Below are 113,663 nucleotides of genomic sequence, written 5' to 3'. Positions count from 1 at the left end.
GCAGGTCGCCCTTGGCCAGGTTCACTTCACCCAACCAGTATTGAGCGTTGCCCGCATACTGGCTGTTCGGGTATTTGCGCAGGAATGCGGCGAAGGCTTGGCTGGCCTTGTCGAAATCCTTGGCCTTGATCAGGTCGAAGGCTGCGTCGTAATACAGCTTTTCCTTCGCCGGATCACCCGGTTCGCTACTTGCTGCAGGAGCCTGAGTGGCAGGCGCTGCAGCTGCACCGGCGGCATTGACATCGCCACCAGCAGAAGAATTATCAGGAGCCGCGGCAGGTGCGCCGCCGGTTCCAATACGCCGATCAAGATCCTGGTATCGCTCCAGGTTTTCCTGCTTCATGCGCGCAACATCATTTTGCAGAACTTCAATCACACCTTGTTGCCGGGCGATTTGCTCCTGCATTTGTTGCAGTTGGTTGAACAGCTCACCCTGTGCCGAGACAGGAGCCGAAACCCCTCCCCCGGCATAGGCGCCGTTCGTACCGTAACCCGCAGGCGGATAACTGCTCCCGCTATTGTTATAACCGGAGTTGTTGTCATCGACCACAGGAACCGCAGCCCACACCGCAAGCGGCATGAGGCTGAGAGCCAAAACAGTTACAGCACGACGGCACGTTCGCATGACGAATTACTTACGCAGTTCGACGCGACGGTTTTGAGCCCAGGACTGCTCGTCGTTGCCGGTAGCAACTGGACGCTCTTCGCCGTAGGAAACCAGTTCCAGCTGAGCTGGGGAAACACCTTGCAGTACCAGGTAGCGCTGAACGGCTTTCGCACGACGCTCGCCCAGTGCCATGTTGTACTCACGAGTACCACGTTCGTCGGTGTTGCCTTCCAGAACAACGCGAGCGCCGTTTGCTTTCAGGTCTTTGGCGTGAACGTCCAGAGCGCGCATGGCTTCTGGCTTCAGGTCCGAGCTGTCGTATTCGAAGTAGAAGGTAGTGATTGCGCGCAGAGCAGCTTCTTCGCTCAGGGAGCCATCCACAGCACCAGTGTTAGCGCCGTAACCAGCGTTTGGATCAACAGCGCCTGCACCGGCGTTGTCGCCGCCTTTGGACGAGCAACCTACAGCTACAGCCATGGCCAGAGCCAGCGCAGCAAACTTACCAAACTTCAGCATTTCCATCGTGAAACTCCTAATGAACCCCAATGTGTTAAGTACAACGTGTAGCGCCGCGTCAGTTCAGGTAAGGGGACCAGGAAGGTTCTCTGACTTCGCCTTGAGCGGTAGGAAGCGGGAGCCTTACGCGTCCATTAATGGACACGAGCATCAAGACTCCCCGGCCCTGCTGGCGGGTGGCGTAGATTACCATGGTGCCGTTGGGCGCGACAGTAGGCGACTCGTCCAGAGTGCTATCAGTTAGGATTTTTACGCTACCGCGTTGCAAATCCTGAGCCGCCACCTTGAAATTGGTGAAGCCATCCTGACGGTGAATCATGACAAGCGTTTTCTCGTCTGCTGACAATTTCGGGTTGGCGTTGTAGTTACCGATAAAGGTCACACGCTCCGCACCGCCGCCACCTGCGCTGGTTTTGTAGATCTGCGGCTTGCCGCCACGGTCCGACGTGAAGTAGATGGTTGAACCATCCTTACCCCAGAACGGCTCGGTATTAATGCCTGGACCACTGGTGACGCGAGTGATCTGACGCGACCCCAGATTCATTACATAAACATCCGGATTACCGTCTTTGGACAGTACAAAAGCCAGTCTCGTGCCATCCGGCGACCAGGCTGGCGCGCCATTGAGGCCTTCAAAGTTGGTGATCTGCTCGCGGCGACCAGTATCGATGTGCTGAACGAAGATGCGCGGGCGCTTCTGTTCGAACGACACGTAGGCAATACGCTTGCCATCAGGTGCGAAACGCGGCGACAGGATTGGCTCGCGCGATTGCAACAAGGTCACTGCGCGCGCGCCGTCATAGTCGGAACGCTGCAAGGTGTAACGCGTGTTGCTCACCGAAAAACGCTCGGCAGTCACGTACAGCATGCGCGTCGAGAAAGCACCTTTGATGCCGGTAAGCTTCTCGAACGACTGGTCAGCAATGTAGTGAGACATGTCGCGCAGTTGATCGACGCTGCCTGACACGCTGCCGGTCAGCACTTGCTGCTCGGTGGCGACGTTGAACAGTGCGTACTGCACCTGCAGGCGACCGCCGGCAGGAACAATGCTACCGACCATGATGTACTGGGCACCAAGAGCCTTCCAGTCACGATAAATGACTTCGCTGGCCTGAGTCGGCAGACCGATCATGTTCTGCTTCGGAATTGGCGAGTAATAACCCGAGTTGCGCAGGTCATTACCGATGATTTCCGCCATGTCGTCCGGCAGCACGCTGCCGCCCTGCCAACCGAATGGCACTACTGCAATCGGCGTGGCCCGGTCACTGCCACTGGTGACCAGAATGTTTTTTTCATCCGCTGCCGCTATCCCTGCCATGCAGCAAATAACGACAAGCAATCCTCGAAGAAGGTTTCTCACAAGGCTAGATCCTCAGGTGTGAATGTCATCTTGAATGAACGATAGGGAGCGAAATCGCTTGGTTTCATTCCCTGCATTTCTGTCAAACGACCAATGTTCTTGACCGCCGCTACAGCAGAACTGTCGAACGGACCATCACCACTGGACCTGGCCACAGTCACCGAAGTCACCGTACCGTCCGGCAACATGCCAATCTGCAGTACTACCGTCATGTTCTTGCGTGCCGAAGGAGGTCGTGCCCAACCTTCCGCTGCCCGAGCACGAATCAGATCGTCGAAACTGCCGGCGACTTCATCGCCCCGCTCATCGGCCAGGGCTTGTTGACGCTGTGGTTTGTCGGAAAGCAAATCAGCCAGGGCCTGAGCCTTTTTCTCTTCGGTCGATTTACGCGCCGCGTCAGTTGCCTTTTTCTTGGCAGCATCGGCAGTAGCTTTCTTCTTCGCATCCTCGGCGATTTTCTTCTTCGCCTCGTCCGCTTCAGCTTTCTTCTTGGCGTCGTCCGCGGCTTTCTTCTTCGCGTCTTCGACAATTTTTTTCTTGGCTTCCTCAGCGACCTTTTTCTTGGCCTCTTCTTCAGCCTCTTTCTTGGCTTCCTCTTCAGCCTTCTTCTTGGCTATATCAGCCAATTGTTTCTCTTCAACCTTTTTTGCTTCTGCAGCCTTCTTGGCATCGTCGGCTTTCTTGGCTTGTTCAGCCTTCTTCGCCTCATCCGCCTTCTTGGCTTCATCCGCCTTCTTGGCCTCGTCGGCCTTTTTCGCTTCCTCGGCCTTTTGAGCTGACTCTTCTTTCTTTTGTTCCGCAGCCTTTACCGCTTCCTGCTCAACCTTCTTCTGTTCCATCTGTTCGACTTCGGTCTGACGTGCGGCGGATTTCTTCGCCTCACCCGCAATCTTCTGATTGGTCTGGGTAGTTGCCTGACTTTTCGATTTCAGTTGATACAGGGTCGCCTGGACAATCGGCTTGGCTGGCGGCAAGTCCGGGGTCATGGCGAAACTGACGAACAGCATGCCAAACACCAGAACGTGCAGGGCTAATGCCCAAACGCTAGGCCAGAAGTAGCTTTCCGAGGCGGACGGCTCTCGCTGTTGGTGCATCAGGGCGCCTCGGTAATCAAGCCAACATTACCGACCCCAGCTTTCTGCAGCCCACCCATTGCCCCCATCACGGAGCCATAATCGACGGTTTTATCGCCGCGGATGAAGACCTGGGTACGCTTGCCACCTTCTGTACCGGCGCGAATGATCTTGGTCACGGCGTCGGTCATCTGCGGCAAGGTCATCGCCTTGTCCTGCTGCTTGTCGGTGTTGACTTCGCTGCCAAGGTTCCAGTAATAGGTCTTGTCAGCCTTGATCGAAATGGTCAGGACCTGAGTGTTGTTGTCTTGCGGCAAGGCTTCGCTGGAAACCTTGGGCAGATCAACTTTCACGCCCTGATTGAGCATCGGTGCGGTCACCATGAAGATGACCAGCAGCACCAGCATCACGTCGATGTAAGGCACTACGTTCATCTCGGCAACCGGCTTGCGCTTTTTGCGAGCTCGAGCGATTAAAGCCATTGGGAATTACCTGCTTATTCTTCGCTGGTGTGCACTTTACGGTGCAGGATCGCCTGGAACTCATCGGCGAAGGTGTAGTAACGGCCGATCAAGGTTTCGCTGCGAGCGGCGAAACGGTTGTAAGCGATTACCGCAGGAATGGCTGCGAACAGACCGATAGCGGTCGCGACCAGCGCTTCGGCGATACCTGGAGCCACAGTGGCCAGGGTCGCTTGCTGGGCAGCCGCCAGACCACGGAAGGAGTTCATGATGCCCCAGACCGTACCGAACAGACCGATGTACGGGCTGACGGAACCCACGGTGGCGAGGAACGGCAGGCTCTGCTCGAGCTTTTCTTCTTCGCGGGAAATGGCCACGCGCATGGCACGCGCCACGCCTTCCATGACCGCTTCCGGATCAACGCCTGGCTGCTGACGCAGACGGGAGAACTCCTTGAAACCGGCACGGAAAATCTGCTCTACGCCTGAGTCCGGGTCCGGGTTGCTACCGGCCTGACGATAGAGTTTCGACAGGTCGATACCCGACCAGAAGCGCTCTTCAAAGCCCTCCAGGGCACGGCGGCCGGCGCGCAACAGGTTGCTGCGCTGAAAGATCATGATCCACGAGGTCACCGATGCGGCTACCAGGATCAGCATTACCAACTGCACCACGACGCTGGCATTGCTGACCAGGCTCCACATGGAGGTATGGTCGACGACGTTAGCTTCCACGCTTTATCTCCTGCTCTGAGTGTGTACCCGCGCCGCTCACGTCGGCAAAGGCCGCACGTAGAGCTTCGGGAATGGCCCGGGGTTTCAAACTATGGGTGCGCACACAGGCCACCAAAAACTGCCCTTCGCAGAGCAGTGCATTATCCGTAGCCCGCCTGACTTGCTGTTTAAAGCGCAGGCTGACGCGGTTCAATTCGATTACTTCAGCACTTACCAGAAGCTCATCATCCAGTCGCGCCGGCGCGTGATAGCGCGCTTCGCTGGAATGCACGACGAACAACAGGTCCTCCCCTGCAAGCTGCGATTGGGCAAAGCCCAGTTCGCGTAGCCGCTCGGTTCGAGCCCGTTCCATAAACTTAAGGTAATTAACGTAATACACGATGCCGCCGGCATCGGTGTCCTCGTAATAAACGCGACAACGATGTGCGAACGACTCCAGCCCGTTTTGCGCGCGCATACTCTAGTGCTTACTCCTCAGGTTGCCAATCCGGCCAGGCAACTGTTTTTCATTTTCGAACGCGTTTTCTTGCGAAATCATCGCGATGCCAGCCTTTGGGACCACGCAATCGGCGAAAAAATCAACGCGAAGGGTTCATTAATCGTCTATGGCATCCAGAAACTCGTCTGCCACGGGCATCTCACCCATGCGCGCAGGAGTGTTCAAACCGAAATGCAGGTACGCATGCCGGGTCACCACTCGCCCACGCGGGGTGCGCATGATGTAGCCCTGCTGGATCAGATATGGCTCAAGCACATCCTCGATGGTATGCCGCTCTTCGCTGATGGCCGCCGCGAGACTGTCCACCCCCACCGGGCCACCATCGAACTTCTCGATCATGGTCAATAACAGGCGTCGGTCCTGATGGTCGAAACCACGCTCATCGACATCCAGCAGGTTCAACGCCAGGTCGGCAATCGGCTTGGTGATGTGCCCCTTAGCCCGCACTTCCGCGAAATCCCGCACCCGGCGCAGCAAACGGTTGGCGATCCGCGGCGTACCGCGGGCCCGGCGAGCGATTTCGAACGCGCCTTCCGGGTCCAGCGGCAAGCCGAGAATCCCGGCCGAGCGACCGACAATAGTGGCCAGATCCGCAGTGCTATAGAACTCCAGACGCTGAACGATACCAAAGCGGTCACGCAACGGGTTGGTCAGCATCCCGGCGCGAGTGGTGGCACCGACCAGGGTGAACGGCGGCAGGTCGAGTTTGATCGAACGCGCCGCCGGCCCTTCGCCGATCATGATGTCGAGCTGGAAGTCTTCCATGGCCGGGTACAACACTTCCTCGACGATGGGCGACAGCCGATGGATCTCATCGATGAACAGCACGTCATGGGGTTCAAGATTGGTCAACAGCGCCGCCAGGTCACCCGGACGCTCAAGTACCGGACCCGAGGTGCTTTTGATCGACACGCCCATTTCCTGGGCGATGATGTTGGCCAGGGTGGTTTTACCCAGACCCGGCGGGCCGAAGATCAGCGTGTGATCGAGCGATTCGTTGCGCCCACGGGCGGCCTGGATAAACAGCTCCATTTGCTCGCGAACGGTCGGTTGGCCGATGTACTCGGCCAGGCTGACGGGACGAATCGCCCGGTCCTGGACTTCCTCGCGGTCACGGGGGCCACCCGTGGCGGCGATCAGACGATCAGCTTCAATCACTTAAATCATTCCCTTCAGGGCGCGACGAATCAGGTCTTCACTGCTCAAACCTTTCTCCTTGATGGCAGAAATCGCCTTGCTGGCCTCCTGCGGCTTGTAGCCAAGGGAAATCAGCGCGCTCACCGCATCGTTTTCGGCGGTGACCACCGGCATCGGTGCATCCGGCTGGTTCGGTACCAGTGCGAACATGCTTGGCACGGTTTCCCAGGCCTTGAAGCGATCCTTGAGCTCCACCAGCAAACGCTCGGCAGTCTTCTTGCCGACGCCCGGCACCTTGGTCAGCGCTGAAGTGTCCTGCGCTTGCACGCAGCGCACCAATTCATCGACTTCAAGGCTCGACATCAAGGCCAACGCCAGCTTGGGGCCCACGCCATTGAGGCGGATCAGCTCACGAAAAAAATCGCGATCACGCTTGCCAATGAAACCGTAGAGCAATTGGGCGTCTTCGCGCACGACCAAATGGGTGTGCAAGGCGATCGTCTCTCCGACCGACGGCAGTCGATAAAGCGTGGTCATCGGCACTTCCAGCTCATAGCCCAGGCCGTTTACATCCAGAATCAGGTGCGGCGGCTGTTTCTCAGCCAAGGTGCCGCGCAAACGTCCAATCACGTTTCAAATCCTTAAGCGTTGGCCAGATCTGGCTTACGGGTAACAAAGTGAGCGTGATCGCCGACAGGACAGGCGCAAAACGCTCAACGGACAAAATGAGTGGGCTGATGCTATCAGATCAGAGGCGAAGGCGACCGCCGCGACTGCGAGCCGTGCCCAGACCATGAGGTAACAGACTGGAGCGGGTGTGGGCATGACAAATGGCGATTGCCAGGGCGTCCGAGGCATCGATTTGCGGTTTGCTGGTCAGTTTCAGCATGTGCATGACCATCATCTGCACCTGCTCTTTATTCGCCGAACCGGTCCCGGTTACCGCCTGCTTGACCTGGGTTGCGGTGTATTCGGCGATTTCCAGGCTTTCTTCGGCACCGGCGACGATGGCGGCGCCGCGAGCCTGGCCGAGCTTCAGGGCCGAGTCAGCATTGCGGGCCATAAAGACCTTTTCGATCCCCATGGTGACCGGACCGTAGGTCTGAATGACTTCGCGCACACCGCGATAAACAATTTGCAACCGTTCATGTAACTCGCCGCTGCCGGTACGAATACAGCCCGAGGCCACGTACACGCAGCCACGGCCGGTATCGCGTACCACGCCATAACCGGTAATGCGTGAACCGGGGTCGATACCAAGAATTAAAGTCATAACGCCTGCGGGTTTAGAGAATGAGGCCGGCATGGAACAGGCAGCGTCGGCGAGACATAACGGGAGACCGACACCTGAGCTGCAGGAGCCTGGCTTGCCAGCGATGGCAATCTGAAGACCGGCGCAAGGCTCAAGGGCCTCATCGCTGGCAAGCCAGGCTTCCTGCAGTGACGGGGTCGATCAGCCGAGCTGCTGGGCCACCGATTCCGGGATATCTGCGTTGGAGTACACGTTCTGCACGTCATCCAGGTCTTCAAGCATATCGATCAGCTTGAGGACTTTTTCGGCACCTTCCAGGTCCAGTTCGGCGCTGGTGGTCGGCGACATCACGATTTCCGCGTCATTACCTTTGAAACCGGCCGCTTCCAGGGCATTACGCACGGAGTAGAAACCGGCGAACGAGGTGAACACGTCAATCGAGCCGTCCTCGTTGGTGACCACGTCATCAGCGTCGGCTTCCATGGCTGCTTCCATGAGCGCATCTTCATCAATGCCTGGCGCAAAGGAAATCTGCCCCTTGCGTTCGAACAGATAAGCCACCGAACCGTCGGTCCCCAGGTTGCCGCCGCATTTGCTGAACGCATGGCGTACAGCCGCTGCGGTACGATTACGGTTGTCGGTCATGCACTCGACCATCACCGCTACGCCGCCCGGGCCATAGCCTTCGTAGCTCAGCTCGACCATGTCATCGGTGTCGGCAGCGCCAGCACCACGGGCAACCGCGCGGTCGATAATGTCACGGCTCATATTCGCACCAAGGGCCTTGTCCAGCGCCAGACGCAGACGCGGGTTGGAACCCGGGTCACCGCCACCCTGACGGGCCGCGACAGTCAGTTCACGAATCCACTTGGTGAAAATCTTGCCCTTCTTGGCATCCTGACGTTCTTTGCGGTGCTTGATGTTCGCCCACTTGGAATGACCTGCCATAACTCGCTCCGAATTCTCTTTAAAACAATGCCCGCACGCCCATGAAGGCGAGCGGGCAACACAATCTGGACCTGACACAAAGGCGCATCGATCGATACGCCTTTGTGGTCGATCTTACTCAGCCTTAGGCTGTTCGCGCAGACGGATGTGCAGTTCGCGCAATGCCTTGGCATCCACCAGACCTGGTGCCTGAGTCATGACACAGGCAGCACTCTGGGTTTTCGGGAAGGCGATCACTTCACGGATCGACTGGGCGCCAGTCATCAGCATCACCAGACGGTCCAGACCAAAAGCCAGACCACCGTGGGGTGGTGCGCCGTACTTCAGGGCGTCGAGCAGGAAGCCGAATTTCTCTTCCTGTTCCGCTTCGCTGATACCCAACAGACGGAATACCGATTGCTGCATTTCCTTGCGGTGGATACGGATCGAACCGCCACCCAGCTCGGTGCCGTTCAGCACCATGTCGTAGGCACGGGACAGCGCGGTCGCAGGGTTGGCTTCAAGCTCCTCTGGCGTGCACTTCGGCGCGGTGAACGGGTGGTGCAATGCGGTGAAGCTGCCGTCGTCGTTCTCTTCGAACATCGGGAAGTCGACGACCCACATCGGTGCCCACTCGCAGGTCAGCAGGTTCAGGTCATGACCGACCTTGATCCGCAGCGCGCCCAGGGCTTCGCTGACGATCTTGGCCTTGTCGGCACCGAAGAACACGATGTCGCCATCGACCGCGCCAACGCGATCAAGGATCACATTGAGGTTGGCTTCAGGGATGTTCTTGACGATTGGCGACTGCAAGCCTTCGACGCCTTTGGCGCGTTCGTTGACCTTGATGTACGCCAGGCCCTTGGCACCGTAGATGCCGACGAACTTGGTGTAGTCGTCGATCTTGCTGCGCGGCATGCTCGCCCCGCCCGGAACGCGCAGAGCGGCGATACGGCTTTTCGGATCGTTGGCCGGGCCACTGAAGACCTTGAAATCGACTTCCTTAAGCTGGTCGGCAACGTCAACCAGTTCCAGCGGGTTACGCAGGTCCGGCTTGTCGGAACCGTAACGACGCATGGCCTCGTCCCAGGTCATGTGCGGGAACTCACCGAATTCCAGACCCAGCACTTCCTTGAACAGGTTGCGGATCATGCCTTCGGTCAGGCCGATGATGTCGGCTTCGTTGAGGAAGCTGGTTTCGATGTCGATCTGGGTGAATTCCGGCTGACGGTCGGCACGCAGGTCTTCGTCACGGAAACACTTGGCGATCTGGTAGTAACGATCGAAGCCGGCAACCATCAGCAGTTGCTTGAACAGCTGCGGCGATTGCGGCAAGGCGAAGAAGCTACCTGCGTGAGTACGGCTCGGCACCAGATAGTCACGTGCGCCTTCTGGCGTGGCACGGGTCAGGATCGGCGTCTCGACGTCAAGGAAGCCATTCTCGTCCAGGTAGCGACGGATACTGGTGGTCATGCGCGAACGCAGACGCAGCTTCTCGGCCATTTCCGGACGACGCAGGTCGATGAAGCGATAACGCAGGCGGGTTTCTTCGCCAACGTCAGAGTATTCGTTGAGCGGGAACGGCGGGGTTTCCGCTTCGTTCAGCACTTCCAGCTCGTAGCCCAGTATTTCGATAGCACCGGAAGCCATGTTGGCGTTGCCGGCACCAGCCGGACGCAGACGCACCTTACCGGTGATTTTGACTACGTACTCACTGCGCACACGGTCGGCGGCGGCGAAGGTTTCGGCGCGATCCGGATCGAACACCACCTGGGCCAGACCTTCACGATCACGAATATCGAGGAAAATCACCCCGCCGTGGTCACGACGACGGTGGACCCATCCGCAAAGGGTAACTTCCTGACCTTCCAGGCTTTCGTTCAGTTGGCCGCAATAATGGCTGCGCATCATGGTAGTGGTTTCACTTCTCGTAATTCGAAATTCGATTGGAGGTCTTGCCGCACCACCGCACTTCAATAAGGTGCCTGTGATGCAAGAGCTCGCGCGTGTCGTTCAACTTAGTCAGCTTTGTCGCCGCCGGCCAGATTCTTCTTCGAACCTGTCTTGAAGTCAGTCTCGTACCAGCCGGTACCGCTGAGGCGGAACCCGGGCATGGACAGCATTTTTTTCAGTTCAGGCGCCTGGCAGGCAGGGCAGTCGACCAGCGGCGCCGCGCTGATCTTTTGAATGGCTTCCAGTTGATGACCGCAGGAAGCACATTGATAGTCGTACATCGGCATGGAGTTGTCTCGGCAATCAATTCTACAGCCCGCGCCCGCACGAATAGCCCGGGCTACGCAGCAAAGGGCGCGATTATATCCATTAAATCGAGCCTGTGCAGCCGTATGACTGCACAGGTTGGCGTTCATCCCTATAGAGCTGCTGGCAACGCCTGCTGCTCAAGCTATGCGGCCACCGCGCCAGAGCGCTTGTGGCCATCTGCCATGATCCAGCAACGAGCGCAGCATCCACGCGGTCTTTTCATCGACCTGCATACGCTGGGTCAGCAGATCCGCCGTCGGCTCATCACTGACTTTATCAAGCAACGGGAAGATCCCGGGGTTGGAAAACCAGGAGCCCGAATTCGCTCGGCAAGCGCCGTGACCTCCGAACGCCAGGACGACGACCGATTTCAGCTGCCGGTGAAAAAACTGCGGGCAGCCTGAAAATCCTGATCACCCGTCTAGAACGAGCCTCTACAAGACAAACGGGCGCAACAACTTCCAGGCCGGCGATCAACGGGCACATTTGGCGGCAGCGCCTGATTTGAGAAGGGCCCGGCTTTGCTGTTAAATAGGGATGTGTCGCTGAAGTCCATTTCTCTGACTGCAGCGCATAGGCTGATGCCGCGTACGTGTCCAGCGCCTCATATTGTTCAGAAGCGAACGTTCGCAATCAGCTCTTCCTTGTGATCCGTCTTAACGTGAGTTAATCAAAATGTTGAAAATCGTCCATCTGCTAACGGGCGCCGCAGCCCTGCTGCTGTCCTTTATCCCTAGCCTGCGATCCGAAGCCGTACCTTACCTGCAACAACCCGATGCGCTTTATCTGGCGTTTTTCGGCTTGCTCAACCTGACCCTCGCTCCAGTTATTCCTTACTGGAACAAAGGCCCCCGTTATCAACTGCAAAATCTGGTCAGCGCTCTGCTGGTGCTTGCTGTCGTCCTGCAAACCCTTACGCTGCTCGCTCCTCTGCCAGTAATTGGTGGCCAACCGGCCATCCTGGTCAGCCTTCTGACTGCACTGATCGCCGTTCTCCTGCACCTGGCCATCAGTTTCTATACTCCGTCGCCAGCAGCTGCCCCACAAAGTTACGACATGACCAATCGCGATACCGGTACCGTCAAGTGGTTCAACACCTCTAAAGGCTTCGGTTTTATTTCCCGCGACTCTGGTGATGATATTTTCGTGCACTTCCGTGCTATACGGGGTGAAGGGCATCGCGTCCTGGTCGAAGGCCAGCGCGTGGAGTTCTCCGTCATGAACCGTGATAAAGGCCTGCAAGCTGAAGACGTGATCGCTGCTTTGCCACGCCGCTGATTTCAGCCCCCTATCCCTGCAAAAAAAGAAAACCGCGAGCAGCCAGGCTGCTCGCGGTTTTTTAATGGCTGCCTGTTGAGGCATCCAAAGCAATCAATAATGCGGCGGCGGAGCGTCTTCCTCGAAAGACTCGAACTGCCCGGCCATTTCTTCCTGGCGTTTGAGCAGCGCGGCCATCTGCAATTGCAAACGCTCGACCACCCGTTGCTGTGTGGCGAGCACATCGCTCAACTGTTGAATCGTGTCATCCTGAAAAGCCTGCCGACTTTCCAACTCGGTAATTCTCGCTTCAGAGCTCATTGCTCAGCCCTCCAGAAACTGAAAATCATCAGTCAACACCAATCGCAGCCGCTCGCGAACAGCTAATACCTGCTCTGCACTGTAAGGTTTTGCCGGATGTTTACTCCAGACCGGTGCCGGCCATGCGGCATCTTCACGCTTACGCACAACAACGTGCATGTGCAGTTGACTGACCACATTACCCAAGGTCGCAACATTCAACTTGTCCGCATCGAACGAGTCCTTGAGCATTTCTGCCAATGCCGTGGTTTCTTGCCATAGCTGCTGTTGATCCGCCGCATCCAACTGAAACAACTCACTGATATCCTCGCGACGCGGTACCAGGATGAACCAGGGGTAATTCGAATCGTTGGACAACAGCAACCGACACAAGGGGAAGTCCCCGATCGGTACCGTGTCTTGTTGAAGTCGTGGATCTAAAGCGAACACCGCGCGCACTCCCGCTCAGTTCATCAGTTTTCAGCTTAGCGCCCAACTCAATCGGCTGCTCGCCAAGCGACAGAACAGCAGCATACCTGCGATTGGCACGCCCTTCACGGCGAACAACCGCCCTTGCGCAAACAGCAATCTCCCCGTCCAGCCCAAGGACGCCCCAACATGGAACATTTCTCGCCCAATCGCCCAATCAAGGATCAATGAATAGCGGCACGTCAAAAAATGACCACCAGAAGCCGGGGGCGCCACTTTGCATCTGTCGTCCCCCCTGTATTAATCTCGCCCACCCTGATGAAGTTTTGCACCAAAACCGTACAATACGTCTACGCTGAGTGCGTCGAACATCCGCCGTTTACTCACTCAGAGTGTGGACCGGTAACATTTTTGGTTGCCGCGCTATTTTCATTGGGTACAACACGAGGAAAATAGCGCCGTCAAGCTCAAACAAAGCAATCTTGAAACCCCGGTTTCATGAGGCTTCTGTAGCTCCATCCGAGGTAGTAGAAAAAATCGGTAGCAGAAAACGTGTTTGTGCACGGTTGTTGCATTCACACCCACATCGTCGAAAAGGTGCCTGCTGGAAGTGGTACTTTCAGACAAATAATAATAGTGGCAAGGTCGCCCATGAAGATTTCACTGCCTGGACATAGAACCATTTTACCTATGCTCCGGCCTTTGAAGGCAGTACTGAAGTTGTCAGTCCGGATACAGTGGGACTACAGATATGCGACATCGACCGAGCATTTTGCGACACGCTCGTGAAGAAGCCAAAAGGATAGATACGTAAGTATCGCCAACATTGTCAGCGTGATATAAGTTTGCGCCGACACAAAAAGAAAGAGCCGCCCGGATAATAGAACAGGCGGGACGGCAGTACTCTTCTAAAAACCAAAGGAGCAAATCACGATGCGCGTGATGAAGTGGAGCATGATCGCACTGGCTGTTTCAGCAGGCACCTCGCAGTTCGCAATCGCGTCCTCCCAGGACGACGCCAAGGGCTTTGTTGAAGACAGCAGCCTGAAAGCCAAGACTCGTATGGAGTACATGAACCGCGATTACAAGCACGGCGCTAGCAACCCAACGTCGGGAACTAGTGGCTATCGTCAGGACACGGGTGTCAGCGAACTGCTGACCTACGAGTCCGGCTTCACTCAAGGCACCATCGGCGTCGGTGTTGACGCTATGGCTATGGGCTCCGCCAAACTTGACGGCGGCGCAGGTCGCGCAGGCAACGGCCTGTTCGCGGTAGGTAGCGACCGCAGCGAGCAAAAAACCCAGTCCAAGACTGGCGCTGCAGTCAAGTTCCGTATCTCCGACACCACCTTGAAATACGGCCGTCAATTCGTTGCCAGCCCAGTATTCGCTACCGATGACAGCCGTCTGCTGCCAGAAGTTGCCGAAGGTACTTTGATCACCAGCAAAGAGATCAAAGGCCTTGAGTTGAGCGCAGGTCGTTTCACCGCCCTGAGCAAGCAAACCGGCATGGGCAAGGACAGCATCGGCGGTGTTGCGGATGCTAACGGCAATGGCGGCAGAGGCCTGACTGCTGCCAACATCTTCGGCGCAAGCTATGCCTTCACCGATAACTTCACCGGTGCGCTGGCTGCATCCAAGGTTGATGAATACTTCAAGAAGCAGTACATCAACCTGAACTACACCCTGCCAATCGCAGAAAGCCAGTCCCTGAACTTCGACTTCAACGGTTATAAAACCGAAGGCGACAAGCGCGGCGACCAGGTTGACATGATCGGCGACGGCACCAAAGGCGTAGACAACAAACTGTGGAGCCTGGCAGCTGCCTATACCCTCGGCGCTCACAAGTTCACCATCGCTCACCAACGCTCCAGCGGTGACAATGGTTACTACTACGGTGTCGATGGTAACAGCACAATCTTCGTAGCCAACTCCATTCAGATCTCCGACTTCGTGGGCCGTGACGAACGCTCCTGGCAAGCTCGCTACGACCTGAACATGGCGACCTACGGCGTTCCTGGCCTGAGCTTCATGACCCGTTACGTCAAAGGTGACAACATCACCACCAACGGTCTGGGTGAAGGCAAAGAGTACGAGTGGAACGTCGAGTCCAAGTATGTATTGCAAGAAGGCCCGGCCAAAGACCTGTCCTTCCGTGTGCGCTTCGCTAACTACCACAACAACGAGGCTTTCCGTGGTTACAGCGACAACCTCTACGACACCCGTCTGATTGTTGAGTACCCGCTGAGCATCCTGTAACACCTGCAACACAGCAATTTAGAGCCCGGCTCTACTGAAAAGCCGCTCACCTGATTCAGGTGAGCGGCTTTTTTATTGCGACATTGCGGTTCTGTTCGCTGCAACTACATAGCAAGCTAGCTAAGTATAAAACAGCCACCCAAGTATCTTCCTCTGCCGAACAAACCATTTGCTCGCACTTCATGCCCGGTGTTAGCGGAAGTGTTTTGCGCTGGAAGAATGATTACCGGAGGGGTAAAACGCTCAAGGGGCTGATCGCCCCTTGAGTTCAACACTGATACTTGACCGAACAGCCAAGTCATAACAAGCGACGTTACCGCGCAGCTACTTCCTGAACCACACGCATCATTCGCTGGGGGAACGGAACATTAATACCTGCCGCCTTCAGGCGATCACGGGACTGTTCATTGAAGTGGAACAGCACATCCCAGTAATCCGCGGTTTTCACCCAGACACGCAAAGAAACGGTGATCGAGCTGTCGCCCAGCGTCGATACCACAGCCACTGGCGCCGGATCGGTCAGCACTCGCCCGTCATTGGCCAGTTCAAGCAAAACCTCACGAGCCTTCTGCAAGTCGGCTTCGTAATCAACACCTACATCAAGCACGACCTTACGGGTCGGCTGACGGTTGTAGTTGGTGATGATGCCATTGGACAGGTTGCCGTTGGGTACGATGACGGTCTTGTTGTCACCGGTGCGCAACACGGTATGGAAGATCTGAATGCTGTCGACTGTGCCGCTGATGCCCTGCGCTTCGATCCAGTCGCCAATACGGAAGGGACGGAACAGCAGAATCAGCACGCCGCCGGCGAAGTTCGCCAGGCTGCCCTGCAATGCCAAACCAATCGCCAGGCCCGCCGCGCCGATCGCCGCGACGAACGAGGTGGTTTCGATACCAATCATCGAGGCCACGCTGACGATCAGCAGTACCTTGAGAATGATGTTCGCCAGGCTGCTCATAAAACCCTGCAAGGCCTGATCGGCATTGCGCAAGGCCAGCAGCTTGCTGACTTTATGGGTCAGTTTGTTAATCAACCACCAACCGATCGCCAGTGTGATGGCCGCCAGCAGCACCCGGCTACCGTATTCCATGATCATCGGAACCCAGGCTTGGGACGCCCTGACCAGGTGGTCCACTTCCGCATTCAAGTCCATCTATCTCTCCTGATTACCGGGTCCCCGGCTCGCAATACTAATCGGCAGAACGACCAAGATCTCTTGAGCTCAATCGTTTCTGCCCTTCCACGGGCCTCGGACGCCGATAACGCCAGGAGGTTCCCGAAACACTGATCAGTCGCGGAAATTGTTGAACTGCAGCGGCATACCGAACTCCTTGGCACGCAGTGCGGCAATCGCTTCCTGCAAGTCGTCACGCTTCTTGCCGGTGATACGCACCTGCTCACCTTGAATGGCCGCCTGAACCTTGAGCTTGGCGTCCTTGACATGAGCGACGATTTTCTTCGCCATCTCCTTATCAATACCTTCCTTGAGGGTCGCTTCCTGTTTCATCAATTTGCCGGAAGCGTAAGCGTCCTTGAGCTCGAGGCACTGCACATCGATCTTGCGCTTGACCAGCGCCAACTTGAGGATTTCGATCATTGCTTCCAACTGAAAGTCAGCTTCAGCGGTCATGTTGACGACCAGATCTTTTTCCTTGAACTCAAAGCTGCCTTTGCCTTTCAAGTCATAGCGACGGTCGAGCTCCTTGACAGCGTTCTCGACCGCGTTGGTAACTTCGTGTTTGTCCAGTTCGGATACCACGTCGAACGACGGCATGTAATTTCTCCAATGTCAAAAGGGCGCCGCTCAATATAGATGGAGTACGCCAGGCTTGCGGTTAAAGTGCCGGCTCATTATAACGGGTCTTTCCTCTCCTTCACTGCGAGCCTCGCATGCGTGTGCCAAACAGAGCAAAAAGCTGATGTCGACCACCTGGCACGTTCTCGGCGCAGGCAGCCTCGGCACCTTGTGGGCTACACGCCTGGCCCGGGCCGGCTTGCCAGTCAGACTGATTCTGCGCGATCAGGCACGCTTGCAGGCCTACCGGGCAACAGGCGGGCTCACGCTGGTGGAGCAAGGTGAAGCACAGTTCTACGAGATCCCCGGTGAAACCGTCGACAGTGGCGAGCCTATCACCCGATTGCTCGTAGCCTGCAAGGCTTACGACGCCGAAAAAGCCGTCGCGCAACTGTCGCCCCGCCTGACTCCCGATGCCGAACTGATTCTGTTACAGAACGGTCTGGGCAGTCAGGACGCGGTCGCGGCGCGGGTCCCGCAGGCGCGTTGCATTTTTGCTTCCAGTACCGAAGGTGCGTTTCGCGATGGCGATTGGCGTGTGGTATTCGCCGGCCACGGTTATACATGGCTCGGTGATGCCGGCCACCCTACCCCGCCAATCTGGCTGGATGATCTGAGCGCGGGCGGCATCCCCCATGAGTGGAGCGCGGATATCCTCACTCGGCTATGGCGAAAACTGGCGCTCAATTGCGCCATCAACCCGCTGACCGTGTTGCACGACTGCCGTAACGGTGGATTGCTGCAACATCACTGCGAGGTCGCCACCCTCTGCGCCGAGCTGACTGAACTACTGGAGCGTTGCGGCCAGCCGGCAGCAGCGCAAGATCTGCAACACGAAGTCGAGCGAGTCATTCAGGCGACTGCGGCCAATTACTCGTCGATGTATCAGGACGTCGCCAACGGCCGCAGGACCGAGATCAGCTACCTGCTGGGTCATGCCTGCAATGTTGCGTCTCGACATCAGCTGACCCTGCCCCACCTCAATCAGGTACAACAGCGGCTGATCGAGCACCTGCGCACGCGCGGATTGCCCAGCGACTGAGCAGCGGCTACGCTGCCCACTTGTTCCTCTTCAGTGACAACCTCAATGCCATTGCGCCAGCGCCTTGAAAACCTTCCGGTCGGCCAGAAACTGTTCGCGGCCCTGCTGGTTCTGCTAATCACCGTGCTACTGGTCGCCAACCTGACGTTTATCAGCGCCGCGTACTGGATCTCTCAGGAAAGCATGGCACCACAGGCCTTGCAGACCATAGGTCGATTGATCTCCAATCCGAGCCTGGCCGCGCAGGCGCTGGACTCGCCACAAAGCGCCGAAAATCTGCTCAATGAGCTCAACAGCTATTCGCCATTACGCGCTGCCGCGCTCTACGACAGCAAAGGCGCACGTCTGGCGCAGTTGCAACACGGCGAACGGCTCAAACTGCCAGAGCGTTATCGGCATATTGAAGCCTGGCAAGTGACCGAGTTTCGCAGCAATCAGCTGATCACCCTGCCCCGCCCCGGCCAGCCGCCAGGACATTTGCTCTTGGTGGCCAGCAGCGAACTGCCGATGGCGTTCTACACAGGCACCCTGACTGCCAGTCTTGGGATTCTGATCTTCAGTGTGCTGCTGTGGCTGGTGATCGCCCAGCAAATCAAGCGCCTGATCACCCAGCCGATCCACCAACTCGAAGAGCTGTCCCGACAAGTGACCCGCGAGGAGAACTACGCCTTGCGCGCCGCTCGCGGTAATCACGATGAAATCGGCAGCCTCGCCGAAGCCTTCAACACCATGCTTTCGCGGATCGAAGCCCGTGAGCAACAGCTCAAACGTGCACGGGACGATTCCCAGGCAGCATATGACCAGGCCCAGGGACTTGCCGAAGAGACCCGTCACACCAATCGCAAGCTGGAACTGGAAGTCCAGGTTCGGAGCAAGATCGAGAAGAAACTCACTGGTTTCCAAAACTACCTCAACAGCATCATCGACTCGATGCCCTCGGCGCTGATCGCGCTGGACGAACAGCTCTACGTGACCCAATGGAATCAGGAGGCCAGCGCCCTTTCCGGAACCCGTCTGGACGAAGCCCTGAATCAACCGATCTTCCTTGCGTTCGAGCCGCTAAAACCGTTCCTGCCACAACTCAAGGAAACAGTGGAACAGCACACCGTGGCCAAAATCGAGCGCGTCACCTGGGTCAAGGACGATGAAGCCAGGCACTACGCCCTGACCTTCTACCCGTTGATGGGCGGTGCCGGACGCGGGGTAGTTATCCGGATCGATGACATCACCCAGCGTCTGTCTCTGGAAGAAATGATGGTGCAATCGGAGAAGATGCTCTCGGTCGGAGGCCTCGCCGCCGGCATGGCCCACGAGATCAACAACCCTCTGGGGGCGATCCTGCACAATGTTCAGAACATTCGCCGTCGTTTGTCGTCGGACTTGCCGAAGAACCTCGAACAAGCCGAGCAGATCGGCATCCAGCTGGAGACAGTCAACCGCTATCTGCAAAGCCGTGAGGTGCCACAGTTACTCGACGGCATCCAGCAAGCCGGAGCACGCGCAGCGAAAATCGTGACGCACATGCTCAGTTTCAGCCGCCGTAGCAACCGCCAGTTGGCTCCATGCGATCTGCCGGCGTTGATCGACCAAGCGGTGGAAATTGCCAGCAACGACTTCGATCTGACCATCGGTTTCGACTTCAAGGGCCAAGCCATCGTTCGCCAGTTCGACCCGCAGATGGGCCCGGTTCCGGGCACCGCCAACGAGCTGGAGCAAGTGCTGCTCAACCTGCTGAAAAACGCTGCGCAGGCCATTCACCAGCGTGAAGACGATAGAGAACCAGGGCGGATCACTTTGCGCACCCGCTTGAATCCGCCCTGGGCGGAAATTCAGGTTGAAGACAACGGCATAGGCATGAGTGAAAACGTGCGCAAGCGCACCTTCGAACCGTTTTTCACCACCAAGGAAATCGGCCAGGGCACCGGGCTTGGGCTGTCGGTTTCCTACTTCATCATCACCAACAACCACAAGGGTCAGATGGAAGTACAGTCGACCCTGGGCCAAGGCACCTGTGTCACCTTGCGCCTGCCATTGGCGGGCACCCAGCTCGCCTCCCACGAACTCAGTCAACTGGAGAGGTGAGCATGGGTTTTCGCTTGTCGAAGATTTACACACGCACTGGCGACAAAGGTGAAACCGGTCTGGGCGACGGACGTCGGGTGCCCAAGGACCATCCGCGAGTCGAGGCCATTGGCGAAGTCGATACCTTGAACAGCCAGCTGGGATTGTTGTTGGCCGGACTGGCCGAGCAAAGCCGCGAGTGTCAAGGATTGACCGAGGTGATTGAAGTCCTGGCGCCCTGCCAGCATCGCTTGTTCGACCTGGGTGGCGAGTTGGCGATGCCAGTGTATCAGGCACTCAATTCAGGTGAAGTCGAGCGCCTGGAGGCGGCAATCGATCGCTGGAATGAAGAGCTGGGGCCGCTGAAGAATTTCATTCTGCCCGGCGGCTCGGCGTTGATCGCACAAGCGCATATGTGCCGCAGCCTGGCCCGCAGTACCGAGCGACGTTGCCAGCATTTGAACGCCGTCGAACCGCTGACCGGGGTTGGCCTGGCGTATGTCAATCGGCTGTCGGACTTGCTGTTTGTTGCCGCTCGTTTGATCGCTAAACGTCAGGGTGTTGCCGAGATTCTTTGGGAGGCGGCGGCGAAGCCTGAGGTTTAGTCAGGGGGGCATGTGTCGCCTGTGACGCCGCAATCGCGAGCAAACGGAACGCCGCCCGGCTGCTCCTACAGTACAGGTGATCGCGTACCCTAGATGTAGGAGCGAGCTTGCTCGCGATGAGGCCAGTGGCTACACCACAGAATCAAGCCTCAGGCCAGAACGCCCGAATCCCCGCCACGCCCTGCGCACCGCTTTCCCAGGCGCGTTGGCGTTCGGCCGGGCCGACACCACCGAGCAAAAACACCGGCCTGTTGAAGCCTCTGATCAACTGTGCCGCCAGATCCCAACCCAACGGCTGCCCATCCGGGTGAGTCTGAGTAGGCTGAACCGGCGACAGCGTGACGAAGTCCACGCCCATCTGTTCAGCCAAGGCCAGCTCCTCGGCATTGTGGCAAGAAGCCGCCAGCCAGCGCGACGCGGGCAATGGTCGACCGGCGCTGGCGTACTTGCGCAATTGTGCCGACGTCACGTGCCAACCTGCGGACGGGAAGTCTCCCAGCCACTCGAACGGACCCTTGAGCATCAATTGCGCCTTGCCCGCACACAGACCCGCCGCATCCACCGCCAGGTCGCGGTACTGTGGGTCATAGCCGTTTGGCGCACGCAGCTGAATCAGTTTGATGCCACCGGCGATGGCTTTCTGTATGCCCCGTAGCAAGGCCGGGGTTTCCAGACCGTCAGGGGTGATCAAGTATTCCCCCGGCAAACGGGCCGCCGCGACAATCGGCTGGTTGGCAGCCGGAAACTCATAGCCCGTCAAATCCCGGGCAGCCACCCAGGCCAAGGGTTGCCCCTCGGCGCCATGAGGTTCGCCGGTAAAGCTTGAGACTTCCCAGACATCCAGCAATACCTGCTTGTCCGGGTAGTCATGTTGCACTTTGATCAACGGTCGAGCCGCGCTGACCACAATGCCCAACTCTTCCTGCAGCTCGCGGGCAAGCGCCGTCTCCACCGCTTCTTCCGCCTCGACCTTGCCGCCGGGAAACTCCCAAAGGCCACCCTGATGCTGAGTGTCGGCACGTCGGGCGATGAGAATCTTGCCGTTGCTATCACGGATAACGGCCGCAGCCACATGTACTCGCTTCACCGTACTACTTCCTCTAAACCGGCCTTCTGCCAGGCCTTGAAGGCTGGCCATTGGTAAATCGTTTCGACATACGCCGCATCGACCGCCGGCAAGGCCACCCGGTAGGTGCGCAAACGCACGGCAATCGGCGCAAAGAATGCGTCCGCCAGGCTGACCCGACCAAACAGGAAAGGCCCGGGCTCGGTAGCGGCCGCGCGGCATTCAGCCCACAGCGCCAGCATGCGTTCGATATCGGCCTGCGCTTCAGGTGGCATCGGCGACAGTGGAGCATCGTGGCTCAGGTCGAACGGCATATTGCCGCGCATCCCGAAGAAACCACTGTGCATTTGCGCGCAAGCGGATCGCGCCTGGGCACGGGCGGCGATGTCACGCGGCCACAAATCGACCTCTGGAAAGCGCTCGACCAGGTATTCGGCAATCGCCAGCGAGTCGGCAATGGTGCCGTGCTCGGTTTTCAGTAGAGGGACTTTGCCGGTAGGCGAATGCTTGAGGAGCAACTGACGGGTGTCAGGCTGGTTCAGTTTGATCAGTTCTTCGGTGTAAGTAGTGCCGGTCAGTTCAAGCGCCAACGCACCACGCAAGGACCAGGAAGAATAGAGTTTGTCGCCGATGATCAGGTGGAAGCTCATGTTCAGACACCTTCAATGAGGAGAATCGCGGGACTCCCTTGTAGGAGCGAGCTTGCTCGCGATGGACTCAAGGGCGGCGTGTTTACTCAGAAAACACGCGTTATCGTTAACGTCCATCGCGAGCAAGCTCGCTCCTACAAGGGGAACGGGGTACTGGCGAAATCGTAATTACGTACGGTATTCGGCGTTGATTTTCACGTATTCGTGGGACAGGTCGGTGGTCCAGATCGTTTCACTGCAATCCCCGCGGCCCAGTTCGATGCGAATGGTGATCTCTTCCTGCTGCATTACCGCCGCGCCTTGCGCTTCGGTGTAAGTCGCTGCGCGCGCACCGTGGCTGGCGATGCAGACTGAACCCAGAAACACGTCGATCTTGCTCACGTCCAGATCCGGTACACCAGCACGGCCGACGGCAGCAAGAATACGACCCCAGTTCGGATCGGAAGCGAACAACGCGGTCTTGATCAGCGGCGAGTGAGCCACGGTGTAACCGACGTCCAGGCATTCCTGATGATTAGCGCCGCCGTTTACCTCAACCGTGACGAACTTGGTCGCGCCCTCGCCGTCACGGACGATGGCCTGAGCCACCTCCATGCAGACTTCGAACACCGCCTGCTTGAGTGCCGCGAACAGCGGACCGCTGGCCTCGGTAATTTGCGGCAGATCAGCCTTGCCAGTGGCAATCAGCATGCAGCAATCGTTGGTCGAAGTATCGCCATCGATAGTGATGCGGTTGAACGATTTGTTGGCGCCGTCCAGCAGCAGGTTCTGCAACACATCGCGGGAGACTTTAGCGTCGGTGGCGATGTAGCCGAGCATGGTCGCCATGTTCGGGCGAATCATCCCTGCGCCTTTGCTGATGCCAGTGACAGTGACAGTCACACCGTCGTGCTGAAACTGGCGGCTCGCACCCTTTGGCAGGGTGTCGGTGGTCATGATGCCGGTGGCGGCGGCGGCCCAGTTGTCCACGGACAAATCGTCGAGGGCGGCTTGCAGGGCGCCTTCGATCTTCTCGACCGGCAGCGGCTCGCCAATCACGCCTGTGGAATACGGCAATACCAGATTGGCGTCGACACCGGTCAATTCAGCCAGTTTGGCGCAGGTACGCGCGGCAGCGGCCAGTCCTGGCTCGCCAGTACCGGCGTTGGCATTACCGGTGTTGGTCAGCAAATAACGCACCGGACCTTGCACTCGCTGCTTGGCCAGGATCACCGGAGCGGCGCAAAAGGCGTTCAGGGTGAACACGCCCGCAACCGTGGAGCCTTCAGCGCAGCGCATGACCACAACATCCTTGCGCCCCGGGCGCTTGATGCCGGCCGAAGCAATACCGAGTTCAAAACCGGCAACCGGGTGCAACGTTGGCAAAGGACCAAGACCAACAGCCATGAAAGCGCTCCTCTAATGTGATGTCAGCACTGTCGTCACGAAGGACAGTGTTTCAAATGGAAAAACGCCGCGACGGCTGATGCCGGTCGCGGCGCGGGTATTTCAGTGTCTGGCGGAAATCTTAGTTGATCTGGCCGTGACAATGTTTGAACTTCTTGCCCGAACCGCAGTAGCACAGTTCGTTGCGACCCAGCTTCTGCTCATTGCGAACCGGCGCAGCGGCAAGGGCGACATCGAGATCAACGCCCTCATCCAATGCTTCCGGATGCTCCAGCCCAGGGGCTTGGGCGTGTTCGAACTGCATGCGTTGAGCCAGGGATTCGGCTTCCTGACGCAAACGAACTTCTTCTTCGATTGGATCTTCGCGGCGAACCTGTACGTGGGACAACACACGAATGGAGTCGCGCTTGATCGAATCCAGCAGCTCGGAGAACAAGGTGAAGGACTCGCGCTTGTACTCCTGCTTCGGGTTCTTCTGTGCATAGCCGCGCAAGTGGATGCCGTGGCGCAGGTGATCCATGGTCGACAGGTGGTCTTTCCACAGGTCATCCAGCACGCGCAGAACGATTTGTTTCTCGAAGGTGCGCAGTGCTTCGGCACTCGCTTGCTCTTCTTTCTCGTTGTAAGCGGCCAGCAGTTCGGCCATCAGCTTCTCGCGCAGAGTCTCCTCGTAGAGGTGATCGTCTTCGTCGAGCCACTGCTGGATTGGCAGTTTCACACCGAAGTCACTCGACAGAGCGGCTTCAAGGCCGGCTACATCCCACTGCTCAGGCAGCGACTGCGGCGGAATGTGTGCGCTGACGGTAGCGTTGAGCACGTCTTGACGGAAGTCGGCGATGGTTTCACCGATGTTATCGGCGGCCAACAAACTGTTACGCATGTGATAGATCACTTTACGTTGTTCGTTGTTGACGTCATCGAACTCGAGCAGTTGTTTACGAATGTCGAAGTTGCGACCTTCTACCTTGCGCTGAGCCTTTTCGATAGCGTTGGTCACCATGCGGTGCTCGATTGCTTCGCCGGGCTGCATGCCCAGGGCTTTCATGAAGTTCTTCACCCGATCAGAAGCGAAGATGCGCATCAGGCTGTCTTCAAGCGACAGGTAGAAACGGCTGGAGCCAGCGTCACCCTGACGACCGGCACGACCACGCAACTGGTTGTCGATACGGCGCGATTCGTGACGCTCGGAAGCGATGACCTGCAAGCCGCCCGATTCGAGCACTTGCTGGTGACGTTTCTGCCAGTCAGCCTTGATCTGGGCGATCTGCTCAGGGGTCGGATCCTCAAGGGATGCTACTTCCACTTCCCAGTTACCGCCCAACAGGATGTCGGTACCACGACCGGCCATGTTGGTGGCGATGGTCAGTGCGCCCGGACGACCGGCCTGGGCGATGATTTCTGCTTCTTTTTCGTGGAACTTGGCGTTCAGAACCTTGTGTTCGATGCCTTCCTTCTGGAGCAGACTGGACATGTGCTCGGAAGTTTCAATGGTCGCAGTACCCACCAGCACCGGACGGCCCTGGGTCATGCATTCCTTGATGTCGGCAATGATAGCGGCGTATTTCTCGTCCGCAGTGAGGAACACCAGGTCGTTGTAGTCTTTACGCGCCAGCGGTTTGTTCGGTGGAATGACCATTACCGCCAGACCGTAGATCTGGTGGAATTCGAACGCTTCGGTGTCGGCCGTACCGGTCATGCCGGACAGTTTGTTGTACAGACGGAAGTAGTTCTGGAAGGTGGTCGAAGCCAGGGTCTGGCTTTCGGCCTGGATGTTCAGGCCTTCTTTGGCTTCGATGGCCTGGTGCAGACCTTCCGAGAGACGACGTCCCGGCATGGTACGACCGGTGTGTTCGTCGACCAGCACAACCTGACCGTCCTGAACGATGTATTCGATGTTGCGGTGGAACAGCTTGTGCGCACGCAGACCGGCATAAACGTGGGTCAGCAGGCCCAGGTTATGTGCCGAATACAGGCTCTCGCCCTCGGCCAGCAAACCAATGCGGGTCAGCATCTCTTCGATGAACTGGTGACCGGCTTCGTTCAGCTCGACCTGGCGGGTCTTCTCGTCGATGGTGTAGTGGCCAGCCTTGGTGACTTCGCCTTCCACTTCTTCGACATGCAGCTCCAGGAGCGGGATCAGCTTGTTGATCTCGATATAGAGCCTGGAGCTGTCTTCGGCCTGACCGGAAATGATCAGCGGGGTACGGGCTTCGTCGATCAGGATCGAGTCGACTTCGTCGATTACCGCAAAATTGAGCTCACGCTGGAATTTTTCTTCCATGCTGAAAGCCATGTTGTCGCGCAGGTAGTCGAAACCGAATTCGTTGTTAGTGCCGTAGGTGATGTCGGCAGCATAGGCAGCACGCTTCTCTTCCGGCGGCTGGAACGGCGTCACCACACCGACCGTCATGCCGAGGAATTCATAGAGCGGACGCATCCAGTTGGCGTCACGACGAGCCAGGTAGTCGTTCACGGTTACAACGTGCACGCCCTTGCCGGACAGCGCGTTCAGGTAAACGCCGAGTGTCGCCACCAGGGTCTTGCCTTCACCGGTACGCATTTCTGCGATCTGGCCTTCATGCAAGGTCATGCCGCCGATCAACTGCACATCGAAGTGGCGCATGCCCATGACACGCTTACCGGCTTCACGGGCAACCGCAAAGGCTTCAGGGAGGAGCTTGTCGAGGGTCTCGCCTTTGGCTATGCGGGCCTTGAACTCTTCGGTCTTGGCGCGCAATTGCTCGTCCGAAAGGGCCACCATTTGCTCTTCGAAGGCATTGACGATCTGTACCGTCTTGAGCATGCGTTTGACTTCGCGCTCGTTCTTGCTTCCAAAAAGTTTCTTTAACAAAGGCGCAAACATATCGACAGGTTCTTCCACACATAGGGATGGAGGGCGGCCCCGTGAGTCGCCCGTGCAGCCCTTATGGCCGCATGCGAACGAGTATTCTACCCGGAAACGATTGTGAGGAAAGTGGCGTTATTCCACGATGCTGGCACAGCGCTGTGACGGGGCTCACTTTAAATAGGGGCTTTTTGCTGAACTTCAACCCAATCGCGGTAGAAGTTACTCGTTGATTTAATGGGTAAACCAGCTGTAAAGCAATGGGGGACAAGCGCGTCCGGCACTTTCTGCTACCATGGCGGTTCTGTTACTTCAGGTGTCTGATCATGGCTTTTCGCCCTCTTACGGCCAGAGCACCCGCCGTCCTGCTTCGCGAAGCCAAGCCTTTAAAAGCGATATTCAGCCACGCTCAACGTTTAGCGCATTTACAGCGTTTGCTTGAAAGTCAGCTGCAACCCGCCGCTCGTGAACACTGCCATGTGGCTTCCTGGCGTGAAGGCAGTTTGTTGCTGATCGTCACCGACGGTCACTGGGCGACCCGGCTGCGCTATCAGCAAAAACGCCTGCAACGTCAGTTACAGGTGTTCGACGAATTCTCCAGCCTGACGCGCATTCTGTTCAAGGTTCAACCCCCCACTGTGCAACAAGGCGCAGCCGGCCACACCATGGACTTGTCGACAAACGCCGCCGAGACCATTCAGGCCACCGCCGACGGTATCAGCGACCCCAACCTGCGCGCCGCTCTGGAGCGTCTGGCCAGCCACGCCAAACCACGGACCAATTGCCGGTCCAACTGATTGGCTGCCTGACGCATGGCCGACTTCAACATTTGTCCGCCCGCCGTCCCCGGAAACTCACCGGCCTTGTCAGTGAAGCCCGGTTCTTCAGCCGCCTTGCCCGACGCGGCATCGGGCTCTGGCACCAGCCCTTTGCGGCTCATCAGCACTTGATAGCGCCGATTCACGATCGATCGGTTTGTCATAACGTCCGACCAACGGTGAGCCGGCGATCAGGGCGGCACGCTCGGCGTCACTCAAAGGCCCGATTCGCGATTGCGGCGCAGCCACCAGAACACGCTGGACCATCGCAGTCACCCAAACCAAACCGCACAAATCGCCTTTGATGTCGGCGGCAAACACTGCAACGCCGGCATCGCTGAAGGCTTGCGCCAGACGTTGCAGGGTCACGGTTTTCCCGTACCGGTAGCTCCGGCCACCAGCCCGTGACGGTTGGCCAGATGCATGGCCTGAGCAATTGGTTGTCCCTCAAGATCGGCACCGATAACGAGTTGCAGTGAGCCAGGCATTTTGTCACCCATGGTTAATCTTTAGCCCTGCACGGTCGATATAGAAAAGCGAGAGACAAGAGAAGACTGAAAATAAGGTCCGATAATTCCCCAAGGAGAAATGGAAATATCAGCTTACTTTCAACATTGCCCATTTTGCGCGCTTTCACAGCCGCTCGCCCTGGACATTAAGACCTTAGCGGACACCACAAGTCATGAACAAAAATCTGCGCTTCAGCCATAAAATACTGCTTGCCGCCGCCCTGATCGTTATTGCCGCCTTCGCCTCCTTCACGCTGTACAACGACTATTTGCAGCGTAGTGCGATTCGCCAGGACCTGGAAAATTACCTGCAGGAAATGGGCACCGTCACAGCGAAGAATATCCAGACCTGGCTCGCCGGCCGCAGTTTGTTGATCGAAAACCTTTCACAGTCCGTTGCGCTCAACCCGGACATGGGTAACGTCGCCAATCTGCTTGAACAGAAGGCAGTAACCTCCAGTTTCATGGGCGCCTATCTAGGGAACAAGGACGGCACCTTCCTCATTCGCCCGGACAGCAAAATGCCGGACGGCTACGACCCGCGCGCCCGTCCCTGGTACAAGAGCGCAGAGAGCAGCAGTGGCTCGGCGTTGACCGAACCTTACATCGATCTGGCTTCCGGCCAGTTAGTGATTTCCATCGTCAACAGCGTGCTCAAGGGCGGCCAGAACGTCGGCGTGGTTGGCGGCGATCTGAGCTTGCAGGTGATTGCCGATAGCATCAACGCACTGGATTTCGGCGGTATGGGGTATGCATTTCTGGTAAGTGCCGACGGCAAAATTCTCGTGCACCCGGATAAGGCCTTGGTGATGAAGACGCTCAAGGACGTCTACCCGCAAGACACTCCGCGCCTGAGCAAAGACCTGAGCGAAATTGAGGTCAATGGTAAAACCCGCATCGTCACTTTTACCCAGATCAAGGGACTGTCCTCGGTCAACTGGTACATCGGTCTGTCCGTCGACAAGGACAAAGCCTTCGCGAAGCTCAGCAATTTCCGCACCTCGGCAATCGTTGCCACTATTATTGCCGTGGCCATCATCATCGCCCTGCTCGGCATGCTGATTCGCATCCTGATCCAGCCACTGCACACAATGACCCGCGCGATGCAGGACATTGCCGAAGGTGAAGGCGACCTGACCAAGCGCCTGACCATCCAGACGCAGGACGAGTTCGGCATCCTCGGCACCGCATTCAACCGCTTCGTCGAGCGGATTCACACCTCGATTCGAGAAGTCGCCTCCGCCACCGGCCAGGTCAACGAAGTGGCCTTGCGGGTGGTCAGCGCTTCCAACTCGTCGATGTTCAACTCCGACCAGCAGGCTTCGCGTACCAGCAGCGTTGCCGCGGCGATCAACCAGCTCGGCGCTGCCGCCCAGGAAATCGCCCAGAACGCCGCCCTCGCCTCGCAGCATTCCAGCGATGCACGCAGCCTGGCCGAGGACGGTCAGCAAGTGGTCGACAGAAGCATCAAGGCGATGAATCAGTTGTCCAACATGCTGAGCGCTTCGAGCACCAACATCGAGTCCCTCAATAGCAAGACGGTGAACATCGGGCAGATTCTCGAGGTGATCACCAGCATTTCCCAACAGACCAATCTGCTGGCGCTCAACGCAGCCATCGAAGCGGCTCGGGCCGGTGAAGCCGGGCGTGGTTTCGCGGTGGTCGCCGATGAGGTGCGCAACCTGGCTCATCGCACCCAGGAGTCTGCGCAACAGGTACAGACCATGATCGAAGAACTGCAGGTCGGGGCCCGTGAGTCGGTAAGCACCATGGGCGAAAGCCAGCGCCACAGCCACGACAGCGTGGAAATCGCCAACCTCGCCGGCGAGCGCCTGAACAGCGTGACCCAGCGCATCGGCGAGATCGACGGCATGAACCAGTCGGTAGCCACCGCCACCGAGGAACAGACCGCCGTGGTCGAATCGATCAACGTCGATATCACCGAGATCAATACCCTCAACCAGGAAGGCGTGGAAAACCTGCAATCGACCTTGCGCGCGTGCTCCGACCTGGAGCAGCAAGCGGCGCGCTTGAAGCAGTTGGTGGGCAGCTTCCGGATCTAGCGGTCTCCTGGGCCTCATCGCGGGCAAGCCTCGCTCCTACAGAGGTATGCTCTCACCTGTAGCAGCGAGGCTTGCCCGCGATGAACGATAACGCGGTGTACCAGCAATTCCGTGTCGCTGGTTTCGCGGGCAGCCTCGCTCCTACAGGTGGGCTGTGTATTGCGCACATCCCGCACCGAACATCTATCCTTCATAAAGGTCAACCCTAAAGGGAACACCGGATAGGAGGGATGCTCATCGTGCATATCGCTGACATAACCATGTTCTACGCCCCTGCCAGCGGTGGCGTGCGCACTTATCTGGATGCCAAACACCGTCGCCTGGGACGTCAGCCAGGTATCCGTCACAGCTTGCTGATCCCCGGGGCGTATCTGAGTGAGCAGGACGGTATTTACACAGTCCCGGCTCCCGCCGTGCCCTTCGGTAAAGGCTACCGTTTCCCTTGGCGTCTGACGCCCTGGCGCAATGCTCTGCGCGACCTGCAACCGGACTTGATTGAAGTCGGCGATCCTTACCTCACCGCCTGGGCCGCCCTGGACGCTCGCCGTCAACTGGACGTGCCGGTGATCGGCTTTTATCACTCGGACCTGCCACTGCTGGCGAGCAACCGCATGGGCAACTGGTGCACACCGAATGTCGAAGCGTATATCCGTAAGCTGTATGGCAATTTCGATCGGGTATTGGCACCCAGCCAGGTCATGGCTGACAAGCTGATCGGTCTTGGGGTGAAAAACGTTTTTGTGCAGCATTTGGGTGTGGACCTGCAAACCTTCCACCCGAGCGCTCGAGACCCGTCTTTACGCGCCGAACTGGGCATTGCCGAAAGCACCCGCCTGCTGATCTTCGCCGGGCGTGGCTCCAAGGAAAAGAATCTGCCGGTTCTGCTCAGTTGCATGAAACACCTTGGCAACCACTATCACCTGCTGCTGGTAGGCTCCTCCATGCCGGCCGCGGTGCCGAATAACGTCACGGTAGTCGGTGAGTTCTACCCCGCACAACAGCTTGCCAGGCTGTTGGCCAGTTCTGATGCGCTGCTCCACGCCGGCGACCAGGAAACCTTCGGTCTGGTGATCCTCGAAGCCATGGCCAGTGGAATACCGGTTGTCGCCGTGGCTGCCGGTGCGCTCAAAGAGATCGTCACACCCGTCTGCGGTCTGCTCTGCACACCGGACGACCCGCTGGCGATGGCCAATGCCGTGCGTGAACTGTTCACTTTCGGCAGCGCCACAATCGGCCGGCAGGCCCGACGCCATGTCGAACAGCATTATGCCTGGGACGCAGTGGTGAGCAGCCTGTTGGGGCACTATCGCGCCGTGCTCGGCAACCAGCAGCCGCTGCGGGCCCATGGTTGAGCCCATGAGCTCCCCCAGTGTGTTACTGGTCCTGCATGACGTTGCGCCACAAACCTGGGCGGACTATCAGCTGTTTGTCGAAGCGGTGGATGCACTGGGTAATGTGCCCATGACCTGGTTGGTGGTGCCCGACTTCCACAAGCACAATGCGCTGGACGCCCATCCGGGATTTCGTTCCCTGCTGACCCGCCGCATAGCCCTGGGCGATGAGCTGGCGCTGCACGGCTATTTTCATTGCGACGACAGCCCCATTCCGGTGAATCCACGGGATTGGTTCATGCGGCGGATTTATACCCATGAGGGCGAATTCTACGCACTGTCGCAAAACGCTGCCCTCGACCGCTTGCACGCCGGGATCGAACTGTTCCAGCGCTATCACTGGCCACTGGAAGGTTTTGTCGCGCCGGCCTGGCTGATGAGCCAGGGTACGCGCCAGGCGCTACGCCAACTGCCGCTGCACTACACCAGCGATCCACAGCATCTTTATCGTTTGCCGGACTTCACTCCGGTCGATGCACCGGGGCTGGTCTGGAGTTCGCGCAGTGCCTGGCGCCGTGGTCTGTCGAAGATACTCAACGATCAACGCGAACAGCGTTGGCGGCAAGCAACGGTTATTCGCCTCGGCTTGCACCCGGTGGACATGCGCCACGGGTACTCGCGAAACTATTGGCTACAAACCCTCAAGCGCTTGCTGGCTGACGGTCGCGTGCCGATGACCAAGGCCAACTGGCTGGCAGCTCAAACCACGATTGCCAGGTATGCCGCATGAGGAGGGCAATCTGGCTGGCCGTCGCCTTATTGCTGGCCATGCTGGTCCCCTTCTTGCTGGGCGGTAGCGATATGTGGCTGCGAGTGCAGCGTTTCCCGCTCGCGCTGTTACTGACGATGCCGGGCATGATTGTGCTGTGCTGGGTACTGAATTCGGTGCGCCTGCGCTTGTTGCTGGGTGAGCAGCGCGGCCAGATCGGACGCCTGAAAAGTCTCGGGGTGGTGATGTCCACCGAGTTCGCCATGTGCGCGACGCCCGGAGGCAGTGGCGGCCCATTGACGTTGATGGCTCTACTGGCGCGCAACGGCGTGCGCCCAGCCCATGGCAGTGCCGTGTTTGCCATGGATCAACTGAGTGATTTGCTGTTCTTTCTGTGCGCATTGAGCGCCATTCTGATTTACGCGCTGTTCCAGCATTTGAGTCAAAACCTCGAATGGATGCTGACCCTGAGCGCCATCTCGATGTTTGGCGGGCTGTGCAGCGGCGTGATCCTGGCGCGCTACCACCGCTTGCTGATTCGCCTCAGCGGTCGGCTGCTCAAACGCATGAACGTCAAAGCCCTTACCCGACGTCGATGGGCACGCAAGCTGCTCCACTTTCTGGTGGCCTTCACCGCCACCCTCAAATTGCCGTGGCAAACACTGGCCCGTGTGTTTGCCCTGACCTGCCTGCATTGGGCCTTACGCTACAGCGTGTTGTATCTGGCCTTGCGTGGTCTGGGCGTGGATGTGCAGTGGGCCTGGAGCTTTCTGGTCCAGATGCTTTCACTCAGCGCCGGGCAATTGAGCCTGCTTCCCGGCGGTGCAGGTGCGGCCGAGATCACTTCGGCAGCGCTGTTGGCGCCGATGGTGGGCAAGTCAACTGCGGCAGCAGCGATTCTGATCTGGCGGGCCGTGACCTACTACTTCTATCTATTGGCAGGCGGGCCGGTATTCCTGCTGATGGTCGGGCGACCGTTGTTGCACAAGCTGATGAAACTCAAACAGGCTTAGAGGCGGGTTCCCTCGCCGGTTCATCCTGTAATTGCTCCCACAACTCGGCGGCGCCGGGAAAGTCAGTGCCGTCCTGCGGACTCAGATCATCCGGGTCATAGCGGCTCAAGCAACCCTCACCTACCATCGCCGGAGCTTTGGACGTCGCTTTATCCAGTGGATCAGCCATGTTCATGTCCTCCAGGCACAACCGGGTGCATTCGGATCATTCCCACGTCCAACCGTCTGCGTGGGAATGCATCCTGTGACGCTCTGCGTCAACTCTCGATAGCGGACGCGGAGCGTCCATGGCGGCATTCCCACGCAGAGCGTGGGAACGATCATCAGAACACCACGGTTTTGTTGCCGTGTACCAGTACCCGATCTTCCAGGTGATAGCGCAGGCCGCGGGCCAGCACCATCTTCTCGACGTCACGGCCGAAACGCACCATGTCTTCGATGCTGTCGCTATGGCTGACACGTACCACGTCCTGCTCGATGATCGGGCCGGCATCCAGCTCTTCGGTCACATAGTGGCAGGTTGCGCCAATCAGCTTCACGCCGCGCATGGAAGCTTGGTGATACGGCTTGGCGCCGACAAAGGACGGCAGGAAACTGTGGTGAATATTGATGACCTTGTGGGCATATTCACGGCACAACTCGGGTGGCAGGATCTGCATGTAACGGGCAAGTACCACGACTTCAGCGTCGTGCTGTTTGACCAGGCGCGAGACCTCGGCAAACGCCGGCTCTTTGTCCTGCGGATTCACCGGCACATGGTAATAAGGAATGCCGTGCCACTCGACCATGCTGCGCAGGTCGTTGTGGTTGGAAATAACGCAGGAAATTTCGCAGTCCAGCTCGTCGCTGTGCCAACGGTGCAGAAGGTCCGCCAGACAATGGGACTCACGGCTGGCCATCAGCACCACACGCTTCTTCTGTTCAGTATCCGTGATGCGCCAGACCATCGAGAACTCTTCGGCAATCGGCGCAAACGCCTCGCGAAAAGCCTCAAGCCCGAAGGGCAGCGAATCGGCACGAATCTCGTGACGCATAAAGAACCAACCACTGAGATTATCCGAGTGATGGCTCGCTTCGGTGATCCAGCCGTTGTGGGATGCCAGAAAGTTACTGACTTTAGCAACGATGCCGACGCGGTCCGGGCAAGCAATCACCAGCCGAAAAGTGCGCATGAGGGGGAAACTCCAGAACTTCGCAAAGGCGGTCATTCTAGCCATTGCGCGGTAAAACTGCAGTATTCCTGACGTTTTGATCGATCGGCTCGTCAGACGCGGACTGCCGTTGCGCCCCCCTTTGCTGCGTTCAAAACCCGCGAGGTCTTTTCCTAAAATTGCGCAAGGCTTCTATTGTGAACATCTGTGACAACGCAATCACCGCATTTAACTGATTCCGGGAGTTTTTCGCTAACCACTCTAATTAAATTAAGTAAAACCCCGCATAAATGTTTACTTGCCGAAACTGCCTGCCTATCATTAAGACACTGTAACCTTGTCATCCAGTGCCCAACATAGGTAGTCCTCATGTCCTTGATCAACGAATACCGCGCCACCGAAGAAGCTATCAAAGAGCTGCAAGCCCGTTTGAAGAATCTGTCCCAAGACGACAAACTGCAAACCGAGCTGGAATTCGAAGGCAAACTGCGCACCCTGATGGGCGAATATTCAAAATCCCTGCGCGACATCATTGCGCTGCTGGATCCAGAATCCAAAACCAGCAAAGCTCCACGTGGCGCTGTGAAAACTACCGGCACCAAACGTGCTCGCAAGGTTAAACAATACAAAAACCCGCACAATGGCGAAGTCATTGAAACCAAAGGTGGCAACCACAAGACTCTGAAAGAGTGGAAAGCCAAGTGGGGCGGTGATGTGGTTGAAGGCTGGGCTACCCTGCTGGGCTAAGTGAAACACCCGTCGCGGACCACTTTGCGACCTGAAAAAAACGCCAGCTAGCTGGCGTTTTTTTATACCTGCGGTTCAGGCAAGTGAACTCACTGATTTCAAAGACTCAACCGCTTGCGTAACGATTGAGCATAATCGTGCCACTCATTGAGCACTTGGCGCTGAACCGATGTAGCACTTGCCGATAACTCGACGGTGGCCTCATTAAAAGCGTTCAGCGTATTGGGCGCCCCCCATTCAGACGCTGACAAACGTTGCTGACAGAATAATCGCCAGCGCTCTTGTTCCTGACCACTCAAGGTGCCTGGAAAGTTACGGGCGCGGTAGCGAAATAGTAATTCCGGCAAGCGCTCATCATCGAACGGCCATTGCTCTTGCGCTAATTGAGCAGGGTCGGCAGTCCTGACTTGCTCACATAAACGGCGATCCCTGTCACCAATAAAGCCATCGTATAACTGTTGCTCAGGGTCCAGGCTAGGGACAAAGTCCTCGCTGGAATAAATAGCCTGGACTTTATCTCGCCAAACTTCTTGTGCGTCAGTTAGCCGCAGCGCTCTGGCCTGATACTCAGCCACATCCAATTGCAGGCGCTGCCGATCTTCGGCCCGCAGTACCGATAACGGTGCCACCACCGGGCAACGGTTGATATGAATCAGTTTGAGCGGTACGGGCAACTCGCCTTCCGCCAGATCGTCGTGGCGTGTATACAGCCGCTGACGCAAGGATTCGACGTCCGGATCCATCAACCCCTGTGGATCGAGGTGCAGATCGCAAACGATCAAGGCATTACGATTACGCGGATGCCAGGCCAGCGGCAGAACCACGCCAATGTAATGCCGGGCAGCGGAAAACCGCCCCGAGATATGCACCATCGGCTGCAACAGCTTTATCTGGTCCATGACCCGTTGCTTGCTGCGCAACTGGAACAACCAGTCATACAACTTCGGCTGCTTGTCGCGAATCAACCGCGCCAGAGCAATCGTCGCCCGTACATCGGACAATGCATCGTGAGCCTGACCATGGTCGATGCCGTTGGCAGCCGTCAGACGCTCAAGTTTCAGCGTGACACGGCCTTCCTCCTCAGGCCAGACAATGCCTTGCGGGCGCAGCGCATAGGCGGCGCGAACCACATCGATCAGATCCCAGCGACTGTTACCGCCCTGCCACTCGCGGGCATATGGGTCGAAAAAATTCCGGTACAGGCTGTAGCGAGTCACTTCATCGTCGAAACGCAGCGTGTTGTAGCCAGCCCCACAGGTACCGGGGGCCGCCAATTGCGCATGGACCCGGGTCATGAAGTCGGCTTCGCTCAGGCCCTGCTCAGCCAGTCGGCTCGGGGTAATGCCGGTAATCATGCTGGCCGCCGGATGCGGCAGGATATCGTCGCTTGGCTGGCAGTAGAGATTGACCGGTTCACCTATCTCATTGAGCTCGGCATCGGTACGGATCCCTGCCACTTGCAACGGGCGGTCGCAGCGCGGGTTGATGCCGGTGGTTTCATAGTCGTACCAGAAGATGGAGGTCACGGGCTATTCCTGATCTAAAGACCGGCAAAGTCTAGGCGTTCACAGGCTGGCCCGACCAGCGATGTCTGCATTCAATCGTTAGCAGCTACATTGTCTGTCATACAGGGTTATGTCGTTTGCCCCTCGCAAACGCGACTACACAACCTTGCGCCACTGCCTACACATCCGCCAGAATCGCCCCGCTTGTGCGCCTTGCCCCACGCCACTAAGGTTCTCCTGTCGCTGCCCATCAGCGATCGGGTTTAGTAGCCCGTGGTTAATTAGGCAAGTTGCATTAGCTTCACTCAGTCAGGCTTCCCTATCGCCTGCACTTGATGGTGGCTGTGCGCAGGGCGCCCTCGGGCGCGCCGGCTTTGCTTGGTTCCCCGGTCTACTAACCTGCGTACAGCCGCCACCCCTTCGTTTAGTAGCGAGGCGGTGGCAGCCCCACTCAAGGAACCAACCGATGTTCAAAGTAACCCCCAATCCACCCGAAACCCCAAACGTTTCGCCCTACGAAGCCCTCGATTCGAAAAATCTCCACCAAGCCGCGCACCGGGCCCTCGATCACTATCTGACCCCGCCGCTATCAGGCAAGCCGCGTTCCAGCGACGAGCGTCCGCCCCAGTTCTTCACTGTCGCCCCGGACATCAACCCCGAAGCCTTGATGGCCCACACCTACGAAACCTTCTGCTCGGCCAGCACCCTGACCCTGGATTTGTCCGATGACCTGGAAGGCAAACACCGCAACCTCGCGCTGGCGATTTATAGCCTGATGGAGTTGGGGTTGTTGTTGGTCGAAAAAGCACTGGATCGCGAGCATTCGGTGAAGGTGTAGACAAGTGGAGCAAGCGCGCCCGCGTTAATCGCAGGCGCGCCGGAATTGAAGGGGCTTGATCGCGTAGCAGCTGCCGCCAGGCTGCGTTCGGCTGTGTAGCGGCCGTGATCCAGGCGATTCAATCCATGCTCAGGATTGCGTTACGGCAATTGCGTCTGCTGCGCAGCCAAACGCAGCCTTCGGCAGCTGCTACGGGATCAGCGCTACGTCCTTTATCGAGCCCTTACGCCGAAGCCGACAACGAATGGAAGCTGAAATACTGCGTCAAGGCGCTGACCAGTTGTCTGTATTCAGCCGGGGCCTGGAGTACGACAAACCCGGCATCGTAGTGATGCGGGGTTGCGTCTTCATGGCACCACAGGCAACAGGCTGTGACATCGATCACCTGCAGGCAGCCGTCGCTGGCCGGGATCTTCAGACGCAGTTCGAAGTCGGCGCCGATCATCATCGGTAACTGGCTGATGAGCATCAGCCCGTCCTCGGAAACGTTGCCCAGATAACCAATCAGTTTGTCAGTGACGCTATTGAACACCCTTAAAAAATACGGCAGTTGATGCCGCTCGATCCGGCGGTCGGTGAACATGCTGAGTATCGCTATAGAAAGGTCATTAAGCATGACCGCACTACTGCTTCGGATTGCTAACCCTGTCTATCCGATAGGGTAGCTGAACGCTCGCCGCCGGCCAGGTGTTCAGATGACAAACATCATGACTACGTGGCCGGACTCACCTGCGCGGCGCTATGGCTTGGGTAATGACCCAGCTGCTGCAAGGTTTCAAGCCGTGCACGGGCGCGGAATGCGTACTCACTGTACGGGTACTGAGTAATGATGAACTGGTAGGTCTGCGCGGCATCGACAAACAGTTTCTGACGCTCAAGGCATTGCCCGCGCAACATCGACACTTCGGGCTGCACATAGCGCCGTGAGCGGCTCTCGCGGTCGACCTTGGACAGCTCGAGCATTACGCTCTCGCAATTACCGCGATCATAATCGCGATAGGCATTGTCCAGGTGGTGGTCCATCGACCAACGGGTGCAGCCGACAACACTGAGGGCCAGAGCGGCAATGAGTACGAATCGCATGGGGGTTCTCCTGTCTTGAGCAGTGTATCGACCCACACCCGAAAATCTTCAGGAATGTTCGTTCAACAAACAAACGAATAAGTAGTGCAAACGAACAATGACTACAACTTCGGAGCATAGTAGCCTCTCGTTGCGCTTGAACTCAGGAGTCTCTGCATGTCCGTACGTCGTACTAAAATCGTCGCTACCCTTGGCCCTGCCAGCAACTCGCCGGAAGTTCTCGAACAGCTGATTCTGGCTGGCCTGGACGTCGCCCGGCTGAACTTCTCCCACGGAACCCCCGACGAGCATAAAGCTCGCGCCAAGCTGGTGCGCTCCATCGCCGCCAAGCACGGCCGTTTCGTCGCGCTACTGGGTGACCTGCAAGGTCCGAAAATCCGTATCGCCAAATTCGCCAACAAGCGCATCGAGCTGAAAGTCGGTGACACGTTCACCTTCTCCACCAGCCATCCGCTGACCGAAGGCACCCAGGAAGTCGTCGGTATCGACTACCCGGACCTGGTCAAGGATTGCGGCGTCGGCGACGAACTGCTGCTCGACGATGGCCGTGTGGTCATGCGTGTCGACACCGCGACCGTTGATGCGCTGCATTGCACCGTGTTGATCGGCGGCCCACTGTCGGACCACAAAGGCATCAACCGTCGTGGCGGTGGCCTGACGGCTCCAGCCCTGACCGAGAAAGACAAGGCCGACATCAAGCTCGCCGCGGAAATGGAAGTCGATTACCTGGCGGTATCCTTCCCACGCGACGCAGCCGACATGAAATACGCTCGCCAACTGCGCGACGAAGCCGGCGGTACTGCCTGGCTGGTGGCGAAGATCGAGCGTGCTGAAGCCGTGGCCGACGACGAAACCCTCGACGGCCTGATCAGCGCCAGCGATGCGGTGATGGTTGCCCGTGGCGACCTCGGCGTGGAAATCGGTGACGCAGAGCTGGTGGGCATTCAGAAGAAGATCATCCTGCACGCACGCCGCCACAACAAAGCGGTAATCGTTGCGACCCAGATGATGGAGTCGATGATCCAGAACCCGATGCCGACCCGCGCAGAAGTGTCCGACGTAGCCAACGCCGTGCTCGACTACACCGACGCGGTGATGCTCTCGGCCGAAAGTGCCGCCGGCGCTTACCCGCTCGAAGCGGTCCAGGCCATGGCACGGATTTGCATCGGCGCTGAAAAGCACCCGACCAGCAAAACCTCCAGCCACCGCATCGGTAAAGTGTTCGAAAGCTGCGATCAGAGTATCGCCCTGGCAGCCATGTACACGGCCAACCACTTCCCGGGCGTGAAAGCGATCATCGCTTTGACCGAGAGTGGCTACACGCCGCTGATCATGTCGCGGATCCGCTCGTCCATCCCGATCTACGCGTTCTCCCCACACCGCGAAACCCAGGCCCGTGCGGCCATGTTCCGTGGCGTCTACACCGTACCGTTCGACCCGGCATCGCTGCCGCCTGAGCAAGTCAGCCAGGCCGCGATCGACGAGTTGCTCAAACTCGGAGTGGTCGAGAAAGGCGACTGGGTGATCCTGACCAAAGGCGACAGCTACCACACCACCGGTGGCACCAACGGCATGAAGATCCTGCACGTCGGCGACCCGATGGTCTGAGACTCAGACCGCTGAGAACAAAAAGCCCCGCAGTGCAGACTCCGGGGCTTTTTTGGTTTTGGGTGTCTGATCGAAATGACAATCAGCGCTCAACCACGGGGCACGAACACATCGGCCAGTAGTTGATTGCGCGGTAGCCCCGCCAGGTACAGGCGCCGGGAAAAGGCGTCGACGCTGTCAGGGCTTCCGCAGACCAAGGCCACGGTTTGCCGGGAAACCAGCCGCAGTTGCGCCAGAGCCGCAGGCAGCTCAGCCGCTGTCAGCAACTCGATCGTAAGGTTGGGATGGTTTGCAGCCAGTGCGGCCAATGGCTTGGCCAAATAATGCTCGCTGGCGTCATGGGCCAGGTGAATAAGGCGGATGGCGCCCTGATGATCCTGACGCAAGGCCTCACGCAGCACACCGAACAACGGCCCAAGACCGGTGCCTGCCGCCAGCAGCCAAAGGGGCCGGCTTTGCCAGTCCGGGTCGTACTGCAAGGCACCACCGCGCAACTCGCCGAGGCGCAACGGCTCACCGATCCTGAGTTGGCGGGCCGCGTCACTGAACTCACCGCTGTGCCGGCAATCCAGGTGGAACTCGAGGAAACGATCTTCCTGCGGAAGGCTGGCCAGCGAATACGGCCGCGCCACATTGCCGGCAGTCCACAACACCAAATGCTGCCCGGCCCGGTAGCGCAAAGGTCGCTCGGGTTTCAAACGCAGGCGCAGTACCGTCATGGACAACCAATCGATACCCACCACCTCAGCCGGCAAGCCATCACGCGCCGGGTCGAAGGTTTCGATCTGCAAATCCTCGACGACCTGACACTGGCAGGCCAACCGCCAGCCACGCTGACGCTGGTCATCGGCCAATGCATCGGGTCGGTTGTCGCTGGGCTGGCCTTGAACGCAATGCACCAGGCATGCGTGGCAGCTACCGGCGCGACAGCTGTATGGGACACGGACACCGGCCTGGTTCAGAGCGTCAAGCAGGTTGCTCCCCGCCTCCACCGACCACTGTCGCTCACCTACCCGTAACTCAGGCATCGATGTTTTCCCAGGCAGCAGCGCAGCGATTGCGGCCGTCGCGCTTGGCGCGATAAAGCGCCTGATCCGCACTCTGCAGGGCATCATCCAGATCATCGCCCAGTTCAAGCAGGGTCATCCCCGCCGACAGGCTCAGGCCGTGCACACTCAGACCAACCAACTCGACATCGGTGAAGGCGATACGCAGACGTTCACAGCAAGAGGTCAGGCGTTCGGCATCACAATCGGGCAACAACACGACAAACTCCTCACCACCATAACGGGCCAGTACATCTCCATCGCGCAGGCAGGCCGTGGCGACGGCGGCAAATGCCTGCAACACCTGATCACCCGCTGCATGCCCGTGAACATCATTGATTCGTTTGAAATGATCCAGGTCGATCAATGCCAGGCCGTGGATCACGTCGGCTTCCATGTTATGCAACTCGCGGGTAGCCAGGCGCAGAAAATGCCGGCGGTTGAACAGGCCGGTGAGTTCGTCGGTGGCCACCAGGTCTTCGAGCTGACGCATCATCCCGCGCAGGGTGTCCTGGTGGGCCTGCAACGCGAAGCGACGTTGGCGCATGCGCTGGCGGGATGCCTGGACGTAGCTGGCATAAAGCGTGAGCCACACCAGAACGATAAACAATATGCAGACTTGCAGTGCCGCCAGCGGGGGATCGGCCAATTCGAAGTGGTAGCCTTCCCAGAGATTGATCCCGGCAAAACTGAAAAAAACCAGCGCCGCACAGCGCACGAACACCCGGCGTGGCAAATGAAACAGACCGAACAACAGGATCAGCACGTAGAACACCAGGAACGCGCCGCGAGCCATGTCGAGCTGGGTAATGAACCAGGTTTGCCAGACCAGGCCCAGCACTATTTGCACCTCAGTCAGGCTGGGGTCGGCAAAGCACAGGTTTCGTTCGCTGAGAAATACCCCGAGCAAGGCAGCTTGACTGAGTACCAACAGCGCCGTGGCAATCACTGCGCCGCTCACCGGGGCGCGGTAGTGACCACTGAGAATGGCCAGCCAAAGCAGCAGCAATGCCAGCCCATAGGTACCCGCCGCCAGGGTAAAGCGCTTGAGCAACAGACTCTGTATGGCTTTATGGGTCAATCTTTGACTCACCGTGCAAAAGGAGGCTGAACCGGGTTTCCTACCCTACAGGCCACGTGCCACTTTAGTGTCGTGGTTGAAAAATGACTATTCAAATTTTGGATGGCCGGTCGAACACAGGTATTTCTTCATCACAGGTATCTCTTCATCACAGGTATCCCTCTATTACAGGGATATCCTTAGCATAGGCATTCCTTGCCACAGCTTCTCTTATGCGACTTTCGTTTATCTACCGGCGGGTGTGCCCGAGCGTTTGGCGCGGTATACTGCCGCGCCTTTTTAGCGTCGCGCCAGCATGCCCGGCGTGCCTTAAAAGGTGTTTTCAGTGACCAGATCCAACCAGACTGAAGACACCTTATTAAATGTTCCCGTCTTATAGAGGAGCGCGACTCATGACCGTGATCAAGCAAGACGACCTGATTCAGAGCGTTGCTGACGCCCTGCAGTTCATTTCCTACTACCATCCCGTGGATTTCATCCAGGCCATGCACGAGGCCTACCTGCGTGAAGAGTCGCCGGCAGCCCGCGACTCCATGGCGCAAATCCTGATCAACTCGCGCATGTGTGCCACTGGCCACCGCCCGATCTGCCAGGACACCGGCATCGTTACCGTGTTCGTACGCGTTGGCATGGATGTGCGCTGGGATGGCGCGACCATGGGCCTGGACGACATGATCAACGAAGGCGTGCGTCGCGCCTACAACCTGCCGGAAAACGTCCTGCGTGCCTCGATCCTCGCCGACCCGGCGGGTGCTCGTAAAAACACCAAGGACAACACCCCGGCGGTCATCCACTACTCCATCGTCCCCGGTAACACCGTGGAAGTGGACGTGGCGGCCAAGGGCGGCGGCTCCGAGAACAAATCGAAGATGGCCATGCTCAACCCGTCCGACTCGATCGTTGACTGGGTCCTGAAGACCGTCCCGACCATGGGTGCCGGCTGGTGCCCACCAGGCATGCTCGGCATCGGCATTGGCGGTACCGCCGAAAAAGCTGCGGTGATGGCCAAGGAAGTGTTGATGGAATCCATCGACATTCACGAGCTGAAAAAGCGCGGCCCGTCCAACCGTATCGAAGAGATGCGTCTGGAGCTGTTCGAGAAGGTCAACCAGCTGGGCATCGGTGCCCAGGGCCTCGGTGGCCTGACCACCGTGCTCGACGTGAAGATCATGGATTACCCGACCCACGCCGCGTCCCTGCCGGTGTGCATGATCCCCAACTGCGCCGCCACCCGTCACGCACACTTCGTACTCGACGGTTCCGGCCCGGCTTCGCTGGAAGCGCCACCGCTGGACGCCTACCCGGAAATCGTCTGGGAAGCTGGTCCGTCGGCTCGTCGAGTCAACCTCGACACCTTGACCCCGGAAGACGTGCAGAGCTGGAAGCCGGGCGAAACTGTCCTGCTCAACGGCAAAATGCTCACCGGTCGCGACGCTGCGCACAAGCGCATGGTCGAGATGCTGAACAAGGGTGAAACCTTGCCGGTAGACCTCAAAGGTCGTTTTATCTACTACGTCGGCCCGGTCGATCCGGTGCGCGAAGAAGTGGTTGGCCCGGCGGGCCCGACCACAGCGACGCGGATGGACAAATTCACCCGGCAGATCCTCGAGCAGACCGGCCTGCTGGGCATGATCGGCAAATCCGAGCGCGGCCCGACTGCGATCGAAGCGATCAAGGACCACAAAGCCGTGTACTTGATGGCCGTTGGCGGCGCTGCGTATCTGGTGGCCCAGGCGATCAAGAAATCCCGCGTGGTGGCCTTCGCCGAACTGGGCATGGAAGCGATCTACGAGTTCGACGTCAAAGACATGCCGGTGACCGTTGCGGTCGACAGCAAGGGCGAGTCGGTGCACATCACTGGTCCTGCCATCTGGCAGAAGAAGATCAGTGAAAGCCTGGCGGTAGAAGTGCAATAAGTACTTAAACCTCCAGATCTAAAAAACGGCCGGGCTGTTGTCATCGACAGCCCGGCCGTTTTTCATTGCCGACGCGACTTACGTAGCAGCTGACGAGCTCCGCGAGGCTGCGTTCGGCTGCGCAGCAGTCGTAGTCCGGCAGACGCGGTTTATCTGACGCACCGCAGCGACTTGTTTACGACCGCTTCGTCCGAACGCAGCCTCGCAAAACTCGTCAGCTGCTACGGGTTTCGAAACGAGGCCTTCATCTGCGCTCATGTTATGGTGCCCCCCTCCTATCACACCTGTTCATCCAGTATGTTCGTGACTTCCCGCTCTATGCGCCTGGCGCTGTACACGCTGCTGATCATCGCCGGTGCAGCCCTTGCCGCCGGTTTGGCCATGCGTCACGCCGAACGCCAGGCGCTGGTGGACGACGCCGTGCGCGCCAACGAGCAACTGGCACTGTATGCCAACTCCCTGCACACCCTGATCGAACGTTATCGCACCCTGCCCTCCGTGCTGGCGCTGGATCCGGAACTGAGTTCAGCGTTAAACGGCTCGGTCAACCCAAGCCAGCAAGACACGCTGAACCGCAAACTGGAACGCATCAACGGCGCCGCACAGTCTTCCACGCTGGAACTGCTCGACCGCACTGGTCGGGCCGTGGCCGCCAGTAACTGGCGGCTACCGAGCAGCTATGTTGGCCATAACTATGGTTTCCGTCCGTACTTCAGCCAAACCCGCAGCCAGGGCGCCGGTCGCTTTTATGCAGTGGGCGTGACCAGCGGCATCCCCGGTTATTTTCTGTCCAGCGCAGTGACCGGCGACAGCGGCGAGTTTCTCGGCGCAATGGTGGTGAAACTGGAGTTCCCCGAACTTGAGCGCGAATGGCGTCAGGGCAGCGACATCCTGCTGGTCAGCGACGCCCGCGGCATCGTCTTCATCGCCAACCAACCCGGCTGGCGTTATCGCCAGTTGCAGCCGCTGTCGGACAACGACCGCAGCGAGCTCAAAGCCACCCGCCAATACGACAAGCAACCGCTGACCCCACTCGAACACCGCGCCCTGCGGCACTTCGACGAGAACAGTTATCTGGCCCGTGTCGAGGGTCCGGACGGTACGGCCGATTACCTGTGGGAATCGCTGCCGCTGACCGCTGAAGGCTGGACGCTGCATCTGCTGCGTCGCCCGCAGGCCGCCATCGAAGACAGCCGTAACGCCGGGCTGGCAGCGGCCGGTCTGTGGCTGACACTGGTGTTTTTGCTGCTGTTCCTCAACCAGCGCTGGCGCCTGGCCCGCCTGCGTCAGCGCAGCCGTGAAGAACTCGAGAAACTGGTGGAAGAACGCACCCGCGATTTGCGCACCGCTCAGGACGGCCTGGTGCAATCAGCCAAACTCGCCGCCCTCGGGCAGATGTCCGCCGCGCTGGCCCATGAAATCAACCAGCCGCTGACCGCTCAACGCATGCAGCTGGCGACGTTGCGCCTGCTGCTGGATCACGGCCGGATAGACGACGCCTATAAAGCCATCACCCCGCTGGATGACATGCTGACGCGCATGGCCGCCCTTACCGGCCATCTCAAGACCTTCGCCCGCAAGAGCCCCAGCGGTTTGCGCGAGCGGCTGGACCTGGCGGCGGTGGTCGATCAATCCTTGCACCTGCTCGACGCTCGTATGCGCGACGAAAACGTCAGCAGCGTGTTACACCTGACCCGCCCGGCTTGGGTACGTGGCGATGCGATTCGTCTGGAGCAGGTGCTGATCAACCTGCTGCGCAATGCGCTGGATGCCATGAGGGACAAGCCGCTCAAGCGCCTGGAAATCCGCATCGAGTCCGATCCACCTCTGTGGCGGTTGACGGTTGCCGACAGCGGCGGCGGTATAACTGAAGAGAATCTGGCGAATGTCTTCGACCCGTTCTTCACCACCAAACCGGTGGGTGACGGCCTCGGTCTCGGGCTGGCAGTATCTTACGCCATCGTCCACGAACACGGCGGTCGCCTCGCTGCCGGCAATCACCCAGGCGGCGCGATCTTCACCCTGACCCTGCCTATCGCTCTGGAGGCGCAAAACCCATGTTGAACTCGGTGATTGTGGTCGACGATGAAGCCAGCATCCGTAGCGCCGTGGAGCAATGGCTAAGCCTCTCGGGTTTTGTGGTGCAACTGTTCAGTCGCGCCGAAGAGTGCCTGGCGCAACTGCCGAGGAATTTCCCCGGGGTGATTCTCAGCGACGTGCGCATGCCCGGCATGGGTGGCCTGGAGTTGCTCGGTAAGGTCCAGGCGCTGGACCCCGATCTGCCGCTGATCCTGCTCACCGGCCATGGCGACGTGCCGATGGCGGTGGAAGCCATGCGCGACGGCGCCTACGATTTTCTGGAAAAACCCTTCAGCCCCGAGACCTTGCTCGGCAGCCTGCGCCGGGCGCTGGATAAACGTCGGTTGGTACTGGAAAACCGCGCCTTGCACGAGCAGGCCGACAACCGCGCCAAACTCGACGCCAGCCTGCTCGGTGTTTCCCGTGGTCTGCAGACCTTGCGTCGACAAGTGCTGGACCTCGCGGCGTTGCCGGTCAACGTGCTGATTCGTGGCGAAACCGGCAGCGGCAAGGAGCTGGTCGCCCGTTGCCTGCACGATTTTGGCCCCAGGGCTGACAGGCCTTTTGTGGCGCTGAACTGTGCGGCGATCCCCGAGCAGTTGTTCGAAGCCGAGCTGTTCGGCCACGAAAGCGGCGCCTTCACCGGCGCTCAAGGCAAGCGCATCGGCAAGCTCGAATACGCCGATGGCGGTACGCTGTTTCTCGATGAGATCGAAAGCATGCCGCTGGCCCAGCAGGTCAAACTGCTGCGGGTGTTGCAGGAGCAGAAACTGGAACGGCTGGGCTCCAACCAGAGCATCCGGGTTGATCTGCGAATTATTGCTGCGACCAAACCCGACTTGCTGGATGAAGCCCGCGCCGGGCGTTTTCGTGAAGACCTGGCCTATCGTCTGAACGTCGCTGAATTGCGCCTGCCGCCCTTGCGCGAACGGCGCGAAGACATCCCGTTGTTGTTCGAGCATTTCGCCTACAGTGCAGCGCAACGCTTGGGGCGCAGTTTCCCGCCACTGAGCGGTCCGCAACTGAGCCGTCTGCTCAGCCACGACTGGCCGGGCAACGTCCGTGAACTGGCTAACGTCGCCGAACGTCAGGTGCTTGGGCTCAGTGAACCGGAGCCTGAAGGCATCGAACCGGGTCAGTCCCTCGCTGCCCAGCAGGAAGCCTTCGAAGCACACTGCCTCAGGGCTGCCATGACACGGCACAAAGGTGATATCAAAGCGCTGCTTGCCGAATTGCAGCTGCCACGCCGGACTTTCAATGAAAAAATGCAGCGCCATGGGTTGGCGCGAGAGATGTTTTTGAAGGAGGAGTGATCCGTCTCCAAAAGATCGTTCCCACGCTCCCGCGTGGGAATGCAACCCGTGACGCTCCGCGTCACATTCAAGAGCGGACGCAGAGCGTCCAGTGAGGCATCCCCACGCAGAGCGTGGGAACGATCAATCGGCTATTTTCCGCTCATTGCACCCCGCCTCATAAGCGGATTTCCGCTTACGAAATCACCACAACCCCTCTAAACCAAGCCTCTTCGTCCTGGCACAGCTCCTGCTATAGCCCTCCCAGGCTGCGTTTCGGCGCGCTCCACAAAAACAATTAGACGAAGGATCCTTTATGGATAACTCAAACACCCTGCCTCTTGGGTCGGCGGCTGCGCCGGCAAAAGAAAGAACCACTTCCAGCCGTATCAAATCGATTTTCAGCGGTTCTGTCGGCAACATGGTCGAGTGGTACGACTGGTACGTCTACGCGGCCTTCTCGCTGTACTTCGCCAAAGCGTTCTTCCCTAAAGGCGACACCACTGCACAGCTTCTGAACACCGCTGCGATCTTCGCCGTGGGCTTTTTGATGCGCCCGATCGGTGGCTGGCTGATGGGCCTGTATGCCGACCGCAAAGGCCGCAAAGCGGCGTTGATGGCTTCGGTGCTGTTGATGTGCTTCGGCTCACTGATCATCGCCTTGAGCCCCGGTTATGAAACCATCGGCGTCGGCGCGCCAATTCTGCTGGTGTTCGCCCGCTTGCTGCAGGGCCTGTCCGTGGGCGGCGAGTACGGTACCTCAGCGACCTACCTGAGCGAGATGGCAACCAAGGAACGTCGTGGTTTCTTCTCCAGCTTCCAGTACGTCACGCTGATCTCCGGTCAGCTCATCGCGCTGGCGGTACTGATCGTGCTGCAACAAACCCTGACCACTGAACAGCTGTACGACTGGGGCTGGCGCATCCCGTTCGCCATTGGCGCGCTGTGTGCGGTTGTCGCGCTGTATCTGCGTCGAGGCATGGAAGAAACCGAGTCGTTCTCCAGGAAGGAGAAGTCCAAAGAAAGTGCGATGCGCACCCTGTTGCGCCATCCCAAAGAGCTGATGACTGTGGTCGGCCTGACCATGGGTGGTACGTTGGCCTTTTATACCTACACCACCTACATGCAGAAGTACCTGGTGAACACGGTTGGCATGAGCATCTCTGACTCCACCACCATCTCGGCGGCCACATTGTTCCTGTTCATGTGTCTACAACCAGTGGTTGGCGGGCTTTCGGATAAAGTCGGGCGGCGGCCGATCCTGATAGCCTTCGGCATTCTCGGCACCTTGTTCACCGTTCCGATCCTCACCACTCTGCACACGGTCCAGACCTGGTGGGGCGCGTTCTTCCTGATCATGGCCGCGCTGATCATCGTCAGCGGCTACACCTCGATCAACGCCGTGGTCAAAGCCGAATTGTTCCCGACCGAAATCCGCGCCTTGGGCGTCGGCCTGCCTTATGCCCTGACCGTATCGATCTTCGGCGGCACCGCTGAATACATCGCGCTGTGGTTCAAGAGTATCGGCATGGAAACCGGTTACTACTGGTACGTCACCGCCTGCATCGCCGTTTCGCTGCTGGTGTACGTGACCATGAAAGAAACCCGCAAACACTCGCGAATCGAGACGAACTGACAGGCAAAAAAACGCGCAAAGGTGCAATGCCTTTGCGCGTTTTTGTCTGTGAGACCGTAGTGAATTCTTCGCGGGCAAGCCTCGCTCCTACAGAGACATGCTCCCCCGTAGGAGCGAGGCTTGCCCGCGATGGCCACGACGCAATATCAAGCCAATCAGGACAGCTCGGCAGCGCCCTGACGCACGTACTTGTTCTGAACGTACGAAGCCCCCACGATCATCAGCACCAGAATCCCCGCCAACACCAGCGACGAACCGACGGTGCCGAAGTCCAGGCCACCCTTTTCATGGGGTTTGGTCAGGAAGTCGCCCAGGGTTGCGCCGAACGGACGCGTCAAGACGAAGGCAATCCAGAACAACAGCACTGACGAGATTTTGGTGAAGTATCGCGCCAACACCACCAGCACAATCGTCGAGCCTATGAACAGCGCTCCACCGGCAAAACCCAGGCCGGAGTCGTCGGCCAGGAAGTCACCGAGGGCAGTGCCCAGGGTGTTGGAAAACAGAATCGCCATCCAATAGAACATCTCACCACGAAAAGTCTGAATTTTGCTCACGTTCAGCGAGTCGCCGCTCAGGCGCCAGAGGGCGAAGATCGTCACCAGAATCGCAATCAGAATCATCGAACCCGTGGCATAGCCCAGACCCAAAGTGCGGTCCATGAAGTCCGACATGGTGGTGCCGGCGGTACTGGTCGAGAGGATCACGATCCAGTACAGCACCGGGTTGTAGGTCTTCGAAAACAACTGCGTCACCAGCGTCAGCAGAAACACGCTGATCAGGATCATCGAACTAATGGCGTAGCCGACATTCAGGGTCATCGACAGCAAATCCCCGGCGGTTTCCCCCAAGGTCGTCGCGCAGATTTTCATGACCCAGAACGCCAAGGTGATCTGAGGAAGTTTGTTCATTCGATGCAGTGCTCCAAAGCTCGGATTTCAGATAGCCAGTTTCAATGGTTTTGGCCCGGGCGGAGACTGAATGGGTAACAGTGAAAAATAGGTAAGTACGGAATGAAAAATCCATAGAACAACAGATTCTAAGGATTTCTGTGCAATTAATGATCAGTTAATGCCCGGACCACACGCTGCGACTGATATGAGTCGACGTAGAGCGTCATACGCTAGCTGACCAGGCCACATCGGAAAGCTGCCAATTGCGTTACTACATATATCTATTAAAGCGATTGCTTTAAGCATGAATTTGCACTTTTCAATCAAGTTCACAAGCGTAGTATGAATTTCATGCTCAACGTACAACACGCAAACGAACCGGAGTAACCGCCATGAAAACCAAATTGGTCATCGCCACTATCCTCTCCGTACTGGCTGCCAACACCTTCGCCGCTGACGGCTACGATCGCACCGGCTCTGCTACCGTCGCTGCTGATGGCTACGACCGCACCGGCTCTGCCACCGTCGCTGCCGATGGCTACGATCGCACCGGTTCTGCCACCGTCGCTGCCGATGGCTACGACCGCACCGGCTCTGCCACTGTTGCCGCTGACGGCTACGACCGCACTGGTTCCGCCACCGTCGCTGCCGATGGCTACGACCGCACCGGCTCTGCCACTGTCAGCTAACACTCAATCGCGGTATCACAGCCCGGCTTCTGCCGGGCTTAATCGTTTTTGGGGATAGAAAAGATGAACACCCTCTGCAAAGATCACCGTCCCCCAATCGAAGCCCCCTACGCTGGAAATAACCTGCGGCGCGATGCACTATGACCGACTCCCCTTCCAGTCCCACCTCAGGAACCCCGCGCGATGTCTGACGATATCCATTACTACGAACCCGCCCAGGGCCATGGCCTGCCCCATGACCCGTTCAATGCCATCGTCGGCCCCCGTCCTATCGGCTGGATTTCCTCGCAGGATGCCCAAGGCCGCCTGAACCTGGCGCCCTACAGCTTCTTCAATGCGTTCAACTACATTCCGCCGATCATTGGATTTTCCAGCGTCGGGCGCAAAGACAGCCTGAACAATATCGAGCAGACCGGCGAGTTCGCCTGGAACCTGGCGACCCGCCCGCTGGCCGAGCGGATGAACCAGAGTTGCGCGACAGTGCCCGCTGAGGTGAACGAGTTCGAACTGGCCGGGCTCACACCGGTCGCCTCGAAAGTCATCGCTGTGCCACGGGTAGCCGAAAGCCCCGTGTCCTTCGAATGCAAGGTCACGCAGATCATTCAACTGCAACGCTCAGACAAGGAGCTGGTGCCCAGCTGGCTGATTCTCGGCGAAGTGGTCGCCGTGCATATCGCCAAGTGGCTGCTCAAGGATGGGATCTACGATACCGCCGCGGCAGAGCCGATTCTGCGCGGCGGCGGGCCGGCGGATTATTTCCAGCTGGGGCCTGAGGCCTTGTTCAAAATGTTCCGCCCGGGGGCGGTCAAATAGTTTCCCAGGACAATTCGCCGTCTTCACTCACGTCGATCAACTGTTCAAGCTTTTGCGCGGCAGCCTGATCGGCGTCATGGGCGGTCTTGAATTTCTGGTCTTCGAGCACTTTATGAAAACGCGGGGCGCCTGAACCACCCAGGGCCTTGACGGCGATAGCGGCGCTGTAACCACCCTCACCCGGTACAACAGCGGAAACTGCTTCGAACTGCGCAAACTCTTTACGTGCCATGTCGCGGATCCTGGCCAATTGAAAGTCGGCCATTCTAAACCTTCAACTGGCCAGCTTGTGCATCGCAGGTAAGTTCAGTTGCGCGTACTCAACCTGGGCCTGAGCTGTCGAGACATCACTGAAGGTATGAAAGTCCAGGCTGTTGACCACCAACTCCTGCACCAGCTCGGCGAAAATTTCCATGGCAGGGGTACCGAAGTAGGCAGTCATGGCCTGATGGTTGATCCAGAAACCGGACACCAGCCACAGCTCTGGGTCGCACAATGAATGCTGCAGGGCAAAATGCAGGCAACCGGGTGCCTGACGGGTCGTTTCAATCAGGCTGCTCAAACGCACGCCTAACTCCATCGAGCGTCCGGCGCGGGCCCGAGCAAAAACCATATGACTGACGGGAATATGCGTGGACATCGTTGATCCTCCCAAGGTGTAGACGATCTGCAGCCTTGAGACGGGCTGCGACAGGATCAAAGATTAAGCGCCCGGCGCACGGGCCGTTAGTCGATTCCTGCCGGCTTATTGCACAATCCTGCGCCAACGCTCCGATTGCGCAGGTCGGTGGGAAATCCACGCTACAAACGTGACAGTCGTGTTTCAAGCAACTTTCTCCACGCCGAACCCGTTGTATCTACTCTGATTTTTAACCCGAAGCAGGATCAGGCAAGTTTTATGCAGCAATTGCCTACCACCCGGCCTTGCACAAACTTAAGCTGTGCCCATCCGAAAAGCTTCGCAGAGGATGTCACCCATGTCATCGCTCGATCACACCCAAGCCCCGCTGGACGCCGACATGGAAAAACAGCGCGCGGAACTGGCCACTATCATCCGCCGCAACACCGGTGAAGATGGCACCTACACGACGGCCATCGGCTCGTTGTTTGTGTCGCGGCATAGCTGCTCCCACGACTTCGCTCCGGTGCTTGCCCAACCGGCGCTGTGCATCCTCGCCCAAGGCCGCAAGGAAGTGCGCCTGGCTGACGAACACTTCAACTATGATCCGCTCAACTACCTGGTGGTCTCGGTCTCGATGCCGTTGAGCGGTCGGATAGTCGATGTTTCGCCAGAGCATCCGATCCTGGCCTTGCGCCTGGATATCGACCCGGCAGAGATTACCGCGTTGATTGCCGATGCGGGCCCCATGGGCGTGCCAACCCGCCCCACCGGGCGTGGCCTCTATGTGGAGCGACTCGACCAACCGATGCTCGACGCGGTGCTGCGTTTGGCCCGTCTGCTCGACAACCCGAAAGACATCGCCATGCTCGCGCCGCTGATTCGCCGGGAAATTCTCTATCGGTTACTGCGCAGCCATCAGGGCTATCGTCTGTATGAAATCGCCATCGCCAACAGCCAGAGCCATCGAATCAGCCAGGCGATCAAATGGCTCAACGGTAATTATGAGCAGCCTTTGCGCATTGATGATCTGGCGCGGGAAGTGAACCTCAGCGTCTCGACCCTGCACCACCGCTTCAAAGCGATGACCGCAATGAGTCCGCTGCAATATCAGAAGCAACTGCGCCTGCAAGAGGCGCGGCGCTTGATGTTGGCTGAAGGGCTGGATGCGTCGGCGGCGGGCTATCGGGTGGGCTATGAAAGCCCGTCACAATTCAGCCGTGAGTACAGCCGGTTGTTCGGCGCGCCGCCGTTACGGGATTTGGCGCGGTTGCGGTCGTAGGAGCGAGGCTTGCCCGCGATGAACGATGATGCGGTCAGCCAGACAAACCGCGGCGCCTGTATCGCGGGCAAACCTCGCTCCTACAGCGATGGGCTGCGCAGCAGCCCCACATACAATTATCGGCTACGCCCCCAACACCCGACATGCTTCGGCCGGAATCGTCACTGACACCGGGTTGCCGATACTCAAGCCAATCCCCTGACACGGTGTACTCAGCGCCGTCAGCGAAACCCCGGAACACTCGACTGTGGTTTCAATCGTCGCGCCAATATCGCGAACGAACGTCACCTTGCCCAGCAGGCGGTTGCCCGCTGTTGCCTGAGGTTGCGACAGTTGCAGATCCTCAGGGCGCACCAGCATTTTGACCTTCTCACCGACCACGATGCTGCTGCAAATCGGCACATTGAGCGAGTCGCCGCCCGGCAAACTTATCTGCCCATTCCCCAACGCGGTAGCCGGGAAAATGTTCCCTGTGCCGATAAAGTCGGCGACGAACTCGTTGGCCGGATGCCGATAGATTTCGATCGGCGTACCGACCTGCTGTACCCGATGCTCGCCCAACACCACCACGATATCGGCCATGGTCATGGCTTCACGCTGGTCATGGGTGACCATGATGGTGGTGATGTTCAGGCGTTGCTGCAGCTGGCGGATTTCCACCTGCATCGATTCGCGCAGCTTGGCGTCCAGTGCCGACAGCGGCTCGTCGAGCAGAAGGATTTTCGGGCGCGAGGCAATCGCCCGGGCAATCGCCACGCGCTGGCGCTGACCACCGGAGAGTTTCGATACGGGCCGGTCGACCATCTCTTGCAATTGAATCAGTTGCAGCAACTCGGTGACCCGCGCCTGCTGATCGGCCTTGCTGACCCCACGCAGTTTCAACGGGTAGGCAATGTTCTCGCCAACGGTCATGTGCGGGAACAGCGCCAGGGACTGAAAGACCATGCCAAAGTTGCGCTGGTGCGCCGGGGTATGGCCAATGTCTTCACCGTCCAGACGAATCTCGCCGCCAGTCAGGGTTTCCAGCCCGGCGATCATTCGCAGCAAGGTGGTTTTTCCGCAGCCCGAAGGGCCGAGAAAACACACCAGTTTGCCCTCGGGCAAATGCAGATTGACGTCCTTTACCGCGCACGCCGTGCCGTAATGTTTCTCGACGTTTTCCAGAATCAGTCCAGTCATGTTGCACCTCAAATCAAAAGGAAACGCCACCTTCACCGACCAGCTTCTCCAGTGCCCAGATCAGGACAAAGTCGATAAGCACGATCAGCACGGCGAACGAGAAAACGGTCGGGTCGAGCGACGACACGGTGCGGCTGTACATCCAGATCGGCACGGTCATCACATCGATGGTGTAGAGGAAATAGGTCACGGTGAACTCGTTGAACGAGACGATGAAGGCCAGCAGCATCCCGGCGAGAATCCCCGACTTCATCAACGGCACCACCACATCGACAATCGCCCGCAGCGGTGAAGCACCGAGCATCTGCGCGGCCTCTTCGACTTCGCTGCCGATGGACAGCATCGCCGCCGTGCAGTTTTTCACCACGAACGGCAACGCCAGGATGACGTGGGCAATCACCAGCCGCGAGGTGGTCATCTGGAACGGCAGGCTGTCGAACACCAGCAGCAACGCCAGCCCCAACACCACCATCGGGAACACCAAGGGCAAAGACATAAGCTGCATCGCCACGGCCTTGCCGCGGAACTCGCAACGGGTCAATGCATAAGCCGCCGGCACCGCGATCACGGTCGCGAAAACCATGGTCAGGCACGCCACCATCAGGCTGGTGGTCATGGCTTTGCCCAGGCTCAATACATCGCTGGTGTCGGGCGAAACAAAGGTATTCCACGCCGCCTTGTACCATTGCAGGCTGTAGCTGCCGGGCGGGAAGTCCAGGTTTGAGGCGCCACTGAAAGACATGACAATCATGGTCAGGATCGGCAATACCGCCAGCAGCAGAATGAAGCCTGAAAGGACCCCGGCGAACCGCCCGGTGTCTCCGGGAAGCAGCGACTGGCGCTTCTTGATTAGCGTGCTCATTGCGAAGCCTCCAGCATGCGCCGACGACGGCCCGTGATGTATTCGGAGAGGGTCATGATTGCCAACGTAGTGACGATCAACACCACCCCTGCGGCGGATGCGGCAGGCCAGTTCATCAGCGGCGCAATCTGGTCATGAACCATTACCGCTAGCATCGGCACCCGTCGACCACCGAGCAACAAAGGCACCACAAAGCTGCTGGCGTTGTAGGCAAACACCAGCGTCGCGCCGGTAATAATCCCCGGCAGGCTCATGGGCAATACCACTTGGCGGAACACCTGCAAGCGGCTCGCGCCCAGGGTCGCGGCGGCCTCTTCGTAGGTGCGGGCAACGCCGCGCATAGCGCTGGCAATCGGCAACACCGCCAACGGGAACGCGGTCTGCACCAGCCCCATCAACACGCCGTTCTGGTTGTACAACATCATGATTGGACGCTTGATCAGGCCCAGGCCCATCAGCGCCTGATTGAGCATCCCGCCCGGCCCGAGGATCACCAGCCAGCCGTAGCTTTGCAACAGCAGGTTGACCAGCAATGGCAACAGCACCGCGGCTAGAAATATCCGGCGTACCAAAGGCGATGTCAGGCGCGACATGGTGTAAGCCACCGGGATCGCCAGCAACACCGCGATCACTGCGCTGAACAAGGCCAGGCGCAAGGTCAGCAGCAATGACTTCAGGTAATAGGGTTCCAGCAATTGGGCATAACTGGCCAGGCTGAAGCCGGTCCATTCCGCGCCCTTGGTGCCCACGCTCATGCGCAGCACCAGCAGGCTGGCGGCAATCAACACGCCGAGAAACAGCATCGACGGTGTGAGGAAAAGCCAGGCGCGGGTGGTCGGCGAAACACCGCGAGCCGGGCGCACGTTCGCGGCGCCGACCGGGTGGGTCAGGGATTGGTGTTCCATAGCAATGATCTCGTCAATGGAAAGCAGGAAACCTGGGGACTGGACTTGTCTTGATGCTGAGCAGTGTAGGAGCGAGCTTGCTCGCGATGACTGCCTACCAGTCAACATTGATGTCGACTGCAAGTCCGCTATCGCGAGCAAGCTCGCTCCTACAAGGGATCTTCATTGCTTCGCGGTCAGCGGGACAAATCCAGACCTATTGGCTCAGGAAGAAAAGATTTCCGTGTAACGACGAATCCATTGGTCATGCACGGTGGCCAGGAAGGCGTTGTCGTGCATGATCGCCTTGTCGGCAATCTGCTCCGGCGTAAGGATGTACGGGCTCTTGCGCGCTTCGGCGGAGATGATGGCCTTGGCGTTGACCGGGCCGTTGAAGATATCTTCAGCCATCTTGCCCTGCACCAGCGGGTCGAGAGAGTGGTTGATAAAGGCGTAGGCCAGATCGGTATCGCCGGGACGATTTTTCGGCATCACAGAGAGCATCAGGTCGGTGTAGAAGCCTTCCTTCATGCCGAAGGTGGCACCCAGACCGTAGGCCGGATCCCGAATCTGTTTAGGGAAAAACGCCGGGGCGTAAAGACCGCCCATATCCAGCGAACCGGTGCGGAACAATTCAGCGATCTGGTTGGGGTTTTCACCCAGCGTCACCACACGGCTCTTGAGCTCTGCAAGTTTCTTGAAGCCCGGCTCGATGTTGTGCTCGTCACCACCGGCCAGTTTGGCGGCGATGATGATCAGGTCCATGGCCTCGGTCCAGTTCGGCGGCGGCAGGAAAATGTTCGGCGCCATGTCCGCATCCCACAACGAGGCGTAGCTGTCCGGGGCTTGCTTCACGGTGCGGGTGCTGTAGATCAGGCTGTTGCACCAGAGCAGGTAACCGATGCCGTGGCCGTTGGCACCGGTGCGGTATTTCTCCGGCACGTCGACCAGGTTGGGAATGCGGTTGAGATCGGGTTTTTCCAGCAGACCAGCGGCGGCCAGGCCTTCAGCGCCAACACCCGCCAGGGTGATGATGTCGTATTGCGGACGATCACCACCGGCCTTGAGTTTGGCGACCATTTCCGAGGTGCTGCCGGTACGGTCAGCAATGACCTTGGCGCCAGTCTTGGCTTCGAAGGTCGCGGCAATATTGCGCAGTGCCGCCAGCCCGGTGTCATCCGACCAGGTCAGCAGGCGCAGGGTCTTGCCCTGAAAGCGCGTATCGCTGGCATTGGCCCGGATAAACGGCATGCTCATGGCTGCCGCGGCAACCGAAGCCACTCCCACCGTTTTGATGAACTGTCTTCTGTTCAGATCATGCTCGCCCATTACGGACTCCCTTTCTTCTTGTAGGTATGAGTTGTAGGTATGAGGTTGGTCGCATCCAGGCGCCCGGTGATCGATCTAGCTCTAACTCCCGTAGATCACGGGGTGTAGCTAAGTCGGCTGGTTCATCCTGAGGTTGCGCAGAACGCGCAACAATCGAAAATTTGTCATTGAAGCCATGTGCCAAACGCATGCCTCGTTTCGAGGCATGCGTGGACCGTTTTCGGGCCGTCAGATGGCGCGAATCACGTGTTTTATTTCCTGAAACGCCTGCATGCCCCACGGCCCTAACTCGCGGCCGATGCTGCTCTGTTTGTAGCCACCCCAGGCCGTCTGCGGGAATATCACTTGCGGCGCGTTGATCCACACCAACCCGGCCTGCAAGGCGTTGGCGACCCGCTCGGCAGCCTCGCCATCGCGACTGACCACGCTGGCCACCAGACCGAATTCACTGTCATTAGCCAGGTCGATCGCCTCTTCTTCGCTGGCAAAACTGCGCACACAAATCACCGGGCCAAAGATCTCTTCACACCACAACGCACTGTCGAGGGGCACTTCGGTGAAGATCGTCGGCCGCAAAAAATATCCGCGCGGCGCATTTTCTGGCCGCTCACCGCCGCAAATCAGCCTGGCGCCAGCGCTCAGCCCACGATCGATGTGCCCAAGCACCCGCTGGTATTGCGCCTGATTGACCAGCGAGCCCATCTCGACATCCGGGTCAAACGGGTCTGCCACGCGAATTCCTTCGGCACGCGCCTTGAGCCGCACCAGGAATTCGTCCGCCAGCTCCTCGGCCACCAGCACACGGCTGGTGGCCGAGCACATCTGCCCGGCGTTGAAAAATCCGCCGCCACTGGCCAACTCCACCGCCAACTCGATATCGGCATCGGCGAGCACCAACAGCGAAGACTTGCCGCCCAGCTCCAGGCTCACACCTTTGACGGTTTCCGCCGCTCGCTGCATGACCTGAACGCCCACTGCATTGCTGCCGGTGAAGGAGATTTTCGCCACTCGTGAATCAGCCGCCAGCGGTGCACCGACCGCCAGTCCGGTGCCGCAGACCAGGTTGAACACGCCGTTGGGCAAGCCGCTCTCGGCAATGATCGCTGCCAATTCCAGTTCCGGCAGCGGTGTAACTTCCGACGGTTTGAGCACGACGCAACAACCGGCCGCCAACGCCGGGGCGAGCTTCCAGGCGGTGGTGACCATCGGAAAGTTCCACGGCACGATCAAGCCCACCACGCCGCAAGGCTCACGGCGTACACGGGCAGCGAAGTCCTCGCTCGGCAAAGCCACAGCACGGTCCTGCTGAGCGTCCATCGCCTCGGCAAGTCCTGCGTAATACTCGAAGGTGGCAATCACGTCATCGACATCGATGCCCGCTTCGAACAGCGGTTTGCCATTGTTGCTCGACTGCAGCTGCATCAAGTGCTCACGGCGTGCCTGCACGCCGCTGGCGATCTTACGCAGCACTGCGCCACGCTCAGAGCCGCGGGTTTTAGCCCACTGCAAAAACGCAGCGCTGGCAGCATTTACCGCTTGCTCGACCGCTTGCCCATCGCCACCGCTCACGGTGGCCAACGGTTCTTCCGTGGCCGGGTTGATCACCGGCAAACGTTCGCTACCCGCGCGCCATTGGCCGTCGATATACAAGCCATTCAAGATTTCCTGGCTGCTCATGCTTGCACCGCCTGCATCCAGGTGCTCTGGTCGATTTCGATCAGGGTCGGACGTTGACGATCAATGGCTGCCCGCAACGCGGCACGCAGTGCGTCGACACCGTCGATGGCTTCTGCTGCACACCCCAAAGCCTTGGCCACGCCAATGAAGTCCGGGGTGTAGATGTCCACGCCCACCGGTTCGATGGCGCGGTTGACCATGTATTTCTTGATCTCTTCGTAGCCCTGGTTATTCCACAACAACACGATGACCGGTGTTTGCGCTTCCACCGCGCAGGCCAGTTCCGACAACGTGAATTGCAGCCCGCCGTCGCCGATCAGGCACACCACGGGTCTGCGCGAAATGCGCTCGGAACCGCCACCGAGCCAGGCGCCAATGGCTGCCGGCAAGGCGTAGCCAAGGGTGCCGTAACCGGTGGACGAGTTGAACCAGCGACGCGGTTGCTCAGGGTTGAATGTCAGGTTGCCGGTGTACACCGGTTGGGTCGAATCGCCGACAAACACCGCTTCAGGCAGCTCGTGCAGAACAGTCTCCAGGAACAGGGTCTGGGCGCGGGTCGGTGCGTCCCAGATGCTCTCAAGCTCGGCACGCAACGTGGCTGCGCGGGCATGGCCCCAGTCGGAGCGACGCTCGGCCAGGGTGTGTCCGCCAAGTTCCGTCAGCAAGGCTTGGGCCGCCGTTTGCGAGTCGGACACCAATGCGACCTGCGGCGAGTAGTTGCGTACGGTCTGGTCCGGGTCGATGTCGACGCGCAACAAGGCGCCGGGAATCTCGAAGCCACCGGCAAAGGTGATGTCGTAATCGGTCTCGGCCAATTCAGTGCCGATCGCCAATACTACGTCGGCATCCGCCACCAGCGCGCGAGTGGCGACCAGCGATTGAGTCGAACCGATCAACAGCGGATGGCGCGAGGGCAGCATGCCCTTGGCATTGATGGTCAACGCCACCGGAGCGTCCAACAGTTCGGCCATCTGAGTGAGTTCGGCTGCCGCATCGATGGCACCGCCGCCCGCGAGGATCAGCGGACGTTTGGCGGTGGCCAGTAATTGGCTCATCTGCGCGACGGCTGAAGGCGCTGCACCGGCGCGGGCGATGCTGACGGGCTGACTGGTGAGCAAGTCATCGGCGTCTTCGACCAAAACGTCGAGAGGAATTTCGATATGTACCGGACGCGGACGCCCGGCCTGGAACAGGGCAAATGCCCGCGCCAGTACACCCGGCAATTCGGCGGCGGACATCAGCGTATGGGAAAACGCCGCCACACCACCTACCAGCGCGCTCTGGTTCGGCAGCTCATGCAGCTTGCCGCGCCCGCCGCCCAACTGGCTGCGCGACTGCACGCTGGAGATCACCAGCATCGGAATCGAGTCAGCGTAGGCCTGGCCCATGGCGGTGGTGATGTTGGTCATGCCAGGGCCGGTGATGATGAAGCACACACCCGGTTTACCACTGGTGCGGGCATAGCCATCGGCCATGAAACCGGCGCCTTGTTCGTGGCGTGGAGTGACGTGGTTGATTCTCGAGCGAGCCAGCCCGCGATACAGCTCAACGGTGTGTACACCCGGAATGCCGAACACCTGCTCGACGCCATAACCCTCGAGTAACTTGACCAATACTTCGCCGCACGTCGCCATTTTTGCTGCCCTTCTTATTAGCTGAAACTGCACCCCGATGGCGTTTTCAGGCACGCGCCGGGGCACAAAGGTGACGCAATTGGAACTGTCGGCGTATAGCGGTGACAAACCAAAAATAGTCATACTAGGCATGTCCTCCACTCATGCCTGAGCACCCATGAAACGTCTTCCCCCCTTGCCTGCTCTGCATACCTTTCTGATTACCGCCCAGTGCTGCAACTTCACTCGGGCGGCGGACCTGCTGCACATTACTCAGGGAGCAGTGAGCCGACAGATCGCCGGACTGGAGAGCCATCTCGGTTATGCGTTGTTCCAGCGCCAGGCCCGAGGCCTGAGCCTGACCGCACAAGGACGTGAGTTGTATCCGCGCATTCAACAGGTCTTCAACCTGATCGACGAAGCCGTCGAACACGTCGGCGCCAAGCGCGAAGCCCTGCAACTGAAGGCGCCGACCTGCATGATGCGCTGGCTGCTGCCGCGCCTGTTGCAGTGGCAAAAGGAACGCCCGGACGTGCCGGTGGAGCTGACCACCACCGTGCAGCACGCCGTGGACTTTCGTCGCGAAGAATTCGATGCGGCAGTGGTCTATGGTGCAGCGCCGAGCAACGCGGCCTTCCATCATCTGTTCGATGAACAACTGACACCGGTCTGTTCAGCGCAATTGCTCAACGGGACGACGCCCCTCAAGGCTCACGCCGATCTGGAACAGCACATGCTGCTGCACCCCACTCGCGATGAGCGGGATTGGGAAGCCTGGCTCAAGGCGGCGGGAACCCGCGTCAGCAACATCGGCAAAGGGCAGCATTTCGATACATTGGACCTGGCGATGTCCGTCGCCTCTCAAGGAACAGGTGTGGCGATCGGCGATTGGTCATTGATCGGCGAAGACCTTAGCGCCGGGCGGCTGGTCATGCCATTTGAACTGAAAGTGCGCACCGGGCAGGCCTACTATCTGGTCTACCCGGAGCGGCCGGAGCCGTCGGCGCAGTTGCGCGAATTGATGGATTGGTTGGTGGAGCAGGCTCAGGAGCGTCAGGTATGAGTCGACGCGTATTTTGTAGCAGCTGGCGCAGCCTGCGTCCGGCTGCGCAGCAGTCGTAAAACCGGTCATCACGTTTCTTCAGACAAAACGCATTTGCCGGAATGCGACCGCTGCGCGGCCGAACGCAGGCTACGCCAACTGCTACATAGGTAACGCGGCGCGTAAACGATCAATACCCAACCGTAAACCGCTGGCGGGAATGCGCGGGGGTTTCAATCTCATCGATCATCGCAATCGCGTAGTCGGCAAAGCTGATCCAGCTCTTGCCTTCGGCGCTCACCAGCAGGTCATCCTTGCCCACGCGGAAGGTGCCGGTACGCTCGCCTTCGACGAACAGCGCCGAAGGTGAAAGAAAGGTCCAGTCCAGGTCCTTTTCCTCACGCAAGGTATCGAGGTAGACACCACCGGCACTGGCTTCAGCCCGGTACTCATCGGGAAAGCCCGGACCGTCGATGACTTTGCTACCGCTGGGCAGCAGCAGGGAGCCGGCACCGCCGACCACCAGCAGACGCTTCACGCCAGCCTTTTTCACAGGCTCAATAATCGCGTTGGCCGGGATCGTCGAAAAGTGTGCCGCGCTGATCACCACATCATGACCGGCAACAGCCGCTTGCAACGCTGCGCCGTCGGCAACGTCAACGTTCTTGGTGATGACACCGGCACGCTGGCCGAGTTTTGAGGTATCGCGAGCGATGGCGGTAACGCTATGACCGCGACGCAAAGCCTCTTCCAACAGTTGGCTGCCGGCACGGCCGGTGGCACCAATGATTGCGATCTTGCTCATGAACAGTTCTCCAGTTCCGATATGTGACGCAGAGCGTCACGGGCTGCATTCCCACGCAGAGTGAGGGAACGATCAGGTACGTTGACTCACCACTTCATTTCGCCTTTAGCGACTTTGGCGCTCAGCTCCAGGGAGCTTTCTTCGCCGAGGTCCGGGTAACGCTTTTTCATCGTTTCAATCAGCTCGGCCGAGTTCTTGGCCTTGGCGGTTTCTTCATCAAAAGCACTGATGTAGTCGGCGGTGAAATGCACCGCGGCGACTGAACGGGCGCTCTCACCCAGGTAATGGCCCGGGATAATGGTCTTGGGTTTCAGGCCATCGATGATTTTCAGGGTGCTGAGCCAATCTTTGTGAGACTGCGCGGTCTGGGTATCGGCCATCCACACATGGATGTTTTCTGCCACCACGACACCGCCGACCACTGCGTTGATGGACGGGATCCAGACGAAAGTGCGATCCGGCTGTTTGCCGTCAAGGCCGATGATCTCGAGCTTCTGCCCTTCCAGGGTCAGGCTGTGGCCCTTGAGCACTTGCGGCACGATGGTTTTGCGAGGGATGTCGGTACCCATTTTCGGGCCCCAGAACGCCAGTTTGCCGTCAACGGTGGTCTTGATATGGTCAACGGTCGGCCTGGACGCGAGGACCTTGGCGTTCGGGAACGCAGCAGTCAGGGTGTCCAGACCAAAGTAGTAATCCGGGTCACCGTGGCTGATGTAGATGGTAGTCAGCTGCTTGCCGCTGGCGCGGATTTTTTCCACCACTTGCTCGGCCTGGGATTTGCCGAACTGCGCGTCCACCAGAATCGCTTCTTTCTTGCCACTGACCAGCACCGAAGTGACCGGGAAGATCGCCGCGGTACCCGGGTTATAGACGTCCAGGGTCAGCGCCGGCTCCGCCGCCGCTGCATGGGCGACGAAACCCAAGGTCGCGGTGGCCAGCAAAATACGCTTGATTGAAGAAAATCCGATCATGTGTCGCTCCTGAGATCTGTTCGTCGTGTGTGACGATGGACAGAGCTTAGTTGCCTCACTCGCTCCAAAAAATGCGATGCTTGAACATAGTTTGTTTCTAAAAGCGGGCAAATCATGGATCGTCTTCAAGCAATGCGGGTCTTCGTCACAGTGGTCGACCTCGGCAGCCAGTCCGCCGCCGCCGATCATCTGGACCTCTCGCGGCCGGTGGTTTCACGGTATCTGGCGGAGCTGGAAGATTGGGTCGGAGCACGGTTGATGCACCGCACCACCCGCAAGTTGAGCCTGACCGCCGCCGGTAGCGAAACCCTGCCGCGCTGCCGACAGATGCTCGATTTGTCGACCGACATGCAGGCTGCTGTCAGCGAGCCGGACAATGCCCCGCGAGGCTTGCTGCGCATCAGCGTCAGCACTTCATTCGGTCAGGCGCAACTGGCCGACGCCGTGGCCGAGTACGTCAAACGCTACCCCGGTGTCAGCATCGACCTGCAGATGCTCGACCGCACGGTGAACCTGGTGGATGAGCGTATAGACCTGGCGATCCGCACCAGCAACGACCTGGACCCGAACCTGATTGCCCGCAGACTGACCGTGTGCCGCTCGGTAATCTGCGCCTCCCCCGAGTATCTGCGCCAGCACTCGGCGCCGCAGCGGGTGGAAGAGCTCAGCCAGCACAATTGCCTGACCCACTCCTACTTCGGCAAAAGCCTTTGGCACTTCGAGCAGGACGGGGAACAGGTTTCGGTACCGGTGCAGGGCAACATCAGCGCCAACGAGGCCAGCACCCTGCTGCGAGCGACCATCGCCGGAGCCGGGATTTCGATGCTGCCCAGCTATCAAGCCGGAGTGCATATCCACAGCGGCGAACTGGTCCGCCTGCTGCCCGGCGCCGAGCCACGGCAAATGAACATGTACGCGGTCTACGCCTCACGCAAACACATGCCGGCGGCGTTGCGCAGCATGCTGGATTTTCTGGTGTTGAGGTTTCCGGAGCAACCGCAGTGGGATGTGGGGCTTTAAGCTCATAAAATCGAAACACATAACCTGCGGCGAGCGGGCTTGCCCGCTCGCCGCAAGTGCATGCCAGACTGAAGATTCGCGCTAAACACCCGTCAAAGGTGTGGCCCACCTCCATAGCAACTCACTGCGGCTGACCTATGCTGATAGTAGTACTCCCTTAAATGGTGGGTACTCGTTCAGAGGTCAGCGCCATGAACATCAAAACCCGAAGATACCTCGCTATCTTCATCGCCTGCACCGCTTCGCTCGTGCTGTACGGAACCGCTGCCTACCGTGTCGAACAGGCCCGTCAGCAACCGCAGGCCGCATCGGCAAGCTGCAACTTCGAGCGCTGCATACCGCATAACGCGACCCTGAACGCACTCAAATAACGAGAGCCTACGCTTCGCTATTCTGATCGGTTTTCAACCTGTCGCGAAACGCTTTGGGAGAGATCCCCACTCGCCGCCGAAACAAGCGTGTGAAGTTGGTTGGATCGGAGAATCCCAAGAAATCGGACATTTCGTAGATGGTCATGCTGGTGTAGGTCAGTAGCCGCTTGGCCTCCAGCAACTGGCGCTCATGCATGATCTGCAAGGCAGGCTGACCGGCCAGCTCACGGCAGGTGCCGTTGAGATGCGAGACGGAAATCCCCAGTTTATGCGCCAGGTCTTCGACCTTAACGTGTTCGCGATAATGCTCTTCGACCAGCTGGATAAACCCATTGAGGTATTCGCGCGCACGCTGTGGGCGCTGGCTCGCGGTACGGCGCTGGATCACCTGGCGACTGACCCACACCAGGATTACGCTGACCAGCGAGTGCATGAGCATTTCTCGCGCGGGCTGATGGCCCACGTACTCGCTTTGCAATGCCGAAAACAGACTGTTCAGGTAGTCGCTGTCGGCTCCTGCCGGGTAACTTTCGGCCACCGCCAGGGCATTCAGCGAATTGCCCAACTGCGCCTGAAGGTACGCCACCAGTGGCGCGGCCAGGGTTACTACATAGCCTTCGACGTCTTCCGAAAAACGAAAACCATGCACTGACAGCGGCGGCAGAATCTGGACCGCCGACTTCGCCAGCAGTGTGCGCTTACCCTCTATCTCAAGCTCTGCGTGACCTTTATTAACAAACAACAACTGACACAGATCGGCATGCCGGTGCGGTTTGATTTCCCACTGATGCTCACGGCTGCGTTTGGAGATGGTTTCACAGTGCAGTAAATCCGGTGTCGGCCAGTCCAGGCTTTCACCATAGAGTTTGAACACTGGAATCGAAGAAAGGGCAGGCTTGTTCATAACCGCAATCCAGGCCTCGGAGAGTTGGGCGATAATCGCACCGATTGGCGAAATGTACAGCTATCGGCTCAGTTTTCACCTTCATTTGACGGGGTCTGAAGTGAAAAATGCAAGTACTCAGAACCCATTCACCGATTTGTTCGCGTGAAGCTTGCGAGCCATAAAAACAATGAAAATGCTGAAGACTCAAGTTGCAATTATCGGTGCCGGTCCGGCCGGACTGTTGCTCGGCCAATTGCTGCACAACGCCGGTATCGACACCGTCATTCTCGAGCGCCAATGCCCGGACTACGTATTGGGCCGGATCCGCGCCGGAGTCCTGGAGCAAGGCATGGTCGAGCTCCTGCGTCAGGCTGGAGTCGGCCAGCGAATGGACGCAGAAGGTCTGGTTCATGGCGGTTTCGAGCTGGCCTTCGACGGACGCCAGGTGCACATCGATCTGCAATCGCTCACCGGTGGCAAGACCGTAATGATCTACGGTCAGACAGAGGTCACCCGCGATTTGATGGCCGCACGGCAATCTGCAGGGGCGATGACACTGTATGAGACGAGCAACGTTCAGCCCCACGACATGAAAACCGACCAGCCTTATCTGACATTCGAAAAGAACGGAGAAACCTGGCGCCTGGACTGCGATTACATCGCCGGATGCGACGGTTTTCATGGCATCGCTCGGCAGTCGATTCCCGCCGAGTCACTGAAGGTATTCGAACGGGTCTACCCTTTCGGCTGGTTGGGTATCCTCGCCGACACGCCACCGGTCAACGATGAGCTGGTGTACGCCAGGCACGAGCGCGGTTTTGCCTTGTGCAGCATGCGTTCGGCGACCCGAACCCGCTATTACCTGCAAGTGCCTGCCGAAGAGAAGGTCCAGGACTGGCCGGATCAACGCTTCTGGGATGAGCTCAAATCACGCCTGCCGGAGGCGTTAGCCAACGACCTGGTGACCGGCCCGTCCATCGAGAAAAGCATCGCGCCGTTACGCAGTTTCGTGGTCGAGCCAATGCAGCATGGGCGGATGTTTCTGCTCGGTGACGCGGCGCATATTGTCCCGCCCACCGGCGCCAAGGGGTTGAACCTGGCCGCCAGCGATGTCAGCACGTTGTTCAACATTTTGCTCAAGGTCTACCGCGAAGGACGCGTCGACTTGCTGGAGAAGTACTCCGGGATCTGCCTGCGACGAGTCTGGAAAGCCGAGCGTTTCTCCTGGTGGATGACCTCGATTCTGCACAATTTCCCTGACACGGATGCCTTCAGCCAACGTATTGCGCAGACCGAACTGGAGTATTTCGTCGGCTCCGAAGCCGGTCGAAAAACCATTGCAGAAAATTATGTCGGGCTTCCTTACGAGGCTATCGAATAGGAGCCTATCGAGTACACTAACGCGTACTCCCGCTTGCCGAGCAACCTGCGGGTCAACCACTGCCCGCAGGTTTCACTGTGACCAATCTCAACCAGCCTACCAAACCGGCCATTCGCAGCGTGTTGATCGCCCTGATGCTGGCGATCTTCCTCGGTGCGCTGGACCAAACCATCGTCGCCGTGTCGATGCCGGCCATCTCGGCGCAGTTCAAGGATGTCAGCCTGCTGGCCTGGGTCATCTCCGGCTACATGGTGGCGATGACCGTGGCGGTGCCGATTTACGGCAAGCTCGGCGACCTTTATGGGCGCCGTCGGCTGATGCTGTTCGGCATGGGCCTGTTCACCCTGGCCTCGGCGTTGTGCGGCATGGCCCAGAGCATGGAGCAGTTGGTGCTGGCGCGGATACTCCAGGGCATCGGTGCTGGCGGAATGATCTCGGTGAGTCAGGCGATCATTGGCGACATCATTCCTCCCCGCGAACGTGGACGCTATCAAGGCTATTTCAGCAGCATGTACGCGGTGGCCAGTGTCGCAGGTCCCGTGCTCGGCGGTTACATGACCGAGTACCTGTCCTGGCGCTGGGTGTTTCTGATCAACCTGCCGCTGGGTCTCGGCGCCTGGCTGGTGGCCCATCGCACGCTGGTCGGCTTGCCGGTGCCACAGCGCAAACCGGTCATCGACTACCTTGGCACAATCCTGATGATCATCGGCCTGAGCTCACTGCTGCTGGGCATCACCGAGATCGGTCAGGGTCATTATTGGCGCGACAACGAAGTGCTCGGCTTGCTGGCCGGAGCCGTGGTGGTGCTGACGCTGTTCGTCCTGCATGAGAGACGGGCACGCGAGCCCTTGCTACCCATGCATTTGTTTGCCAACCGCAACGCGGTCCTCTGTTGGTGCACGATTTTTTCCACCAGTTTCCAGGCCATCTCACTGATCGTGCTGATGCCGTTACGCTTTCAGAGCGTCACCGGCGCGGGTGCCGACAGTGCCGCGCTGCACCTGTTGCCACTGGCCATGGGCTTGCCGATGGGGGCCTATTTCGCCGGGCGCCGGACGTCGGTGACCGGACGCTACAAACCGATGATCCTCACCGGCGCCCTGCTCACCCCCTTCACCATTCTCGGCATGGCCTTCAGCCCGCCACAAGCGGTAGTCCTCAGTAGCCTGTTCATGCTGCTCTGCGGGATCGCCGCCGGCATGCAGTTCCCGACCTCACTGGTGGGCGCGCAGAATTCGGTGGAGCAGCGGGACATCGGCGTAGCGACCAGCACCACCAACCTGTTTCGCTCGCTGGGTGGTGCGGTGGGCGTGGCATTGATGTCAGCATTGCTGTTGGCCTTGCTGCAAGACGCAAGCTTCGCCCACCTGACCGGCTCGGCGCCGATTACCGAGGGCAGCTCGGGGAATGTCCTGCTCGATGGTTTGAAAGCCGCACCAGGTCCGGCTCGAAATGCGCTGCGTGGGGAGTTGCTGCTGACCTTCCGGCATTTGCTGATGGTCAGCGCGGCGGTGTCGCTGCTCGGGCTGGCGGCGGCGATCGCCATGCCGAACAGGTTGCTGCGGGGGCGGGAAGATCGTCAGCTTTGAGATGATCGTTCCCGCGCTCCCGCGTGGGAACGATCAAACTCTCCATTAAGGTCGGGCGTTGATCTGCTGTTGCAGGTTCTGGATCTGGCTTTGCAGGGTGTTGATGTTACGCGTGACCTGGCCACGGAAGGTGTCGAACTCCGCGGTACTACCGCCACCCTGAGGTGCAGCCGGGCGGTTGTCCTGCTGGCTTTTGAGGACGATCATTTCCTGCTCCAGGCGCTCGATGGCGGCGCTCGGGTTACCCTGTTTTTTCATCGCGGCGATGTCAGCGCTGAGAGCTTTGATTTCAGCGTCGACTTTACTCGTGTCGGTCTGGCTGCTTTTCAGGGCGGCCAGTTCGCTGCTCAGGGATTTCACCTGGGCCTGCAACTGGGTATTGGCGGCTTGCTGTTCGGTGGTCTGCGCAGTCATTTGCGCCAGGCGCTTGTCCAGCTCAGTCGCCTGACCTGCGACGCCCTGCTGTTGCTTGTTCTGCTCAAGCAATTTGCCTTCAAGCTGCTTGATCTGCAACTTCAATGCTTCGCTGCCGCTGTTGACGCTGGATTCGCTGGCGACCACCTTGCCGGAAATAGCCTGCAAACGCCCCGCCGCTTCCTCGCTGATGCGCGCAAAACTTTCCTGAGTTGCGACCAATTGTTGCTCCATCAACGAGATCTGCTGAAAGCTCCACCAGGCAAGGCCGGCGAACGCCAAGAGCAAAGCCCCGACCAATGCCCACAATGGCCCGGTGCCCGGACCTTTGACCTTGACCACCGAAGCAGGCCGCGAATGCACGCTGGTGCGCTCGCGGGCCGCAGCGGTGGTCGGGAAGTCATCATCGGTGTCGGCACGCAGGCTTGGAACATCATCGAAGTCGTCGTTTGCATCGTTACGCATGGACATGAGTCAACCTTTCTGAACCGCAGTAATGGCTTAATGCCCCCGAGTATAAACCGCTACTCGCAGCATTGATCGACCCTGAACGCCAAACTCGGTTCAGTGTTTATTTCAGCGAATGTCCTGGGCCTTCCACCACCCGCAGAATTCATCGAGGGCCGTCCACAGGCTGACCTTGGGCTCATAGTCCAGATAATGGCGGGCGCGGCTGATGTCCAGCGTGAAATTTTTACTCATCACCTGCATGCCCAGGCGCGACAGCGTCGGCTCCGGACGACCTGGCCATAGCTTGCAAAACCCTTCGTTCAACGCCGCGATACTGTAGGCCAGACCGTAGGAACGGTAACGAGTCACTTGCGGGACTTCCATCTGGCGCATCACGTAGTTCACCACATCCCACAGCGGCACCGGCGTACCGTTGCTGATGTTGTAGGCCTTGCCCAGTGCGGAGCCTGTGGCCAGCAAACTGCTGAGCAACGCCTCGTTGAGGTTCTGTACGCTGGTGAAATCGACCTTGTTCAGGCCATTACCAACAATGGCCAAGCGACCCTTGCGTTGCATTTTCAGCAGCCGCGGGAAGATGCTCATGTCACCGGCACCGGTGACGAACCGTGGGCGCAGTGCCAGCACTTCGAGGCCAAACTCCTGAGCTCCGAAGACCTTTTGCTCAGCCAGGTATTTGGTGGCGGCATAGGGATGCTTGAAGCGTTTCGGGACCTGTTCTTCCGTCAGCCCCAGATGGTCACGGCCATCGAAATAGATCGATGGTGACGACAGATGCACCAGCCGCCGAACGTTCTGCTTCAGGCAGGCTTCGACCACATTCTCGGTGACCAGTACATTGCCCTGATGGAAATCCTGATAACGCCCCCACAGCCCAACCGCGCCAGCGCAGTGCACCACAGCGTCAACGTCGCGGCACAAATCGCGAACCAGCTCTGGATCACTCAAGTCGCCCTGGACAAACTCGGCGCCACGACGCACCAAATGCTCGACACCCTCGGCCCGACGCCCGTTGACCCGCACATCCAGGCCCTGCTCCAGGGCGAAACGCGAAAAGCGCCCGCCAATGAAGCCGCTTGCGCCGGTGACCAGAATTTTCATGACTTGCTCCGATTTCTTTCGTTTTTCATGCATATCGCACTGCGTATTACCTGAAGTCCTGACGCTTTCAATCACTCCAACGGCACCAGCCATTGCTTTGATGATCGTGCCAGATGCTCGGTCAGCTGCCCGAGCAATTGCCCGCCGTTGCGCCAATGATGCCAGTACAGCGGCACATCAATCGGCTTATCTGGCAAAAGCTCCACCAACACTCCGCGCTCCAGCTGCTCACGGACCTGCAACTCCGGCACCAGCCCCCAGCCGAGTCCCGCCTCGGTCAGTCGAATAAACCCTTCGGATGACGGACACAAATGATGCTCGAAACCGCCCTCTACACCCAATGAAGCCAGGTAGCGATGCTGGAGAAAATCATCCGGGCCGAACACCAGAGCCGGTGTGCGCGCCAACTGCTCAGCCCGCACACCCTGCGCAAAATGCCGGGCGATGAAGGCCGGACTGGCCAGGGCACGATAACGCATGGCCCCTAGCAACAGGCTGCGCGCCCCGGCCACCGGCCGCTCGCTGGCACACACACAGGCCGCCACTTCACCGGCACGCATGCGCTTGAGGCCGACGGTCTGGTCTTCCACTACCAGATCCAGCAATAGATGCTGCTCGGCGCAAAAATTACCCACGGCCTCTGCCCACCAGGTCGCCAGGCTGTCGGCGTTAAGGGCGATGCGCAGACGTTCCGGCAAGCCTTCTTCATCCAGCGCCGGCACCAGCGTTTGCAAGTCGCGCTCGAGCAAACGCACTTGCTGCACATGGTTGAGCAGGCGTCGGCCAATCTCGGTTGGCGCGGGCGGCGTGACCCTCACCAGCACCGGCTGACCGACTCGCGCTTCCAGTAGTTTGATCCGCTGCGAGATGGCCGATTGCGACAAGCCCAGTACCTGAGCAGCCCGGTCGAAGCCGGCCTGCTCGACCACCGCGGCGAGCGCGGAGAGCAATTTATAGTCGAACATCAGTTTTCCTAATGAGCGATCAGCAATATTGGTTTTTCTTATACAGCTTCCGACCGGAGAATGACCAGCAAGCCTCTTCTATCAAGGACACATTTCATGGCTGGTGAAACCACTCTGGCAACCCTGCTGCGCAGCATGAGCCCGCATTTGAACGCTGGCGAGTACGTGTTCTGCACCCTTGGCGACGGCCAGTTGCCCAAGGACTGCGACGTCATCGGCAGTTTCCGTGAGCAGGAAGGTTTGACGCTCATCCTCGAGCGCGGGCAAGCCGAAAAGGCCGGCTTCAGTTTCGATTATGTAGCGGCGTGGATCACCTTGAACGTGCACTCGGCACTCGAAGCCGTCGGCCTCACCGCGGCTTTCGCCGGTGCGTTGGGGCAAGCCGGGATCAGTTGCAACGTGATTGCCGGTTACTACCACGATCATTTGTTTGTCGGCCAGGCCGATGCCCAACGCGCCATGACGGTGCTGCGGCAATTGGCGGCGGGCGCGGAGTAAACACTATGTGGCAAAGCTATGTGAACGGCCTGTTGGTCGCGGCGGGGCTGATCATGGCGATCGGCACGCAAAACGCTTTCGTCCTGGCGCAAAGCCTGCGACGCGAGCATCACCTGCCAGTGGCCGCCTTGTGTGTGACCTGCGATGCCTTGTTGGTCGCCGCCGGAGTCTTTGGGCTGGCGACTCTCCTGGCGCAGAATCCGCTGCTGTTGGCGATCGCCCGTTGGGGCGGCGCGGCCTTCCTGCTGTGGTACGGCAGCCTGGCGCTGCGTCGGGCGTTTTCCCGGCAAAGTCTGAAACAGGCCGAAAACCAGACGGTGCGTTCGCTTCGGGCGGTGATGCTCAGCGCACTGGCAGTGACCTTGCTCAACCCCCATGTGTATCTGGACACCGTGCTGTTGATCGGCTCACTCGGGGCACAACAAACCGTGCCAAGTGCCTACGTGGTCGGCGCGGCCAGCGCGTCATTGTTGTGGTTCTTCACCCTGGCCCTTGGCGCCGCCTGGCTGGCACCATGGCTGGCGCGTCCCGGCACCTGGCGAATCCTCGACCTGCTGGTGGCGATCATGATGTTCACTGTGGCCATTCAATTAATCACGGCAGGCTGATTATTCAAAAAGGCTTAAGGGCCCCCCTTCAAACCTCTATTCCACACAGTTGTTGCGTGGTTATGCCGCACCCCCGGTGCTATGATCCAAAACCTGCGCCGCAAAGAGTACAAACTCCCCGGCGCTTGTCTGGCCGCCCGTGATCGGCCTTGCGCTCACCGCAACTGATCTGATTAGGAGAATCATCATGGCTTTCGAACTGCCGCCGCTGCCTTATCCACACAATGCCCTGCAGCCGCACATTTCAGAGGAAACTCTGCAATACCACCACGACAAGCACCACAACACCTATGTCGTGAACCTGAACAACCTGGTGCCAGGCACCGAGTTCGAAGGCAAGACCCTGGAAGAAATCGTCAAGACTTCTTCGGGCGGTATCTTCAACAACGCCGCTCAGGTCTGGAACCACACATTCTACTGGAACTGCCTGGCGCCAAACGCCGGCGGTCAACCAACCGGTGCACTGGCTGAAGCCATCAACGCGGCTTTCGGTTCGTTCGACAAGTTCAAAGAAGAATTCAGCAAAACCTCCATCGGCACCTTCGGTTCCGGCTGGGGCTGGCTGGTGAAAAAGGCTGACGGTTCCCTGGCCCTGGCCAGCACCATCGGCGCCGGCAACCCGCTGACCAGCGGCGACACCCCGCTGCTGACCTGCGACGTCTGGGAACACGCTTACTACATCGACTACCGCAACCTGCGTCCGAAGTATGTCGAAGCGTTCTGGAACCTGGTCAACTGGAAGTTCGTGGCTGAGCAGTTCGAAGGCAAAACCTTCACCGCTTAAGTCTGCTTGCAGTCAAAAAAACCCGGCATTGCCGGGTTTTTTTATGGGTTTTTGGTGAGAAACCTACCCATTTGCCGCAGTACTGCACCCACCTTGTAGGAGCGAGCTCGCTCGCGATGGACTGAAGGGCGACGCGTTTATTCAGAAAACACGCGTTATCGTTAACGACCATCGCGAGCAAGCTCGCTCCTACAAGGATCCAATTTGCCCTTGCCCCTGCGCCATGGCGCGCTAACATCAAAGCTCGGGGAAAATTCTCGCACGCCCCTCAAGTTGCACAGGGTTGCTACCGACACAGTACTAATCGCCTGAACAAGCCAAAAACTGCATTTTGGCCTGGCACACAGGCGAAATCTCCTGTGCTTGATTGTCCCTTTGACTGCCATCACAGGATTGCCAATACTCATGGCAACTTGATGCTACCCGCACGGAACAAGGAAAAGCCATTTGAAGCTGGAACTCAAAAACAGCTTGTCGGTGAAGTTGCTCCGGGTGGTGCTGCTGTCGGCATTGATCGTCGGCGTGGTTCTGAGCTGCGCGCAAATCGTTTTCGATGCCTACAAGACACGGCAGGCGGTGGCTAACGATGCCCAGCGCATCCTCGACATGTTCCGCGACCCATCGACCCAGGCGGTGTACAGCCTGGATCGGGAAATGGGCATGCAAGTAATCGAAGGCCTGTTTCAGGATGACGCCGTGCGGATGGCGTCCATCGGCCATCCCAACGAAACCATGCTTGCGGAAAAGAACCGCGAACTGCAGCAATCACCCAGCCGCTGGTTGACCGACCTGATCCTGGGCCAGGAACGCACCTTTACCACCCAATTGGTAGGCCGCGGCCCGTACAGCGAGTATTACGGCGACCTGAGCATAACCCTCGACACTGCGACGTACGGCCAGGGCTTTATCATCAGTTCGGTGATCATCTTTATTTCCGGAGTTCTTCGCGCCCTGGCCATGGGCTTGGTGCTGTACCTGGTTTACCACTGGCTGCTGACCAAGCCCCTGTCGCGAATAATCGAACACCTGACCGAGATAAACCCGGACCGCCCTAGCGAACACAAGATTCCGCAGCTCAAGGGCCACGAGAAAAACGAGCTGGGCATCTGGATCAACACCGCCAATCAATTGCTGGCCTCGATCGAACGCAACACCCACCTGCGCCATGAAGCGGAAAACAGTCTGCTGCGCATGGCCCAGTACGACTTCCTTACAGGTCTGCCAAACCGTCAGCAATTGCAGCAACAACTGGACAAGATTCTGGTGGATGCAGGCCGCCTGCAACGGCGGGTTGCAGTGCTCTGTGTCGGCCTCGATGACTTCAAGGGCATCAACGAACAATTCAGCTACCAGACCGGCGATCAATTGCTACTCGCCCTGGCCGATCGCCTGCGCGCTCACAGCGGCCGCCTGGGGGCCCTTGCCCGCTTGGGCGGCGACCAGTTCGCACTGGTTCAGGCCAATATCGAACAGCCTTACGAAGCCGCCGAGCTGGCACAAAGCATTCTCGATGACCTCGAAGCAGCGTTCGCCCTCGATCATCAGGAGATTCGCCTGCGCGCGACCATCGGTATTACGCTGTTCCCGGAGGATGGCAACAGTACCGAGAAGCTGCTACAGAAAGCCGAGCAGACCATGACCCTGGCCAAGACTCGTTCGCGCAATCGTTACCAGTTCTATATCGCCAGCGTCGACAGCGAAATGCGTCGCCGACGCGAGTTGGAAAAAGACCTGCGCGAAGCCCTCACTCGCGAGCAGTTCTATCTGGTCTACCAACCGCAAATCAGCTACCGCGATCACCGCGTAGTCGGTGTCGAAGCCTTGATACGCTGGCAGCACCCCGAACACGGGCTGGTGCCTCCGGACCTGTTCATCCCGCTGGCCGAACAGAACGGCACGATCATCGCCATCGGCGAATGGGTGCTGGATCAGGCCTGCCGCCAGTTACGCGAATGGCATGACCAGGGCTTCATGGATTTGCGCATGGCGGTCAATCTCTCCACCGTGCAACTGCACCACGCCGAGTTGCCACGGGTGGTCAACAACCTGCTGCAAATCTATCGCCTGCCGCCACGCAGCCTGGAATTGGAGGTCACCGAAACGGGCTTGATGGAAGACATCAGCACTGCTGCCCAGCACTTGCTCAGTTTGCGTCGTTCCGGGGCGCTGATTGCCATCGACGACTTCGGGACGGGCTACTCTTCTCTGAGTTATCTCAAAAGCCTGCCGCTGGACAAGATCAAGATCGACAAGAGCTTCGTCCAGGACCTGCTCGATGACGACGACGACGCCACCATCGTTCGGGCGATCATTCAATTGGGCAAGAGCCTGGGCATGCAGGTGATCGCCGAGGGCGTCGAAACCGCTGAACAGGAGGCCTACATCATCTGCGAAGGCTGCCACGAAGGTCAGGGCTATTTCTACAGCAAGCCCCTGCCCGCGCGGGAGTTGAGCGCTTATTTGAAGCAAGCCCAACGCAGTAACGCAACCATCCTGTAACACGCGCCGACGCGGACCTGTAGCAGCTGGCGAAGCCTGCGTTCGGCTGCGCAGCAGTCGTAAATCCTGAGGCCGCGGTTAGCCTGACACAACGCAATGCCTGATTTCACGGCTGCTGCGCAGCCGAACGCAGCCTTCGGCAGCTGCTACAGGTCATATGCAGGCGCGCGAATAAGAAATATTTCCAACGCCGACCCTTTACACATAATGCAAATCTTTCGCATTATGTCGCAGTTTTGCGCGCCCGCCGCGCCTGTCCACCCCTATCCAAGCAGGATGTTCGCCATGATTCGTATGCCTCTGGCTACCGCCAGTCTGTTGGCCATCGCTATTTCCCTCGCCGGTTGTGGCGAAGGTAAAGACAAGGCTGCCGCTCCTCAAGCGCCTGTTCCGGCCGCCAGCACTGCAGCCCCTGCTGCTGCCGCAACCACTGGTAAAGTTGACGAAGCCGCGACCAAAGCCGTTGTTGCGCATTACGCCGACATGGTCTTCGCCGTCTTCAGCGATGCCGAATCCACCGCGAAAACCCTGCAAACCGCGATCGACGCGTTCCTTGCCAAACCTGACGCCGAGACCCTGAAAGCCGCTCGCGCTGCCTGGGTCGCCGCGCGCGTACCTTATCTGCAAAGTGAAGTATTCCGCTTCGGCAACACCATCATCGACGACTGGGAAGGACAGGTTAACTCCTGGCCGCTGGACGAAGGTTTGATCGACTACGTCGACAAGAGCTACGAACACGCACTGGGCAACCCGGGCGCGACTGCCAACATCATCGCCAACACCGTAGTTCAGGTCGGCGAAGACAAGGTCGACGTGAAAGACATCACCCCGCAAACACTCGCCAGCCTCAATGAACTGGGCGGCTCCGAAGCCAACGTCGCCACCGGCTATCACGCCATCGAATTCCTGCTCTGGGGCCAGGACCTGAACGGCACCGGCCCTGGCGCCGGCAACCGTCCGGCCTCTGACTATCTGGAAGGCGCTGGCGCCACTGGAGGTCACAATGATCGTCGCCGCGCTTACCTCAAAGCCGTGACCCAGCTGCTGGTCAGCGACCTGGAAGAAATGGTCGGTAACTGGAAGCCGAACGTGGCCGACAACTACCGCGCCACCCTGGAAGCCGAGCCAGGCGAAAGCGGCCTGCGCAAAATGCTCTTCGGCATGGGTAGCCTGTCCCTCGGCGAACTCGCCGGCGAGCGCATGAAGGTCTCCCTGGAAGCCAACTCCCCGGAAGACGAACAAGACTGCTTCAGCGACAACACCCACAACTCGCACTTCTACGATGCCAAAGGCATTCGCAACGTCTACCTGGGTGAATACACCCGCGCAGACGGCACCAAGATGACTGGCGCCAGCCTGTCCTCGCTGGTGGCGGCAATCGACCCGGCAACCGACACCGCACTGAAGGCCGATCTGGCTGCGACCGAAGCCAAAATCCAGGTTATGGTCGATCACGCCAACAAGGGTGAGCACTATGACCAACTGATCGCCGCAGGCAACACTGCCGGCAATCAGATCGTTCGCGACGCCATTGCATCCCTGGTCAAGCAGACCGGCTCGATCGAACAGGCGGCCGGCAAACTGGGCATCAGCGACCTGAACCCGGACAACGCTGATCACGAGTTCTGATCACCGCTGGCTGAGTGAAAAAAAGGCGACTTTCGAGTCGCCTTTTTTGTCCCTGCCTGACGCAGACCACTGTGGGAGCGAGCTTGCTCGCGATAGCGGTCGCACGTTCAACATCAATGTTGGCACTGATGGCCCCATCGCGAGCAAGCTCGCTCCCACAGGGTAATGCGATGGCCGTGACTCGGTCTCCAGGTAAAACCTGCCCCACATAAAACCAAACGCTAATCCCTCTTATTCAAACTCCCCTACCCTGATAGACTTTGCGCCCTTGTTTTGCTCGTCTTGCAGGATGTCTGATGCCCTCGTTGTCTCTTCGCTTGTCCGCTCTGTTCATGGCCCTGGGCCTGAGCGCCTGCGATGACGTTCCGCATTTCACCAAGGCCGAGCCCGGTGAAGCGCGTTCGGGCGGCAGGGCGACAGTGAGCAAGACCGATCAGAACGCCTTCTCCCTGCCTTCGGCCAATCTTTCACCCACCCGACGTCTGGATTTCAGCGTCGGCAACAGCTTCTTTCGCAGCCCGTGGGTGATCGCCCCGTCAACCACTACCGCCCGCGATGGCCTGGGTCCGTTGTTCAATACCAACGGCTGCCAAAACTGCCACATCAAGGACGGTCGCGGTCACCCGCCAACACCCGACTCGGATAACGCGGTGTCGATGCTGGTACGTCTGTCGATCCCCAACGCCCCCGCCTACGCCAAAGTCATCGAGCAGCTCGGTGTCGTGCCGGAGCCAGTCTACGGCGGACAGTTTCAAGACATGGCGGTACCCGGCGTCGCGCCGGAAGGTAAAGTGCGGGTCGACTACGACCCCGTGCCGGTTCGTTTCAAGGACGGCACCGAGGTCGAGTTGCGTAAACCCAGGCTTGCAATCACCCGGCTCGGCTACGGACCGATGCACCCGGACACGCGTTTCTCTGCACGCATAGCTCCGCCGATGATTGGCCTCGGTCTGCTCGAAGCCATCCCCGATGCGGCGATTCTGCACAATGCCGATCCGGGAGACGACGACAGCAACGGCATCGCCGGGCGACCGAACTGGGTCTGGGATGACGCGCAACAAAAAACCGTTCTCGGACGTTTTGGCTGGAAAGCCGGCCAACCCAATCTCAATCAACAAAACGCTCACGCGTTTTCTGGTGACATGGGCCTGACCACCAGCCTGAGACCGGTTGATGATTGCACCCCAGCACAAATCGCCTGCCTGCAAGCCCCCAACGGAAATGGCCCGGACGGCGAGCCGGAGGTCAGCGACAACATCCTGCGTCTGGTGCTGTTCTACAGCCGCAACCTCGCCGTTCCGGCCCGCCGCGATGTGAGCTCGCCGCAAGTGCTGGCCGGTAAAAGCCTGTTCTATCAGGCGGGCTGCCAGTCCTGTCACATACCGAAATTCACCACTGCCGCGAATGCCGCAGAGCCTGAGCTGGCCAATCAGGTCATTCGCCCCTACAGCGACTTGCTGCTGCACGACATGGGCGACGGCCTGGCCGACAATCGCACCGAATTCCAGGCCACTGGCCGCGACTGGCGTACGCCGCCGTTGTGGGGCATCGGCCTGACGCAGACGGTCAGCGGCCATACCCAGTTCCTGCATGACGGCCGCGCCCGTAATTTGCTCGAAGCCGTTCTCTGGCACGGCGGCGAAGCCCAGGCGGCTCAGCAACAGGTTTTAGCTTTCAATGTCGAGCAACGCGCCGCGTTGCTGGCATTCCTGAATTCTCTATAACGCGTTTTCCATAAGTTTTCCCCCAAAAGAAGGGAGCACGAATGTTCCGTCCCAAACTGTTGTTCACCAGCCTTGCCGCGCTCGCCCTGGGTGCCTGCTCGCCCCAGGACCCACAGGCAGTCACCTCGGCGGCCATCGCCAAGCAAGTGATCCTGCCGAGCTACAGCCGCTGGGTCGACGCCGACCGCCAATTGGCAATCAGTGCGCTGGCTTTCTGTGAAGGCAAGGAAAGCCTGGAAACCGCTCGCGCCGATTTCCTCCACGCACAAAAAGCCTGGGCCGAGTTGCAGCCGCTGCTGATCGGCCCGCTGGCCGAGGGTAACCGTTCCTGGCAGGTGCAGTTCTGGCCGGACAAGAAGAATCTGGTCGGCCGTCAGGTCGAGCAACTGGTGACCGCGCAGCCACAGATCGATGCCGCCGCTCTGGCCAAATCCAGCGTTGTCGTGCAAGGCCTCTCGGCCTATGAATACGTTCTGTTCGACAGCAAGGTCGACATGGCCGACAGCGCGCAGAAAGCCCGCTATTGCCCACTGCTCAAGGCCATTGGCGAGCGTCAGAAACTCCTCGCCGAAGAGATCCTGTCGCGCTGGAACAGCAACGACGGCATGCTCGCGCAGTTGAGCAAATTCCCGAATCAGCGTTACGCCGACTCCCACGAAGCGGTCGCCGATCTGCTGCGGGTTCAAGTGACCGCACTGGACACCCTGAAGAAAAAACTCGGCACGCCAATGGGTCGCCAGAGCAAGGGCTTCGCGCAGCCGTTCCAGGCCGATGCCTGGCGCAGCCATTCCTCCCTGCAAAGCATGGAAGCCAGCCTCGCTGCCGCCCAAACCGTCTGGGTCGGTGTCGACAACAAGGGCCTGCGCGGCCTGTTGCCGAGCGAGCAGAAACCGCTGGCCGACAAGATCGATGCTGCCTACGCCGCTTCCTTGAAACTGTTCGCCAGTAACCAGCGTTCACTGACCGAGATGCTGACCGACGACGCCGGTCACCAACAGCTCAATGATCTTTACGACAGTCTCAATGTCGTCCACCGCCTGCACGAAAGCGATCTGGCCAAGGCGCTGGGTATCCAGCTGGGCTTCAACGCCAACGACGGTGACTGATGAGGGTAAGTTCCATGCTACGACGCCAGGCTCTTACTTTAGGCAGTTTGCTGCTTGGCGCAGTGACGCTGGGCGGCTGGACGCTGTTTCGGCACAAGGACAAAACTCCTTTGCTGCTCTCGGCGCGCAACGATGGCGACGGCAAGCACTATGCCGTCGGTTATCGTCTGGACGGCACCCGGGTGTTCGCCACCCGGGTCGGTCAGCGTTGCCATGACATCATCAATCATCCTGTGCTGCCGATTGCACTGTTCGTCGCCCGTCGCCCCGGGACCGAGAGCTACTTGATCGATCTTCGGGATGGCACGCTGCTGCAAACGCTCGCCTCACAACCGAACCGGCACTTCTACGGTCACGCAGTGATTCACAAGAGCGGCGACTGGCTCTACGCCACCGAAAACGACACCACCGATCCGGGTCGCGGCCTGCTCGGCGTGTACAAATTCGAAGGTGAGCGACTGATGCACAGCGCAGAGATTTCTACCCACGGCATCGGGCCCCATCAAGTGTCGTGGATGCCCGATGGTGAAACCCTGGTGGTGGCCAATGGCGGAATCCGTACCGAGGCCGAAAGCCGGGTCGAGATGAACCTCAACGCCATGCAGCCAAGCCTGGTGCTGATGCAGCGCGACGGTACGCTGCTGAGCAAGGAAACCCTCGCCCAGCAGATGAACAGCGTGCGCCACCTGGGTGTTGCCAGCGACGGCACCATCGTCGCCGGCCAACAGTTCATGGGCGACGCCCACGAATCTTCCGAACTGCTGGCGATCAAGCGCCCCGGTCAGCCCTTCGTCGCCTTCCCGGTCGCCGAACACCAGTTGCAGGCGATGGGGCACTACACCGCCAGCGTCGCCGTGCATAGCGAGTTGCGTCTGGTCGCCCTCACTGCGCCGCGGGGCAACCGCTTCTTTATCTGGGATCTGGACACTGCTCAAGTGCGCCTCGATGCGCCTTTGCCAGACTGCGCCGGGGTCGGTGCGGTGGCCGATGGTTTTGTCGTCACGTCGGGTCAGGGACGTTGCCGTTTCTACGATTGTCGGCAGCCACAGCTTGTTGCAAAGCCCCTTGAGCTACCTGCAGGGCTCTGGGACAACCACCTGCATCTGATCTAACCCTCGTAGCAGCTGGCGAAGCCTGCGTTCGGCTGCGTAGCGGTCGAACGCAGGCTTCGCCAGCTGCTACGAGTCTGGAATCACCACCCTAGTCGGAGTAATCTGCCCGAGACCTCATCGTTCTCAGCTATTTTTCCGAGGAAGCGGAACATGCTGCGTCGCCGCATGCTGATCATGCTGGGCATTGTCCTGCTTATCGTTCTGCTGCTCGCAGGTTACAAAGCCTTCTCCACCTATCAGCAGATCCGGGTGTTCTCCGTACCGAAACCTCCGGTGAGTGTGGCTGTGACCACCGCGACTGAGCGCCCATGGCAAAACCGTCTGCCGACGGTTGGCACCCTCAAGGCGTTGCAAGGGGTCAACCTGAGTCTGGAGATCGCCGGGAGAGTCAAGGACGTGCAGTTCCAGTCCGGGCAGAAGGTCAATGCCGGTCAACCTATCGTACAACTCGACAGCGCTGTGGAAAGTGCCCTGCTGGAAACCGCTCAGGCCGACCTCGGTCTGGCCCAGCTCGACTATGGCCGGGGCAGCCAACTGGTGGGCAGCCAGGCAATTTCCAAGGGTGAATTCGACCGGCTCACGGCGCAATTGCAAAAGAACAAAGCCACGGTCAATCAACTCAAGGCTTCGCTGGAGAAAAAACACATCGTCGCGCCTTTTAGCGGCACCATCGGTATTCGTCAGGTGGATGTCGGCGACTACCTGCCCAGCGGCACAGTAATCGCCACCTTGCAGGACCTGAGCAGCCTCTACGTCGACTTTTACGTACCGGAACAGTCGGTACCGAAAATAGCCCTTGGCCAGCCGGTTCAGGTCAACGTCGCGGCCTATCCGACGCAGAACTTCCCCGGCACCATCAGCGCAATCAACCCAAAAGTCGAAAATACCACCCGCAATGTACTGGTGCGCGCGACCCTGGCCAATCCAGACGGCAAGTTGCTACCGGGTATGTTCGCCAGCCTGCAAGTCCTGCTGCCGGATCCACAACCGAAGATCGTGGTGCCGGAAAGCGCGATCACCTACACCCTCTATGGCAATTCGCTGTTTGTGGTTGCACAGAAAAAAGCCGCCGACGGCAGCGTCGAGAAAGATGCCCAAGGGCAACCGGTGCTGATCGCCGAGCGACGCTTTGTCGAAACCGGCGAGCACCGCGACGGGCTGGTGCTCATCACCAAAGGCCTGCAGAACGGCGAACAAGTGGTCAGCGCCGGCCAGATCAAACTGGACAACGACGCCCATATCGCCATCAGCGCCGACAAGACCTTGCCAGCCGAGCAGACCAGTCAGCCTCGCGCCTACTGATCAAGGAATCCCCCATGGCTTTTACCGATCCGTTCATCCGCCGCCCGGTACTCGCCACAGTGGTCAGCCTGTTGATTGTGCTGCTGGGCTTCCAGGCCTGGAGCAAGCTGCCGCTGCGCCAGTATCCGCAAATGGAAAACGCCCTGATCACGGTGACCACCGCCTACCCCGGGGCTAACGCCGAGACCATCCAGGGTTACATCACCCAACCGATGCAGCAGAGCCTGGCGAGTGCCGAAGGCATCGACTACATAACCTCGGTCAGTCGCCAGAATTTCTCGGTGATTTCGATCTACGCGCGAATCGGCTCCAACAGCGACCGGCTGTTTACCGAGCTGCTGGCCAAGGCCAACGAGGTCAAGAACCAACTGCCCCAGAACGCCGAAGACCCGGTGCTGAGCAAGGAGGCTGCGGGCGCCTCGGCGCTGATGTACATCAGTTTCTTCAGCAAGGACCTGAACAACCCGCAGATCACCGACTACCTGTCGCGGGTGATCCAGCCCAAACTGGCGACGCTGCCGGGCATGGCCGAAGCAAAGATTCTCGGCAACCAGGTGTTCGCCATGCGCTTGTGGCTGGACCCGGTCAAACTTGCCGGCTACGGCCTCAGCGCCAATGACGTGGCCGATGCGGTACGCCGTTACAACTTTCTCTCGGCGGCTGGCGAGGTGAAAGGCGAATACGTGGTCACCAGTATCAACGCCAATACCGAGCTTAAATCCACCGAAGCCTTCGCCGCCATCCCGCTGAAAATCGACGGCGACAGCCGGGTACTGCTCAGCGATGTGGCACGGGTGGAAATGGGGGCAGAGAACTACGACACCATCAGCTCCTTCGGCGGCATTCCGTCGGTGTACATCGGCATTAAGGCCACCCCCGCCGCCAACCCGCTGGACGTGATCAAGGAAGTGCGCAAGATCATGCCGCAGCTGGAGTCCCAGTTGCCACCAAACCTCAAAGCGGAGATCGCCTACGACGCCACGCTGTTTATTCAGGCATCGATCAATGAGGTGGTGAAAACCCTGTTTGAAGCAGTGCTGATCGTGATTGTCGTGGTGTTCCTGTTCCTTGGTTCCCTGCGTTCGGTATTGATTCCGGTGGTCACCATCCCGCTGTCGATGATCGGCGTGATGTTCTTCATGCAATTGATGGGTTACTCGATCAACCTGCTGACCCTGCTGGCAATGGTGCTGGCCATCGGGTTGGTAGTGGACGATGCGATCGTCGTGGTGGAAAACATCCACCGGCACATCGAAGAAGGCAAGACACCGCTCGACGCCGCCATTGAGGGTGCCCGGGAAATCGCCATGCCGGTGGTTTCTATGACGATTACGCTGGCCGCGGTCTACGCGCCGATCGGTTTTCTCACAGGCCTGACTGGAGCGTTGTTCAAGGAGTTTGCCCTGACCCTGGCCGGTGCGGTGGTGATCTCCGGGATCGTCGCCCTGACCCTTTCGCCGATGATGTGCGCTCTGCTCCTGCGCCACGATGAGAACCCCTCAGGCCTGTCCCATCGTCTGGATATGATCTTTGAAGGACTCAAACGCCACTATCAAAGCATCCTGCATGGCACGCTCAATACGCGGCCGGTGGTGGTGGTGTTCGCGGTGATTGTCCTGTGCCTGATTCCGGTTCTGCTGAAATTCACCAAGTCCGAACTGGCACCGAATGAGGACCAGGGCGTCATTTTCATGATAGCCAACGCGCCGCAACCGACCAACCTCGACTACCTCAACGCCTACACCGATGAGTTCCTTGCGATCTTCAAGAAATTTCCCGAGTACTACTCATCGTTCCAGATCAATGGCTTCAACGGCGTGCAATCAGGGATCGGGGGTTTCCTGCTAAAACCGTGGAACGAACGCCACCGGACCCAGATGCAAATCCTCCCGGAGGTTCAACGCAAGCTCGCTGCCGTCACCGGGCTTCAGGTGTTCGGCTTCAACCTGCCGTCCTTGCCGGGTACCGGTGAGGGCTTGCCGTTCGCATTCATCGTCAACACCCCGAACGATTACGAATCACTGCTGCAAGTGGCCAATAGAGTGAAAAAGCGCGCACTGGAATCCGGCAAGTTCGCCTTTCTCGACATCGATCTGGCCTTTGACAAGCCTGAAGTGGTGGTCGATATCGACCGCGCCAAGGCAGCACAAATGGGGGTTTCGATGCTAGATCTGGGGGGCACCCTGGCGATATTACTGAGTGAAGCGGAAATCAACCGTTTCACTATCGAAGGCCGCAGCTACAAGGTCATCGCCCAGGTCGAGCGAGCCTACCGCGACAATCCCGACTGGCTGAGCAACTACTACGTAAAGAATGCCAAGGGTGAACTGCTGCCGCTGTCGACCTTGATCACCATCACCGACCGTGCCCGCCCAAGACAGTTGAATCAGTTCCAGCAGCTCAATTCGGCGACGATCTCGGGCGTTCCCGTCGTCAGCATGGGCGAAGCCATCGAAACCATACGGCAGATCGCCCGGGAAGAAGCCCCTGCGGGCTATGCCTTCGATTATGGTGGCTCTTCCCGGCAATTCGTTCAGGAAGGCAGTGCACTGTGGGTGACCTTTGCCCTGGCGCTGGCGATCATTTTCCTGGTGCTGGCGGCACAGTTCGAGAGCTTCCGTGATCCGCTGGTGATTCTGATGACAGTCCCCCTGTCGATCTGCGGCGCGCTGATCCCGTTGTTCCTTGGCTGGTCGAGCATGAACATCTATACCCAGGTCGGACTGGTGACCTTGATCGGCCTGATCAGCAAGCACGGCATCCTGATCGTCGAGTTTGCCAACCAGTTGTGCAAGAACAAGGGGCTGTCACCTCGAGAAGCTGTAGAAGAAGCTGCGGCAATTCGCTTGCGACCGGTGTTAATGACCACCGCGGCGATGGTGTTCGGCATGGTGCCGTTGATCATCGCCACCGGTGCAGGCGCCGTCAGTCGTTTCGATATCGGTACGGTGATCGCTACTGGAATGTCGATTGGCACTCTGTTCACCTTGTTCGTGCTGCCTTGTATTTACACCCTGCTGGCCAGGCCGGACAAATAATCGACAACCGAAAATAAAAGGCCTCGCAATGCGAGGCCTTTTATTTGGGTTTTATTCTCTTCAACTTTGTGGCCTCTTTCCTTGAGAAAGACCGAACATGAACAGCAAAAAATCACTGTCGGGGCTGGTTGCAACTGATGCCTTTGCTACCCGAGGCAGGGGACAATGCGCGTCGCTGTGCGCTGCACTGAGAACTTTGGTGCGTGGCTGCTCCCAAACAGCCACCGCCAGAGAAATAACTGCCAAGGCTCCTGCTAAAAACAAACCTCGCGCAATTTCCAGTTTCATTACTCTAAACCTTTGATAGCGCTGCCAAACGCCGTCGTATAAAAATAGCTGAGTTTCTGCCAGTCTGTAGGGCCCCACGACGAATGGCGGCGTAGCTGTTTCATGTCGTGGAGGGCAGCACGTTTACGGGTCAAACGTTGCCGGCACTTCTCCAGATCCAGTAAAGCCACCTCGACTGTGGCGGCCTCACCCTACCCGCGCTGGCTCCAGAAATAGTCGAAACGCGCCTCAGGAGCGACGTCCATTTCTGATGCATCTTCCACTGCCATCCTGTTACTTCTTGCGTAATACATGAATTCGCCACATGGCGTAGAGCGGGAAAAAGCCCAAATGTTCCTGAACGCGAAAGCCGGCTCGCTTGAATTTTTCGTCTACGTAGCTGCCGATAGCACAAAACGATTTTGGTAACCTTGCTGCCCGGCTTCCTGCTTGCTCTTTTGCACCATGCGCTTACGTTTCCAGGCCTTGAAGTTGCCATCGACCCAACGAGAGATAATGACGCTGTCGCGGGTAACCCGCTGAAACGCCAGCAGCAGGGCAAGCCGACAGGAGATAGCATTGGGCTGCTACCCGATTACAACTGCGGTAAACGCGTGCCCCGAAGAACCCGGGGCATGACAAAAAATCAGACTTTGGCCTGGCTCAGCTCGACGTGGAACCGGCAGCCATTGGGTTCCATTGTGCTGAGGCTGACGCTCCAGCCCTGGTTTTCACAGATACGCTGCACCAGTGACAGACCAAGGCCCAGGCCCTCGCCACGCTTTTCGTTGCCACGCACGAACGGCTCGAACATCGCCTCGCGCTTTTCTTCGGGAATCCCCACACCGCTGTCCTCTACCACAAAGCCGGTAGGTTCCAGGGTCAGGCGGATAAAACCACTGTCAGTGTAATGCAGCGCATTGCGCAACAAGTTGCCCATCACCGCATGCAGGAACGTTGCGTTATAGCGGGTATCCAGCGGTTTGTCGGGGTCATAGATCAGCTCAATCCCCTTGGCCTCAATGGGTTCACGCCACAAACCAATCAGATCCTCGGCTGCCCGACTCAAGGTCAGCTGGGGCGACATGCTGGCATCTTCGCGCTGGGCACGCGCCAGCATCAGGAAGGTCTGGACCAGCTCGCGCATGTCTTCACAGGCGCGGGCAATCCGCTCGACCTGGGCGCGACCACGCTGGTCGATGCAGGGATTTTCCAGCAGCAATTCGCAGGAACTGGCCAACACCATCAGCGGAGTGCGCAGTTCGTGACTGACGTCGCTGGTGAACAGACGCTCACGACTCAGCGCCTGGCGTAAACGCCCCAAGGTAGCGTCGAAGGCCACCGCCAGTTCACCCACCTCATCGGCGGCATAATCAGGTGCCAATGGCGGCGCGAGGCCAAGCAACTGATCGCGATGACGAACCTGGCGAGCCAGCCGCACCACCGGTGCCATTACCTTGCGCGCCAGGATCCAGCCAAGAAACACCGCTAGCGCCAGACTCAGCACAAAGCCCACCAGCACCACTGCGAACAGCACCCGTTCACGGTCTTCAAAACCACTCTGGTCCTGCAGCAACACATACCGCCTGCCGTCGACGATCTCGACTATGGCGTGATACGACAAATGCTCACGAAATACTTCGTGAAACCCCGCATCCAGGCTGCGCAAATCCTTGGGCAATTCAAAATCGCCACGCCCGCCACTGAAATAAAATAGCTGATCCGGTTCCGGCCGGTGGCTCCAGTCCTCGATGCTGTCCATCAACAGCAGACGCTGCAGATCACCGCCCAGGACTGATGAAATCAACTTCGCTTCAACCAGATGCACCGTTGCCACGATGCCCAGGGCGAATGTCCCTGCAACCAATGCACTCATCAACGCAAAGGCGATGATGATCCGTTGCGCAAGGCTCTGCTTAAACTCCATCACGCCCCTCGGCCAAGCGATAACCGACACCATGCACCGTCTGCAACAGCGGCTTGGCGAATGGCTTGTCGATCACCTGACGCAACTGGTGAACATGGCTGCGCAGACTGTCGCTGTCCGGGCAGTCGTCGCCCCACAGGGCTTCTTCAAGAATCTCGCGACGCAGCACGTGAGGACTCTTTTGCATCAGCACCGCCAGCAACTTGAGGCCCACAGGATTGAGCTTGAGCAAACGTCCCTCGCGGGTCACCTCGAGGGTGTCGAGGTCGTAGTTCAGATCCCCCACCTGCAAAGTCCGTCGCCCGCCCCCTTGAGCACGACGCATGACCGCCTCGATCCGCGCCGCCAGTTCAGACAGCGCAAAGGGTTTCACCAGGTAATCATCGGCGCCGGACTTGAAGCCCAGCAGTCGATCATCCAGTTGATCACGAGCGGTGAGCATGATCACCGGGGTATCGCGACGAGCATCTTCACGCAGCCGTTTGCACAGGGTGTAGCCGTCGATACCTGGCAACATAATGTCGAGCACGATCAAGTCATAGTGCTCGGTCGCCGCCAGGTGCAGGCCTGACAAGCCGTCTTGCGCGCAATCCACGGTATAGCCTTTAAGCCCCAGGTAGTCGGCCAGATTCGCCAGGATATCGCGGTTGTCTTCAACCAATAGAATTCGCATGGGCACTCCTCCGTACACAGTAACGGCCATCTTGGCTCGCGCAGCTTAAGGCCAAGTATGACTCACGGCTAGGGCTGTCATTGACGTCTTTGGACATGGACCTTGCAAAACTGTCTAGTCCTGAAACAGATGTAAAACTATTTCAGGACGAGTCAGCGGGTATAAAAAAGCCCCGCCTGCTTATCGCAGGCGGGGCTTTTTTGTACAGGGTAAGGCTGGCTTACATCATGCCGCCCATGCCACCCATACCGCCCATGTCTGGCATGCCGCCAGCAGCTGGTTTGTCATCTGGAGCATCAGCGATCATTGCTTCGGTGGTCAGCATCAAGCCACCAATGGACGCCGCAGCCTGCAGAGCAGAGCGAGTCACTTTGGTAGGGTCGAGGATGCCCATTTCGATCATGTCGCCGTATTCGCCGCTGGCTGCGTTGTAACCGAAGTTACCCGAACCCTGCTTGACCTTGTCGACAACTACGCTTGGCTCGTCACCGGAGTTGGCAACGATCTGACGCAGTGGCGATTCGATAGCGCGACGCAGTACAGAAATACCGACGTTCTGATCAGCGTTGTCGCCTTTCAGTTCGCTGATGGCTTGCAGAGCACGAATCAGTGCCACGCCGCCGCCAGGTACCACGCCTTCTTCAACGGCTGCACGGGTAGCGTGCAGGGCGTCTTCAACGCGGGCTTTCTTCTCTTTCATTTCGACTTCGGAACCAGCGCCAACCTTGATCACTGCAACGCCGCCGGACAGCTTGGCCAGACGCTCTTGCAGTTTTTCACGGTCGTAGTCCGAAGAAGTATCAGCCACTTGCTGACGGATCTGCAGAACGCGAGCCTGGATATCAGCCTCAACGCCGGCACCGTCGATGACGGTGGTGTTTTCCTTGGTCACGGCTACGCGCTTGGCATTACCCAGGTGTTCCAGGGTAGCGCTTTCCAGGCTCAGGCCGATCTCTTCGGAGATAACGGTACCGCCGGTCAGGACAGCGATGTCCTGCAGCATGGCCTTGCGACGGTCACCAAAGCCTGGAGCCTTGACGGCAACCACTTTGACGATACCGCGCATGTTGTTCACAACCAGAGTCGCCAGGGCTTCGCCTTCAACGTCTTCGCTCACGATCAGCAGTGGACGGCCGGCTTTGGCAACGGCTTCCAGTACTGGCAGCAGTTCACGGATGTTCGAAATCTTTTTGTCGACCAGCAGGATCAGCGGACCGTCGAGCTCGGCAGTCATGGTCTCTGGCTTGTTGACGAAGTACGGGGACAGGTAACCACGGTCGAACTGCATGCCTTCAACAACCGACAGTTCGTTTTCGAGGCCCGAGCCTTCTTCAACGGTGATCACGCCTTCTTTACCGACTTTTTCCATGGCTTCGGCAATGATGTCGCCGATGGAGTTGTCGGAGTTGGCAGAGATGGTGCCGACCTGAGCGATGGCCTTGGTGTCAGCGCAAGGCTTGGACAGGGCTTTCAACTCTTTGACAATAGCGATGGTCGCTTTGTCGATGCCGCGTTTCAGGTCCATCGGGTTCATGCCGGCAGCGACGGCTTTCAGGCCTTCGTTGACGATCGATTGAGCCAGAACGGTAGCGGTGGTGGTGCCGTCGCCTGCGTCATCGTTGGCACGGGAGGCAACGTCTTTGACCAGCTGCGCGCCCATGTTTTCGAAGCGATCTTTCAGCTCGATTTCTTTGGCTACGGAAACGCCGTCCTTGGTGATGGTCGGAGCGCCGAAGCTCTTCTCGATGATCACGTTACGGCCTTTAGGGCCCAGGGTCGCTTTTACTGCGTCAGCCAGGACGTTGACACCGGCGAGCATTTTCTTACGGGCGGAATCGCCGAATTTAACTTCTTTAGCAGCCATGATCGTTATTCCTTAAATACTTTGTAGTAGCGGGAAATTGAGCGGGAATCAGCCTTCGATAACAGCGAGGATTTCGTTCTCGCTCATTACCAACAGGTCTTCGCCGTCTACTTTCACAGTGTTGCTGCCGGAGTAAGGGCCGAACACAACCTTGTCACCCACTTTCACGGCCAGCGCACGTACTTCACCGTTGTCCAGCACGCGGCCGGTACCTACAGCGAGGATTTCACCGCTGTTGGCTTTTTCGGCAGCCGAACCTGGCAGAACGATACCGCCAGCGGTTTTCTTTTCTTCTTCGCTGCGACGGATGACGACGCGGTCATGCAGAGGACGAAGCTTCATTGTCGATCTCTCCTAATTGTGGTTTTCATCGGCCGGTGTCTATTCCGGCAGGTTAGCAAATCCGGCGGTGCCGGTTGCGGCTCGCCAAGCGAACCGCGGAAGTCTGTCTGGCGTGACCACCAGAAACCTTGCGGTGAACGTTAGATAAGGGCGCATAAGCTTATTACAAGGGCTGATGAGCGAATTTTTTTACGCCTGGCATCTGCCTGAAAACAAACATGGCACCCGAAGGTGCCATGCCGACACGTAAAACCCGTTACGAATCGCGATGCTCGAACTCACCTTCGATCACGTTCGGCTGGCGTCCCAGGGGCGGCTTTGGAGTCGGCCCGCCGTGAGCCTGCATGTCCTCGGCAAAGGCACGCTGACGAATCGCCTGTTCCTCGGCACGTTGACGCATCTTGTTGGCCAGCAGCCGGCGAGTGATCGGCAGCAGCATGATCAAGCCAACTACGTCGCTGATGAAACCTGGCAAGATCAACAGACCGCCGCCCAGGGCCATCATCAGGCCTTCGAGCATTTGCTGAGCCGGCAATTCGCCGCGATTCAGGCTTTCACGTGCCCGCAGGGCCGTTGCCAAACCAGCGACACGTAGCACCACGACACCCAGCATCGAGCCGAGAATGATCAACAGCAACGCCGGGAAGAAGCCGATGGCGGAGCTGACGTTGACAAACACAAACAGCTCTAGCACCGGAAACAGCAGAAAGAGCAACAAAAAAGGGCGCATCAAATGGTTCCTCAACGGAAGAGTGCCTTCCAGTTCACATTAGATGACGTCGCCATTTCGTGAATTCAAGCATCGGCATCTTCATTCTTTGGCCAATGCTCGGCGTGAGCCAGAGAAACCAAGGCTTCGCGAACTTGTGTCGGGGTATTACAAGGCTCTTGAAAGGGCAACCAGTACAGCCCCTGACCGATGCGCAAATGCATGCCTTCGGTGTCGATTCCGGCCAGTTGTGCCGGTACGGTTTTCGGCAATCCGGCCAACTCGACGTAATGGGCGATAGCCTTGGCGTGGTCGCGGTTCATATGTTCGACCATACTTGCTTCCGCCTTGCCGGCAAAAGGGTTGGCCAGGGTGAGCTGATCGACCCAGTGAATCGCGCCGAAGCCACCGATGTAGCGATGGCGGACCGGTTTGAGGACCCAAAAGTCGAAGTCATGGGCCTTGTGATAGTTGCGCGACTCCGGGAAATAGCGGTAATAGCGTTCGGCGGCGGCCTCGATCACCTCGGGTTCTCTGAGTTTTTCGGCCTCGGCCAGATAGGTCAGGCGGCCGACGGCTTGTACATCTTCGGCTTTACGCTCGCCTACCAGCAGTGAACATTTGGCATCTTTGAGCAAGTTGTGGGTGTGCTGGGCAATCCGGCTGATCAGGATCAGCGGCCGCCCCTGCTCGTCCAGGCAGTAAGGAACCACCGAGCCGAAAGGAAAACCGGGCATGGCCTTCGAGTGCGTCGACAACACTCCGCGGTATTCCTTGAGCAGCAGTTCTCGTGCATGCTTAGCGGCTTCAATGCTCAATTTATGACTCCTTATATAGAATCCGTCGAAAATGGACAGGCGCCTGGAGCAAAGTTCCAGCAACGCCAACGGGGGCAGTTCTCATATGCAGCCGAACCACATCACGCGCGCAGGAGAGGCCTTGTAGAAGGAAACCACTCTGACCTGCTACCAGGGGCACGCGAATGCAACTCACTGACAAAGTAATCATTATCACTGGCGGTTGCCAGGGTTTAGGTCGTTCCATGGCCGAGTATTTCGCCGCCAAGGGCGCGAAGCTGGCACTGGTCGACTTGAACCAGGAAAAGCTCGATCTGGCTGTGGCTGCCTGCGAGGCCGCCGGCGTCGAAGCCCGGGCTTATCTTTGCAACGTCGCCAATGAAGAACAAGTGACCCACATGGTCGCTCGGGTAGCCGAAGATTTTGGCGCGATTCACGGTTTGATCAACAATGCCGGAATCCTGCGCGATGGCCTGCTGATCAAGGTCAAGGACGGTGAAATGACCAGGATGAGCCTGGCTCAATGGCAGGCGGTGATCGACGTCAACCTGACCGGTGTTTTCCTTTGCACCCGCGAAGTGGCGGCGAAGATGGTTGAGCTGAAGACTCAAGGCGCGATCATCAATATCTCGTCGATTTCCCGCGCTGGTAACGTTGGCCAGACCAACTACTCCGCCGCCAAGGCCGGTGTCGCCGCAGCCACCGTGACCTGGGCCAGGGAACTGGCGCGCTACGGGATTCGTGTCGCGGGTATCGCGCCAGGCTTTATCGAAACAGAGATGACCCTGAGCATGAAACCCGAAGCGCTGGAGAAAATGACGTCGGGTATTGCGCTCAAGCGCATGGGCAAGCCTGATGAGATCGCCCACTCGGCGGCCTACATCTTCGAGAACGACTACTACACCGGCCGGATCCTGGAATTGGATGGCGGTTTGCGCATCTGAAATCAAATCACGATCTTGTAGGAGCCCGGCTTGCCGGCGATAGCGGGCTTGAGTACGCCATCGCCGGCAAGCCGAGCTCCTACAGAAGCGATTTAATCGTCGCTGACGGTGATGCTCGGCATCGCCGGCGCATCGGCTTCCTGCAAAACGATCCGCGCACCGACGTGACGTGCCAGTTGTTGATAGACCATGGCGATCTGACTGTCAGGTTCGGCAATGACCGTCGGTTTGCCACCGTCGGCCTGTTCGCGGATCACTATCGACAACGGCAGCGAAGCCAGCAGCTCGACCCCGTATTGCGCGGCCAGCTTCTCGCCACCGCCTTCGCCGAACAAGTGCTCGGCGTGACCGCAATTCGAACAGATATGCACGGCCATGTTTTCCACGACGCCCAACACCGGAATGTTGACCTTGCGGAACATCTCCACGCCCTTGCGCGCATCCAGCAGTGCCAGATCCTGCGGCGTCGTGACGATTACCGCACCGGCCACCGGGACTTTCTGCGCCAGGGTCAATTGAATGTCACCGGTGCCTGGCGGCATGTCGATAACCAGGTAATCCAGATCACCCCAGGCTGTCTGTGTCACAAGCTGCAACAACGCGCCTGAAACCATCGGCCCACGCCAGACCATCGGTGTGTTGTCGTCGGTCAGGAAGGCCATGGACATGACCTCGACGCCGTGGGACTCAATCGGCACGAACCACTTCTGATCCTTGACCTTCGGTCGGGTACCTTCCGGAATACCGAACATGATGCCCTGGCTCGGTCCGTAGATGTCCGCGTCGAGAATCCCGACCTTCGCACCTTCGCGCGCCAGCGCCAGCGCCAGGTTGGCCGCAGTGGTGGACTTGCCCACGCCACCCTTGCCGGAAGCCACCGCCACCACGTTTTTCACGTTGGCCAGACCCGGAATCTGCGCCTGAGCCTTGTGCGCGGCAATTACACTGGTGACGTCGACCCTGGCCGTCACCACGCCATCCAGACCTTCGATGGCCAGTTGCAACAGTTGCGCCCAACCGCTCTTGAACAGTCCGGCGGCATAACCCAGTTCAAGCTCAACGGTGACGCGATCACCCTGGACGTCGATGGCGCGGACACAACCGGCGCTGACCGGATCCTGGTTCAGATAAGGGTCGGTGTATTGGCGAAGGACGGCTTCCACCGCTGCGCGATTGACTGCGCTCATGGGCAACTCCGATAGCAAGACTGTGAAAATCAGGGGGCTATCCTACCTGTTCTATGGCTATGACGGCATGCTTTCAGGATGAGACAAGGATCATATAGCCGAACATATAACTTGTAGCAGCTGGCGAAGCCTGCGTCCGGCTGCGTAGCAGTCGCAATTTGTTGATCCCGGTTTTCCTGAAGGAACCGGGATTCAGGTTTTACGACCGCTACGCGCCCGGACGCAGGCTTCGCCAGCTGCTACAAGGAACCGGAATAACACTCCACGGGGTGAAAAAAGTGCGCCGGCGCTTTATAGTGGCCGACCTCCGTTTCATCAAGTAGCCGAGCCCCATGTCCGAGCCACGCAAGATCCTCGTCACCAGCGCCCTGCCCTATGCCAATGGTTCAATCCACCTTGGCCATATGCTTGAGTACATCCAGACCGATATGTGGGTGCGCTTCCAGAAGCATCGCGGCAATCAATGCATCTATGTCTGCGCGGACGACGCTCACGGCTCGGCGATCATGTTGCGCGCGGAAAAGGAAGGCATCACCCCGGAACAACTGATCGCCAACGTCCAGGCTGAACACAGCGCCGACTTTGCCGAGTTCCTGGTGGACTTCGATAATTTCCACTCGACCCACGCCGAAGAAAACCGCGAACTGTCGAGCCAGATCTACCTGAAGCTGCGCGACGCCGGGCACATCGCCACGCGTTCGATCACTCAGTATTTCGACCCGGAAAAGAAAATGTTCCTGGCCGACCGCTTCATCAAGGGCACCTGCCCGAAATGCGGCACCGAAGACCAGTACGGCGACAACTGCGAAAAATGTGGCGCAACCTACGCGCCAACCGATCTGAAAGATCCGAAGTCGGCGATCTCCGGCGCCACACCGGTGCTCAAGGATTCGCAACACTTCTTCTTCAAGCTGCCGGACTTCCAGGAAATGCTGCAGAGCTGGACCCGCAGCGGCACCCTGCAGGACGCCGTGGCGAACAAGATCGCCGAATGGCTGGACGCCGGTCTGCAACAGTGGGACATCTCCCGCGATGCGCCGTACTTCGGCTTCGAGATTCCAGGCGAGCCTGGCAAGTATTTCTATGTGTGGCTGGACGCACCAATCGGCTACATGGCGAGCTTCAAGAACCTCTGCGCCCGTCGTCCGGAGCTGGACTTCGACGCGTTCTGGGCCAAGGACTCCACTGCCGAGCTGTACCACTTCATCGGCAAGGACATCGTCAACTTCCACGCGTTGTTCTGGCCAGCAATGCTCGAAGGTGCAGGCTACCGCAAGCCGAGCGCGATCAACGTCCATGGCTACCTGACCGTCAACGGCCAGAAGATGTCCAAATCCCGCGGCACCTTCATCAAGGCCCGGACCTACCTGGACCACTTGTCGCCGGAATACCTGCGTTACTACTACGCGGCCAAACTCAGCCGTGGCGTCGACGATCTGGACCTGAACCTCGAAGACTTCGTGCAGAAGGTCAATTCGGATCTGGTCGGCAAAGTGGTCAACATCGCCAGCCGCTGTGCAGGCTTCATCCACAAAGGCAACGCCGGTGTGCTGGTGGCCGGTAACGCCGCGCCCGAGCTGACCGAAGCGTTCCTGGCCGCCGCGCCAAGCATCGCTGAAGCGTACGAAGCGCGCGACTTCGCCCGTGCCATGCGCGAGATCATGGGCCTGGCCGACCGTGCCAACGCCTGGATCGCTGACAAGGCGCCATGGTCGCTGAACAAACAGGAAGGCAAGCAAGACGAAGTCCAGGCGATCTGCGCCCTGGGCGTCAACCTGTTCCGCCAACTGGTGATTTTCCTCAAACCCGTGCTGCCGTTGCTGGCCGCCGACGCCGAGGCGTTCCTCAACGTCGCACCACTGACCTGGAACGATCACGCGACCCTGCTCAGCAACCATCAGCTGAACGAGTTCAAACCGCTGATGACACGGATCGACCCAGTGAAAGTACAAGCCATGACCGACGCCTCGAAAGAGGACCTGGCCGCCAGCCAGACCGACACCGGTGCTGCGCAAGGTAATGGCGAATTGCTCAAGGATCCGCTGTCGGCCGAGATTGATTTCGATGCGTTTGCCGCCGTGGACTTGCGAGTGGCGTTGATCCTCAAGGCAGAACCGGTGGAAGGTGCAGACAAACTGCTGCGCCTGACCCTGGATATCGGTGACGAGCAGCGCAACGTATTCTCCGGCATCAAGAGCGCCTACCCGAACCCGGCCGAGCTGGAAGGCCGCTTGACCATGATGATTGCCAACCTCAAGCCGCGCAAAATGCGCTTCGGGATCTCCGAAGGCATGGTGATGGCCGCCGGTCCCGGCGGTGAAGAAATCTACCTGCTCAGCCCGGACAGCGGCGCCAAGCCAGGCCAGCGTATCAAGTAAGACTCAGCGCTGGATTGATCCCCCCACCATGTCGTTTCGTGGCGGGGGGATTTTCATATCCGGTGGGCCCTTCCTCCTTGCCGGATAAGGCCTAATCTTTAGGCTACAGACCTGTTCGCTCAACCCGGCACGATCATGACCGACCTTCTTCTCACGCTTATCAGCGCTGCCCTGATCAATAATTTCGTATTGCAATGGCCGCTAGGCGTCGATCCGCTGCTCCAGACAATCCGCGAACCGGGTGCCGAGCGCCAGCAAGTGCATGCTTTGGGCATCGCAACAACCTGCCTGATGCTGGTCAGCTGCGTCCTCGGTTATGCGCTCTACCATTACCTGCTGGTTCCGCTGGCATTGACGTCGCTGCGTTTGTTTGTCTTTTTGCCCCTCAGCATTTTGCTGATCAGGCCAATCCTGAGCCTGCTTTCGCGCTGTTTCCCACAGCTGCCATTGAGCAGCCTCTGGCCTCTGTTGGTGGGCAATGCTGGCGTCCTCGGCCTGGTCCTGCTCAGCACACAGGGCGACAAAGGCCTGGGCTATACGATCGCGCTGAGCCTCGGTGCAGGCTTGGGCTTCTGGCTGGTGTTGAGTCTATTCAGCGACTTGCGTCAGCGCACCCTCAATAATGACGTCCCTCTGCCCTTTCGCGGCTTGCCGATCGAATTGATCAGCGCCGGGCTGATGGCCGTGGCATTTCTCGGTTTCACCGGACTGATCAAAACATGAGTCTGATTCAACGCATAGATGCCCTGTTGCCGCAGACCCAATGCGGTAAATGCGGTCACCCCGGATGCAAACCTTACGCTGAAGGCATTGCCAACGGTGAGGCGATCAATAAGTGCCCACCGGGTGGCAGTGAGACCATTTCGGCGCTGGCCGATCTTCTGAAAGTACCGGTATTGGAGCTGGACACGGAACGTGGATCGGCCCCTGCGCAAGTTGCCTTTATTCGTGAAGCCGAATGCATCGGCTGCACCAAATGCATCCAGGCCTGCCCAGTGGATGCGATTGTCGGCGCGGCCAAGCTGATGCACACAGTGATCATCGACGAATGCACCGGTTGCGACCTCTGCGTGGCGCCCTGCCCGGTAGATTGCATTGAAATGCATCCATTGCCGCTGGCCACGGTGGTGCCGATTGTCGGAGGGCTGGCGTTCAGCCCGCAAGAACAACGCGCCCGGACCGAGAAGCGCAATCACGCGCGTCATCGTTTCGAACAGCGTAACGCTCGTCTGCGCCGCGAAGAAGAGCAAAAGCTGGCCGAACGCCACGCACGCGCCCAGCAGCACAGCGAAGTGCCAGTCGACCCGGTTCAAGCAGCCATCGATCGGGTTCAGGCGCAGAAAGCCGCCGCTGCCGATGCGGCCTTGAAAAAGGCCAAGATCGAACTGGCAATGAGCCGCGCACAACTGAACAAGTCGCTGAAGGCCTTCGGGCATCCGCCAACCTTTGAACAGCAGTCGCAACTGATCATTCTGCAACAACAGTTCGAGGTCGCAGAACTTGCGTTGGCGCAGCTGGAGAGCAGCGCAACACTCGCGCCACAGCCGGCTCCGGCCAAGGACGCCGACCTCAAGCGCGCGAAAATTCAATTGGCCATGCGCCGCGCCGAACTGCAAAAAGCCCGGAGCAGCGAAGCATCGATCGAGCAAATTGCGGAGTTGGTTACTGCCCTGGCTGAAGCTGAGCAGGCTTTGCACCGCGCCGAGAATGCCAGTGAGCAACCCGCTCCCGATCTGCTGCGGGTCGAGAAACGGCCCATCGATAATCGCCTGCGGCAGCTGAAAACCGAATTGGCCTACGCTCGAGCGGATGTCAGCAAGCTTGAGCGACACCCCGAGACACCAGCAGACCTCCTGACCAAGGCTCGAAACCGGCTGAGCGAAGCTGAGCGTCAGGTCAATGCTTATGTCGCCTCTTGAAAGGGTTGATGAGCGCCTTCAGCAGGCAATGAAGCTGGTGCTGCTGGCAACACTGCCGGGGATTTTCGTGTTGCTGTGGTTGTACGGCTGGGGGGTACTGATCAACTTGCTGCTGGCCGGTTCCACAGCGCTGGCCGTTGAGGCTGCCGTCCTCGGTTTACGCAGGCGTCCCCTCAAGCCCTCTCTGAGCGATGGAAGCGCGCTGGTCAGCGCGACATTGCTGGCCCTGGCATTACCGCCCTACTGCCCATGGTGGCTGACGCTGAGCGCAACCGCGTTCGCGCTGTTGTTTGGAAAACACCTGTATGGCGGTGTGGGTAAAAACCCGTTCAATCCCGCCATGCTTGGTTACGCACTGGTCCTGGTGTCGTTTCCGCAGCAGATGACGCACTGGCCGGCCTCCCACGGCATGGATCTGCTCGGTGGCTTGCAACAGGTATTGGGCTTCAGTTTCAGCGGCTCGGCACCCGACGCCTGGGTCCAGGCCACCGCCCTGGACAGTGTGCGGATCAACAAAAGCCTGACCATGGACGAACTGTTCGCCGGCAATGCCGCGTTCGGTCACTTTGGGGGTAAAGGAGCCGAGTGGGTCAATCTGGCGTTCCTCGCCGGCGGCGCGTTTCTACTGCAACGTCGGGTATTCAGCTGGCACGCCCCGGTCGGCATGCTTGCCAGTCTGTTTATCATCAGTCTGCTGTGCTGGAACGGCTCGGGCTCCGACTCCCATGGTTCTCCTCTGTTCCACCTGTTGACGGGCGCGAGCATGCTGGGGGCGTTCTTTATCGTCACCGAGCCGGTCTCTGGCGCCAGGAGCCCCAAAGCCAGGTTGCTGTTCGGAGCCGGCGTTGGCCTGCTGACCTACCTGATTCGTACTTGGGGCGGTTATCCAGACGGCGTGGCGTTTGCCGTGTTGTTGATGAACCTCACCGTACCCGCGCTAGAGCGCCTTTTCGCTCCCCAGCCGGAGCCTTCTGCGCCATGAACACAAATGTCGGCATACTGATTCTGGTGTTACTGGCCGGTCTGGGTGCAACTGCGACCTTCTTGGTGCAACAAGTCGCCACGCCACGCATCGCGGCAGAACAACGCGCAATACAAAACCGTAACCTGTTGGAAATGCTGCCCCAGGGAAGCTACGACAATCAGCCACTGGATCAGCCGCTCTCGCTCACGGACGTAGAGCTTGGCAGTAGCCGATTGCTTGGCGGCTATCTGGCGACTCAATCCGGTCAACCCAGCGCGGTGATTCTGCACAGTCAAACGGTGGGCTACGCAGGCCCTATAGAGCTGTTGATCGGGATCGGGGCAAACGGCAAGCTACTCGGTGTAAAAGCCCTCAAACAGTCAGAAACCCCAGGGTTTGGAGGCCGAATTGCAACGACCCCAAACCCTTGGCTGCAGAGTTTTTCCGGCAAATCACGCAATGATCCGCCCGATTCGGGCTGGGCACTTAAAAAGGACAGTGGCCAGTTTGATCAGATGGCCGGAGCAACGATTACCTCACGGTCGGTGATAAGTGCCATTCATGAGGCGCTGCGTTATTTTGACGAGCATCAGGCGCAACTCACAGGGAAGCCTGCTCATGACTAACACCACGACACTGCGCAATTCGCTGACGCTCGCGCCACTGATTGGCGTCAGCGACACGTTGGTGAAGGCCACCGGTTTGTGGTTGATGTCCATTCTGATCATCGCAATCTATGGCATGGCCATGAAAGCGATTCGGACCTGGCTCAGCCCGAGCCTGCGCCTGATGGCCAATATCGTGCTGGCTGCCACGATCGTCAGTTGTGCAGAACTGGCCTTGCAAGTCCGGGCTTTTGAACTGCATCAAAGCCTGGGAATTTATCTTGGGCTGATTGCCCTTCAATGCGTGCTGCTTGAGCTCAACGGTTTTTTCGAACAGTGCTCTATGTCTGACCGCCTACGACTGTCAGGCCTGTTCGGCGCGCTGCTGGTTGCGCTTGGCACGCTGCGAGAAGTCCTGGGAACGGGTTCCCTGGGTGCCCATCTGTCGTGGTTGGCAGGATCCACCGATAATCATTGGCAGCTTTGGTTATGGGCTCAGGATACGGGGCCACGCCTGCTCACTCTGGCGCCAGGTGGTTTTATCCTGCTAGGGTTGTTGATCGCCGCGAAACAGGCCTGGGCCGCTTCTTCGAAACCACACTGACTGCCGTCAAGGAAACGCTCTACCCATGAACGCTGCAAAACGTCTGGAAATATTCCGCCGGCTTCAAGAGGACAATCCGGAACCGAAAACCGAGCTGGCCTATTCCTCGCCGTTTGAACTGTTGATTGCAGTGATTTTGTCCGCCCAAGCGACTGACGTCGGGGTCAACAAGGCCACAGCAAAACTATTCCCGGTTGCCAACACACCTGCAGCGATCTATGCCCTCGGTGTCGAAGGGTTGTCGGAATACATCAAAACCATTGGCCTGTACAACAGCAAAGCGAAGAACGTGATCGAGACCTGCCGGTTACTGGTAGAGCGTCATAACAGTGAGGTTCCGCAAACACGCGAAGAGCTTGAAGCACTCCCCGGAGTGGGACGCAAAACCGCTAACGTGGTGCTCAATACAGCCTTTCGCCAGCTCACCATGGCCGTCGACACGCATATTTTTCGGGTCAGTAACCGAACGGGACTGGCTCCGGGGAAAAATGTCGTCGAGGTGGAAAAACAACTGATGAAGTTCGTGCCCAAGGAATTTCTGCTCGACTCGCACCACTGGCTCATCCTCCACGGACGCTACGTATGCCAGGCTCGCAAGCCACGCTGCGGCAGCTGCCGGATAGAAGACCTGTGCGAATACAAGCACAAGACCTCTGACGATTGAGCAAGCATAGATTTTGACGATCGATCGATTGAAAAAATCTTTTTTACCCGCCACCGGATTATCGTTATAAGGAGCGCCAACGGCAGTCTTAGCCTGGAGTTAACCTTATGAGCGCTGGTAAAGAGCAACTGGACGTAGAAGACGACTTCACCGCCGTTGAAGCAGAGGATGCCGAGCCTGTGGTGGAGGTGGCAAAGACCAATCTGAGCAAACGCCGCACCATTGATAATCTTCTGGAAGAGCGCCGTCTGCAAAAGCAATTGGCCGATTACGATTTTGATCTTTAGCACCTGAAAGCCTCCCGAAGCGGAGGCTTTTTTTATTGGCTGCCCAGCACCTTGACCACCGTTTTTCCCATGGACATCCCGTCGGCGATAGAGCAGTACCGGTCATGGAAAACAGGTGGCATCTGCAAGGGCGCCAAGAGAAAAGCATGTTGTGCGAGTACTCGGGTAGACCTGGATAAACCGATGAACACCGAGTAACGCGCAATGCCACCCGCCATCGCCACACCGGTCATTACATTCTCGCGTATCGCGATTCAAACCAAACCATTGCGTTGTGCAAGCTCAATCAGGTCAACCAATGAGCGGGCATTAAGCTTTAACAGCAAGCGCGTCTTGTATGTACTGACTGTTTTATTGCTGAGAAACATTCCATCGGCAATCTCCTTATTGGTCTTTCCACGTGCAAGTTGTTGTAGCACCATCATTTCCCGACCGGAAAGACGGTTGACCATATCCGCTTCGCTGGCATTCCCCAAACTCGAACGCACAGTATGCAACGCCTGATTGGGAAAATAGCTGTAACCGGAAAGCACTGCCTTGATCGCGCTAAGCAGTTCGGTCAGATCTTGTTGCTTGCACACATACCCCGCGGCACCGGCCTGCATACAACGCATGGAAAAATGTCCTGGCGCCTGCGAGGTCAATACCAGCACTTTTAAAGGCTGGGGTGTTGAAGTCAGACGCGCGACAACTTCCAAACCATCAAGTTTTGGAATTCCGATATCCAGAATAACAATATCCGGCACATGCTCACGGGCCAGCTGCAAGGCGTCCGCGCCATTATCCGTCTCCGCGATGACTTCATAGCCATGGCGCTCCATCAGCATGCGTACAGCCAGACGAATGACGGGATGATCATCCACGATCAGCACTTTATTCATGGGCAAGTCCAATTTTCGTTGTTCGATTTTTTAGAGTCTGCACAATAGCCTAGTCATTTCCCCCTTGGCATCGTGCCCCCCCCCGGTCACCAGCACCCAGAGACCATACCTACAAACAACACGGATTTACCCTACAAAAAAACACCGAAAAGGATGTGTCTTAAAATTTAATCAGCCTGCTACCCACCTTGGTTTGACGATCTTTTTTGTATCACATGACGTCCATAATGGAAGCTCGTCGAATCATTCAGGCTGAATTGTCGTTAGTTATTTTGTGGCAGATTATTATTGAATGACACTCAGCCACCTGCACTTCAGTGCAACCATGGGTATTTAGCAATGGAAAGAAACAATTCACTCCAGGCAACAATCCGCCGCTTCAAGCATCTCACCACTCAAGGTAATACACAGCATCAACTTTCCAATACAAGACGGACTAGCCGCATGGGCACTGCACAACCCACAGGATACTCCCTGTACTGAACTGACCTGCCAGACGCCTACTCGCACCTATTACGTCCGCTCTGTCCATTGTCAAACCGGGCCTGAAATCATTACAAGCAGCAATAAAAACCCAACAGAAAACCAAACCACCAACCTGCACAACGCCCATACTTGTCGTGAGCATCGATAATGAGCAAACCGTACCGACTTCAACGCTTGAAGGGAATCCCCTATTTATACGCAACCCCCAAAGTAACGTCGAGCTGGATGGCAGCCGCATTTAATCAAGCCATCTAGCTGCTTGCATCTCCACCAACGTGAAACCAAGGATATAAAAACAACACTATCAAGTGAGATAAAAATGAATAGACACCGAAAGAAAACAACCAACCCAATGACCATCATTGCCATCTTCGCAGCGCTAACAGAAGCTTCGGCAGCTGTATCATTTCCATTTTTTGACTACGAGGAACGTCAAGTCTATGTCTGGTTCCTGATTACTTTCCCCTATGTCCTGATACTGCTTTTCTTTGCCACGCTGAATTTCAACTACAAATCACTGTACGCGCCTTCCGATTTCGAGAAAGGAAAGCACTTCATCAAAATCATTGACGATGCAGCTCGTCCGGAAAGAGTGAAAACCACCCCTCCAGGCCCTGAGTTACTTAAACAGAAAAATCACACCGCCGACAAGGAGAAAGACTTCCGCCCACCGGCATAGTTGCCTGGATGCCCGCCACAGAACCACATATTCCGACAGCAGGAGTAGCGCTACTCATCACGCCATGGACAAGCCGCACCTGTGCATATCAATTTATTCGCACATCACACTCTTCATTTGCCTTTGGCACTGCACCGCTGCCACACCGTTGATACCCGGCAGATCAACGCAACAAAAGCAGAATCAAGACGGGGTAGAACAACCCGAATTCTGCGTGAGGCAGGATGAAAACAACGCCACATCAAGCGTCATTCAAGCGTTCACACCGAACAAGGCAGCTTGAACTAAACATAACATGCAAAAAAAATGGCCCTGCGTGCAGCAGGGCCATTTTCTTGAGTCGCATTCAGGCAATCAGAACAACTTCCGACCTTTGTTTGCGGCAATACGCATGCGCAATGCATTGAGCTTGATGAAGCCAGCAGCATCCGCTTGATTGTAAGCGCCGCCATCCTCTTCAAAAGTCGCAATATTGGCATCGAACAACGATTCATCGGACTTACGGCCGGTGACAATGACGTTGCCTTTGTACAGTTTCAGACGAACCACGCCATTCACGTGCGCCTGAGAGGCATCGATCATCTGTTGCAGCATCAGACGCTCAGGGCTCCACCAGTAACCGGTGTAGATCAGGCTGGCGTATTTAGGCATCAACTCATCTTTAAGGTGAGCGACTTCGCGATCCAGGGTGATCGACTCGATTGCACGGTGAGCACGCAGCATGATGGTGCCACCAGGTGTCTCGTAGCACCCGCGGGACTTCATACCGACATAGCGGTTCTCGACGATATCCAGACGGCCGATGCCGTTTTCGCCGCCAATACGGTTCAGCGTGGCCAGGACGGTGGCCGGAGTCATTTCAACGCCGTCCAGAGCGACGATATCGCCATTGCGATAGGTCAACTCAAGATAGGTTGCAACGTTCGGAGCGTCTTCTGGCGACTTGGTCCAGCGCCACATATCTTCTTCGTGCTCGGTCCAGGTGTCTTCCAGCACGCCACCTTCATAGGAGATGTGCAGCAGGTTGGCATCCATCGAGTACGGGGATTTTTTCTTGCCGTGGCGTTCGATAGGGATGTTGTGCTTTTCAGCGTAATCCATCAGCTTTTCACGGGAGAGCAGATCCCATTCACGCCATGGAGCAATGACTTTGACGCCAGGCTTCAACGCATAGGCGCCCAGTTCAAAACGAACCTGGTCATTACCTTTGCCGGTTGCACCATGGGAAATGGCGTCGGCGCCGGTTTCGTTGGCAATTTCAATCAAGCGCTTGGCGATCAACGGACGAGCGATGGAGGTACCCAGCAGGTACTCGCCCTCGTAAACGGTGTTGGCGCGGAACATAGGGAAAACGAAATCGCGGACGAACTCTTCGCGCAGATCGTCGATGTAGATCTCTTTCACGCCCATGGCTTGTGCCTTGGCGCGTGCAGGTTCGACCTCTTCGCCCTGACCCAGGTCAGCGGTGAAGGTCACCACTTCACAGTTATAAGTATCCTGCAGCCACTTGAGGATCACCGAAGTGTCCAGGCCGCCGGAATACGCCAGAACGACCTTGTTTACGTCCGCCATGCCATTACTCCACCGGGTTGTACGGAAAGCTTTCTAGTCTACCGCTCAAACCGGATATTTTACAGAGGCGCGACAGCTTATGACGATGAAGCGACAGATTATGTCGAGCGAGCGACGATTACAGCGGTTTCAGGACGTCGCCGCGGTATTGCCCGTGGAGCTGATCTGGGGGGCCGGCTTTTCGGCAGGTGCAACACGCTCAAGCTGAACATTGACCCGGCGATTCCTGGCCCGATTGGCGGGATTGGTATTGGGCGCCAGAGGATAACTCTCGCCGTGAAATCGCATGCTGATCTGCGACTCCTGGATGCCGTTGGCCTTGAAAAAGTCCATCACCGCCAAGGCTCTGCGCCGCGACAGATCGCGATTGGTCAGACGATTGCCGCTGTTGTCCGAGTGACCGTCCAGTTCGATGTGATTGACGGTTGGATCAGCCTTGAGGAACTCCAGCACCACCTGCAATCTGGCCTTGGCCTGCGCATCCAGGTCGATGCCACCGCCTGGAAAGCCGACCTCGGCATGCTTCACTTGTTCGAAGTTCATCGGCAACAGCTTGGCTGTGCACGCTTGATAGTCGCTGTAGGCCTTGTTGAATTTGACCGGCAACAAACGAACTTCGGAAACACGACCCTCACGGGAATAATGGCGAACCACCGGGCTACGACCATCCATCAGGCCACTGAACAATCGACCGGCCTGCGCCTGCGAGCTGTTAAACAGTACATCGCCGCTGCCGGCTCTCACCGAACCCAGATTGATGTCGCCGCGCCCCGGCTGCCAGGGCGCAGCCGCCGCCAACAAGGTCGCCGAGCCGCCACCGAGCATCGAGTTGTAGGCCTTGAGGCGGAACGTCGCCTGCTCGCCTGCACGCCGAACAAACTCACCCGAGCCAAAATCGGTAATAGGTTGGGTCAGACGGCACTCGAACTTGTCGCCTTCGACCTTCCACTCGATGCTCTCCAGACGCGTCTGGAAAGTCAGAGCCATCGCGGGCAGGCTGACAAACACACTGAGCAAGGCTAAATAACGCTGGCGCACGGGAGGCTCCACTGGCTTCTACACAAAAGACCGACACACGTTTACGGCATATCACTTGTTTACAGCACACCTATGGGATATCGGAAGCTTGCTGCAAAACTTGATAGCGAGTGCCTGAGAGAGTCTTTTCCGGTAGCATTCCCTTCAGTTTGACCCGCCTGGAATCCCCAATGTCCGACCGCCTGACCCTGCTGCGTCCCGACGACTGGCATATACATCTTCGCGATGGTGCTGTGCTAGCCAATACTGTTGCGGATGTCGCGCGCACCTTTGGTCGCGCCATCATCATGCCCAACCTGGTACCACCGGTGCGCAACGCCGCGCAAGCCGATGCCTATCGCCAGCGCATTCTCGCTGCGCGCCCGGCCGGCAGCCGTTTCGAACCGTTGATGGTGCTCTACCTGACCGATCGTACCGAGCCTCAAGAGATTCGCGAGGCCAAGGCCAGTGGTTTCGTCCACGCCGCCAAGCTCTATCCGGCCGGTGCGACCACCAACTCGGACTCTGGTGTCACCAGCATCGACAAGATCTTTCCCGCATTGGAGGCCATGGCCGAAGTCGGGATGCCGTTGCTGATTCACGGTGAAGTCACTCGCGGCGACGTCGATGTCTTCGACCGTGAAAAGCTGTTCATCGACGAACACCTGCGTCGGGTCGTGGAACGCTTCCCGACACTCAAAGTGGTGTTCGAACACATCACCACCCGCGAGGCCGTCCAGTTCGTCAGTGAGGCGGACGCCAATGTGGGCGCAACCATCACCGCCCATCACCTGCTGTACAACCGCAACCACATGCTGGTTGGCGGGATTCGCCCGCACTTCTATTGCTTGCCGATCCTCAAACGCAATATCCACCAGGAAGCACTGCTCGACGCCGCCACCAGTGGCAGCGAGAAGTTCTTCCTCGGCACCGATTCGGCACCGCACGCTCAACACGCCAAAGAAGCCGCGTGTGGTTGTGCCGGTTGCTACACCGCTTATGCTGCGATCGAGATGTACGCCGAAGCCTTCGAACAGCGCAATGCGCTGGACAAGCTCGAAGGCTTCGCCAGTTTGCACGGCCCGCGCTTCTATGGCCTGCCCGCAAACACCGACCGCATCACCCTGGTTCGCGAAGAGTGGACCGCCCCTACCAGCCTGCCGTTTGGCGAGCTGTCTGTAATCCCGCTGCGCGCCGGTGAAAAACTGCGCTGGCGTCTGCTGGAGAAACACTCGTGAGTGAAGACCATTTCGACGACGACCAAGACGGCCATAACGGTGGCGGCGGTTCGCGCCATCCGATGGCGGCCAGGTTTCGTGGCTACCTGCCGGTAGTCGTCGATGTTGAAACCGGTGGTTTCAACTCTGCCACCGATGCATTGCTGGAAATCGCAGCAGTCACCATCGGCATGGACGAAAAAGGTTTCGTGTTCCCCGAACACACCTATTTTTTCCGGGTCGAGCCTTTCGAAGGCGCGAACATCGAAGCAGCGGCTCTGGAGTTCACCGGGATCAAGCTCGATCACCCGCTGCGCATGGCGGTCAGCGAAGAAACGGCCCTGACCGATATCTTCCGCGGTGTACGCAAGGCCCTGAAGGCCAATGGTTGCAAACGTGCGATTCTGGTGGGGCATAACAGCAGCTTCGATCTGGCCTTCCTCAACGCCGCTGTCGCGCGTCTGGACATGAAGCGCAACCCTTTTCACCCGTTCTCCAGCTTCGACACTGCAACGCTGGCCGGTCTGGCGTATGGTCAAACCGTGCTGGCGAAGGCCTGTCAGACTGCCGATATCGACTTCGACGGTCGCGAGGCCCACTCGGCGCGCTACGATACCGAGAAGACTGCCGAGCTGTTCTGCGGCATCGTCAACCGCTGGAAACAAATGGGTGGCTGGGAAGACTTTAACGACTGATCACGTCGCCTGAAGAAATCACGCCCATAAAAAAACCGGCCTCTCAGCCGGTTTTTTTATGCGTGACGCGCAGCTTACAGCTTGCCGGCGTTCTCGCTCAGGTAAGCAGCAACGCCTTCTGGCGAAGCGGTCATACCTTTGTCGCCTTTTTTCCAGTTAGCCGGGCAGACTTCGCCGTGCTCTTCGTGGAATTGCAGGGCATCGACCAGACGCAGCAGTTCGTCCATGTTACGGCCCAGTGGCAGGTCGTTGACGATTTGCGAACGGACAACACCTTTGTCGTCGATCAGGAATGCGCCACGGAAGGCCACGCCGCCTTCGGACTCAACGTCGTAGGCCTTGCAGATTTCGTGTTTCATGTCTGCAGCCATGGTGTATTGAACCTGACCGATGCCGCCGGCATTGATCGGGGTGTTGCGCCAGGCGTTGTGGGTGAAGTGGGAGTCGATGGAAACAGCGACTACTTCAACGTTGCGCGCCTTGAATTCAGGAATGCGGTGGTCCAGAGCAATCAGCTCGGACGGGCAGACAAAGGTAAAGTCCAGTGGGTAGAAGAACACCAGGCCGTATTTGCCTTTGATGGCCGAGGACAGGGTGAAGCTATCTACGATCTCGCCATTGCCAAGTACGGCGGCGACGGTGAAGTCAGGGGCTTGTTTGCCTACGAGTACGCTCATTGGATATCTCCTGGTGTGGTGGAGTGAAGGACAAGATCCAGCCAAGTCTGCCACGGGTCAGCGACAACTCTGTGACGTGATCTCCCTTCGCAAGGACCGAGCATCATACACCGCGTTTTTGACCTGTCCTTAGCGGTTTTTATTACGACGTTAAAAAGCCGGTCTGACATTTGAAGACATCAACATCAAAGCTCCAATACCGTTCGTCAGCCAACCCCCATGCCAGCTCAAAGCTTTCAGAAAGCACTTTGACAATCATTCTCGTTAACATTAAGATCCATCGCAATTGAGCCATAACCAGCGACGGTTCTCACATATGTATGTCTGCCTCTGCACAGGCGTCACTGACGGGCAAATCCGCGATGCGATCTTTGACGGTTGCTGCAGCTACCGTGAGGTGCGCCAAGCCACCGGTGTTGCCAGCCAATGCGGCAAATGCGCATGCCTTGCCAAACAAGTGGTACGCGAAACCCTGACCGAACTGCAAAGCAGCCAGGCCGCGATCCCCTACCCAGTAGAATTTTCCGCCGCTTAAATTACGTATTTGAAAGAACCGGACTTAATGTCCGGTTTTTTTATGCCTAGAATTCAATCGCTTAGCACTAAGACGCGGAACACAAACATTCTTATTCCGATTAATTTTCATATATTATTCAATAACTTAGGTTTGACACTTGTAATTGCGCGGCTCAAACTCTGCTTTATATACAGCGGAGACAGGACAGGACTTCCATCATGAAAGGCGACATTACAGTCATCCAGCATCTCAACAAGATCCTTGCCAATGAGCTGGTCGCGATCAATCAGTACTTCCTGCATGCGCGCATGTATGAAGATTGGGGCCTGAACAAACTCGGCAAACACGAGTACCACGAATCCATCGACGAGATGAAACATGCGGACAAGCTGATCAAGCGCATCCTGTTTCTCGAAGGCCTGCCAAACGTACAAGACCTCGGCAAGCTGCATATTGGTGAACACACCAAGGAAATGCTTGAGTGCGACCTGCGCATCGAGAGAACCGGCCACGCCGACCTCAAGGCAGCCATCGCTCACTGTGAAGTGACTGGTGACTTTGGTAGCCGTGAACTACTGGAAGATATTCTCGAGTCCGAAGAAGAACATATCGACTGGCTGGAAACCCAACTGGGCCTGATCGATAAAGTCGGTCTTGAGAACTACCTGCAATCGCAGATGGGCGAATAACCTGGCGCCAAAATCTCGACGTAACAAAAAGCCCCGCCTTCTTTCGAGAGGCGGGGCTTTTGCGGTGATTACTCACTACCTCTGCAGGAGCTCGGCTTGCCGGCGATGGCGTCCTTGAGATGGCCATCGCGAGCAAGCTCGGCTCCTACACCTACACCTACAGGATCGCGTCAGGCTTCAGTCTTGTTCGCTGCGGCTTTTTCGACAGCAGCTTTGATCGTGGCCTGCAATGAACCGTCGGCGGCCATTTCAGTCATGATATCGCTACCGCCGACCAACTCACCGCCGACCCACAATTGCGGGAAGGTTGGCCAGTTGGCGTATTTTGGCAGGTTGGCGCGGATTTCCGGGTTCTGCAGGATGTCCACATAAGCGAACTTCTCACCACAGCCCATGACGGCCTGAGCGGCTTTCGCAGAGAAGCCACACTGCGGGGCATTCGGCGAGCCTTTCATGTAAAGCAGAATGGTGTTGTTGGCAATCTGCTCTTTAATAGTTTCAATGATATCCATGAAGCACCTCGGCTGAACTTTCCGACTCAGTTGTCGGCACGGTGGCGCATTGTAACGGAAAGCCGGGCGCCATGCTCGGTCTCCCCGACAGACACTCATCATCGCAGATTTCATCCAGCGGCACTCAGGCCGCCGCCACCTTGACCGGCACGCCGTTCAACGCTGCGTTGCCCGAAAGCTCATCCAGCTGTCGCTCATCAGTAAGGTCATTGGCGCTGGCACCCGGCTGGCCGCTGGCAATCCCCATCTGCACACCTGGCCGCGCATGTCCCCAACCATGAGGCAGACTGACCACACCCGGCATCATCTCAACACTTGCCAACACTTCAACTTCGATGGCTCCGACCCGTGAGCTGACACGCACCCGCTGCCCATCACTGAGGCCGCGACTGGCCAGGTCATCCGGGTGCATCAGCAATTGATGACGCGGTTTGCCTTTCACCAGGCGGTGATAGTTGTGCATCCAGGAGTTGTTACTGCGCACATGCCGACGGCCGATCAGCAGCAGTTCATCGGCCGATGGCGCTTGCTGCGCGGCAAAACGCTCCAGGTCAGCCAGAATCGCCGCAGGCGCCGCCTGAACGCGTTGATTGGCAGTCTTCAAGCGTGGCCCAAGATTGGCTTTTAGCGGCCCAAGATCGATCCCGTGGGGATAGTCGAACAAGGTCGCGACAGACAATTTATACGTCGAAGCATCGCCATATAGACCCGCACGCAGCCCTCGGTCGATCATTTGCGCCGGGGCAATGGTTGGTTTGAGTTGTTTGCCGCTCTTCGCTGCGAAGGCCTGAGCCAGGCCGACAAAAATTTCCCAATCGTGTAACGCCCCCTCGGGTTTGGCCAGAATCGCCCGATTGAAACGGCTGACGTTATGCACCGCAAACATATTGAACGTGGTGTCGTAGTGATCATTCTCCAGCGCCGACGTCGACGGCAGGATCAAGTCGGCGTAACGGGTGGTTTCGTTGATGTACAAGTCGATGCTGAGCATGAACTCCAGCCCGTCCAGCGCCTGCTCGAGTTGCCGGCCATTGGGCGTCGACAGCACCGGGTTTCCGGCTACCGTGATCAGCGCCCGTACCTGCCCTTCCCCTTCGGTGAGCATTTCTTCGGCCAGCGCCGACACCGGCAACTCTCCACCATATTCAGGACGCCCTGAGACCCGGCTTTGCCAGAGATTGAAATGACCACCCGAGGTCGAAGCCACCAGGTCCACCGCAGGTTCCGTGCACAGCGCACCACCCACCCGGTCAAGATTGCCGGTCACCAGATTGATCAGTTGCACCAGCCAGTGGCACAGGGTGCCGAATGACTGGGTGGAAACGCCCATACGGCCATAGCAGACCGCCTTGTCCGCGGCAGCGAAGTCCCGCGCCAACTGGCGGATCTGCCCGGCCGGAACTGCACAGCGCGCGCTCATCACCTCTGGAGTGAAACGGCTGACGGCCTGGCGAACCTCATCAAGACCATCCACAGGTAAATGGCTCTCGCGAGTCAGGCCTTCATCGAATAACGTGTTGAGCAACCCGAACAACAGCGCCGCATCGCCGCCCGGACGGACAAACACATGCTGGTCGGCGATAGCCGCCGTTTCGCTGCGTCGTGGATCGACTACCACAACTTTGCCGCCCCGCGCCTGAATCGCCTTCAGGCGCTTCTCCACATCCGGCACGGTCATGATGCTGCCGTTGGAGGCCAGCGGATTGCCACCCAGGATCAGCATGAAGTCGGTGTGATCGATATCCGGAATCGGCAGCAACAAGCCATGGCCGTACATCAAATGGCTGCTCAAGTGCTGGGGCAACTGATCGACCGAGGTCGCGGAAAACCGGTTGCGGGTTTTCAGCAAACCGAGAAAGTAATTGCTGTGGGTCATCAGCCCATAGTTATGCACGCTGGGATTGCCCTGATAAACCGCCACGGCATTGAGGCCATGACGCTCCTGAATCGCTCCAAACCGTTCGGCTACCAGCGCAAATGCCTCATCCCAGTCGATCGGCTGCCATTCGCTGCCAACCCTGAGCATGGGCTGACGCAGGCGGTCCGGATCATTCTGGATATCTTGCAGCGCTACCGCTTTGGGGCAGATATGACCGCGACTGAAAGTGTCCTGCGGGTCACCCTTGATCGAGGTGATCTGTACGCCAGCGCCGTCGACTGCAGTGGTTTCGATGGTCAAACCGCAGATGGCTTCACATAGATGGCAGGCACGGTGATGGAGAGTCTTGGTCATGGCCAGTCTCTATTTTATTCGAGGCAACCAGCGTCAGGCTGCGGGAGCAAAACTATGGTGCCTGACCGACTCCTGCGCCAGCGACGTTCGTCTTGTGAATCGAAGGATATCAGGCCAACCGATGGGGGGGGGGGGGGGGGGGGGGGGGGGGGGGGGGGGGGGGGGGGGGGGGGGGGGGGGGGGGGGGGGGGGGGGG

General features: G+C 58.3%; 106 protein-coding genes and 7 pseudogenes (1 of these 113 cut by a window edge). 50 read left to right on the top strand and 63 right to left on the bottom strand.

Translation table 11 applies throughout. The annotated features are described in order from the left end of the window. The 14 genes and pseudogenes from ybgF to AC07VR_RS25610 all read right to left on the bottom strand — a co-directional run. Positions 1-625: the 5' portion of a tol-pal system protein YbgF gene (ybgF, locus tag AC07VR_RS25675; RefSeq protein WP_494992091.1), read on the bottom strand. Its footprint begins 203 nt before the window's first position; only the first 625 of its 828 coding nucleotides appear in the window; the start codon lies at positions 623-625; its stop codon lies off the left edge, out of view. Positions 626-631: 6 nt separating this feature from the next. Beyond that, positions 632-1,129 carry a peptidoglycan-associated lipoprotein Pal gene (pal, locus tag AC07VR_RS25670; protein WP_123426662.1) on the bottom strand — a complete coding sequence of 166 codons (498 nt, stop codon included), beginning with the start codon at positions 1,127-1,129 and terminating at the stop codon, positions 632-634. A 52-nt stretch (positions 1,130-1,181) separates the two neighbouring features. Beyond that, a complete protein-coding gene (tolB, locus tag AC07VR_RS25665) occupies positions 1,182-2,441 on the bottom strand; it encodes a Tol-Pal system beta propeller repeat protein TolB (RefSeq protein WP_494992152.1) in 1,260 nt (419 codons plus the stop codon). Positions 2,442-2,479: 38 nt separating this feature from the next. Beyond that, complete coding sequence (gene tolA / locus AC07VR_RS25660; protein WP_495012947.1) at positions 2,480-3,577, bottom strand: cell envelope integrity protein TolA; 1,098 nt, start codon at positions 3,575-3,577, stop codon at positions 2,480-2,482. Then, complete coding sequence (gene tolR / locus AC07VR_RS25655; RefSeq protein WP_494992151.1) at positions 3,577-4,029, bottom strand: protein TolR; 453 nt, start codon at positions 4,027-4,029, stop codon at positions 3,577-3,579. The genes tolA and tolR overlap by 1 nt, the downstream gene beginning before the upstream one ends. Positions 4,030-4,052: 23 nt before the next feature. After that, positions 4,053-4,748, bottom strand: a complete 696-nt coding sequence (tolQ, locus tag AC07VR_RS25650; RefSeq protein ID WP_494992089.1) for a protein TolQ — start codon at positions 4,746-4,748, stop codon at positions 4,053-4,055. Beyond that, positions 4,738-5,205, bottom strand: a complete 468-nt coding sequence (gene ybgC, locus AC07VR_RS25645) for a tol-pal system-associated acyl-CoA thioesterase (protein WP_494992088.1) — start codon at positions 5,203-5,205, stop codon at positions 4,738-4,740. The genes tolQ and ybgC overlap by 11 nt, the downstream gene beginning before the upstream one ends. 138 nt (positions 5,206-5,343) lie before the next feature. Beyond that, positions 5,344-6,405, bottom strand: a complete 1,062-nt coding sequence (ruvB, locus tag AC07VR_RS25640) for a Holliday junction branch migration DNA helicase RuvB (RefSeq protein WP_494992087.1) — start codon at positions 6,403-6,405, stop codon at positions 5,344-5,346. Then, positions 6,406-7,014, bottom strand: coding sequence for a Holliday junction branch migration protein RuvA (gene ruvA, locus AC07VR_RS25635; RefSeq protein ID WP_123426655.1), 609 nt, complete (start codon positions 7,012-7,014; stop codon positions 6,406-6,408). 118 nt (positions 7,015-7,132) lie between these two features. Further along, positions 7,133-7,657 carry a crossover junction endodeoxyribonuclease RuvC gene (gene ruvC / locus AC07VR_RS25630; protein WP_258699405.1) on the bottom strand — a complete coding sequence of 175 codons (525 nt, stop codon included), beginning with the start codon at positions 7,655-7,657 and terminating at the stop codon, positions 7,133-7,135. A gap of 180 nt (positions 7,658-7,837) precedes the next feature. After that, positions 7,838-8,584 (bottom strand): YebC/PmpR family DNA-binding transcriptional regulator, encoded by a 747-nt coding sequence (locus AC07VR_RS25625; protein ID WP_495012946.1) that lies wholly within the window; start codon positions 8,582-8,584, stop codon positions 7,838-7,840. Positions 8,585-8,698: 114 nt separating this feature from the next. Continuing rightward, the gene (gene aspS / locus AC07VR_RS25620; RefSeq protein ID WP_495012945.1) at positions 8,699-10,474 is read right to left on the bottom strand and encodes an aspartate--tRNA ligase; all 1,776 of its coding nucleotides are present in this window, start codon (positions 10,472-10,474) and stop codon (positions 8,699-8,701) included. A 107-nt stretch (positions 10,475-10,581) separates the two neighbouring features. Then, positions 10,582-10,803, bottom strand: coding sequence for an FmdB family zinc ribbon protein (locus tag AC07VR_RS25615; protein ID WP_010457489.1), 222 nt, complete (start codon positions 10,801-10,803; stop codon positions 10,582-10,584). 159 nt (positions 10,804-10,962) lie between these two features. Then, positions 10,963-11,118, bottom strand: a pseudogene (locus tag AC07VR_RS25610) (hypothetical protein); the annotation flags it as partial. Positions 11,119-11,500: 382 nt separating this feature from the next. On the opposite strand from AC07VR_RS25610, the gene AC07VR_RS25605 reads away from it, so the two are divergent. Beyond that, entirely contained in the window at positions 11,501-12,103 is a 603-nt protein-coding gene (locus AC07VR_RS25605; RefSeq protein WP_494992085.1) for a cold-shock protein, read from the top strand. A gap of 93 nt (positions 12,104-12,196) precedes the next feature. On the opposite strand, the gene AC07VR_RS25600 is transcribed toward AC07VR_RS25605, so the two are convergent. Both AC07VR_RS25600 and AC07VR_RS25595 read right to left on the bottom strand, forming a co-directional pair. Next, complete coding sequence (locus AC07VR_RS25600) at positions 12,197-12,403, bottom strand: SlyX family protein (protein WP_489073069.1); 207 nt, start codon at positions 12,401-12,403, stop codon at positions 12,197-12,199. A 3-nt stretch (positions 12,404-12,406) separates the two neighbouring features. Then, positions 12,407-12,832, bottom strand: coding sequence for an HIT domain-containing protein (locus tag AC07VR_RS25595; protein ID WP_495012944.1), 426 nt, complete (start codon positions 12,830-12,832; stop codon positions 12,407-12,409). Between the two features lie 912 nt (positions 12,833-13,744). Between AC07VR_RS25595 and AC07VR_RS25590 the strand changes: the two genes are divergently transcribed. Beyond that, positions 13,745-15,070: an OprD family porin gene (locus AC07VR_RS25590; RefSeq protein WP_494992083.1), complete on the top strand. Its 1,326-nt coding sequence runs from the start codon at positions 13,745-13,747 to the stop codon at positions 15,068-15,070. 313 nt (positions 15,071-15,383) lie between these two features. On the opposite strand, the gene AC07VR_RS25585 is transcribed toward AC07VR_RS25590, so the two are convergent. Both AC07VR_RS25585 and AC07VR_RS25580 read right to left on the bottom strand, forming a co-directional pair. Beyond that, positions 15,384-16,226: a mechanosensitive ion channel family protein gene (locus AC07VR_RS25585; protein WP_494992082.1), complete on the bottom strand. Its 843-nt coding sequence runs from the start codon at positions 16,224-16,226 to the stop codon at positions 15,384-15,386. 135 nt (positions 16,227-16,361) lie between these two features. Continuing rightward, positions 16,362-16,847: a YajQ family cyclic di-GMP-binding protein gene (locus tag AC07VR_RS25580; RefSeq protein ID WP_489073061.1), complete on the bottom strand. Its 486-nt coding sequence runs from the start codon at positions 16,845-16,847 to the stop codon at positions 16,362-16,364. 145 nt (positions 16,848-16,992) lie between these two features. Here AC07VR_RS25580 and AC07VR_RS25575 point away from each other — a divergent pair, with 145 nt between their 5' ends. From AC07VR_RS25575 to AC07VR_RS25565, 3 genes are read left to right on the top strand one after another with little or no spacing between them, the layout of a single operon-like run. Beyond that, positions 16,993-17,910, top strand: coding sequence for a putative 2-dehydropantoate 2-reductase (locus AC07VR_RS25575; RefSeq protein ID WP_494992081.1), 918 nt, complete (start codon positions 16,993-16,995; stop codon positions 17,908-17,910). Between the two features lie 45 nt (positions 17,911-17,955). Beyond that, positions 17,956-19,992 (top strand): sensor histidine kinase, encoded by a 2,037-nt coding sequence (locus AC07VR_RS25570; protein WP_494992080.1) that lies wholly within the window; start codon positions 17,956-17,958, stop codon positions 19,990-19,992. Positions 19,993-19,994: 2 nt separating this feature from the next. Next, positions 19,995-20,576, top strand: coding sequence for a cob(I)yrinic acid a,c-diamide adenosyltransferase (locus tag AC07VR_RS25565; RefSeq protein ID WP_495012943.1), 582 nt, complete (start codon positions 19,995-19,997; stop codon positions 20,574-20,576). Between the two features lie 142 nt (positions 20,577-20,718). On the opposite strand, the gene AC07VR_RS25560 is transcribed toward AC07VR_RS25565, so the two are convergent. The 4 genes from AC07VR_RS25560 to secA form a co-directional block, all read right to left on the bottom strand. Beyond that, on the bottom strand, positions 20,719-21,663 hold the full coding sequence (locus AC07VR_RS25560; protein ID WP_495012942.1) for a Nudix family hydrolase: 945 nt from the start codon (positions 21,661-21,663) through the stop codon (positions 20,719-20,721). Further along, positions 21,660-22,292, bottom strand: coding sequence for a glutathione S-transferase family protein (locus AC07VR_RS25555; protein ID WP_495012941.1), 633 nt, complete (start codon positions 22,290-22,292; stop codon positions 21,660-21,662). Before AC07VR_RS25555 ends, AC07VR_RS25560 begins: the two co-directional genes overlap by 4 nt. A 168-nt stretch (positions 22,293-22,460) precedes the next feature. Further along, entirely contained in the window at positions 22,461-23,678 is a 1,218-nt protein-coding gene (argJ, locus tag AC07VR_RS25550; RefSeq protein ID WP_494992076.1) for a bifunctional glutamate N-acetyltransferase/amino-acid acetyltransferase ArgJ, read from the bottom strand. A 121-nt stretch (positions 23,679-23,799) separates the two neighbouring features. Continuing rightward, the gene (gene secA / locus AC07VR_RS25545) at positions 23,800-26,541 is read right to left on the bottom strand and encodes a preprotein translocase subunit SecA (RefSeq protein WP_495012940.1); all 2,742 of its coding nucleotides are present in this window, start codon (positions 26,539-26,541) and stop codon (positions 23,800-23,802) included. A gap of 308 nt (positions 26,542-26,849) precedes the next feature. Here secA and AC07VR_RS25540 point away from each other — a divergent pair, with 308 nt between their 5' ends. Then, positions 26,850-27,320, top strand: a complete 471-nt coding sequence (locus AC07VR_RS25540) for a DUF721 domain-containing protein (RefSeq protein WP_494992074.1) — start codon at positions 26,850-26,852, stop codon at positions 27,318-27,320. On the opposite strand, the pseudogene AC07VR_RS25535 reads toward AC07VR_RS25540, so the two are convergent. Both AC07VR_RS25535 and AC07VR_RS25530 read right to left on the bottom strand, forming a co-directional pair. After that, positions 27,221-27,608: pseudogene (locus tag AC07VR_RS25535) on the bottom strand (helicase HerA-like domain-containing protein); the annotation flags it as partial. The gene AC07VR_RS25540 and the pseudogene AC07VR_RS25535 overlap by 100 nt on opposite strands. Before the next feature lie 15 nt (positions 27,609-27,623). Next, positions 27,624-27,829: pseudogene (locus AC07VR_RS25530) on the bottom strand (helicase HerA-like domain-containing protein); the annotation flags it as partial. 194 nt (positions 27,830-28,023) lie between these two features. Here AC07VR_RS25530 and AC07VR_RS25525 point away from each other — a divergent pair. The 5 genes and pseudogenes from AC07VR_RS25525 to gpgF all read left to right on the top strand — a co-directional run. Continuing rightward, positions 28,024-29,055, top strand: a pseudogene (locus AC07VR_RS25525) (cache domain-containing protein); the annotation flags it as partial. A 93-nt stretch (positions 29,056-29,148) separates the two neighbouring features. Beyond that, positions 29,149-29,913 (top strand): methyl-accepting chemotaxis protein, encoded by a 765-nt coding sequence (locus AC07VR_RS25520; protein WP_495012951.1) that lies wholly within the window; start codon positions 29,149-29,151, stop codon positions 29,911-29,913. A gap of 230 nt (positions 29,914-30,143) precedes the next feature. Further along, the gene (gene gpgS, locus AC07VR_RS25515; protein ID WP_494992073.1) at positions 30,144-31,265 is read left to right on the top strand and encodes an N-acetylglucosaminyl phosphatidylglycerol synthase; all 1,122 of its coding nucleotides are present in this window, start codon (positions 30,144-30,146) and stop codon (positions 31,263-31,265) included. Further along, positions 31,258-32,034 (top strand): N-acetylglucosaminyl phosphatidylglycerol deacetylase, encoded by a 777-nt coding sequence (gene gpgD, locus AC07VR_RS25510; RefSeq protein ID WP_495012939.1) that lies wholly within the window; start codon positions 31,258-31,260, stop codon positions 32,032-32,034. The genes gpgS and gpgD overlap by 8 nt, the downstream gene beginning before the upstream one ends. After that, positions 32,031-33,026, top strand: a complete 996-nt coding sequence (gene gpgF, locus AC07VR_RS25505) for a glucosaminyl phosphatidylglycerol flippase (protein ID WP_494992071.1) — start codon at positions 32,031-32,033, stop codon at positions 33,024-33,026. Before gpgD ends, gpgF begins: the two co-directional genes overlap by 4 nt. Here gpgF and AC07VR_RS25500 read toward each other — a convergent pair. Together AC07VR_RS25500 and purU are read right to left on the bottom strand one after the other, a co-directional pair. Next, on the bottom strand, positions 33,013-33,195 hold the full coding sequence (locus tag AC07VR_RS25500) for a hypothetical protein (protein WP_495012938.1): 183 nt from the start codon (positions 33,193-33,195) through the stop codon (positions 33,013-33,015). The two genes, gpgF and AC07VR_RS25500, sit on opposite strands and share 14 nt — an antisense overlap. A gap of 154 nt (positions 33,196-33,349) precedes the next feature. After that, positions 33,350-34,198, bottom strand: a complete 849-nt coding sequence (gene purU / locus AC07VR_RS25495; RefSeq protein WP_494992069.1) for a formyltetrahydrofolate deformylase — start codon at positions 34,196-34,198, stop codon at positions 33,350-33,352. 348 nt (positions 34,199-34,546) lie between these two features. On the opposite strand from purU, the gene mvaT reads away from it, so the two are divergent. Beyond that, positions 34,547-34,924 carry a histone-like nucleoid-structuring protein MvaT gene (mvaT, locus tag AC07VR_RS25490; protein ID WP_494992068.1) on the top strand — a complete coding sequence of 126 codons (378 nt, stop codon included), beginning with the start codon at positions 34,547-34,549 and terminating at the stop codon, positions 34,922-34,924. Between the two features lie 98 nt (positions 34,925-35,022). Here mvaT and sbcB read toward each other — a convergent pair whose 3' ends face one another. Next, positions 35,023-36,450: an exodeoxyribonuclease I gene (sbcB, locus tag AC07VR_RS25485; protein ID WP_494992067.1), complete on the bottom strand. Its 1,428-nt coding sequence runs from the start codon at positions 36,448-36,450 to the stop codon at positions 35,023-35,025. Between the two features lie 445 nt (positions 36,451-36,895). Between sbcB and AC07VR_RS25480 the strand changes: the two genes are divergently transcribed. Further along, the gene (locus AC07VR_RS25480; RefSeq protein ID WP_495012937.1) at positions 36,896-37,267 is read left to right on the top strand and encodes a DUF6124 family protein; all 372 of its coding nucleotides are present in this window, start codon (positions 36,896-36,898) and stop codon (positions 37,265-37,267) included. A gap of 223 nt (positions 37,268-37,490) precedes the next feature. On the opposite strand, the gene AC07VR_RS25475 is transcribed toward AC07VR_RS25480, so the two are convergent. Further along, positions 37,491-37,850: a PilZ domain-containing protein gene (locus AC07VR_RS25475; RefSeq protein WP_494992149.1), complete on the bottom strand. Its 360-nt coding sequence runs from the start codon at positions 37,848-37,850 to the stop codon at positions 37,491-37,493. Positions 37,851-37,978: 128 nt separating this feature from the next. Continuing rightward, a complete protein-coding gene (locus AC07VR_RS25470) occupies positions 37,979-38,350 on the bottom strand; it encodes a tetratricopeptide repeat protein (protein WP_495012936.1) in 372 nt (123 codons plus the stop codon). A gap of 156 nt (positions 38,351-38,506) precedes the next feature. Here AC07VR_RS25470 and pyk point away from each other — a divergent pair, with 156 nt between their 5' ends. Continuing rightward, a complete protein-coding gene (gene pyk, locus AC07VR_RS25465) occupies positions 38,507-39,958 on the top strand; it encodes a pyruvate kinase (RefSeq protein WP_494992064.1) in 1,452 nt (483 codons plus the stop codon). 89 nt (positions 39,959-40,047) lie between these two features. Here pyk and AC07VR_RS25460 read toward each other — a convergent pair whose 3' ends face one another. Further along, positions 40,048-40,986, bottom strand: coding sequence for an iron-sulfur-binding ferredoxin reductase (locus tag AC07VR_RS25460; RefSeq protein ID WP_495012935.1), 939 nt, complete (start codon positions 40,984-40,986; stop codon positions 40,048-40,050). After that, positions 40,979-42,085 (bottom strand): GGDEF domain-containing protein, encoded by a 1,107-nt coding sequence (locus AC07VR_RS25455; protein WP_495012934.1) that lies wholly within the window; start codon positions 42,083-42,085, stop codon positions 40,979-40,981. The genes AC07VR_RS25460 and AC07VR_RS25455 overlap by 8 nt, the downstream gene beginning before the upstream one ends. A gap of 392 nt (positions 42,086-42,477) precedes the next feature. Between AC07VR_RS25455 and AC07VR_RS25450 the strand changes: the two genes are divergently transcribed. The 4 genes from AC07VR_RS25450 to AC07VR_RS25435 all read left to right on the top strand — a co-directional run bounded on the left by AC07VR_RS25450 (position 42,478) and on the right by AC07VR_RS25435 (position 49,008). Beyond that, positions 42,478-44,001, top strand: coding sequence for a fumarate hydratase (locus tag AC07VR_RS25450; protein ID WP_057960547.1), 1,524 nt, complete (start codon positions 42,478-42,480; stop codon positions 43,999-44,001). 297 nt (positions 44,002-44,298) lie between these two features. Beyond that, positions 44,299-46,065, top strand: coding sequence for a sensor histidine kinase (locus AC07VR_RS25445; RefSeq protein WP_494992061.1), 1,767 nt, complete (start codon positions 44,299-44,301; stop codon positions 46,063-46,065). Further along, a complete protein-coding gene (locus AC07VR_RS25440; RefSeq protein WP_495012933.1) occupies positions 46,059-47,393 on the top strand; it encodes a sigma-54-dependent transcriptional regulator in 1,335 nt (444 codons plus the stop codon). Before AC07VR_RS25445 ends, AC07VR_RS25440 begins: the two co-directional genes overlap by 7 nt. A 295-nt stretch (positions 47,394-47,688) precedes the next feature. After that, positions 47,689-49,008: an MFS transporter gene (locus tag AC07VR_RS25435; protein WP_495012932.1), complete on the top strand. Its 1,320-nt coding sequence runs from the start codon at positions 47,689-47,691 to the stop codon at positions 49,006-49,008. Between the two features lie 155 nt (positions 49,009-49,163). Here AC07VR_RS25435 and AC07VR_RS25430 read toward each other — a convergent pair whose 3' ends face one another. After that, a complete protein-coding gene (locus AC07VR_RS25430) occupies positions 49,164-49,919 on the bottom strand; it encodes a COG4705 family protein (RefSeq protein WP_494992058.1) in 756 nt (251 codons plus the stop codon). 374 nt (positions 49,920-50,293) lie between these two features. Here AC07VR_RS25430 and AC07VR_RS25425 point away from each other — a divergent pair, with 374 nt between their 5' ends. Further along, complete coding sequence (locus AC07VR_RS25425) at positions 50,294-50,590, top strand: hypothetical protein (RefSeq protein WP_494992057.1); 297 nt, start codon at positions 50,294-50,296, stop codon at positions 50,588-50,590. 183 nt (positions 50,591-50,773) lie between these two features. After that, positions 50,774-51,403, top strand: a complete 630-nt coding sequence (locus tag AC07VR_RS25420; protein WP_494992056.1) for a flavin reductase family protein — start codon at positions 50,774-50,776, stop codon at positions 51,401-51,403. Here AC07VR_RS25420 and AC07VR_RS25415 read toward each other — a convergent pair. Together AC07VR_RS25415 and AC07VR_RS25410 are read right to left on the bottom strand one after the other, a co-directional pair. Next, on the bottom strand, positions 51,396-51,668 hold the full coding sequence (locus tag AC07VR_RS25415; protein WP_494992055.1) for a hypothetical protein: 273 nt from the start codon (positions 51,666-51,668) through the stop codon (positions 51,396-51,398). The genes AC07VR_RS25420 and AC07VR_RS25415 overlap by 8 nt on opposite strands. A 9-nt stretch (positions 51,669-51,677) precedes the next feature. Then, positions 51,678-52,043, bottom strand: a complete 366-nt coding sequence (locus tag AC07VR_RS25410) for a putative quinol monooxygenase (RefSeq protein ID WP_494992054.1) — start codon at positions 52,041-52,043, stop codon at positions 51,678-51,680. A 337-nt stretch (positions 52,044-52,380) separates the two neighbouring features. Here AC07VR_RS25410 and AC07VR_RS25405 point away from each other — a divergent pair, with 337 nt between their 5' ends. Continuing rightward, on the top strand, positions 52,381-53,304 hold the full coding sequence (locus tag AC07VR_RS25405; RefSeq protein ID WP_494992053.1) for an AraC family transcriptional regulator: 924 nt from the start codon (positions 52,381-52,383) through the stop codon (positions 53,302-53,304). A gap of 123 nt (positions 53,305-53,427) precedes the next feature. On the opposite strand, the gene AC07VR_RS25400 is transcribed toward AC07VR_RS25405, so the two are convergent. The 6 genes from AC07VR_RS25400 to AC07VR_RS25375 form a co-directional block, all read right to left on the bottom strand. Further along, on the bottom strand, positions 53,428-54,483 hold the full coding sequence (locus AC07VR_RS25400; protein WP_494992052.1) for an ABC transporter ATP-binding protein: 1,056 nt from the start codon (positions 54,481-54,483) through the stop codon (positions 53,428-53,430). 13 nt (positions 54,484-54,496) lie between these two features. Beyond that, entirely contained in the window at positions 54,497-55,345 is an 849-nt protein-coding gene (locus tag AC07VR_RS25395) for an ABC transporter permease (RefSeq protein ID WP_495012931.1), read from the bottom strand. Continuing rightward, positions 55,342-56,250: an ABC transporter permease gene (locus tag AC07VR_RS25390; protein ID WP_495012930.1), complete on the bottom strand. Its 909-nt coding sequence runs from the start codon at positions 56,248-56,250 to the stop codon at positions 55,342-55,344. Before AC07VR_RS25390 ends, AC07VR_RS25395 begins: the two co-directional genes overlap by 4 nt. A 204-nt stretch (positions 56,251-56,454) precedes the next feature. Then, positions 56,455-57,558, bottom strand: coding sequence for an ABC transporter substrate-binding protein (locus AC07VR_RS25385; RefSeq protein ID WP_494992049.1), 1,104 nt, complete (start codon positions 57,556-57,558; stop codon positions 56,455-56,457). Positions 57,559-57,786: 228 nt separating this feature from the next. Further along, positions 57,787-59,235: an aldehyde dehydrogenase family protein gene (locus AC07VR_RS25380; RefSeq protein WP_495012929.1), complete on the bottom strand. Its 1,449-nt coding sequence runs from the start codon at positions 59,233-59,235 to the stop codon at positions 57,787-57,789. Further along, positions 59,232-60,869: a 5-guanidino-2-oxopentanoate decarboxylase gene (locus AC07VR_RS25375; protein ID WP_495012950.1), complete on the bottom strand. Its 1,638-nt coding sequence runs from the start codon at positions 60,867-60,869 to the stop codon at positions 59,232-59,234. Before AC07VR_RS25375 ends, AC07VR_RS25380 begins: the two co-directional genes overlap by 4 nt. Before the next feature lie 157 nt (positions 60,870-61,026). Between AC07VR_RS25375 and AC07VR_RS25370 the strand changes: the two genes are divergently transcribed. Further along, complete coding sequence (locus tag AC07VR_RS25370; RefSeq protein ID WP_494992047.1) at positions 61,027-61,911, top strand: LysR substrate-binding domain-containing protein; 885 nt, start codon at positions 61,027-61,029, stop codon at positions 61,909-61,911. Between the two features lie 169 nt (positions 61,912-62,080). Here AC07VR_RS25370 and AC07VR_RS25365 read toward each other — a convergent pair whose 3' ends face one another. Together AC07VR_RS25365 and AC07VR_RS25360 are read right to left on the bottom strand one after the other, a co-directional pair. Beyond that, complete coding sequence (locus AC07VR_RS25365) at positions 62,081-62,695, bottom strand: NAD(P)-dependent oxidoreductase (RefSeq protein ID WP_495012928.1); 615 nt, start codon at positions 62,693-62,695, stop codon at positions 62,081-62,083. 86 nt (positions 62,696-62,781) lie between these two features. Next, the gene (locus AC07VR_RS25360; protein ID WP_495012927.1) at positions 62,782-63,666 is read right to left on the bottom strand and encodes an MBL fold metallo-hydrolase; all 885 of its coding nucleotides are present in this window, start codon (positions 63,664-63,666) and stop codon (positions 62,782-62,784) included. A 114-nt stretch (positions 63,667-63,780) separates the two neighbouring features. Between AC07VR_RS25360 and AC07VR_RS25355 the strand changes: the two genes are divergently transcribed. After that, a complete protein-coding gene (locus AC07VR_RS25355; protein ID WP_495012926.1) occupies positions 63,781-64,686 on the top strand; it encodes a LysR family transcriptional regulator in 906 nt (301 codons plus the stop codon). Positions 64,687-64,877: 191 nt separating this feature from the next. Next, positions 64,878-65,057: a hypothetical protein gene (locus AC07VR_RS25350; RefSeq protein ID WP_494992044.1), complete on the top strand. Its 180-nt coding sequence runs from the start codon at positions 64,878-64,880 to the stop codon at positions 65,055-65,057. A 7-nt stretch (positions 65,058-65,064) separates the two neighbouring features. Here the strand turns inward: AC07VR_RS25350 and AC07VR_RS25345 are convergent, their stop codons facing one another. Next, on the bottom strand, positions 65,065-65,961 hold the full coding sequence (locus tag AC07VR_RS25345; protein WP_495012925.1) for a helix-turn-helix domain-containing protein: 897 nt from the start codon (positions 65,959-65,961) through the stop codon (positions 65,065-65,067). 178 nt (positions 65,962-66,139) lie between these two features. Here AC07VR_RS25345 and pobA point away from each other — a divergent pair, with 178 nt between their 5' ends. Together pobA and AC07VR_RS25335 are read left to right on the top strand one after the other, a co-directional pair. Further along, positions 66,140-67,324, top strand: coding sequence for a 4-hydroxybenzoate 3-monooxygenase (gene pobA, locus AC07VR_RS25340; protein WP_494992147.1), 1,185 nt, complete (start codon positions 66,140-66,142; stop codon positions 67,322-67,324). Between the two features lie 77 nt (positions 67,325-67,401). Then, positions 67,402-68,913 carry an MDR family MFS transporter gene (locus AC07VR_RS25335; RefSeq protein WP_494992042.1) on the top strand — a complete coding sequence of 504 codons (1,512 nt, stop codon included), beginning with the start codon at positions 67,402-67,404 and terminating at the stop codon, positions 68,911-68,913. Positions 68,914-68,958: 45 nt separating this feature from the next. On the opposite strand, the gene AC07VR_RS25330 is transcribed toward AC07VR_RS25335, so the two are convergent. The 3 genes from AC07VR_RS25330 to AC07VR_RS25320 all read right to left on the bottom strand — a co-directional run bounded on the left by AC07VR_RS25330 (position 68,959) and on the right by AC07VR_RS25320 (position 71,861). Further along, positions 68,959-69,798 carry an ATPase gene (locus tag AC07VR_RS25330; protein ID WP_494992041.1) on the bottom strand — a complete coding sequence of 280 codons (840 nt, stop codon included), beginning with the start codon at positions 69,796-69,798 and terminating at the stop codon, positions 68,959-68,961. 105 nt (positions 69,799-69,903) lie between these two features. After that, positions 69,904-70,896, bottom strand: coding sequence for an NAD-dependent epimerase/dehydratase family protein (locus AC07VR_RS25325; protein ID WP_494992040.1), 993 nt, complete (start codon positions 70,894-70,896; stop codon positions 69,904-69,906). 71 nt (positions 70,897-70,967) lie between these two features. Further along, positions 70,968-71,861: a LysR family transcriptional regulator ArgP gene (locus tag AC07VR_RS25320; protein ID WP_495012924.1), complete on the bottom strand. Its 894-nt coding sequence runs from the start codon at positions 71,859-71,861 to the stop codon at positions 70,968-70,970. Positions 71,862-71,957: 96 nt separating this feature from the next. Here AC07VR_RS25320 and AC07VR_RS25315 point away from each other — a divergent pair, with 96 nt between their 5' ends. From AC07VR_RS25315 to AC07VR_RS25270, 10 genes are all read left to right on the top strand, one after another. Then, positions 71,958-72,359 carry an ACT domain-containing protein gene (locus AC07VR_RS25315; RefSeq protein ID WP_494992038.1) on the top strand — a complete coding sequence of 134 codons (402 nt, stop codon included), beginning with the start codon at positions 71,958-71,960 and terminating at the stop codon, positions 72,357-72,359. Between the two features lie 5 nt (positions 72,360-72,364). Continuing rightward, positions 72,365-72,967 carry a LysE/ArgO family amino acid transporter gene (locus AC07VR_RS25310; protein WP_494992037.1) on the top strand — a complete coding sequence of 201 codons (603 nt, stop codon included), beginning with the start codon at positions 72,365-72,367 and terminating at the stop codon, positions 72,965-72,967. A gap of 187 nt (positions 72,968-73,154) precedes the next feature. Beyond that, the gene (locus AC07VR_RS25305) at positions 73,155-73,751 is read left to right on the top strand and encodes a superoxide dismutase (protein WP_494992036.1); all 597 of its coding nucleotides are present in this window, start codon (positions 73,155-73,157) and stop codon (positions 73,749-73,751) included. A gap of 447 nt (positions 73,752-74,198) precedes the next feature. Continuing rightward, positions 74,199-76,250 (top strand): putative bifunctional diguanylate cyclase/phosphodiesterase, encoded by a 2,052-nt coding sequence (locus AC07VR_RS25300; RefSeq protein ID WP_494992035.1) that lies wholly within the window; start codon positions 74,199-74,201, stop codon positions 76,248-76,250. Between the two features lie 285 nt (positions 76,251-76,535). Next, a complete protein-coding gene (locus AC07VR_RS25295; RefSeq protein ID WP_494992034.1) occupies positions 76,536-77,879 on the top strand; it encodes an imelysin family protein in 1,344 nt (447 codons plus the stop codon). 296 nt (positions 77,880-78,175) lie between these two features. Continuing rightward, the gene (locus AC07VR_RS25290; protein WP_495012923.1) at positions 78,176-79,603 is read left to right on the top strand and encodes a di-heme oxidoreductase family protein; all 1,428 of its coding nucleotides are present in this window, start codon (positions 78,176-78,178) and stop codon (positions 79,601-79,603) included. Between the two features lie 41 nt (positions 79,604-79,644). Then, entirely contained in the window at positions 79,645-80,709 is a 1,065-nt protein-coding gene (locus AC07VR_RS25285; RefSeq protein ID WP_495012922.1) for an imelysin family protein, read from the top strand. Positions 80,710-80,723: 14 nt separating this feature from the next. Further along, complete coding sequence (locus AC07VR_RS25280; protein WP_495012921.1) at positions 80,724-81,821, top strand: DUF1513 domain-containing protein; 1,098 nt, start codon at positions 80,724-80,726, stop codon at positions 81,819-81,821. 150 nt (positions 81,822-81,971) lie between these two features. Continuing rightward, the gene (locus AC07VR_RS25275; protein WP_495012920.1) at positions 81,972-83,123 is read left to right on the top strand and encodes an efflux RND transporter periplasmic adaptor subunit; all 1,152 of its coding nucleotides are present in this window, start codon (positions 81,972-81,974) and stop codon (positions 83,121-83,123) included. 14 nt (positions 83,124-83,137) lie between these two features. After that, on the top strand, positions 83,138-86,161 hold the full coding sequence (locus AC07VR_RS25270; RefSeq protein WP_495012919.1) for a multidrug efflux RND transporter permease subunit: 3,024 nt from the start codon (positions 83,138-83,140) through the stop codon (positions 86,159-86,161). Positions 86,162-86,221: 60 nt separating this feature from the next. Here AC07VR_RS25270 and AC07VR_RS25265 read toward each other — a convergent pair whose 3' ends face one another. From AC07VR_RS25265 to AC07VR_RS25225, 9 genes and pseudogenes are all read right to left on the bottom strand, one after another. Beyond that, the gene (locus tag AC07VR_RS25265; protein WP_494992028.1) at positions 86,222-86,449 is read right to left on the bottom strand and encodes a hypothetical protein; all 228 of its coding nucleotides are present in this window, start codon (positions 86,447-86,449) and stop codon (positions 86,222-86,224) included. Beyond that, positions 86,449-86,640, bottom strand: a pseudogene (locus AC07VR_RS25260) (lipopolysaccharide kinase InaA family protein); the annotation flags it as partial. The gene AC07VR_RS25265 and the pseudogene AC07VR_RS25260, both read right to left, overlap by 1 nt. 82 nt (positions 86,641-86,722) lie before the next feature. After that, a pseudogene (locus AC07VR_RS25255) lies at positions 86,723-86,994 on the bottom strand (SAM-dependent methyltransferase); the annotation flags it as partial. A gap of 80 nt (positions 86,995-87,074) precedes the next feature. Next, a complete protein-coding gene (locus AC07VR_RS25250) occupies positions 87,075-88,355 on the bottom strand; it encodes a sensor histidine kinase (RefSeq protein WP_494992027.1) in 1,281 nt (426 codons plus the stop codon). Beyond that, positions 88,345-89,028, bottom strand: coding sequence for a two-component system response regulator ColR (gene colR, locus AC07VR_RS25245; RefSeq protein ID WP_489071723.1), 684 nt, complete (start codon positions 89,026-89,028; stop codon positions 88,345-88,347). The genes AC07VR_RS25250 and colR overlap by 11 nt, the downstream gene beginning before the upstream one ends. A gap of 220 nt (positions 89,029-89,248) precedes the next feature. Next, positions 89,249-90,892 carry a chaperonin GroEL gene (gene groL / locus AC07VR_RS25240; RefSeq protein ID WP_495012918.1) on the bottom strand — a complete coding sequence of 548 codons (1,644 nt, stop codon included), beginning with the start codon at positions 90,890-90,892 and terminating at the stop codon, positions 89,249-89,251. 48 nt (positions 90,893-90,940) lie between these two features. Continuing rightward, positions 90,941-91,234, bottom strand: a complete 294-nt coding sequence (locus AC07VR_RS25235) for a co-chaperone GroES (protein ID WP_047532658.1) — start codon at positions 91,232-91,234, stop codon at positions 90,941-90,943. 256 nt (positions 91,235-91,490) lie between these two features. Further along, positions 91,491-91,964, bottom strand: coding sequence for an FxsA family protein (locus AC07VR_RS25230; protein ID WP_494992025.1), 474 nt, complete (start codon positions 91,962-91,964; stop codon positions 91,491-91,493). A 65-nt stretch (positions 91,965-92,029) separates the two neighbouring features. Further along, positions 92,030-92,761 carry a HugZ family pyridoxamine 5'-phosphate oxidase gene (locus AC07VR_RS25225; RefSeq protein WP_495012917.1) on the bottom strand — a complete coding sequence of 244 codons (732 nt, stop codon included), beginning with the start codon at positions 92,759-92,761 and terminating at the stop codon, positions 92,030-92,032. A 164-nt stretch (positions 92,762-92,925) separates the two neighbouring features. Between AC07VR_RS25225 and AC07VR_RS25220 the strand changes: the two genes are divergently transcribed. Further along, complete coding sequence (locus tag AC07VR_RS25220) at positions 92,926-93,684, top strand: SDR family oxidoreductase (RefSeq protein WP_495012916.1); 759 nt, start codon at positions 92,926-92,928, stop codon at positions 93,682-93,684. A gap of 92 nt (positions 93,685-93,776) precedes the next feature. On the opposite strand, the gene apbC is transcribed toward AC07VR_RS25220, so the two are convergent. Then, complete coding sequence (gene apbC, locus AC07VR_RS25215; RefSeq protein ID WP_494992022.1) at positions 93,777-94,871, bottom strand: iron-sulfur cluster carrier protein ApbC; 1,095 nt, start codon at positions 94,869-94,871, stop codon at positions 93,777-93,779. Between the two features lie 332 nt (positions 94,872-95,203). Here apbC and metG point away from each other — a divergent pair, with 332 nt between their 5' ends. The 8 genes from metG (at position 95,204) to AC07VR_RS25175 (ending at position 102,292) form a co-directional block, all read left to right on the top strand. Then, a complete protein-coding gene (metG, locus tag AC07VR_RS25210) occupies positions 95,204-97,249 on the top strand; it encodes a methionine--tRNA ligase (protein ID WP_495012915.1) in 2,046 nt (681 codons plus the stop codon). A gap of 135 nt (positions 97,250-97,384) precedes the next feature. Continuing rightward, entirely contained in the window at positions 97,385-97,972 is a 588-nt protein-coding gene (locus AC07VR_RS25205) for an Rnf-Nqr domain containing protein (protein WP_495012914.1), read from the top strand. Then, positions 97,969-99,168, top strand: coding sequence for an electron transport complex subunit RsxB (gene rsxB / locus AC07VR_RS25200; protein ID WP_495012913.1), 1,200 nt, complete (start codon positions 97,969-97,971; stop codon positions 99,166-99,168). Before AC07VR_RS25205 ends, rsxB begins: the two co-directional genes overlap by 4 nt. Beyond that, positions 99,155-100,150, top strand: a complete 996-nt coding sequence (locus AC07VR_RS25195; RefSeq protein WP_495012912.1) for an RnfABCDGE type electron transport complex subunit D — start codon at positions 99,155-99,157, stop codon at positions 100,148-100,150. The genes rsxB and AC07VR_RS25195 overlap by 14 nt, the downstream gene beginning before the upstream one ends. Next, positions 100,147-100,758, top strand: coding sequence for an RnfABCDGE type electron transport complex subunit G (locus tag AC07VR_RS25190; RefSeq protein ID WP_495012911.1), 612 nt, complete (start codon positions 100,147-100,149; stop codon positions 100,756-100,758). Before AC07VR_RS25195 ends, AC07VR_RS25190 begins: the two co-directional genes overlap by 4 nt. Next, on the top strand, positions 100,751-101,341 hold the full coding sequence (locus AC07VR_RS25185) for an Rnf-Nqr domain containing protein (RefSeq protein WP_494992016.1): 591 nt from the start codon (positions 100,751-100,753) through the stop codon (positions 101,339-101,341). The genes AC07VR_RS25190 and AC07VR_RS25185 overlap by 8 nt, the downstream gene beginning before the upstream one ends. Before the next feature lie 25 nt (positions 101,342-101,366). After that, positions 101,367-102,005, top strand: coding sequence for an endonuclease III (gene nth / locus AC07VR_RS25180; RefSeq protein WP_495012910.1), 639 nt, complete (start codon positions 101,367-101,369; stop codon positions 102,003-102,005). Between the two features lie 107 nt (positions 102,006-102,112). Beyond that, on the top strand, positions 102,113-102,292 hold the full coding sequence (locus AC07VR_RS25175; protein ID WP_494992015.1) for a PA3496 family putative envelope integrity protein: 180 nt from the start codon (positions 102,113-102,115) through the stop codon (positions 102,290-102,292). 32 nt (positions 102,293-102,324) lie between these two features. Here the strand turns inward: AC07VR_RS25175 and AC07VR_RS25170 are convergent, their stop codons facing one another. Both AC07VR_RS25170 and AC07VR_RS25165 read right to left on the bottom strand, forming a co-directional pair. Next, the gene (locus AC07VR_RS25170; RefSeq protein WP_494992014.1) at positions 102,325-102,525 is read right to left on the bottom strand and encodes a hypothetical protein; all 201 of its coding nucleotides are present in this window, start codon (positions 102,523-102,525) and stop codon (positions 102,325-102,327) included. Between the two features lie 21 nt (positions 102,526-102,546). Next, complete coding sequence (locus tag AC07VR_RS25165) at positions 102,547-103,173, bottom strand: response regulator (protein ID WP_494992013.1); 627 nt, start codon at positions 103,171-103,173, stop codon at positions 102,547-102,549. Between the two features lie 805 nt (positions 103,174-103,978). Here AC07VR_RS25165 and AC07VR_RS25160 point away from each other — a divergent pair. After that, positions 103,979-104,251, top strand: a pseudogene (locus AC07VR_RS25160) (hypothetical protein); the annotation flags it as partial. Positions 104,252-104,692: 441 nt separating this feature from the next. On the opposite strand, the gene AC07VR_RS25155 reads toward AC07VR_RS25160, so the two are convergent. Both AC07VR_RS25155 and AC07VR_RS25150 read right to left on the bottom strand, forming a co-directional pair. After that, positions 104,693-105,910, bottom strand: a complete 1,218-nt coding sequence (locus AC07VR_RS25155; protein WP_480413230.1) for an argininosuccinate synthase — start codon at positions 105,908-105,910, stop codon at positions 104,693-104,695. Positions 105,911-106,039: 129 nt separating this feature from the next. Continuing rightward, positions 106,040-106,948 carry a flagellar protein MotY gene (locus tag AC07VR_RS25150; RefSeq protein ID WP_494992011.1) on the bottom strand — a complete coding sequence of 303 codons (909 nt, stop codon included), beginning with the start codon at positions 106,946-106,948 and terminating at the stop codon, positions 106,040-106,042. A 170-nt stretch (positions 106,949-107,118) separates the two neighbouring features. Here AC07VR_RS25150 and pyrC point away from each other — a divergent pair, with 170 nt between their 5' ends. Together pyrC and rnt are read left to right on the top strand one after the other, a co-directional pair. Next, the gene (pyrC, locus tag AC07VR_RS25145; RefSeq protein ID WP_495012909.1) at positions 107,119-108,165 is read left to right on the top strand and encodes a dihydroorotase; all 1,047 of its coding nucleotides are present in this window, start codon (positions 107,119-107,121) and stop codon (positions 108,163-108,165) included. Beyond that, positions 108,162-108,839, top strand: a complete 678-nt coding sequence (gene rnt / locus AC07VR_RS25140) for a ribonuclease T (protein ID WP_494992009.1) — start codon at positions 108,162-108,164, stop codon at positions 108,837-108,839. Before pyrC ends, rnt begins: the two co-directional genes overlap by 4 nt. Before the next feature lie 74 nt (positions 108,840-108,913). On the opposite strand, the gene AC07VR_RS25135 is transcribed toward rnt, so the two are convergent. Then, complete coding sequence (locus AC07VR_RS25135) at positions 108,914-109,516, bottom strand: peroxiredoxin (protein WP_494992008.1); 603 nt, start codon at positions 109,514-109,516, stop codon at positions 108,914-108,916. A gap of 316 nt (positions 109,517-109,832) precedes the next feature. Between AC07VR_RS25135 and AC07VR_RS25130 the strand changes: the two genes are divergently transcribed. Next, the gene (locus AC07VR_RS25130) at positions 109,833-110,051 is read left to right on the top strand and encodes a bacterioferritin-associated ferredoxin (protein WP_489071701.1); all 219 of its coding nucleotides are present in this window, start codon (positions 109,833-109,835) and stop codon (positions 110,049-110,051) included. Positions 110,052-110,251: 200 nt separating this feature from the next. Further along, the gene (gene bfr / locus AC07VR_RS25125) at positions 110,252-110,722 is read left to right on the top strand and encodes a bacterioferritin (protein WP_494992007.1); all 471 of its coding nucleotides are present in this window, start codon (positions 110,252-110,254) and stop codon (positions 110,720-110,722) included. Positions 110,723-110,892: 170 nt separating this feature from the next. Here the strand turns inward: bfr and grxD are convergent, their stop codons facing one another. Both grxD and AC07VR_RS25115 read right to left on the bottom strand, forming a co-directional pair. Further along, positions 110,893-111,234, bottom strand: a complete 342-nt coding sequence (grxD, locus tag AC07VR_RS25120) for a Grx4 family monothiol glutaredoxin (protein ID WP_150643657.1) — start codon at positions 111,232-111,234, stop codon at positions 110,893-110,895. A 124-nt stretch (positions 111,235-111,358) separates the two neighbouring features. Continuing rightward, positions 111,359-113,467 (bottom strand): molybdopterin oxidoreductase family protein, encoded by a 2,109-nt coding sequence (locus AC07VR_RS25115; RefSeq protein ID WP_495012908.1) that lies wholly within the window; start codon positions 113,465-113,467, stop codon positions 111,359-111,361. Positions 113,468-113,663 lie beyond the last annotated feature (196 nt).

This window comes from Pseudomonas sp. GW821-FHT02H09 (assembly GCF_059421425.1).
This window is presented reverse-complemented; position numbering and strand designations above follow the sequence as displayed.

Excerpts from the sequence above, each read along its gene's own strand:
- pal (WP_123426662.1), bottom strand. The coding sequence starts at position 1,129 with ATGGAAATGCTGAAGTTTGGTAAGTTTGCTGCGCTGGCTCTGGCCATG.
- tolB (WP_494992152.1), bottom strand. The coding sequence starts at position 2,441 with ATGGCAGGGATAGCGGCAGCGGATGAAAAAAACATTCTGGTCACCAGT.
- tolA (WP_495012947.1), bottom strand. The coding sequence starts at position 3,577 with ATGCACCAACAGCGAGAGCCGTCCGCCTCGGAAAGCTACTTCTGGCCT.
- ybgC (WP_494992088.1), bottom strand. The coding sequence starts at position 5,205 with ATGCGCGCGCAAAACGGGCTGGAGTCGTTCGCACATCGTTGTCGCGTT.
- ruvC (WP_258699405.1), bottom strand. The coding sequence starts at position 7,657 with ATGACTTTAATTCTTGGTATCGACCCCGGTTCACGCATTACCGGTTAT.
- AC07VR_RS25625 (WP_495012946.1), bottom strand. The coding sequence starts at position 8,584 with ATGGCAGGTCATTCCAAGTGGGCGAACATCAAGCACCGCAAAGAACGT.
- aspS (WP_495012945.1), bottom strand. The coding sequence starts at position 10,474 with ATGATGCGCAGCCATTATTGCGGCCAACTGAACGAAAGCCTGGAAGGT.
- AC07VR_RS25615 (WP_010457489.1), bottom strand. The coding sequence starts at position 10,803 with ATGCCGATGTACGACTATCAATGTGCTTCCTGCGGTCATCAACTGGAA.
- AC07VR_RS25605 (WP_494992085.1), top strand. The coding sequence starts at position 11,501 with ATGTTGAAAATCGTCCATCTGCTAACGGGCGCCGCAGCCCTGCTGCTG.
- AC07VR_RS25600 (WP_489073069.1), bottom strand. The coding sequence starts at position 12,403 with ATGAGCTCTGAAGCGAGAATTACCGAGTTGGAAAGTCGGCAGGCTTTT.
- AC07VR_RS25590 (WP_494992083.1), top strand. The coding sequence starts at position 13,745 with ATGCGCGTGATGAAGTGGAGCATGATCGCACTGGCTGTTTCAGCAGGC.
- AC07VR_RS25585 (WP_494992082.1), bottom strand. The coding sequence starts at position 16,226 with ATGGACTTGAATGCGGAAGTGGACCACCTGGTCAGGGCGTCCCAAGCC.
- AC07VR_RS25580 (WP_489073061.1), bottom strand. The coding sequence starts at position 16,847 with ATGCCGTCGTTCGACGTGGTATCCGAACTGGACAAACACGAAGTTACC.
- AC07VR_RS25575 (WP_494992081.1), top strand. The coding sequence starts at position 16,993 with ATGTCGACCACCTGGCACGTTCTCGGCGCAGGCAGCCTCGGCACCTTG.
- AC07VR_RS25570 (WP_494992080.1), top strand. The coding sequence starts at position 17,956 with ATGCCATTGCGCCAGCGCCTTGAAAACCTTCCGGTCGGCCAGAAACTG.
- AC07VR_RS25565 (WP_495012943.1), top strand. The coding sequence starts at position 19,995 with ATGGGTTTTCGCTTGTCGAAGATTTACACACGCACTGGCGACAAAGGT.
- AC07VR_RS25555 (WP_495012941.1), bottom strand. The coding sequence starts at position 22,292 with ATGAGCTTCCACCTGATCATCGGCGACAAACTCTATTCTTCCTGGTCC.
- argJ (WP_494992076.1), bottom strand. The coding sequence starts at position 23,678 with ATGGCTGTTGGTCTTGGTCCTTTGCCAACGTTGCACCCGGTTGCCGGT.
- secA (WP_495012940.1), bottom strand. The coding sequence starts at position 26,541 with ATGTTTGCGCCTTTGTTAAAGAAACTTTTTGGAAGCAAGAACGAGCGC.
- AC07VR_RS25540 (WP_494992074.1), top strand. The coding sequence starts at position 26,850 with ATGGCTTTTCGCCCTCTTACGGCCAGAGCACCCGCCGTCCTGCTTCGC.
- AC07VR_RS25520 (WP_495012951.1), top strand. The coding sequence starts at position 29,149 with ATGTTCAACTCCGACCAGCAGGCTTCGCGTACCAGCAGCGTTGCCGCG.
- gpgS (WP_494992073.1), top strand. The coding sequence starts at position 30,144 with ATGCTCATCGTGCATATCGCTGACATAACCATGTTCTACGCCCCTGCC.
- gpgD (WP_495012939.1), top strand. The coding sequence starts at position 31,258 with ATGGTTGAGCCCATGAGCTCCCCCAGTGTGTTACTGGTCCTGCATGAC.
- gpgF (WP_494992071.1), top strand. The coding sequence starts at position 32,031 with ATGAGGAGGGCAATCTGGCTGGCCGTCGCCTTATTGCTGGCCATGCTG.
- AC07VR_RS25500 (WP_495012938.1), bottom strand. The coding sequence starts at position 33,195 with ATGGCTGATCCACTGGATAAAGCGACGTCCAAAGCTCCGGCGATGGTA.
- purU (WP_494992069.1), bottom strand. The coding sequence starts at position 34,198 with ATGCGCACTTTTCGGCTGGTGATTGCTTGCCCGGACCGCGTCGGCATC.
- mvaT (WP_494992068.1), top strand. The coding sequence starts at position 34,547 with ATGTCCTTGATCAACGAATACCGCGCCACCGAAGAAGCTATCAAAGAG.
- AC07VR_RS25480 (WP_495012937.1), top strand. The coding sequence starts at position 36,896 with ATGTTCAAAGTAACCCCCAATCCACCCGAAACCCCAAACGTTTCGCCC.
- AC07VR_RS25475 (WP_494992149.1), bottom strand. The coding sequence starts at position 37,850 with ATGTTCACCGACCGCCGGATCGAGCGGCATCAACTGCCGTATTTTTTA.
- AC07VR_RS25470 (WP_495012936.1), bottom strand. The coding sequence starts at position 38,350 with ATGCGATTCGTACTCATTGCCGCTCTGGCCCTCAGTGTTGTCGGCTGC.
- pyk (WP_494992064.1), top strand. The coding sequence starts at position 38,507 with ATGTCCGTACGTCGTACTAAAATCGTCGCTACCCTTGGCCCTGCCAGC.
- AC07VR_RS25460 (WP_495012935.1), bottom strand. The coding sequence starts at position 40,986 with ATGCCTGAGTTACGGGTAGGTGAGCGACAGTGGTCGGTGGAGGCGGGG.
- AC07VR_RS25450 (WP_057960547.1), top strand. The coding sequence starts at position 42,478 with ATGACCGTGATCAAGCAAGACGACCTGATTCAGAGCGTTGCTGACGCC.
- AC07VR_RS25445 (WP_494992061.1), top strand. The coding sequence starts at position 44,299 with ATGTTCGTGACTTCCCGCTCTATGCGCCTGGCGCTGTACACGCTGCTG.
- AC07VR_RS25440 (WP_495012933.1), top strand. The coding sequence starts at position 46,059 with ATGTTGAACTCGGTGATTGTGGTCGACGATGAAGCCAGCATCCGTAGC.
- AC07VR_RS25435 (WP_495012932.1), top strand. The coding sequence starts at position 47,689 with ATGGATAACTCAAACACCCTGCCTCTTGGGTCGGCGGCTGCGCCGGCA.
- AC07VR_RS25430 (WP_494992058.1), bottom strand. The coding sequence starts at position 49,919 with ATGAACAAACTTCCTCAGATCACCTTGGCGTTCTGGGTCATGAAAATC.
- AC07VR_RS25425 (WP_494992057.1), top strand. The coding sequence starts at position 50,294 with ATGAAAACCAAATTGGTCATCGCCACTATCCTCTCCGTACTGGCTGCC.
- AC07VR_RS25420 (WP_494992056.1), top strand. The coding sequence starts at position 50,774 with ATGTCTGACGATATCCATTACTACGAACCCGCCCAGGGCCATGGCCTG.
- AC07VR_RS25415 (WP_494992055.1), bottom strand. The coding sequence starts at position 51,668 with ATGGCCGACTTTCAATTGGCCAGGATCCGCGACATGGCACGTAAAGAG.
- AC07VR_RS25410 (WP_494992054.1), bottom strand. The coding sequence starts at position 52,043 with ATGTCCACGCATATTCCCGTCAGTCATATGGTTTTTGCTCGGGCCCGC.
- AC07VR_RS25405 (WP_494992053.1), top strand. The coding sequence starts at position 52,381 with ATGTCATCGCTCGATCACACCCAAGCCCCGCTGGACGCCGACATGGAA.
- AC07VR_RS25400 (WP_494992052.1), bottom strand. The coding sequence starts at position 54,483 with ATGACTGGACTGATTCTGGAAAACGTCGAGAAACATTACGGCACGGCG.
- AC07VR_RS25395 (WP_495012931.1), bottom strand. The coding sequence starts at position 55,345 with ATGAGCACGCTAATCAAGAAGCGCCAGTCGCTGCTTCCCGGAGACACC.
- AC07VR_RS25390 (WP_495012930.1), bottom strand. The coding sequence starts at position 56,250 with ATGGAACACCAATCCCTGACCCACCCGGTCGGCGCCGCGAACGTGCGC.
- AC07VR_RS25385 (WP_494992049.1), bottom strand. The coding sequence starts at position 57,558 with ATGGGCGAGCATGATCTGAACAGAAGACAGTTCATCAAAACGGTGGGA.
- AC07VR_RS25380 (WP_495012929.1), bottom strand. The coding sequence starts at position 59,235 with ATGAGCAGCCAGGAAATCTTGAATGGCTTGTATATCGACGGCCAATGG.
- AC07VR_RS25375 (WP_495012950.1), bottom strand. The coding sequence starts at position 60,869 with ATGGCGACGTGCGGCGAAGTATTGGTCAAGTTACTCGAGGGTTATGGC.
- AC07VR_RS25370 (WP_494992047.1), top strand. The coding sequence starts at position 61,027 with ATGAAACGTCTTCCCCCCTTGCCTGCTCTGCATACCTTTCTGATTACC.
- AC07VR_RS25365 (WP_495012928.1), bottom strand. The coding sequence starts at position 62,695 with ATGAGCAAGATCGCAATCATTGGTGCCACCGGCCGTGCCGGCAGCCAA.
- AC07VR_RS25360 (WP_495012927.1), bottom strand. The coding sequence starts at position 63,666 with ATGATCGGATTTTCTTCAATCAAGCGTATTTTGCTGGCCACCGCGACC.
- AC07VR_RS25355 (WP_495012926.1), top strand. The coding sequence starts at position 63,781 with ATGGATCGTCTTCAAGCAATGCGGGTCTTCGTCACAGTGGTCGACCTC.
- AC07VR_RS25350 (WP_494992044.1), top strand. The coding sequence starts at position 64,878 with ATGAACATCAAAACCCGAAGATACCTCGCTATCTTCATCGCCTGCACC.
- AC07VR_RS25345 (WP_495012925.1), bottom strand. The coding sequence starts at position 65,961 with ATGAACAAGCCTGCCCTTTCTTCGATTCCAGTGTTCAAACTCTATGGT.
- AC07VR_RS25330 (WP_494992041.1), bottom strand. The coding sequence starts at position 69,798 with ATGTCCATGCGTAACGATGCAAACGACGACTTCGATGATGTTCCAAGC.
- AC07VR_RS25325 (WP_494992040.1), bottom strand. The coding sequence starts at position 70,896 with ATGAAAATTCTGGTCACCGGCGCAAGCGGCTTCATTGGCGGGCGCTTT.
- AC07VR_RS25320 (WP_495012924.1), bottom strand. The coding sequence starts at position 71,861 with ATGTTCGACTATAAATTGCTCTCCGCGCTCGCCGCGGTGGTCGAGCAG.
- AC07VR_RS25315 (WP_494992038.1), top strand. The coding sequence starts at position 71,958 with ATGGCTGGTGAAACCACTCTGGCAACCCTGCTGCGCAGCATGAGCCCG.
- AC07VR_RS25310 (WP_494992037.1), top strand. The coding sequence starts at position 72,365 with ATGTGGCAAAGCTATGTGAACGGCCTGTTGGTCGCGGCGGGGCTGATC.
- AC07VR_RS25305 (WP_494992036.1), top strand. The coding sequence starts at position 73,155 with ATGGCTTTCGAACTGCCGCCGCTGCCTTATCCACACAATGCCCTGCAG.
- AC07VR_RS25295 (WP_494992034.1), top strand. The coding sequence starts at position 76,536 with ATGATTCGTATGCCTCTGGCTACCGCCAGTCTGTTGGCCATCGCTATT.
- AC07VR_RS25290 (WP_495012923.1), top strand. The coding sequence starts at position 78,176 with ATGCCCTCGTTGTCTCTTCGCTTGTCCGCTCTGTTCATGGCCCTGGGC.
- AC07VR_RS25285 (WP_495012922.1), top strand. The coding sequence starts at position 79,645 with ATGTTCCGTCCCAAACTGTTGTTCACCAGCCTTGCCGCGCTCGCCCTG.
- AC07VR_RS25280 (WP_495012921.1), top strand. The coding sequence starts at position 80,724 with ATGCTACGACGCCAGGCTCTTACTTTAGGCAGTTTGCTGCTTGGCGCA.
- AC07VR_RS25275 (WP_495012920.1), top strand. The coding sequence starts at position 81,972 with ATGCTGCGTCGCCGCATGCTGATCATGCTGGGCATTGTCCTGCTTATC.
- AC07VR_RS25270 (WP_495012919.1), top strand. The coding sequence starts at position 83,138 with ATGGCTTTTACCGATCCGTTCATCCGCCGCCCGGTACTCGCCACAGTG.
- AC07VR_RS25265 (WP_494992028.1), bottom strand. The coding sequence starts at position 86,449 with ATGAAACTGGAAATTGCGCGAGGTTTGTTTTTAGCAGGAGCCTTGGCA.
- AC07VR_RS25250 (WP_494992027.1), bottom strand. The coding sequence starts at position 88,355 with ATGGAGTTTAAGCAGAGCCTTGCGCAACGGATCATCATCGCCTTTGCG.
- colR (WP_489071723.1), bottom strand. The coding sequence starts at position 89,028 with ATGCGAATTCTATTGGTTGAAGACAACCGCGATATCCTGGCGAATCTG.
- groL (WP_495012918.1), bottom strand. The coding sequence starts at position 90,892 with ATGGCTGCTAAAGAAGTTAAATTCGGCGATTCCGCCCGTAAGAAAATG.
- AC07VR_RS25235 (WP_047532658.1), bottom strand. The coding sequence starts at position 91,234 with ATGAAGCTTCGTCCTCTGCATGACCGCGTCGTCATCCGTCGCAGCGAA.
- AC07VR_RS25230 (WP_494992025.1), bottom strand. The coding sequence starts at position 91,964 with ATGCGCCCTTTTTTGTTGCTCTTTCTGCTGTTTCCGGTGCTAGAGCTG.
- AC07VR_RS25220 (WP_495012916.1), top strand. The coding sequence starts at position 92,926 with ATGCAACTCACTGACAAAGTAATCATTATCACTGGCGGTTGCCAGGGT.
- apbC (WP_494992022.1), bottom strand. The coding sequence starts at position 94,871 with ATGAGCGCAGTCAATCGCGCAGCGGTGGAAGCCGTCCTTCGCCAATAC.
- metG (WP_495012915.1), top strand. The coding sequence starts at position 95,204 with ATGTCCGAGCCACGCAAGATCCTCGTCACCAGCGCCCTGCCCTATGCC.
- AC07VR_RS25205 (WP_495012914.1), top strand. The coding sequence starts at position 97,385 with ATGACCGACCTTCTTCTCACGCTTATCAGCGCTGCCCTGATCAATAAT.
- rsxB (WP_495012913.1), top strand. The coding sequence starts at position 97,969 with ATGAGTCTGATTCAACGCATAGATGCCCTGTTGCCGCAGACCCAATGC.
- AC07VR_RS25195 (WP_495012912.1), top strand. The coding sequence starts at position 99,155 with ATGTCGCCTCTTGAAAGGGTTGATGAGCGCCTTCAGCAGGCAATGAAG.
- AC07VR_RS25190 (WP_495012911.1), top strand. The coding sequence starts at position 100,147 with ATGAACACAAATGTCGGCATACTGATTCTGGTGTTACTGGCCGGTCTG.
- AC07VR_RS25185 (WP_494992016.1), top strand. The coding sequence starts at position 100,751 with ATGACTAACACCACGACACTGCGCAATTCGCTGACGCTCGCGCCACTG.
- nth (WP_495012910.1), top strand. The coding sequence starts at position 101,367 with ATGAACGCTGCAAAACGTCTGGAAATATTCCGCCGGCTTCAAGAGGAC.
- AC07VR_RS25175 (WP_494992015.1), top strand. The coding sequence starts at position 102,113 with ATGAGCGCTGGTAAAGAGCAACTGGACGTAGAAGACGACTTCACCGCC.
- AC07VR_RS25170 (WP_494992014.1), bottom strand. The coding sequence starts at position 102,525 with ATGACCGGTGTGGCGATGGCGGGTGGCATTGCGCGTTACTCGGTGTTC.
- AC07VR_RS25165 (WP_494992013.1), bottom strand. The coding sequence starts at position 103,173 with ATGAATAAAGTGCTGATCGTGGATGATCATCCCGTCATTCGTCTGGCT.
- AC07VR_RS25155 (WP_480413230.1), bottom strand. The coding sequence starts at position 105,910 with ATGGCGGACGTAAACAAGGTCGTTCTGGCGTATTCCGGCGGCCTGGAC.
- pyrC (WP_495012909.1), top strand. The coding sequence starts at position 107,119 with ATGTCCGACCGCCTGACCCTGCTGCGTCCCGACGACTGGCATATACAT.
- AC07VR_RS25135 (WP_494992008.1), bottom strand. The coding sequence starts at position 109,516 with ATGAGCGTACTCGTAGGCAAACAAGCCCCTGACTTCACCGTCGCCGCC.
- AC07VR_RS25130 (WP_489071701.1), top strand. The coding sequence starts at position 109,833 with ATGTATGTCTGCCTCTGCACAGGCGTCACTGACGGGCAAATCCGCGAT.
- bfr (WP_494992007.1), top strand. The coding sequence starts at position 110,252 with ATGAAAGGCGACATTACAGTCATCCAGCATCTCAACAAGATCCTTGCC.
- grxD (WP_150643657.1), bottom strand. The coding sequence starts at position 111,234 with ATGGATATCATTGAAACTATTAAAGAGCAGATTGCCAACAACACCATT.
- AC07VR_RS25115 (WP_495012908.1), bottom strand. The coding sequence starts at position 113,467 with ATGACCAAGACTCTCCATCACCGTGCCTGCCATCTATGTGAAGCCATC.